Annotated in this window: 100 protein-coding genes, 1 tRNA gene and 2 pseudogenes (1 of these 103 only partly in view); 50 read left to right on the plus strand and 53 right to left on the minus strand. The window is 68.3% G+C overall.

Translation table 11 applies throughout. The annotated features are described in order from the left end of the window. From ACFOMP_RS14295 to lpxK, 8 genes are all read left to right on the plus strand, one after another. Positions 1–419, plus strand: a 419-nt coding sequence (locus ACFOMP_RS14295; RefSeq protein WP_379031699.1) for a GcrA family cell cycle regulator, incomplete at its 5' end; no start/stop codon positions are given. A 1-nt stretch (position 420) separates the two neighbouring features. Beyond that, positions 421–861: an NUDIX hydrolase gene (locus ACFOMP_RS14300; RefSeq protein WP_379031702.1), complete on the plus strand. Its 441-nt coding sequence runs from the start codon at positions 421–423 to the stop codon at positions 859–861. 171 nt (positions 862–1032) lie between these two features. After that, entirely contained in the window at positions 1033–2751 is a 1719-nt protein-coding gene (gene metG / locus ACFOMP_RS14305; protein WP_289894207.1) for a methionine--tRNA ligase, read from the plus strand. Between the two features lie 94 nt (positions 2752–2845). Further along, positions 2846–3766, plus strand: coding sequence for an arginase (gene rocF / locus ACFOMP_RS14310; protein ID WP_379031705.1), 921 nt, complete (start codon positions 2846–2848; stop codon positions 3764–3766). Positions 3767–4106: 340 nt separating this feature from the next. Beyond that, positions 4107–4192: transfer RNA gene (locus tag ACFOMP_RS14315), tRNA-Leu, on the plus strand. A gap of 347 nt (positions 4193–4539) precedes the next feature. Then, positions 4540–4785 carry a DUF4170 domain-containing protein gene (locus tag ACFOMP_RS14320; protein WP_379031708.1) on the plus strand — a complete coding sequence of 82 codons (246 nt, stop codon included), beginning with the start codon at positions 4540–4542 and terminating at the stop codon, positions 4783–4785. A gap of 16 nt (positions 4786–4801) precedes the next feature. Further along, positions 4802–6034: a 3-deoxy-D-manno-octulosonic acid transferase gene (locus ACFOMP_RS14325; RefSeq protein WP_289894210.1), complete on the plus strand. Its 1233-nt coding sequence runs from the start codon at positions 4802–4804 to the stop codon at positions 6032–6034. Next, entirely contained in the window at positions 6031–7020 is a 990-nt protein-coding gene (gene lpxK / locus ACFOMP_RS14330) for a tetraacyldisaccharide 4'-kinase (RefSeq protein ID WP_379031712.1), read from the plus strand. The genes ACFOMP_RS14325 and lpxK overlap by 4 nt, the downstream gene beginning before the upstream one ends. A gap of 75 nt (positions 7021–7095) precedes the next feature. Here lpxK and ACFOMP_RS14335 read toward each other — a convergent pair whose 3' ends face one another. Then, positions 7096–7758 carry a DsbA family protein gene (locus ACFOMP_RS14335; protein WP_289894212.1) on the minus strand — a complete coding sequence of 221 codons (663 nt, stop codon included), beginning with the start codon at positions 7756–7758 and terminating at the stop codon, positions 7096–7098. Then, on the minus strand, positions 7755–8294 hold the full coding sequence (locus tag ACFOMP_RS14340) for a DUF721 domain-containing protein (RefSeq protein WP_289894213.1): 540 nt from the start codon (positions 8292–8294) through the stop codon (positions 7755–7757). The genes ACFOMP_RS14335 and ACFOMP_RS14340 overlap by 4 nt, the downstream gene beginning before the upstream one ends. Before the next feature lie 86 nt (positions 8295–8380). Here ACFOMP_RS14340 and ACFOMP_RS14345 point away from each other — a divergent pair, with 86 nt between their 5' ends. Then, the gene (locus ACFOMP_RS14345) at positions 8381–9454 is read left to right on the plus strand and encodes an A/G-specific adenine glycosylase (RefSeq protein WP_379031715.1); all 1074 of its coding nucleotides are present in this window, start codon (positions 8381–8383) and stop codon (positions 9452–9454) included. An 11-nt stretch (positions 9455–9465) separates the two neighbouring features. Further along, positions 9466–10602 (plus strand): alkane 1-monooxygenase, encoded by a 1137-nt coding sequence (locus tag ACFOMP_RS14350; protein ID WP_379031718.1) that lies wholly within the window; start codon positions 9466–9468, stop codon positions 10600–10602. 118 nt (positions 10603–10720) lie between these two features. Here the strand turns inward: ACFOMP_RS14350 and ACFOMP_RS14355 are convergent, their stop codons facing one another. The 4 genes from ACFOMP_RS14355 to ACFOMP_RS14370 form a co-directional block, all read right to left on the minus strand. Further along, positions 10721–11851, minus strand: coding sequence for a site-specific DNA-methyltransferase (locus ACFOMP_RS14355; protein ID WP_289894216.1), 1131 nt, complete (start codon positions 11849–11851; stop codon positions 10721–10723). A gap of 88 nt (positions 11852–11939) precedes the next feature. After that, a complete protein-coding gene (locus ACFOMP_RS14360) occupies positions 11940–12572 on the minus strand; it encodes a ribonuclease HII (RefSeq protein WP_289894217.1) in 633 nt (210 codons plus the stop codon). Then, a complete protein-coding gene (locus ACFOMP_RS14365; protein ID WP_379031722.1) occupies positions 12569–13048 on the minus strand; it encodes an ureidoglycolate lyase in 480 nt (159 codons plus the stop codon). Before ACFOMP_RS14365 ends, ACFOMP_RS14360 begins: the two co-directional genes overlap by 4 nt. Positions 13049–13105: 57 nt before the next feature. Continuing rightward, a complete protein-coding gene (locus tag ACFOMP_RS14370; RefSeq protein WP_289894219.1) occupies positions 13106–14281 on the minus strand; it encodes an MFS transporter in 1176 nt (391 codons plus the stop codon). A 277-nt stretch (positions 14282–14558) separates the two neighbouring features. Here ACFOMP_RS14370 and ACFOMP_RS14375 point away from each other — a divergent pair, with 277 nt between their 5' ends. The 3 genes from ACFOMP_RS14375 to ACFOMP_RS14385 all read left to right on the plus strand — a co-directional run bounded on the left by ACFOMP_RS14375 (position 14559) and on the right by ACFOMP_RS14385 (position 17754). After that, on the plus strand, positions 14559–15308 hold the full coding sequence (locus ACFOMP_RS14375) for a GntR family transcriptional regulator (RefSeq protein WP_289894220.1): 750 nt from the start codon (positions 14559–14561) through the stop codon (positions 15306–15308). Positions 15309–15416: 108 nt separating this feature from the next. After that, a complete protein-coding gene (locus ACFOMP_RS14380) occupies positions 15417–16898 on the plus strand; it encodes a L,D-transpeptidase family protein (protein ID WP_379031726.1) in 1482 nt (493 codons plus the stop codon). A 1-nt stretch (position 16899) separates the two neighbouring features. Further along, positions 16900–17754 carry an extensin family protein gene (locus ACFOMP_RS14385; RefSeq protein ID WP_379031729.1) on the plus strand — a complete coding sequence of 285 codons (855 nt, stop codon included), beginning with the start codon at positions 16900–16902 and terminating at the stop codon, positions 17752–17754. Position 17755: 1 nt separating this feature from the next. Here ACFOMP_RS14385 and ACFOMP_RS14390 read toward each other — a convergent pair whose 3' ends face one another. Both ACFOMP_RS14390 and ACFOMP_RS14395 read right to left on the minus strand, forming a co-directional pair. Beyond that, entirely contained in the window at positions 17756–18487 is a 732-nt protein-coding gene (locus ACFOMP_RS14390) for a Crp/Fnr family transcriptional regulator (RefSeq protein ID WP_379031732.1), read from the minus strand. A 124-nt stretch (positions 18488–18611) separates the two neighbouring features. Then, complete coding sequence (locus tag ACFOMP_RS14395; protein WP_379031923.1) at positions 18612–19928, minus strand: FliI/YscN family ATPase; 1317 nt, start codon at positions 19926–19928, stop codon at positions 18612–18614. 104 nt (positions 19929–20032) lie between these two features. Between ACFOMP_RS14395 and ACFOMP_RS14400 the strand changes: the two genes are divergently transcribed. The 10 genes from ACFOMP_RS14400 (at position 20033) to ACFOMP_RS14445 (ending at position 25698) form a co-directional block, all read left to right on the plus strand. Further along, complete coding sequence (locus ACFOMP_RS14400; protein ID WP_289894225.1) at positions 20033–20422, plus strand: FlgB family protein; 390 nt, start codon at positions 20033–20035, stop codon at positions 20420–20422. A gap of 2 nt (positions 20423–20424) precedes the next feature. After that, positions 20425–20817 carry a flagellar basal body rod protein FlgC gene (flgC, locus tag ACFOMP_RS14405; RefSeq protein WP_289894226.1) on the plus strand — a complete coding sequence of 131 codons (393 nt, stop codon included), beginning with the start codon at positions 20425–20427 and terminating at the stop codon, positions 20815–20817. Between the two features lie 10 nt (positions 20818–20827). After that, positions 20828–21106, plus strand: coding sequence for a flagellar hook-basal body complex protein FliE (locus ACFOMP_RS14410; RefSeq protein ID WP_289894227.1), 279 nt, complete (start codon positions 20828–20830; stop codon positions 21104–21106). Positions 21107–21116: 10 nt separating this feature from the next. Continuing rightward, on the plus strand, positions 21117–21383 hold the full coding sequence (locus ACFOMP_RS14415; RefSeq protein ID WP_019352202.1) for a flagellar biosynthetic protein FliQ: 267 nt from the start codon (positions 21117–21119) through the stop codon (positions 21381–21383). Positions 21384–21386: 3 nt separating this feature from the next. Next, positions 21387–22103: a flagellar hook-basal body complex protein gene (locus ACFOMP_RS14420; protein ID WP_289894228.1), complete on the plus strand. Its 717-nt coding sequence runs from the start codon at positions 21387–21389 to the stop codon at positions 22101–22103. Between the two features lie 11 nt (positions 22104–22114). Then, positions 22115–22900, plus strand: coding sequence for a flagellar basal-body rod protein FlgG (gene flgG / locus ACFOMP_RS14425; protein ID WP_379031738.1), 786 nt, complete (start codon positions 22115–22117; stop codon positions 22898–22900). Next, on the plus strand, positions 22900–23316 hold the full coding sequence (gene flgA, locus ACFOMP_RS14430) for a flagellar basal body P-ring formation chaperone FlgA (protein WP_379031740.1): 417 nt from the start codon (positions 22900–22902) through the stop codon (positions 23314–23316). The genes flgG and flgA overlap by 1 nt, the downstream gene beginning before the upstream one ends. Positions 23317–23326: 10 nt before the next feature. Continuing rightward, on the plus strand, positions 23327–24079 hold the full coding sequence (gene flgH, locus ACFOMP_RS14435; RefSeq protein WP_379031743.1) for a flagellar basal body L-ring protein FlgH: 753 nt from the start codon (positions 23327–23329) through the stop codon (positions 24077–24079). A gap of 12 nt (positions 24080–24091) precedes the next feature. After that, positions 24092–24676 carry a hypothetical protein gene (locus ACFOMP_RS14440; RefSeq protein WP_379031746.1) on the plus strand — a complete coding sequence of 195 codons (585 nt, stop codon included), beginning with the start codon at positions 24092–24094 and terminating at the stop codon, positions 24674–24676. Between the two features lie 74 nt (positions 24677–24750). Continuing rightward, a complete protein-coding gene (locus tag ACFOMP_RS14445; RefSeq protein ID WP_379031749.1) occupies positions 24751–25698 on the plus strand; it encodes a glycosyltransferase in 948 nt (315 codons plus the stop codon). 19 nt (positions 25699–25717) lie between these two features. On the opposite strand, the gene rfbA is transcribed toward ACFOMP_RS14445, so the two are convergent. From rfbA to rfbC, 4 genes are read right to left on the minus strand one after another with little or no spacing between them, the layout of a single operon-like run. Next, positions 25718–26611 carry a glucose-1-phosphate thymidylyltransferase RfbA gene (gene rfbA / locus ACFOMP_RS14450; RefSeq protein ID WP_289894234.1) on the minus strand — a complete coding sequence of 298 codons (894 nt, stop codon included), beginning with the start codon at positions 26609–26611 and terminating at the stop codon, positions 25718–25720. After that, the gene (gene rfbD, locus ACFOMP_RS14455; RefSeq protein WP_379031752.1) at positions 26608–27459 is read right to left on the minus strand and encodes a dTDP-4-dehydrorhamnose reductase; all 852 of its coding nucleotides are present in this window, start codon (positions 27457–27459) and stop codon (positions 26608–26610) included. Before rfbD ends, rfbA begins: the two co-directional genes overlap by 4 nt. After that, the gene (gene rfbB / locus ACFOMP_RS14460) at positions 27456–28493 is read right to left on the minus strand and encodes a dTDP-glucose 4,6-dehydratase (protein ID WP_379031755.1); all 1038 of its coding nucleotides are present in this window, start codon (positions 28491–28493) and stop codon (positions 27456–27458) included. Before rfbB ends, rfbD begins: the two co-directional genes overlap by 4 nt. Beyond that, positions 28490–29071 (minus strand): dTDP-4-dehydrorhamnose 3,5-epimerase, encoded by a 582-nt coding sequence (gene rfbC / locus ACFOMP_RS14465; protein ID WP_379031758.1) that lies wholly within the window; start codon positions 29069–29071, stop codon positions 28490–28492. The genes rfbB and rfbC overlap by 4 nt, the downstream gene beginning before the upstream one ends. Before the next feature lie 203 nt (positions 29072–29274). On the opposite strand from rfbC, the gene ACFOMP_RS14470 reads away from it, so the two are divergent. Further along, positions 29275–32739, plus strand: a complete 3465-nt coding sequence (locus tag ACFOMP_RS14470; RefSeq protein WP_379031761.1) for a M10 family metallopeptidase C-terminal domain-containing protein — start codon at positions 29275–29277, stop codon at positions 32737–32739. Here ACFOMP_RS14470 and ACFOMP_RS14475 read toward each other — a convergent pair. Beyond that, the gene (locus ACFOMP_RS14475; RefSeq protein WP_019352969.1) at positions 32736–33488 is read right to left on the minus strand and encodes an ABC transporter permease; all 753 of its coding nucleotides are present in this window, start codon (positions 33486–33488) and stop codon (positions 32736–32738) included. The two genes, ACFOMP_RS14470 and ACFOMP_RS14475, sit on opposite strands and share 4 nt — an antisense overlap. Positions 33489–33995: 507 nt before the next feature. On the opposite strand from ACFOMP_RS14475, the gene ACFOMP_RS14480 reads away from it, so the two are divergent. Together ACFOMP_RS14480 and ACFOMP_RS14485 are read left to right on the plus strand one after the other, a co-directional pair. Further along, a complete protein-coding gene (locus tag ACFOMP_RS14480) occupies positions 33996–35204 on the plus strand; it encodes a capsule biosynthesis protein (RefSeq protein WP_379031764.1) in 1209 nt (402 codons plus the stop codon). 3 nt (positions 35205–35207) lie between these two features. Further along, on the plus strand, positions 35208–35885 hold the full coding sequence (locus tag ACFOMP_RS14485; RefSeq protein ID WP_289894240.1) for an ABC transporter ATP-binding protein: 678 nt from the start codon (positions 35208–35210) through the stop codon (positions 35883–35885). Here ACFOMP_RS14485 and ACFOMP_RS14490 read toward each other — a convergent pair. After that, complete coding sequence (locus ACFOMP_RS14490) at positions 35882–37270, minus strand: phosphomannomutase (protein WP_289894241.1); 1389 nt, start codon at positions 37268–37270, stop codon at positions 35882–35884. The two genes, ACFOMP_RS14485 and ACFOMP_RS14490, sit on opposite strands and share 4 nt — an antisense overlap. A 154-nt stretch (positions 37271–37424) precedes the next feature. Here ACFOMP_RS14490 and ACFOMP_RS14495 point away from each other — a divergent pair, with 154 nt between their 5' ends. From ACFOMP_RS14495 to ACFOMP_RS14505, 3 genes are read left to right on the plus strand one after another with little or no spacing between them, the layout of a single operon-like run. After that, a complete protein-coding gene (locus ACFOMP_RS14495) occupies positions 37425–37826 on the plus strand; it encodes a ketosteroid isomerase-related protein (RefSeq protein WP_019351567.1) in 402 nt (133 codons plus the stop codon). Beyond that, entirely contained in the window at positions 37823–38404 is a 582-nt protein-coding gene (locus ACFOMP_RS14500) for a GNAT family N-acetyltransferase (protein ID WP_289894242.1), read from the plus strand. The genes ACFOMP_RS14495 and ACFOMP_RS14500 overlap by 4 nt, the downstream gene beginning before the upstream one ends. Continuing rightward, on the plus strand, positions 38401–39270 hold the full coding sequence (locus ACFOMP_RS14505) for a carbon-nitrogen hydrolase family protein (RefSeq protein ID WP_379031769.1): 870 nt from the start codon (positions 38401–38403) through the stop codon (positions 39268–39270). Before ACFOMP_RS14500 ends, ACFOMP_RS14505 begins: the two co-directional genes overlap by 4 nt. Before the next feature lie 14 nt (positions 39271–39284). Here the strand turns inward: ACFOMP_RS14505 and ACFOMP_RS14510 are convergent, their stop codons facing one another. After that, the gene (locus ACFOMP_RS14510; protein WP_379031772.1) at positions 39285–39935 is read right to left on the minus strand and encodes a glutathione S-transferase family protein; all 651 of its coding nucleotides are present in this window, start codon (positions 39933–39935) and stop codon (positions 39285–39287) included. Positions 39936–40076: 141 nt separating this feature from the next. Beyond that, positions 40077–41537 (minus strand): 2-isopropylmalate synthase, encoded by a 1461-nt coding sequence (locus ACFOMP_RS14515; protein ID WP_289894245.1) that lies wholly within the window; start codon positions 41535–41537, stop codon positions 40077–40079. A 132-nt stretch (positions 41538–41669) separates the two neighbouring features. On the opposite strand from ACFOMP_RS14515, the gene ACFOMP_RS14520 reads away from it, so the two are divergent. Continuing rightward, entirely contained in the window at positions 41670–43340 is a 1671-nt protein-coding gene (locus ACFOMP_RS14520) for an NAD+ synthase (protein ID WP_379031775.1), read from the plus strand. Positions 43341–43642: 302 nt separating this feature from the next. Next, complete coding sequence (locus ACFOMP_RS14525) at positions 43643–44779, plus strand: Hint domain-containing protein (RefSeq protein ID WP_379031778.1); 1137 nt, start codon at positions 43643–43645, stop codon at positions 44777–44779. 49 nt (positions 44780–44828) lie between these two features. Here the strand turns inward: ACFOMP_RS14525 and pncB are convergent, their stop codons facing one another. Continuing rightward, on the minus strand, positions 44829–46139 hold the full coding sequence (gene pncB / locus ACFOMP_RS14530) for a nicotinate phosphoribosyltransferase (RefSeq protein ID WP_289894248.1): 1311 nt from the start codon (positions 46137–46139) through the stop codon (positions 44829–44831). Further along, positions 46136–46732, minus strand: a complete 597-nt coding sequence (gene pncA, locus ACFOMP_RS14535; RefSeq protein ID WP_379031781.1) for a bifunctional nicotinamidase/pyrazinamidase — start codon at positions 46730–46732, stop codon at positions 46136–46138. Before pncA ends, pncB begins: the two co-directional genes overlap by 4 nt. Before the next feature lie 100 nt (positions 46733–46832). Between pncA and trhO the strand changes: the two genes are divergently transcribed. Together trhO and ACFOMP_RS14545 are read left to right on the plus strand one after the other, a co-directional pair. Further along, positions 46833–47729 (plus strand): oxygen-dependent tRNA uridine(34) hydroxylase TrhO, encoded by an 897-nt coding sequence (gene trhO, locus ACFOMP_RS14540; protein WP_289894819.1) that lies wholly within the window; start codon positions 46833–46835, stop codon positions 47727–47729. Between the two features lie 258 nt (positions 47730–47987). Continuing rightward, entirely contained in the window at positions 47988–48590 is a 603-nt protein-coding gene (locus tag ACFOMP_RS14545) for an outer membrane protein (RefSeq protein ID WP_019351416.1), read from the plus strand. A 38-nt stretch (positions 48591–48628) separates the two neighbouring features. Here ACFOMP_RS14545 and ACFOMP_RS14550 read toward each other — a convergent pair whose 3' ends face one another. From ACFOMP_RS14550 to ACFOMP_RS14565, 4 genes are all read right to left on the minus strand, one after another. Further along, a complete protein-coding gene (locus ACFOMP_RS14550; RefSeq protein ID WP_289894251.1) occupies positions 48629–50911 on the minus strand; it encodes an NADP-dependent malic enzyme in 2283 nt (760 codons plus the stop codon). Positions 50912–50992: 81 nt separating this feature from the next. Next, on the minus strand, positions 50993–52363 hold the full coding sequence (locus tag ACFOMP_RS14555) for an oligosaccharide flippase family protein (RefSeq protein ID WP_379031785.1): 1371 nt from the start codon (positions 52361–52363) through the stop codon (positions 50993–50995). Next, positions 52363–53847: a GumC family protein gene (locus tag ACFOMP_RS14560; RefSeq protein ID WP_379031788.1), complete on the minus strand. Its 1485-nt coding sequence runs from the start codon at positions 53845–53847 to the stop codon at positions 52363–52365. The genes ACFOMP_RS14555 and ACFOMP_RS14560 overlap by 1 nt, the downstream gene beginning before the upstream one ends. A 50-nt stretch (positions 53848–53897) precedes the next feature. Then, positions 53898–54635, minus strand: coding sequence for a chromosome partitioning protein (locus ACFOMP_RS14565; protein ID WP_289894254.1), 738 nt, complete (start codon positions 54633–54635; stop codon positions 53898–53900). A gap of 292 nt (positions 54636–54927) precedes the next feature. On the opposite strand from ACFOMP_RS14565, the gene ACFOMP_RS14570 reads away from it, so the two are divergent. Next, the gene (locus ACFOMP_RS14570) at positions 54928–55755 is read left to right on the plus strand and encodes a glycosyltransferase (protein ID WP_379031791.1); all 828 of its coding nucleotides are present in this window, start codon (positions 54928–54930) and stop codon (positions 55753–55755) included. 9 nt (positions 55756–55764) lie between these two features. Here ACFOMP_RS14570 and ACFOMP_RS14575 read toward each other — a convergent pair whose 3' ends face one another. After that, positions 55765–56538: a hypothetical protein gene (locus tag ACFOMP_RS14575; RefSeq protein WP_289894256.1), complete on the minus strand. Its 774-nt coding sequence runs from the start codon at positions 56536–56538 to the stop codon at positions 55765–55767. Between the two features lie 293 nt (positions 56539–56831). Here ACFOMP_RS14575 and ACFOMP_RS14580 point away from each other — a divergent pair, with 293 nt between their 5' ends. Then, entirely contained in the window at positions 56832–57527 is a 696-nt protein-coding gene (locus tag ACFOMP_RS14580) for a sugar transferase (RefSeq protein ID WP_379031794.1), read from the plus strand. Positions 57528–57921: 394 nt separating this feature from the next. Beyond that, a complete protein-coding gene (locus ACFOMP_RS14585; RefSeq protein WP_379031797.1) occupies positions 57922–59127 on the plus strand; it encodes a glycosyltransferase in 1206 nt (401 codons plus the stop codon). Here ACFOMP_RS14585 and ACFOMP_RS14590 read toward each other — a convergent pair. From ACFOMP_RS14590 to ACFOMP_RS14605, 4 genes are read right to left on the minus strand one after another with little or no spacing between them, the layout of a single operon-like run. Further along, the gene (locus ACFOMP_RS14590) at positions 59108–59731 is read right to left on the minus strand and encodes a 4'-phosphopantetheinyl transferase family protein (RefSeq protein WP_379031800.1); all 624 of its coding nucleotides are present in this window, start codon (positions 59729–59731) and stop codon (positions 59108–59110) included. The genes ACFOMP_RS14585 and ACFOMP_RS14590 overlap by 20 nt on opposite strands. Then, positions 59728–64347: a MupA/Atu3671 family FMN-dependent luciferase-like monooxygenase gene (locus ACFOMP_RS14595; RefSeq protein ID WP_379031803.1), complete on the minus strand. Its 4620-nt coding sequence runs from the start codon at positions 64345–64347 to the stop codon at positions 59728–59730. The genes ACFOMP_RS14590 and ACFOMP_RS14595 overlap by 4 nt, the downstream gene beginning before the upstream one ends. Beyond that, positions 64344–65336, minus strand: a complete 993-nt coding sequence (locus ACFOMP_RS14600; protein WP_379031926.1) for a glycosyltransferase family 2 protein — start codon at positions 65334–65336, stop codon at positions 64344–64346. The genes ACFOMP_RS14595 and ACFOMP_RS14600 overlap by 4 nt, the downstream gene beginning before the upstream one ends. Positions 65337–65338: 2 nt before the next feature. Beyond that, positions 65339–71644, minus strand: a complete 6306-nt coding sequence (locus ACFOMP_RS14605; protein ID WP_379031806.1) for a type I polyketide synthase — start codon at positions 71642–71644, stop codon at positions 65339–65341. Positions 71645–71958: 314 nt separating this feature from the next. Here ACFOMP_RS14605 and ACFOMP_RS14610 point away from each other — a divergent pair, with 314 nt between their 5' ends. Continuing rightward, positions 71959–72741, plus strand: a complete 783-nt coding sequence (locus ACFOMP_RS14610) for a WecB/TagA/CpsF family glycosyltransferase (protein ID WP_379031808.1) — start codon at positions 71959–71961, stop codon at positions 72739–72741. On the opposite strand, the gene ACFOMP_RS14615 is transcribed toward ACFOMP_RS14610, so the two are convergent. From ACFOMP_RS14615 to ACFOMP_RS14635, 5 genes are all read right to left on the minus strand, one after another. After that, positions 72738–73772, minus strand: coding sequence for an ABC transporter ATP-binding protein (locus ACFOMP_RS14615; protein ID WP_379031811.1), 1035 nt, complete (start codon positions 73770–73772; stop codon positions 72738–72740). The two genes, ACFOMP_RS14610 and ACFOMP_RS14615, sit on opposite strands and share 4 nt — an antisense overlap. Then, entirely contained in the window at positions 73769–74551 is a 783-nt protein-coding gene (locus ACFOMP_RS14620; RefSeq protein ID WP_379031814.1) for an ABC transporter permease, read from the minus strand. The genes ACFOMP_RS14615 and ACFOMP_RS14620 overlap by 4 nt, the downstream gene beginning before the upstream one ends. Beyond that, a complete protein-coding gene (locus tag ACFOMP_RS14625) occupies positions 74548–75396 on the minus strand; it encodes an ABC transporter permease (protein WP_379031817.1) in 849 nt (282 codons plus the stop codon). Before ACFOMP_RS14625 ends, ACFOMP_RS14620 begins: the two co-directional genes overlap by 4 nt. Positions 75397–75462: 66 nt before the next feature. Next, positions 75463–76569 carry an ABC transporter substrate-binding protein gene (locus ACFOMP_RS14630; protein ID WP_379031820.1) on the minus strand — a complete coding sequence of 369 codons (1107 nt, stop codon included), beginning with the start codon at positions 76567–76569 and terminating at the stop codon, positions 75463–75465. Positions 76570–76720: 151 nt separating this feature from the next. After that, positions 76721–77560: a 2-keto-4-pentenoate hydratase gene (locus ACFOMP_RS14635; protein WP_379031823.1), complete on the minus strand. Its 840-nt coding sequence runs from the start codon at positions 77558–77560 to the stop codon at positions 76721–76723. Positions 77561–77714: 154 nt separating this feature from the next. On the opposite strand from ACFOMP_RS14635, the gene mutS reads away from it, so the two are divergent. Then, complete coding sequence (gene mutS / locus ACFOMP_RS14640) at positions 77715–80351, plus strand: DNA mismatch repair protein MutS (RefSeq protein WP_379031827.1); 2637 nt, start codon at positions 77715–77717, stop codon at positions 80349–80351. On the opposite strand, the gene ACFOMP_RS14645 is transcribed toward mutS, so the two are convergent. The 6 genes and pseudogenes from ACFOMP_RS14645 to ACFOMP_RS14670 form a co-directional block, all read right to left on the minus strand. After that, positions 80348–81703: a glycosyltransferase 61 family protein gene (locus tag ACFOMP_RS14645; protein WP_379031830.1), complete on the minus strand. Its 1356-nt coding sequence runs from the start codon at positions 81701–81703 to the stop codon at positions 80348–80350. The two genes, mutS and ACFOMP_RS14645, sit on opposite strands and share 4 nt — an antisense overlap. Positions 81704–81740: 37 nt before the next feature. After that, a pseudogene (locus ACFOMP_RS14650) lies at positions 81741–82049 on the minus strand (peptidase); the annotation flags it as partial. After that, a pseudogene (locus tag ACFOMP_RS14655) lies at positions 82047–82332 on the minus strand (circularly permuted type 2 ATP-grasp protein); the annotation flags it as partial. The pseudogenes ACFOMP_RS14655 and ACFOMP_RS14650, both read right to left, overlap by 3 nt. Position 82333: 1 nt before the next feature. Further along, positions 82334–82465, minus strand: a complete 132-nt coding sequence (locus ACFOMP_RS14660; RefSeq protein ID WP_289894271.1) for a hypothetical protein — start codon at positions 82463–82465, stop codon at positions 82334–82336. A 267-nt stretch (positions 82466–82732) separates the two neighbouring features. After that, positions 82733–85084, minus strand: a complete 2352-nt coding sequence (locus ACFOMP_RS14665) for a M10 family metallopeptidase (RefSeq protein ID WP_379031833.1) — start codon at positions 85082–85084, stop codon at positions 82733–82735. A 20-nt stretch (positions 85085–85104) separates the two neighbouring features. Continuing rightward, positions 85105–85440 carry a hypothetical protein gene (locus ACFOMP_RS14670; RefSeq protein WP_379031836.1) on the minus strand — a complete coding sequence of 112 codons (336 nt, stop codon included), beginning with the start codon at positions 85438–85440 and terminating at the stop codon, positions 85105–85107. Positions 85441–85736: 296 nt separating this feature from the next. Here ACFOMP_RS14670 and ACFOMP_RS14675 point away from each other — a divergent pair, with 296 nt between their 5' ends. Beyond that, positions 85737–86075 carry an STAS domain-containing protein gene (locus ACFOMP_RS14675; RefSeq protein WP_379031839.1) on the plus strand — a complete coding sequence of 113 codons (339 nt, stop codon included), beginning with the start codon at positions 85737–85739 and terminating at the stop codon, positions 86073–86075. Continuing rightward, positions 86072–86704, plus strand: coding sequence for an ATP-binding protein (locus ACFOMP_RS14680; protein ID WP_379031842.1), 633 nt, complete (start codon positions 86072–86074; stop codon positions 86702–86704). The genes ACFOMP_RS14675 and ACFOMP_RS14680 overlap by 4 nt, the downstream gene beginning before the upstream one ends. Here the strand turns inward: ACFOMP_RS14680 and hspQ are convergent. The 5 genes from hspQ to ACFOMP_RS14705 all read right to left on the minus strand — a co-directional run bounded on the left by hspQ (position 86643) and on the right by ACFOMP_RS14705 (position 92800). After that, positions 86643–86975 (minus strand): heat shock protein HspQ, encoded by a 333-nt coding sequence (hspQ, locus tag ACFOMP_RS14685; protein ID WP_289894276.1) that lies wholly within the window; start codon positions 86973–86975, stop codon positions 86643–86645. The genes ACFOMP_RS14680 and hspQ overlap by 62 nt on opposite strands. A gap of 414 nt (positions 86976–87389) precedes the next feature. Then, positions 87390–89018, minus strand: coding sequence for a Na/Pi cotransporter family protein (locus ACFOMP_RS14690; protein ID WP_379031845.1), 1629 nt, complete (start codon positions 89016–89018; stop codon positions 87390–87392). A 147-nt stretch (positions 89019–89165) separates the two neighbouring features. Next, positions 89166–89894 (minus strand): metallophosphoesterase, encoded by a 729-nt coding sequence (locus ACFOMP_RS14695; RefSeq protein ID WP_379031848.1) that lies wholly within the window; start codon positions 89892–89894, stop codon positions 89166–89168. A gap of 52 nt (positions 89895–89946) precedes the next feature. After that, positions 89947–91536, minus strand: a complete 1590-nt coding sequence (serA, locus tag ACFOMP_RS14700; RefSeq protein WP_289894279.1) for a phosphoglycerate dehydrogenase — start codon at positions 91534–91536, stop codon at positions 89947–89949. Positions 91537–91645: 109 nt separating this feature from the next. After that, a complete protein-coding gene (locus tag ACFOMP_RS14705) occupies positions 91646–92800 on the minus strand; it encodes a phosphoserine transaminase (protein ID WP_379031851.1) in 1155 nt (384 codons plus the stop codon). A 192-nt stretch (positions 92801–92992) separates the two neighbouring features. Here ACFOMP_RS14705 and serB point away from each other — a divergent pair, with 192 nt between their 5' ends. The 3 genes from serB (at position 92993) to ACFOMP_RS14720 (ending at position 96185) form a co-directional block, all read left to right on the plus strand. Then, the gene (gene serB / locus ACFOMP_RS14710; RefSeq protein WP_379031854.1) at positions 92993–93868 is read left to right on the plus strand and encodes a phosphoserine phosphatase SerB; all 876 of its coding nucleotides are present in this window, start codon (positions 92993–92995) and stop codon (positions 93866–93868) included. Positions 93869–93969: 101 nt separating this feature from the next. Continuing rightward, positions 93970–94662 (plus strand): CDP-alcohol phosphatidyltransferase family protein, encoded by a 693-nt coding sequence (locus tag ACFOMP_RS14715; protein ID WP_289894283.1) that lies wholly within the window; start codon positions 93970–93972, stop codon positions 94660–94662. Positions 94663–94715: 53 nt separating this feature from the next. Further along, positions 94716–96185 carry an ABC transporter substrate-binding protein gene (locus tag ACFOMP_RS14720; RefSeq protein WP_379031857.1) on the plus strand — a complete coding sequence of 490 codons (1470 nt, stop codon included), beginning with the start codon at positions 94716–94718 and terminating at the stop codon, positions 96183–96185. A 132-nt stretch (positions 96186–96317) separates the two neighbouring features. On the opposite strand, the gene ACFOMP_RS14725 is transcribed toward ACFOMP_RS14720, so the two are convergent. The 3 genes from ACFOMP_RS14725 to ACFOMP_RS14735 form a co-directional block, all read right to left on the minus strand. Continuing rightward, entirely contained in the window at positions 96318–97235 is a 918-nt protein-coding gene (locus tag ACFOMP_RS14725; protein WP_289894285.1) for a lytic transglycosylase domain-containing protein, read from the minus strand. A 72-nt stretch (positions 97236–97307) separates the two neighbouring features. Beyond that, positions 97308–97934 (minus strand): hypothetical protein, encoded by a 627-nt coding sequence (locus ACFOMP_RS14730; protein ID WP_379031860.1) that lies wholly within the window; start codon positions 97932–97934, stop codon positions 97308–97310. A gap of 124 nt (positions 97935–98058) precedes the next feature. Further along, on the minus strand, positions 98059–98805 hold the full coding sequence (locus tag ACFOMP_RS14735; RefSeq protein ID WP_289894287.1) for a L,D-transpeptidase: 747 nt from the start codon (positions 98803–98805) through the stop codon (positions 98059–98061). Positions 98806–99126: 321 nt separating this feature from the next. Between ACFOMP_RS14735 and ACFOMP_RS14740 the strand changes: the two genes are divergently transcribed. Next, the gene (locus ACFOMP_RS14740; RefSeq protein WP_019352770.1) at positions 99127–99387 is read left to right on the plus strand and encodes a GlsB/YeaQ/YmgE family stress response membrane protein; all 261 of its coding nucleotides are present in this window, start codon (positions 99127–99129) and stop codon (positions 99385–99387) included. Between the two features lie 79 nt (positions 99388–99466). Here the strand turns inward: ACFOMP_RS14740 and ACFOMP_RS14745 are convergent, their stop codons facing one another. Then, the gene (locus ACFOMP_RS14745; RefSeq protein WP_289894288.1) at positions 99467–100768 is read right to left on the minus strand and encodes a D-amino acid dehydrogenase; all 1302 of its coding nucleotides are present in this window, start codon (positions 100766–100768) and stop codon (positions 99467–99469) included. A 253-nt stretch (positions 100769–101021) separates the two neighbouring features. On the opposite strand from ACFOMP_RS14745, the gene ACFOMP_RS14750 reads away from it, so the two are divergent. The 5 genes from ACFOMP_RS14750 to ACFOMP_RS14770 are packed head-to-tail and all read left to right on the plus strand — an operon-like array spanning position 101022 to position 106389. Continuing rightward, the gene (locus ACFOMP_RS14750; RefSeq protein ID WP_379031865.1) at positions 101022–102656 is read left to right on the plus strand and encodes an MFS transporter; all 1635 of its coding nucleotides are present in this window, start codon (positions 101022–101024) and stop codon (positions 102654–102656) included. Between the two features lie 48 nt (positions 102657–102704). After that, positions 102705–103643, plus strand: coding sequence for an ABC transporter permease (locus tag ACFOMP_RS14755; RefSeq protein WP_379031868.1), 939 nt, complete (start codon positions 102705–102707; stop codon positions 103641–103643). Then, positions 103640–104449: an ABC transporter permease gene (locus ACFOMP_RS14760; RefSeq protein WP_379031870.1), complete on the plus strand. Its 810-nt coding sequence runs from the start codon at positions 103640–103642 to the stop codon at positions 104447–104449. Before ACFOMP_RS14755 ends, ACFOMP_RS14760 begins: the two co-directional genes overlap by 4 nt. Then, positions 104446–106071, plus strand: coding sequence for an ABC transporter ATP-binding protein (locus tag ACFOMP_RS14765; RefSeq protein ID WP_379031872.1), 1626 nt, complete (start codon positions 104446–104448; stop codon positions 106069–106071). The genes ACFOMP_RS14760 and ACFOMP_RS14765 overlap by 4 nt, the downstream gene beginning before the upstream one ends. Before the next feature lie 51 nt (positions 106072–106122). Next, positions 106123–106389 (plus strand): hypothetical protein, encoded by a 267-nt coding sequence (locus ACFOMP_RS14770; protein WP_379031874.1) that lies wholly within the window; start codon positions 106123–106125, stop codon positions 106387–106389. A gap of 94 nt (positions 106390–106483) precedes the next feature. Here ACFOMP_RS14770 and ACFOMP_RS14775 read toward each other — a convergent pair whose 3' ends face one another. After that, positions 106484–107440 carry an L-malyl-CoA/beta-methylmalyl-CoA lyase gene (locus ACFOMP_RS14775; protein ID WP_289894293.1) on the minus strand — a complete coding sequence of 319 codons (957 nt, stop codon included), beginning with the start codon at positions 107438–107440 and terminating at the stop codon, positions 106484–106486. A 176-nt stretch (positions 107441–107616) separates the two neighbouring features. Here ACFOMP_RS14775 and ACFOMP_RS14780 point away from each other — a divergent pair, with 176 nt between their 5' ends. Continuing rightward, a complete protein-coding gene (locus ACFOMP_RS14780) occupies positions 107617–108477 on the plus strand; it encodes a D-amino-acid transaminase (protein WP_379031876.1) in 861 nt (286 codons plus the stop codon). A 117-nt stretch (positions 108478–108594) separates the two neighbouring features. Here the strand turns inward: ACFOMP_RS14780 and ACFOMP_RS14785 are convergent, their stop codons facing one another. The 5 genes from ACFOMP_RS14785 to ACFOMP_RS14805 all read right to left on the minus strand — a co-directional run. Continuing rightward, positions 108595–109500, minus strand: coding sequence for a calcium-binding protein (locus ACFOMP_RS14785; RefSeq protein WP_379031878.1), 906 nt, complete (start codon positions 109498–109500; stop codon positions 108595–108597). Between the two features lie 141 nt (positions 109501–109641). Further along, the gene (locus ACFOMP_RS14790; protein ID WP_379031880.1) at positions 109642–110412 is read right to left on the minus strand and encodes an amino acid ABC transporter ATP-binding protein; all 771 of its coding nucleotides are present in this window, start codon (positions 110410–110412) and stop codon (positions 109642–109644) included. Positions 110413–110422: 10 nt separating this feature from the next. Next, entirely contained in the window at positions 110423–111874 is a 1452-nt protein-coding gene (locus ACFOMP_RS14795; RefSeq protein ID WP_379031882.1) for an amino acid ABC transporter permease, read from the minus strand. A gap of 1 nt (position 111875) precedes the next feature. Continuing rightward, complete coding sequence (locus ACFOMP_RS14800; RefSeq protein WP_289894297.1) at positions 111876–113129, minus strand: amino acid ABC transporter permease; 1254 nt, start codon at positions 113127–113129, stop codon at positions 111876–111878. A gap of 115 nt (positions 113130–113244) precedes the next feature. Further along, positions 113245–113280: the final stretch of an amino acid ABC transporter substrate-binding protein gene (locus tag ACFOMP_RS14805; protein ID WP_289894298.1), read on the minus strand. Its footprint extends 990 nt past the window's final position; only the last 36 of its 1026 coding nucleotides appear in the window; its start codon lies beyond the right edge, outside the window; the stop codon is at positions 113245–113247.

The following is a 113280-nucleotide window of genomic DNA, read 5'->3' on the forward strand; positions in this document are numbered from 1 at the left end:
CGGCGCCTTTCGGGAAGGTGTCGGTGGTCATGATGGCGCGCGCCGCGCCGGCCGCGCCGGCGCCGCAGCCCAAACCCGCGACGGCCCCCGAGCCCGCCCCGGAACCGGCAGCGGCGGCGCCGCAGCCCAGCTTCAACCGTCGGTCCATCGTGCCGGCCGGCCAGCCGCTGCCGCCGCAGCCCTCGGCCAATGAGATCAGCCCCGAGGCGCTGGCCTCGGTCCGCGAGGTCGAGAAGCGCGCCCGCAAGCTGACGCTGATGGAACTGACCGAGCGCACCTGCAAATGGCCGATCGGCGACCCGGCGACCGACAAGTTCTGGTTCTGCGGCCTGCCGTCGGCCCCCGGCAAACCCTATTGCGAGGCGCATGTCGGCGTGGCCTTCCAGCCGATGAGCTCGCGCCGCGACCGCCGTCGCTGAGGTGGGATTCCCCCGGCTTGCCGCGCTGGCCGTGACGCTGGACGGCTCGGGCGACATGACCCGCGTGCTGCTGGTGCAACGCCGCAACCCTCCCGATGCCGGGCTTTGGGGTTTCCCCGGCGGCCATGTCGAGCCGGGCGAGACGGCGCTGCAGGCCGCCGCCCGCGAACTGGCCGAGGAAACCGGCGTCATCGCCCGGCCAAGGGCCTATATCGACAATATCGACGTGATCGAGTGCGGGCCGGACGGCGCCCTGCGCTTTCACTTCCTGCTGGCTGCGGTGCGCTGCGACTATGTCTCGGGCGTGCCGGCGGCGGCGGATGACGCGCTGGACGCGCGCTGGGTTCCGGTCGCCGAGATCCGCCGCGCCGCCCTGCCGCTCAGCGCCCGGGTGGCGGACACGGTGGCCAGGGCGTTGCTGCTGGAACGGCTGGGCGACTGACCGCCCTTCGGAGACGACAGGTGCCGCCGACGGCACCTCGATACGGCATCCCGATACTGCGGCCCGCCATGACGGTCGACGTGGCCTGCGTCTGGATCGGCGGCCTATGGACGCTGGCCTTCACCCGATCCGATGGCTAAATACGGGCGACGAACCTTACAGGATCCGCATATGGCCCGGCATCTCATCACCTCGGCGATCCCTTACATCAACGGGATCAAGCACCTCGGCAATCTCGTCGGCTCGCAGCTTCCGGCGGATCTTTATGCCCGCTACCTGCGGGGCCGCGAGCATGAGGTGATGTTCATCTGCGCCACCGACGAGCATGGCACCCCCGCCGAGCTGGCCGCGGCCAAGGCCGGCAAGCCGGTGCCTGTCTATTGCGCCGAGATGCACGAGATCCAGGCCGAGATCGCCCGCAACTTCGGCCTGTCCTTCGACCATTTCGGCCGGTCGTCCAGCGAGCGCAACCATGTGCTGACCCAGCATTTCGCCGGCAAGCTGGACGAAAACGGCTGGATCTCCGAGGTCGAGGAAAAGCAGGTCTATTCGATCGACGACGGCCGCTTCCTGCCCGACCGCTATATCGAGGGCACCTGCCCGAATTGCGGCTATGACAAGGCGCGCGGCGACCAGTGCGAGAACTGCACCAAGCAGCTGGACCCGACCGACCTGATCGAGCCGCGCAGCGCCATCAGCGGCTCGACCAACCTGGAGGTGCGGGCAACGAAGCACCTCTATCTGCGCCAGCGCGCGCTGAAGGACCGGATCGCCGCCTGGATCGACAGCAAGGCCGACTGGCCGATCCTGACCACTTCGATCGCCCGGAAATGGCTGAACGACGGCGACGGGCTGCAGGACCGCGGCATCACCCGCGACCTGGACTGGGGCATCCCGGTGAAGAAGGGCGACCGGCCCTGGCCGGGGATGGAAGGCAAGGTCTTCTACGTCTGGTTCGACGCGCCCATCGAATATATCGCCGCCACCGCCGAGGGTGCCGACAAGCGCGGCGAACCAGACAGCGCCTGGCGCCGCTGGTGGCGGCTGGACGAGGGCGCCGAGGACGTGACCTATACCCAGTTCATGGGCAAGGACAACGTGCCCTTCCACACCCTCAGCTTCCCGGCCACGATCATCGGCTCGGGCGAGCCGTGGAAGCTGGTCGATTACATCAAGAGCTTCAACTACCTGACCTATGACGGCGGCCAGTTCTCGACCAGCCAGGGCCGCGGCGTGTTCATGGACCAGGCGCTGTCGATCCTGCCCGCCGATTACTGGCGCTGGTGGCTGCTGTCGCACGCCCCGGAATCGGGCGACAGCGAGTTCACCTGGGAGAATTTCCAGCAATCGGTGAACAAGGATCTGGCCGACGTGCTGGGCAATTTCGTCAGCCGCATCACCAAGTTCTGCCGCAGCAAGTTCGGCGAGACCATCCCCGAGGGCGGCAGCTACGGCCCCGAGGAGGAGGCGCTGGTCGAGGCGCTGACCACCCGCATCCGCGCCTATGAGGGTTTCATGGACCATGTCGAGGTCCGCAAGGCGGCGGCGGAACTGCGCGCGATCTGGGTTCTGGGCAACGAATACCTGCAATCGACCGCGCCCTGGTCCACCTTCAAGACCGATCCCGACAGGGCGGCGATGCAGGTCCGTCTGGGACTGAACCTGATCCGGCTCTATGCCGTGCTGTCGGCGCCCTTCATCCCCTTCGCGGCGGATGCGATGCTGGCGGCCATGCGCAGCAACGACCGCGACTGGCCCGATGATGTCCGCGCCGCGCTGCAGGCGTTGCCGGCCGGCCATGGCTTCACCGTGCCCGAGGTGCTGTTCGCCAAGATCAGCGACGAGCAGCGCGACGAATGGCAGGAGCGGTTCAAGGGCATCCGCGGCTAAGGCAGGGCTGGCGCCGCTGACGTGGACGGTGGACTTCCGCCGCCGGGCAAGGGCATGATCGCGCACATCCCGACCGACAAGCGCAGAGGCCAACATGACCCATTGCATCCTGATCGGCGCCCCGGTGGACGAGGGCCAGCGGCGGCCCGGCTGTCTGATGGGCCCCGCCGCCTATCGCGTGGCCGGGCTGACCGCGACCCTGGCCGGGCTGGGGCACACGGTCGAGGATCGCGGCGATCTGCGGCCCGCCCCCGGCCGCGGCCAGAGCTGCGCCAACCCCGCCGTGCATCACCTGCCCGAGATCATCGCCTGGACCGAGACGCTGCGCGCCGCCGGCTGCGCGGCGATGGAGGAGGGCATGCCGATCTTTCTGGGCGGCGACCATGCGCTGGCGCTGGGGACGCTGGCCGGGGTGGCCGCGCATGCCCATGCGGCGGGCCGGCCGCAATTCGTGCTGTGGCTGGACGCGCATAGCGATTTCCACACCGTCGAGACCACCCAATCGGGCAACCTGCACGGCACGCCGCTGGCCTATGCCGCGGGCCGGCCGGGCTTCGACGCCTTCCCCGCCTTCCCGGCGCCGATCCCGCCTCGGAACATCTGCATGTTCGGGATCCGCAGCGTGGACGCCGCCGAATCCGCCGCGCTGCGCGAGACCGAGATCGTGGTGAACGACATGCGCGTTCTGGACGAGCGCGGCATCGTCGCGCCGCTGCGCGAATTCCTCGACCGGGTGCGGCAGGAAAACGGGCTGCTGCACGTCTCGCTGGACGTGGACTTCCTCGATCCCTCGATCGCGCCGGCCGTCGGCACCACCGTCCCCGGCGGCACCACCTTCCGCGAGGCGCATCTGGTCTGCGAACTGCTGCATGAAAGCGGGCTGATGACCTCGCTGGACCTGGTCGAGCTGAACCCGTTCCTGGACGAGCGCGGCCGCACCGCCAAGCTGATGGTCGATCTGGTCGGCTCGCTGCTGGGCCGCAAGGTCTTCGACCGGCCGACGCGCAGTTACTGAAACGCGGGCTCCCTACAGCCGAAGCCCGGGCGCAAGGAGGGCCGGCTGTGGCGGTTCAAGGAATGTCCGGAACCCGCCATGGCGGCCCTGCCGTGCAGGCGGCGGCCTGTTGCGCGCGACCGGTCGGTCACCCAACGCGCGCCGCCCCGGCATGCGCCACCCGCGCGCTGCACGGCAAAACGTCGCCGCGGATATCCGGGCCGAGACCTGACGCGCCCCATGCGTCAGCCGCCGCCGATCCAAAAGCCGGTCTTCGACGGTTCCGCCGGGCGCATTGCGGCCGCCCTGCCCGCGCCAAGGCTTGCCAATCTCCACCGCGCCGGCTAGCCAATCCCCCGGCGCGGGCGTGGCGGAATGGTAGACGCATGGGACTTAAACTCCCTGGGGCGCAAGCCTGTGCGGGTTCGAGTCCCGCCGCCCGCACCACCCTGCCCGTCCCATATGTCAAATAAGCGCGAAATTCTTGCCCTGCCTTCACCCGCAGATTGCGCCCGGCAGAAACGAGACCGCAGGCGGCCATCTGTGGACAGCCACCCGCGATCGCAGAAAGAGGGCAGGAAAAGCGCACCGGTTCGCCCTTCCCGGCCACCCGAAACACCCTCACCACCACGATTGGGCAATCCGGGGATGGTTCCCTCTATCGGCCTTCCCTGCTTACTCCGGCTGTCGATTCGTCGCAAATGTCAACAGCGGTCCATTTTAAACAAATCTCCTTGGTTCGCCGGTTTACCTCGGCTAGGGTCGCGCCGAAAATCCGAACCCAGGAGACCATGATGGCGCAGCGCCTTCACCTCGTTTTCGGCGGCGAGCTTGTCGATCCCACCCGCACCGAATTCCGCGACACCAAAGACATCCACATCGTCGGCGTCTATCCGAACTATGCCGAAGCGCATGCCGCCTGGAAATCCGAGGCGCAGCGCACCGTGGACAGCGCCCATACCCGCTATTTCATCGCCCATCTGCACCGTCTGCGCGACGAGGAGCGGGAGGTGAGCCCGACCGAGGAGCTGGGCAGCTGAGCGCAAGCGAATCGCGATGCTCCCCTTTCAGGCCACCGCGTCCCTGGCGCTTTGGCTGCATCTGCGGCGACGGGCGGCGATTGGCAGCGGACAGGCCCAACCCTTCGAGCCGCCGCCGGGCGCCGGACCGCTGGTCATGGTGCATCTCTCGGAACGGGGCGAGGAGCCCCCGCCCCTCGGCGCGCTGCTCAAGGTGATGCTGGCCCGCCGGCCGGGGCTGCGCTTCGCCTTCACCGGCGCGGCGCCGCCGCCGGATGCGCTGCCGGCCGGCCTGCCCGCCGTCGCCCTGCCCCGCCCCACCGATCCGGGCGCCGCCCGCGAGGTCATCCAGGCCCTGTCGCCGCGCGTGCTGCTGATCCTCGGCGACCAGCTTCCGGCCTCGCTGATCGCCGGCATGGCCGATGCGGGACTGCCGGTGATCCTGTCCGAGGCGCGGCTGGTCGCCTATACCCGCCGCGGTTCGTGGCGCGGCGCCATCAATCGTGGACTGATGGGCAGGATCACCCGCATCCTCGCCCCCGACCTGACCGCCGGCGCGGCCGCGCGGCAACTGGGTGCGCCGCCCGACCGGATCGAGCTGACCGGCCCGGTGACGGAGACCCGCGCGCCGCTCGGCGCCAACGAGGCCGAGCGGCGTGCCCTGGCCCATATCCTCGCCGGCCGCCACATCTGGCTGGCCGCCGCCCCCACCCTGCCCGAGGCCGGTGCAGCGCTGGCCGCGCATCAGGCCATGCTGCATCACAACCACCGCGCGCTGCTGATCCTGGCCGGGCTGCCCCCCGAGACCATCCCCGGGATCCAGGCCGAGGCCGAGGCCCTGGGCCTTGCCTCGGTGCTGCGTTCCGAGGATGACGACCCCTCGCCCGACGACCACGTGCTGATCGCCGAGGACACGCATGAGCTGGGGCTGTGGTACCGGCTGGCGCCGGTCTGTTTCATGGGCGGCACGCTGCTGCCCGGCCCGGGCCTCGCGCCACGCCACCCGTTCGAGCCGGCGGCGCTCGGCTCGGCCATCATCCACGGCCCGATCACCGACCCGCATGGGCCGGAATGGATGCAGCTCGACGGCGCCTCGGCCGCCCGGCTGGTCACCGATGCGCAGGCGCTCTCGCGGGCGGTGGCCGACCTGACGGCGCCGGACCAGGCGGCGATGCTGGCCGGCAACGCCTGGTCGGTCAGCACCGGCGGCGCCGCGGTGCTGCGCCGCATCGCCGACACCGTGCTCGAGGCGATGGAGCCCGCCGCATGAGCCGCCGCGCCCCCGATTTCTGGTTCCGCCCGCCGGGCCTTACGGCGCGGCTGCTGGCGCCGCTGGGCGCGCTTTACGCCGCCGCCACCGCCCGGCGCCTGGCGCGCGGGCCGCGCATCCGGCCGGGCGTGCCGGTGATCTGCGTCGGCAACCTGAACGCCGGCGGCACCGGCAAGACCCCGACCGCGATCATGCTGGCCCAGCTTCTGCAGGCGCGCGGCGTGGCGGTGCATATCGTCTCGCGCGGCTATGGCGGCAGCGAAAAGGGGCCATTGCGGGTCCAGGAATCGCGCCACCGGGCCGCCGAGGTCGGGGACGAGCCGCTGCTGATGGCGGCCTTCGCGCCGGTCTGGGTCGCCGACGACCGGCTGGCGGGGGCGCGGGCGGCGGTCGGGGCCGGGGCGCGGGCGATCCTGCTCGACGACGGCTTCCAGGACCCGGCGCTGGCGCATGACCTGTCGCTGGTGGTGGTCGATGCGGCCAAGGGCTTCGGCAACGGCTTCTGCCTGCCCGCCGGACCGCTGCGCGAACCGATGGACCGCGGCCTGGCCCGCGCCGACCTGCTGCTGTCGATCGGCGATGCCGCGGCTCAGGCGCGCTTCGCCGCCCTATGGGGGCGGCGGCTGGCGCTGCCGCATCTGACCGGGCAACTGGCGCCGCTGCAGACCGGCATGGACTGGCAGGGCCAACGCGTCCTGGCTTTTGCCGGCATCGGTCATCCCGAGAAATTCTTCGCCACCCTGCGCGGCCTCGGCGCCGAGGTGGTGCGCGCCGAGGCGCTCGAGGATCACCAGCCCTTCACCCCGCAATTGCTGACCCGGCTGGAGGCCGAATCGCGGCTGCTCGGCGCGCAGATGGTGACCACGGAAAAGGACGCCGCGCGGCTGCCGCGCAGCTTCCGGCCCAGGGTGCTGGCGTTGCCGGTGCGGCTGCAGCTCGACGACCCGGCGCCGCTGACTGACCGTCTGGAGGCGCTGGGACTGTGAAAGACGCCGCAAGCCCGTGCCCGGCGCCTTCACCGTTTTCCAAATACCCCGGCGACCGCGCCGCCGGGCAAAGGCTCAGCCCTTCTCGGCCAGCTTGGCGTCGATGATCTTCTTCAGCTCGTCCCAAGGCTGGTTCTGGATCTTTTCGCCGGCGATGATGAAGGTGGGCGTGCCCTCGATCTGATCGGCGGTGGCATTGGTCTGGAAGGTGGTGACCAGGTCCGCGACCTTCTGCTTGTCGTTCCAGCAGGCATCCATCTGTTCTGTGGTCATGCCGGCCTTGGCGCCGATCTTGCGCAGATTGGCGGCGATCTCGTCGCCGGACTTGGCGTCCAGCCATTGCTTCTGGTCGTCGAAGATCAGGTCCGAGACGGCATAATACTTGTCGTCGCCGCCGCAGCGCGCCAGGATCCCGGCCCACAGGCCCACGGCATCGAAATAGACGTCGCGCTGGATGAATTTCACCTTGCCGGTATCGACATATTCGGCCTTCAGCTTCGGCAGGTTCTCGGCATGGAAGGCCGCGCAATGGCTGCAGGTGAAGCTGGCATATTCGATGATCGTCACCGGCGCGTCTTCCTGGCCCAGGGCGATGTCGGGCAGGACCTTGCCCTCGGGCATCTGCTCGGCGGTCTGGGCGTTGTCGGCGGGTTTCGCCTCTTGCGCCAACGCGGGCAGCGCAGAGACGGTCAGCGCGGCCGTGGCGGCGGCGATCAGAGAACGGCGAAGCAGCATCATGGATTGGCCTTTCGGTCGTTGACGTCCCGGCGGGACAGGATGTTCAGTGCCAGCCGCCGCATGGCGGCGGACAGCGCGGGATTGTCGAAGCCCGAGGCGATGTCCTCGGCCTGGGCGAGCTTCTGCGGATCGGGCGCGGCGGAACGGCGCGGCGCGGCGGTGAACTCGGCCTGGCCCTCCGCAAAGCCGATCGGCGCGGTCTGGGTCAGCACGATGCGCGAGACGGCGTTGAAGCCGTAGCAGGCATTCACCCGGGCGCGGATCTGGTCCACTTGCATGGCGACCAGCGGCGCATGCGCGCCCGGCACCAGCAGCGTCAGCGTGGCACCGAACCCCTTGCCATGGCTGATCCGGACCGGGCGGGTATGGGCGGCAAGCTCGGCGCCGACCACCTCCTGCCAATGCGTCAGCAGCCGGGCCACCGCGAAACCCCGCCCCTCGCCCACGGTCTTCACCCGCTGCGCAACCAGTTGCGCCGCGGCCTCGAAGCCGCGCATCCGGCGGCGGGGCTGGGTCTCGGGTTTCTTCTGGGCCATCGGGCAACCATATGGTTTATCTGCGCCGCAGTCTGGACCGCGACGCGCCCGGACGCCAGAGAGACGAAGCTGAACGAGGCTGAAAATTGCGTGACCCGAAGGTGATCCCCACCGAGCTGCTGGCTTGGTACGACCGCCATGCCCGCGCGCTGCCCTGGCGGGTGGCGCCCGGACAAGGCCGCGCCGACCCCTATCGCGTCTGGCTGTCCGAGGTGATGCTGCAACAGACCACCGTCGCGGCGGTGAAAGCCTATTTCGAGCGTTTCACCAGCCTCTGGCCCACGGTCCACGACCTCGCCGCGGCCGAGGATGCGCAGGTGATGGCGGAATGGGCCGGGCTCGGCTATTACGCCCGCGCCCGCAACCTGGTGGCCTGCGCCCGCGCCGTCGCCGCCCTGGGCGCATTCCCCGACACGCGCGCGGGGCTGGCGGCGCTGCCCGGCATCGGCGCCTATACCTCGGCCGCCATCGCCGCCATCGCCTTCGACCGGCCCGAGACGGTGGTGGACGGCAATGTCGAACGCGTGGTGGCCCGGCTTTTCGCGGTCGGAACGCCGCTGCCCGCCGCCAAGCCGGAACTGGTGGCGCTGGCCGGCAGCCTGACCCCCGACCGGCGGCCGGGCGATTTCGCCCAGGCCATGATGGATCTGGGCGCGACGATCTGCACGCCGCGCAGCCCGGCCTGCGGCATTTGCCCGATCATCCCGCATTGCGCCGCCCGGGCGCAGGGCATTGCCGCCGAACTGCCGCGCAAGGCGCCGAAGAAACCCAAGCCGCTGCGCCGGGGCACGGTCTGGATCGGCTTTGCCGAGGGCGCGGTGCTGGTCGAGACCCGGCCCGACAAGGGCCTGCTGGGCGGCACGCTGGCCTTTCCCTCGACCGGCTGGGACGGCTCGCACCAGCCGCCGCCCGCCCGCGCCGACTGGCAGGAGATCGGCCTTGTCCGCCATGTCTTCACCCATTTCGCGCTGGACCTGACGGTGATGAGCGCCCGCTTGACCGCGGCGCCGGAACGCGGCAGCCTGACCCCGCTTGGCGCTTTCCGCCCCGACGCCCTGCCGGGGCTGATGCGCAAGGCCTGGTCGCTCGCCAAGGACCGTTCCGAAACAGCCCGCCCCGCGACACCGCGTCGCCATGGCAAGCCACAGCAAAAGCCGTGATGGTTGCACCCATGCAAACCGCGTTCCGCGCCCGCCTGATCGACGCCCTGCCCTTCTGGCTTTCCCTCGGCATGGTGCCGCTGGCCCTGCTTGCCGCGCGGCTCGGCGGCTGGTGGTTCGCGCTGATGCCGCTTTATGCCTGGTATCTGATGACCATGCTGGACGCGGTGCTGGGCCTGAACCAGGAAAACCCCGACACCGAGACGCCGGAATCGCAGCTGATCTGGTATCGTGCCATCACCGTGATCTGGTTCCCGATTCAGGCGGCGATGATTTTCGGCGCGATCTGGTATGCCGCCCGCAGCGACCTGTCCGGCTGGGAAAAGCTCGGCCTGTTCTTCGGCATCGGCGTCGCCTCGGGCACCATCGGCATCGTCTATGCCCATGAGCTGCTGCACCAGCGAAACAAGCTGGAACGCTGGCTGGGCGACCTGCTGCTGGCCTCGACGCTGTATTCGCATTTCCGCACCGAGCACCTTCTGGTGCATCATTCCTGGGTGGCGACGCCGCGCGACGCGGTCTCGGCCCGCTACAACGAGGGCTTCTTCCGCTTCTTCCTGCGCGTGCTGGTCGAATGCCCGAAAAGCGCCTGGACGGCCGAGACCCGGCGCCTGACCCGCTCGGGCCGGTCGAAATTCGACCGCCGCAACCCGTTCTGGCGTTACGGCGCGCTGCAATTGGCCATGCTGGCGCTGGCCCTCATCCTCGGCGGCTGGCAGGGGCTGCTGCTGTTCCTCTGGCAGGCCTTCGTCGCCGTCTGGCAGCTCGAACTGACCAATTACGTCGAGCATTACGGCCTGACCCGCAAGCATCTGGGCGACGGGCGCTACGAACATGTCCTGCCGCGGCACAGCTGGAATTCTTCGCATACCGCGACCAACTGGCTGCTGATCAACCTGCAGCGCCATTCGGACCATCACTACAAGCCCGACCGGCGCTTTCCGCTGCTGCAGACCTATTCCGACGAAGAGGCGCCGCAACTGCCGATGGGCTATCCGGCGATGACCTTCCTGGCCATGGTCCCGCCCTTGTGGCGGCGGCGGATGAACCCGCGCGTCCGGGCCTGGCGGCGGCAGTTCTATCCCGAGATCACCGATTGGCAGCCCTATAACCGCGGCGCGCTGCCGATGCCGCGCGGGGCGCTGTAGTTCCGAGACCCGGCCGGAAAACCAAAAAGGCCCCGCCCGGCACAAGGCCGAACGGGGCAAGGCGGTCCCGGCCGCGCCAGAGCTCGCGGAGCTTCGGGACTTGGCGAAACCTTGGGGATCAGTGGGCGCGGCCTTCCTCGGCCTCCATCTCGGCGCGGATCTGCTGGCGCAGGATGTCGATGGGCACCATCCGCCCCTCGCGCCGGAAATGCCAATAGGTCCAGCCGTTGCAGCTGGGCGCCCCCTCCAGCGCGGCGCCGACCTGGTGGATCGAGCCCTTCACGTCATTGCCGATCAGGCTGCCATCGGCGCGCACCTTGGCCTTGTGGCGGTTGTTCATCGAATAAAGCTCCTCGCCCGGGCGCAGCATGCCGCGCTCGACCACCTGGCCGAAGGGCACGCGCGGCTCGGCGCGCTTGGGCTTGATGGTGGCGATGGCCTCGCTGTCGAACTTGCGGATGCGGGCCAGGCGCTTCTCGGCCACCGCGCGATAGGCGGCTTCGCGCTCGATGCCGATGAAGTCGCGGCCCAGCATCTTGGCCACGGCGCCGGTGGTGCCGGTGCCGAAGAACGGATCCAGCACCACGTCGCCGGGATTGGTCGAGCCGACGAGGATGCGGTGCAGCAACGCCTCGGGCTTCTGGGTCGGATGCGCCTTGGCGCCGCCGGCATCCTTCAGCCGCTCGCCGCCGGTGCAGATCGGCAGCACCCAGTCGGAACGCATCTGCACGCCCTCGTTCAGCGATTTCAGCGCCTCGTAGTTGAAGGTGTATTTCGCGCCCTCGGACTTGCTGGCCCAGATCATCGTCTCATGCGCGTTGGTCAGCCGCTTGCCGCGGAAGTTCGGCATCGGATTGGCCTTGCGCCAGACCACGTCGTTCAGGATCCAGAAACCCTGGTTCTGCAGCTCGGCGCCGACGCGGAAGATGTTGTGATACGAGCCGATGACCCAGATCGCGCCATCGGGCTTGAGAATGCGGCGGGCCGCCGCCAGCCAGTCGCGGGTGAAGCGGTCATAGGCCGCGAAGCCCGAGAACTGGTCCCAATGGTCGTCCACCGCATCGACGCGGCTGTTGTCGGGTCGGTGCAGCTCGCCCTTGAGCTGCAGGTTATAGGGCGGATCGGCAAAGATCAGATCGACGCTGGCCTCGGGCAGCGCGTTCATGATCTCGATGCAGTCACCGGCCAGAATCTGGTTGAGCGGAAGGGTTCGCGCCGCAGCGCGGGATTTGATATCAGGTTTCGTCATCACTGCCTCGGGGTTCGGCTATTGGGTTGCCGATTTGCTGAGGCCGATAATGAGTCAGAGCCGATTCGCCGTCAAATTCTTTTTCGAATCAACAGCTTGTGGTTTCTTCTTTACACAAGATGTTGTGGACGGGGGCGAAGCTGCGCCTATGATATGGGGTCACGCCCAGATCTAGCAGCGCCTGGCGATGCGCCGCGGTCGCATAACCGGCATTCGCCTCCCAGCCGTATCCGGGGTGCTGTTGCGCCAAATCCACCATGATGCGATCGCGCAACAGTTTGGCCAGGATCGAGGCCGCGGCGATGGACAGGCAGCGCCCGTCGCCGCCCACCACCGCCTGCCCCGGCAGATCCAGTTCGCGCGGCAGCATGTTGCCGTCGATCAGCACCAGACAGGGCCGCTGCCGCAGCCCGGCGATGGCCCGGCACATCGCCAGATGCGAGGCGCGCAGGATGTTCATCGCGTCGATCTCCTCGACGCTGGCATGGCCGACGGCCCAGTCGCAACGCGCCATCAGCAGCTCGGCCAGCGCCTCGCGGCGCTTGGCGGTCAGCTTCTTCGAATCGTTCAGCCCTTCGGGGATGCAGGCGGCATCCAGGATCACCGCCGCCGCCGTCACCGGCCCGGCCAGCGGCCCGCGCCCGACCTCGTCCACGCCGGCCACGAAGCGCGCGCCGCCGCGCAGCGCCGTCGCCTCGAAGGAATAGTCGGGAAGGCTCATGCCTCGACGGTGACGGGGGCGATCTCGACCTCTTCCAGGTTCACGCCCTCGCCCTCGCGGTCCACGACCAGGAAATCCGCCGGACGGTCCAGCGGCGTCAGCACGCCATGCCAGACTCCGGCACGCAGATTCACCCCCATGCCTGCCGGCACCAGGAAGGCGATCGGCGCCCCCGGCCGCCCGCCTTCGTCCGGCGCCACGATCGACAGCCAGGGATCGGTCCCCAGCGGCACGAAGGCCTGCGAGCCCAGCGGATGCCGCTCCAGCAGCGCGCAGTCATAGGGCAGGCTTACCGGCTCGGAGCGGAAGATCGAGATGATCGCCTCGCCGCCGCCGCGCTCGACCGTGGCCAGCGCGTGATGCCGCTCGCAGCGCCCGGCATTGATCATCTTCGAGGGCGCCCCGCGCGGGGTCAACAGCTCGCCGAATGGAGCGAATGCCTCGGCGGTGATGGGCTTTGCCTTGATCCTGCTCATTTTTCTCCGTTTCCCAAATACTCCGGGGGTCCGGGGGCAGCGCCCCCGGTCCGCAGCTTACAACCGCTCCATCCGCGGCAGGAAGATGGTCAGCAGACCCATCAGCGGCAGATAGGAGCAGATCTGATAGACGTATTCGATCCCCTTCGCATCCGCCACCACGCCCAGCACCGCGGCGGCAATGCCGCCCATGCCGAAGGCGAAGCCGAAAAAGATCCCGGCGATCATCCCGGTCCGGCCCGGCACCAGCTCCTGGGCAAAGACCACGATGGCCGGAAAGGCCGAGGCCAGGATCAGCCCGATGATCACCGTCAGCACCCCGGTGGTCGCCAGGCCGACATGCGGCAGCGCCAGGGTGAAGGGCAGGATGCCCAGGATCGAGAACCAGATCACCTTCAGCGGCCCGATCCGGTCGCCGACCAGCCCGCCCAGCATGACGCCGCCGGCCATGCCGCCCAGGAACAGGAACAGCATGACCTGCGCCTGCTGGGTGCTCAGCCCGAATTTCTCGATCAGGAAGAAGGTGTAATAGCTCGAGAGGCTGGCGGTGTAGATGTTCTTGGTAAAGGTCAGCAGCGCCAGGACCACGATCGCCACCGCCACCCGGCGCCGCGAAAAGGCCGAAGGCCCGGCGACCCGCGCGCCGGCGGCCTTGCGCCGCCCCTCGGCCCAGGTGCCGATGCGCCACAGCACCGCCGAGCCCAGCATCGCCGCGATCGAGAAGATCGCCACCGATGGCCGGCCCAGCGGCACGACGATGAAGGCGGCCAGCAACGGGCCCAGGGCCTGGCCGAAATTCCCGCCGAGCTGGAACAGCGATTGTGCGGTGCCGAAGCGCCCGCCCGAAGCGATTCGCGCCACGCGCGAACTTTCCGGGTGGAACACCGCCGAGCCGACGCCGATCAGCATCGCCCCGGCCAGAAGCACCCAGTATTCATGCGCCAGGGCCAGCAACAGCACCCCGCACACGGTCGAGCCCATGCCCACGGCCAGCGAGCGCGGCATCGGCTTCTTGTCGGTGACCGCGCCCACCACCGGCTGCAAGAGCGAGGCGGTGACCTGGAAGGCAAAGGTCATCAGGCCGATCTGCCAGTAGGAAAGCGTGAACTCCTGCTGCAGCAGCGGGTAGATCGCCGCCAGCATGGACTGCATGATGTCGTTGATCATGTGGCACAGGCTGATTGCGATCAGCACCGTCCAGGCCGTGGCGGAGGCGCCTTGGCCGCGGAACATCGTAGCTTCCGACACGGGCTTACCCTCTTGTGGATCGTTCGCCTTGTCATGCCGGGTTCCGGAATTGTCAACAACCCGGGGGAAGCCCGCCTATCGCCGGAATTGCGCTTGACCCCCAAGGAAATTTGCCATCAAAACTGAACCAAAGTGTTTACTTGCGTTAACCGGTCAGTCGGCCCCGCCAGCCGGCGCGCCGCCCGGCCATTCAGCCGAGCCTGTCGGACCGGGCATATCGAGTCGAGAAACCCCCGTCATAAAAAGCCATAAATCTATAAAAATGATCAGATTCCCCAGCCATCTGGCCCAGGCTCTTTCAGCGCAGGAACAAGAGCGCAAGCGCAGGAACATGACCTGGCAGGCGGTGCAGGAGGAGGTTCTGAACCGCATCCAGAACGGCGATTGGTCCGAGGGCAGCCTGATCCCGACCGAGGCCGAGCTGGCGACCGAATTCGGCTGCGCCCGTGCCACCGTGAACCGGGCGCTGCAGACCCTGGCGCAAAGCGGCGTGCTGGAACGGCGGCGCAAGGTCGGCACCCGGGTGGCGCAGCATCCGCGCGTGCAGATGGTGCGGACCCTGCTGCGGCGCGAGATCGAGGCCTCGGGCAAGGTCTATGGCTATGCCCTGCTGGATTGCCAGGAATGCTCTCCTCCGGCCGATGTGGCCCAGGCGATGCTGCTTCGGACCGAGGACGTGCTGCTGCGCGTCCAGGCCCGCTTCAGCGCCGACGGCGCGCTTTACTGCTGCGAGGAGCGCTGGATCAACAATTACGCCACCCCCGGCCTGACCCGCGAGGTGCTGGAGGAGATGAGCCCCTGCGAATGGCTGCTGGGCCATGTGCCGATCAACCGCGGCAGCATGGCCATGGCCGCCGCGCGCGCCGGCGAAGACTTCGTGTCGCAGGCCCTGGAACTGACCCCGGCCGATCCGGTGCTGCTGCTCGAGCGTCTGGACTGGCTGGGCAACATGCCGGTCTCGCTGACCCGGCGCTATTTCCCGGAAACCCACCGCTTCACCGCGACGATCTAGGGCGCCGTTCAAGCCGAGTTGACCGCCGCTTGCTTGCCTTGGCCGGCGCATTTGGCCAAAGCTGCGGCAAAACGACAAACACGACAGGCAACCAGAGCGGATCCGAGCATGTTCCCGACACGCCCGAAGGCGGGCCTCTTTTCACGCCTCGCGCTGACCGGCGCGGCGCTTCTCCTGCCGCTGACGCCCGGCTGGGCGCAGCCCGCGCCCACCGCGCCGACCACCACCCCGCCGGTCATCGCGCCGGTGGCGCCGCCCAAGCCCCGGGCGCTGACCTCGGTCACCCGCGACGAGATCGAGCAGGCGCAATATGACGGCGGCGACCTGCCCGCCGGCCAATCGGCGCTGACCGCCAAGGTGCAGATCCTGCTGGACCGCTCGGGCATCTCGCCCGGCGTGGTGGACGGCTGGCGCGGCGGCATGAGCGAAAGCGCCATCAAGGCCTTCCAGCGCCGCGCGGGGCTGGCGACCACCGGACGCATGGATCATGCGGTCTGGGATCTGCTGCAGGGCTATGGCCTGTCGCCGCTGACGGCGGACTACGCCATCACCGACGAGGACGCGGCCGGTCTCGTGGACAATATCCCCTCGGATTATGCCCGGAAGGCGGCGATGACCTCGCAGGGGTATACGAACGTGCTGGAAAAGCTGGCCGAGCGTTTCCACATGGACGAGAAATTCCTCGCCAAGCTCAATCCCGGCGCGGCTTTCCAGCCCGGCGAGACCATCCATGTCACCCTTCCGGCCAAGCCGATTCGCGCCAGCGTGACCCGGATCATCGTGGACAAGCAGACCCGCCGCGCCGCCGCCTATGACGCCAAGGGCAATCTGGTCGCGGATTATCCGGCCACGGTGGGCTCGGCCGACACGCCCTCGCCGCACGGCAATCACACCGTCGATGCGGTGGCGCTGAACCCGACCTATACCTACAACCCGCATCGCAACTTCAAGCAGGGCAAGAACGACCGTGTGCTGACCATCCCGCCGGGGCCGAACGCCCCGGTCGGCAATGTCTGGATCGACCTGAGCGAGCCGACCTATGGCATCCACGGAACCGCCACCCCTTCGCAGCTGTTCCTGAACCAGTCGCATGGCTGCGTGCGGCTGACGAACTGGGATGCCTGGGAACTGGCGCATATGGTGAAGCCGAAGGTCACGACCGTCGAGTTCCTCGCCCCGGGCGTCAGCATCGCCGACGTGACCGGCGCCTCGCCGGTGGTCGCGGCGACGCAGACGGCGGTGACCGCCACCATCGCCGGCACCCGCCCGCCGGCGCGCGGCACCCGGCTGCCGCCGCAGGTGCTTGCGGCCGAGTCGCCGGTTCCGGCCGAGGCGGCCGCCACCGCATCGGCCGCCGCCACGATCACCGAAGCCGCCGCATCCACCACCGCCGCCACGGTCGCGGCCCCTGCGCCGCTGGTCATCACCCCGGCGACGCCCGGCCCGACCGAGCCGCTGGTGCCCGCGACGCCGGCACCCGCCAGCCCCGGAGAGGAACCGGAATATCCGTCGGATGTCGGCCTGCCCGAAACCCTTCCGGGCCAGCCCTCGGGCAGCGTGACGCTGTATCCGCAGGTCCAGGCGCCCTGAGATGCGCGGGCTGGCGGTGATCCTGATGGCGCTGCCAAGCCTGGCCCTGGCCCAGGAGGCGCCGACGCCGCGTCCCGCAACCACCGCCGCCTCCGAGGAACGCCCGGCTCCGCGCCCCGACCCCAAGACCGCTCTGCCCACCGCCGAGACAGGGGAAAAGGCCGATCCCAAACCCGGGCGGGACAGGCAATCCGGGCCGACACCGGCGGACCCCGCCGCCGCCGAAACGGACCCGCCGGTAACCGAGCCCGCCGGTCCGCCCGGCCCGCCCATCCATGCCACCTTGCGGGAAAGCGATTTCGATCATTCCGCCTGCCTGCTCGCGCTGACGCTGCTCGGCGCGGATTACAGCGAGGAGGCTCCGGTCACCGATCCCGAGCAGCGCGACTGCGGCATCGACCGGCCGATCCTGCTGCGCGCGCCGCTGCCGGGCATCGAGATTCCGGGCGGCGCGCTGATGCGCTGCGACACCGCCCGCCACCTGGCGCATTGGCTGCGCGACTTCGTGCGCCCGGCGGCGGCCCTGCTGCCCGGCCAGCCCAGGCTGGCGGCGCTGGAGCCGGGCTCGACCTATCAATGCCGGGCCACGGTCGGCAATGACAGCGCCAAGCTCTCGGAACATGCCTTCGGCAACGCCTTCGACATCGCGGCCTTCCGGTTCGGCGACGGCACCCGGATCGCCGTCGAGCCGCGCCAGGACAGCGGCGACCTGCAAGAGGCCTTCCAGCGCGCGGTGCGCGGCACGGCCTGCCTGCATTTCGCCACGGTCCTCGGCCCCGGCGCCAACGCGGCGCATGACAGCCACCTGCATCTGGACATCAAGCAACGGAACGGCGGCTGGCGGCTGTGCCAATGACTCAGCGCTTGACCCGGTCGAGCTCCAGATATTCCGGGTCGAAGCGCGCCAGCCGCGCCAGCCCGTGCCAGTCGAGGATCTCGATTTCACCCCCGGACCAACGGATCAGCCCGCTGGCCCGCAGGTCGCGCACCGCGCGGTTCACATGGATCGAGGTATAGCCCAGGATGTCGGCCAGTTCCTTCTGCAGCAGCGGCAGGACGAAGCGGTGATCCTGCGCCGCGCCCACGCTGGCCAGCCGGGTGTAGAGTTCGCACAGCAGATGCGCCAAATGCGCGCTGGAGCGCAGCGATGCCGCCGCCACCAGCCATTGCCGATGGATCGCCGCGTCGATCACCGTGGACATCCACAAGAGCCGGGTCAGGTGCGCGAAATCCCGCGTGACCCGTCGCAGGTCGGCGTGATCGACGAATTCGACCTCGGACTCGCCGACCGAGATCACGTCATGCTCAAGCCCCGCCAGCACGAAACCGTGCAGGTCGACGAAATCCCCCGGCACGTGCAAGGCGGTGATCACCCGTTCGCCCGGGCGGCCGGCCAGTTCATGCTGGCGCGCCGCCATGCCGCGCAGCATCATGCAGCTGCGCGTCGCCAGCCGGCCGCGCGGCACGATCACCTCGCCCGGGCGGAAACAGGCATGCGTGGTCGGAATCGCACGAAGGCAGGCAATATCGGATTCGGAAAGCAGATCCCGTCTTTGCAGGTAGCGGACAAAATACTCGGTGATCGCCATGACGCTCCTCGGCTCGACCGCGGGAGATTGTCAACTCGGCGGCGGCGCCGCAATGATCTCGGGGCTGCGGTCAACATTTATCAATCATGCCACAAACCTGCGGGATTCGCAGGCTTCTTTCCGATCAGGCGGCCCGTGCCGGCGGCCCGCCCAGCGCCTCGGCCAGAAGGGCGAAGCTGCGTTGCGCATCGGCGCCGGACCGGGTGAAGAACTGGTCCAGCGCCGGGTAAAGCCGCACCGCCTCGTCCAGCTTCGGGTCCGATCCCTGCGCGTAAAGCCCGGCCCGGATCATCAGCTCGGATTCGGCGTAAAGCCCCAGGATCGCCCGCGCCCGGGCGATCAACACATTCTCGGCCGGCGTCGCCGCCTGCGGCAACGAGCGCGAAACCGAACGCAGCACGTCCACCGCCGGGAAGCGCCCGCGCTCGGCGATGGCGCGGTCCAGCACCACATGGCCGTCCAGCACGCCGCGCAGGATGTCGGCCACCGGCTCCTCCATATCCGAGCCGGCGACCAGCACGCTGAAGATCGCGGTGATGTCGCCCGAACCCTGCGGCCCCGGCCCCGAGCGTTCGGCCAGCGACATGATCAGATGCGAGACCGAGGGCGGAAAGCCGCGATAGCTGGGGCTTTCGCCGGCAGCCAGCGCGATCTCGCGATGTGCCTCGGCGAAGCGGGTGATTGAATCGGCCAGGAACAGCACATGCCGGCCCTGGTCGCGGAAATGCTCGGCCACCGTCATCGCCGCCCAGGCGCAGCGCCGCCGCATCAGCGGCGACTGGTCCGAGGTCGCCGCCACCACCACCGACCGCGCCATGCCCTCATCGCCCAGGGTTTCCTCGACGAATTCGCGCAGTTCGCGCCCGCGCTCGCCGACCAGCGCGATCACCACCACGTCGGCCGAGACCCCCTTGGCCAGTGCCGACAGCAGCGTCGACTTGCCGACGCCCGAGCCCGCGAACAGCCCCATGCGCTGGCCGCGCACCAAAGGCAGAAGCGTGTCGAAGACCGCCAGCCCTGTATCCAGCCGCCCGCCCAGCCGGTTGCGCAGCGCGGCAGGCGGCGGCGCGGGGCGATAGCCGCGCTCCTCGCCGCCGGCCAGGATGGGGCGGCCGTCCAGCGGCCGGCCGAACGGGTCGATGATTCGCCCGATCCAGGCATCGGCCGGCGCCAGAAACGGGGCGAAGACCAGTTCGACCTGGGTTCCGATCGACAGCCCGTCCATTGGCCCCTCGGGCAGGATCGCCACCTGGTCGGAATGCAGCGCCACGATCTCTCCGGTCAATCCGCCATCGGAACCCATTGAAAACACTACGCGATCCCCCAAAGAGCCATGGCTGCCAAGTCCGCTAGCCAGGATCAGCCCGCCCTGGACGGCGCTGACGCGGCCGAAATGCCGGGTCATGCGGAGGCGGCGCATGCGGGCCGCGATCGACTGCATTTTATCCATTCCGTTTCCCTTTTCTGCGGCGGGCCGGGGCCTCGAAAGGGTTTTTAAACCTATTGGGGTTAAGACCGGGTTATCGGAACAGGGGAGAAACCTCGATGTTTGACCGGATCGAAACCTTGCGGATGGCCGGCGCGCTGACAGCCCATGCGGCCGAGCGCCAGAAGCTGATCGCCCGCAACGTCGCCAATGCCGACACGCCCGGTTTCCACGCGCGCGATCTTGCCGGCTTCGCGGACACCTATCGCTCGGATGTCGCGACCGAGATGCGCGCCTCACGCCCCGGCCATCTGACCGGGGTCGGCTGGGGCGACGGAATCGGCCGGGTCGTGGACGGCGGCGGCGAACCGGCGCCGAACGGCAATACCGTCTCGCTCGAGGAGGAGATGTTCCGCAGCGCCGCGGCAAAGCGCGAATTCGACCTGTCGCTGGCGGTGACGAAATCCTCACTCACGCTGATCCGCACCAGCATCGGCCGGAGGGGCTGACGATGAGCGATTCGCTTTCGGCGACCGAACTGGCCGTCTCGGGGATGAAGTCGCAATCCGTGCGGCTGCGCCATATCTCGGAAAACATCGCCAATGCCGATACGCCCGGCTATCGCCGCAAGGTGGTGGCCTTTCAGGAACAGGTCGATTTCGGCCGCCCGACCGGCGCCGTCGCCGCCGGCCCGACCCGTTTCGACCGGCGCGACCTGCCGCGCGTCTTCGATCCGGCGCATCCGATGGCCGATGACGAGGGCTATTATGCCGGCTCGAACGTCGACCTGGTCATCGAGATCGCCGACGCAAAGGAGGCCAGCCGCAGCTACGAGGCCAATCTGCGCGTCTTCGAGCAATCCCGCCAGATGGGCAGTTCGCTGCTGGATCTGATCCGCCGCTAGGAGAGCCGCCATGATTTCTTCGACACTCGCCGCGACCGCTTACGACCGCGCACGCCCCGCCGTCACGCCGGCCGAGGGCCTGCCGCAAGGCGTGACCGCCGCGGCCAGCGATTTTGCCAAGGTGATGGAACAGGTCGATCTGGCCGCCACCGGCGCCATGGCGGGCCAGGGCGACACGCATGACCTGGTGCAAAGCATCGCCCAAGCCGAGATCGCGCTCGAGACCGTGGTCGCCATCCGCGACAAGGTGGTCGAGGCCTATCAGGAAATCCTGCGCATGCCGGTCTGAGGGGGCAACCATGGACGAGAACCTGATCTTCGACCTGACCCGCCAGGCGCTGTGGATCGCGGTGCGCATGTCGGCGCCGCTGCTGATCGTGGCGCTGGTCGCCGGCGTGGTGATCGGCCTGTTCCAGGCGCTGACCTCGGTGCAGGAAATGACGCTGACCTTCGTGCCCAAGATTGGCCTGATGCTGGTGGTGTTCTGGGTCAGCATGAGCTTCATGACCGCGACCCTGGCCAGCTTCTTTACCGACCAGATCCTGCCGCAGATCGCGGGATCCTAGGCCATGGACAACGGGATCTATGCCGCCCTGACCCGGCAATCCGGCCTGATGCGCGAAATGCGCACCGTGGCCAACAACATCGCCAATGCCAACACCACCGGCTTCCGGCGCGAGGGGGTGGTGTTCTCGGAATACATGGTGCCGCTCGACCGCCGGGGCGAGACGCTGGCCATGGCCAATGGCCGCGGCCGGATGATCGACCTGAGCGCCGGCGGCATGACCCAGACCAACGGCCAGTTCGACATGGCGCTCGACGGCGACGGTTTCCTGATGGTGCAGACCCCGCAGGGCAACCGCCTGACCCGCGCCGGCGCCTTCATGACCAATGCCGAGGGCGAGCTGGTCAACCCGGACGGCTACCAGTTGCTCGACGACGGCCAGGCGCCGATCGTGATCCCGGCCGGGGTACGCAGCGTCGGAATCGGCATCGACGGCACCGTCTCGGCCGACGGCAACCCGGTCGGTCGGATCGGCGTCTTCGCCGCGCCGGAACTTGCCAAGCTGCGACACGAAGCCGGCACGCTTTTCGACCCGGGCGGCGCGGTCGAGCCGGTAGAGGCGCCGGTGCTCCGCCAGGGCTTCCTCGAGGAGTCCAACGTCGATCCGGTGCTGGAGCTGTCGCGCATGATCGAGGTCCAGCGCGCCTATGAACTCGGCCAGAGCTTCCTCGACCGCGAGGACCAGCGCATCCGCCAAACCATCACCTCCCTGACCCGGTGAAAGGACAACACATGAGAGCCCTTCAGATCGCAGCGACCGGGATGAGCGCGCAGCAGATGCGCGTCGAGGTCATCTCGAACAACCTCGCCAACATGTCGACCACCGGCTACAACGCCCGGCGGGCCGAATTCGCCGACCTGCAATACCAGCAGGCCACCCGGCCGGGCACGCTGACCGCTACGAACGGCGCGATGGTCCCCGCCGGCGTGCAGCTGGGCCTGGGCGTGCGGCCGGCCAGCGTCACCATCATGCCGGCGCAGGGATCGCTGACCGAAACCAAGGGCGATCTGGACATCGCCGTCGACGGCAGCGGCTATCTGGAAGTCACCCTGCCCTCGGGTCTCTCGGGCTATACCCGCGACGGCAGTCTGAAACGCTCGGCCGAGGGGCAGGTCGTGACCTCCGAGGGCTATCCGCTGGTGCCCGACATCACCATCCCCGAGGACGCGCGCAGCATCTCGATCAACGCCAATGGCGAGGTCTTCGCCTATTTCAGCGACCGCGTCGAACCCGAGAACCTGGGCCAGATCACCCTGGCCAATTTCATCAACGAGAAGGGGCTCGAGGCGGTCGGATCGAACCTGTTCCTGGAAACCGTGGCCTCCGGCCCGCCGCAGGTCGCCACGCCGGGGCAAGAGGGGCTGGGCACGATCCGCTCGGGTTTCCTGGAGGAAAGCGCCGTCGATCCGGTGCGCGAGATCGCCGAGCTGATCAAGGCGCAGCGCGGCTACGAGCTGAATTCGAAGGTGATCACCGCCGCCGACCAGATGCTGGGCACCACGGTGCAGGTGCGCTGATGAAAGCCCTGCTCCTTCTGCTGCTGATGCTGCCGCAAGCGGGGCTGGCCGGATCGGTGGTGGCCACGCGCACCCTGCCCGCCGGCACCGTGATCGCCCCCGGCGACGTCGCCATCGCCGAGGACCAGCCCGGCGGGGTCGCGGATGTCGCCCAGGTCGCCGGCCAGCAACTGCGGGTCATGGTCTATCAGGGCCGACGGATCGACCCCTCTTTCCTGACCGCGCCCACGCTGGTCGGCCGCAACCAGATCGTCACCATCGCCTATGAGAAATCCGCCCTGCGCATCGAGGCCGAGGGGCGTGCCCTGTCCGCCGGCAGCGTCGGGCAGATGATCCGCGTCATGAACAACGCATCGCGCGTCACCGTCTCGGGCCGTGTCGCCCCGGACGGAACCGTCATCATCGAGCAGCACTGAAAGAGAGACCATGCCCGACGCCACGCCCCTTCGCCCCGATCTGCTGATCGGCGCCGCGCTCATCGCCTTGTCGCTATCGGCCTGCGGGCGGGTCTCGCAGATCGGTCAGGCGCCGGACATGACCGAGCCGGAAAGCAGCGTCGAGTTCCAGGCCATGACCTCGCAAGGATATGGCTCGCAGGAGTTGCCGGACCGCCCGGACAGCGCCGCATCGCTCTGGACCAGCGCGCAGAATTCACTGGTCGCGGATCGGCGCGCCTCGACTCGCGGCGACATTCTGACCGTCGTCATCGAGATCGACGACCGCGCCGAGATCCAGAACAGCTCGGGCCGCAGCCGCAGTTCGGCCGACAAGGTCAGCATCCCCTCGATGATGGGTCTGCCGCAGCGCATCGACGAAGTGTTGCCCGAGGGCGCCAGCATGGACGAACTGGCCGAGGCCAAGGCCTCCTCCAGCTTCAAGGGCAGCGGCAACATCTCGCGCCGCGACAAGCTGACCCTGCGCGTCGCCGCGACCGTGATCGACCGCCTGCCCAACGGCGTGCTGCGCATCCAGGGCACGCAGGAGGTGCGGGTCAATTACGAGGTGCGCGAGCTGACGGTCAGCGGTTTCGTCCGCCCCTCGGATATCGGCCGGCGCAACGAGATCTCCTACGACCGGATCGCCGGCGCCCGCATCTCCTACGGCGGTCGCGGCCAGATCAGCGACGTCCAGCAGCCGCGTTACGGCCAGCAGATCGCCGATATCGTCCTGCCTTACTAAGGAAGCCCGCCCGTGAAGAAGATCCTGATCCTGCTTATGCCCCTGCTGAGCTTCGTCGGCGGCGCCATCGGCGGCGACATGCTGCATGCGGCGAAAAGCGCCTCTGGCACAGCGGCGACACCGTCCGATGCCGATGCCGATGCGGCGCATGCCGAGGCAGAGGCAGAGGCGGAGGCGGAAGCAGGCGCCGGCCATGGCGCGGAAGGCGGCACCGAGGGGGCCGGGCACGGCGCAGCGGCCGACGGCCATGCCGCCAGCACCGAAAGCGAAGCTGGCCAGGACTGGTTCAAGTTTCCCAACCAGTTCTTCGTGCCGATCCTGCGCAACGGCAACCCGACGGCGATCATGGTCCTGTCGCTGACCATCGAGATGCCGGCCGCGGCCCGGCCCGAGATCGAGGCGCAGGAACATCGCCTGCGCGACGCCTTGCTGAACGCATTGATGGTTCAGGCGAATACCGGCGGGTTCGATGGCAATTTCACCGCCGAGCCGGCCCTGGAGCGCCTGCGCGAGGCATTGCTGGCCGCCGCCCGGAAAGCGGCCGGACCCAGCGTGCAGCGCATCCTGATCGAAGATATCGGCCGGCAGGAGCAATAGGTTCGGCCCGCCTGGCCTGCACTGGCCGACCGGCGCCGATCGGTATATGGGCATCGCGACGCTTCGGAGAATGCATGCACCCGCCGATCACCATCGCCCTGGCCTGCTATAACGGCGCGCGGTTCCTGCGCGCGCAGCTCGACAGCATCGCCGCGCAAAGCGTGACCAACTGGCGGCTGCTGGTGTCCGACGACGGCTCGACGGACGGCTCGCGGCAGATCCTGGGCGAATTCGCCGCCAGCCGGCCGCAGGGCCAGGTCGAGGTGATCGAGGGCCCCAGGCGCGGATCGACGCAAAACTTCCTGCATCTGACGGCGCGGGCCGATCCGGGCGGCTGGCTGGCCTATGCCGACCAGGACGATCTCTGGCATCCCGGACGCCTGGCGCTTGGCGCGGCTTTCCTGGCGGAACGGAAAGGCGCCGCGATCTGGGCCGCGCGCACGACGGTCTGCGACGAGGCGCTGATCCCCATCGCCCCCGCGCCGCATTTCCCCGGCCCCTTCGGCTTTCGCAATGCGCTGGTGCAATCCGCACTGCCGGGCAACACCATCCTGGCCAATGCCGAGGCGCTGCGGATCCTGCAGGCGGCAACCCCCGCGGCCCAGGCCGCCGATGTCCATGCCCATGACTGGTGGGCCTACCAGGCGCTTTCCGGGGCGGGAGCCGCGATCCGGCGGGACAGCGCGCAGGTCCTGCTCTATCGCCAGCACCCGGGCAACCTGATGGGCCGCAACGACACGGCGCGGGCCAGGGCCGGCCGCGCCTCGATGCTGATGGATGGCAGCTTCGCCGGCTGGCTGAGGCGCAACCAGCGCGCGCTGGAGCCTGTGGCCCATCTGTTCCTGCCCGAAAACAGGGAATTGCTGCGGCGTTTCGGCCAGATGCTGCAAGCGAGCGGACCAGAGGCGCTGGTCCAGATCCTGAGGATGCGGCTTTACCGGCAAAGCCGCAGCGGAAGCGTTGCGCTGCTCGGCGCAGCGCTTGCCGGTCGTCTGCGCCAGCGGCGGCAGAAGAGCGCCTAGGCGCGCAACGAGGCCCGCCCTATCCCAGTAAGCGCGCCAGATAGGCACCATACTGGTTCTTGGCGAATTTCCGCGCCTGATCCTGCAATTTCTCGGCGTCGATCCAGCCCATGTCGAAGGCGATCTCCTCGGGGCAGCCGGTCTGCAACCCCTGCCGCTGTTCCAGCGTGCGCACGAAATTGCCGGCATCCAGCAGGCTCGCATGCGTGCCGGTGTCGAGCCAGGCAAAGCCGCGGCCCATCCTCTCGACCGTCAGGCTGCCCTCGTGCAGGTAGGTTTCCAGCAGGGTGGTGATCTCCAGCTCGCCCCGGGCCGAGGGGCGCACCTCGCGCGCGCGGGCGGGCGCGGTGCCGTCCAGGAAATAAAGCCCGGTCACCGCGTAATCCGAGGGCGGGACCTGCGGCTTCTCGATGATGGCGCTGGCCTTGCCCTGTTCGTCGAAGGCGACGACGCCATAGCGCTCCGGGTCGGCGACGCGATAGCCGAAGACCGTGCCGCCCGCATTGCGCCGATCGGCGGCGTCAAGCAGCAGGGGCAGGCCGTGGCCGAAGAAGATGTTGTCGCCCAGCACCATGGCCGAGGGCGCGCCGGCCAGGAAATCCTCGGCCAACAGATAGGCCTGCGCCAGCCCGTCGGGCGAGGGCTGCACGAGATAGTCGAAGCGCAGCCCCCATTGGCTGCCGTCGCCCAGCAGGCGGCGGAACTGTTCTTGGTCCTCGGGGGTGGTGATGATGGCGATCTCGCGGATGCCGGCCAGCATCAGCACGGTGATCGGGTAATAGATCATCGGCTTGTCATAGATCGGCAGCAGCTGTTTCGACACGCCCATGGTGATCGGATAGAGCCGCGTGCCCGAGCCGCCGGCCAGAATGATGCCCTTGCGGCGGTTGGGGGGATTCTCGGGTCGGGTCATGGTTTCAGCTCCTGCAAGACCTTGGCGAGACCGGCGCGCCAGTCGGGGCGACTGATGCCGAAATCCCGCAAAATGGCGGCGCAATCCAGGCGCGAATTGGCCGGGCGCCGGGCGGGGGTGGGATAGTCCGCCGTGGAAATTCCGGTGACGCGGCAGGAAAGCCCCGCCTGCGCCATGATCTCGCGCGCGAAGCCGGCCCAGCTGGCATCCGGCGCCCCGGCAAAGTGATACAGACCGCCGCGCGCCGCATCCGTCCGCATGGCGGCCAGCATGGTCAGGCAGGCGGCGGCGATATCGGCCGCCGGGGTCGGACCGCCGTGCTGGTCGGCGACGACGCGCAGTTCGTCGCGCTCGGCCGCCAGCCGCAGCATGGTCCTGACGAAATTCGCGCCATGGGCCGAGAACACCCAGGAGGTGCGCAGCACCGCCCATTGCCCGCCGGCGGCGGCAATACCCCGTTCACCGGCCAGCTTGGTGGCGCCGTAGACGCCCAGCGGGCCGGTCGGGTCGGTCTCGGCCCTGGGCTGTTCGCCCGAGCCGTCGAAGACGTAATCGGTCGAGATATGCAGGAAGGGCACCCGCCGTTCCGCCGCCGCCCGGGCCATGGCGGCGGGAGCCTCGGCATTGATCCGGCGCGCCAGGTCGGATTCGGATTCGGCGCGGTCGACGGCGGTATAGGCCGCGGCGTTCAGCACCGCCGCGCAACCCGATGCCTGGATCGCCGCGGCGCAGGCCGCCGGATCGGCCAGATCGACCCGGTCGCGGCCCAAGAAGCGCGCATCGGGAACCAGCCGCGCCAGTTCGGTCGCGACCTGTCCGGTGCGGCCGAAGACCAGCAGGCCCGTCATGCCGTGCCGAGCCTTTCGCCCACCCCCTGCCGGGTCAGAAGCGGCCGCCACCAACCCTGGTTCGCCAGATACCATTCGACGGTCCGCCTCAGCCCCTCCTCGACCGTGACCGAGGGGCGCCAGCCCAGTTCGGTGCGGATGCGGGTCGGGTCGATGGCATAGCGCCGGTCGTGGCCGGGCCGGTCGGCGACGAAGGTGATCAGCCGCTCATGCGGCGCGGAATCGGGGCGCAGCCGGTCCATATGCGCGCAGATCGTGCGCACCAGGTCGATGTTCTTCGCCTCGTTCTCGCCGCCGATGTTGTAGCTTTCGCCCAGGGCGCCCTTTTCCAGCACCAGCAGCAGCGCGTCGGCGTGATCCTCGACATAGAGCCAGTCGCGGACATTGCCGCCGTCGCCATAGACCGGGATCGGCCTTCCGTGCAGCGCGTTCAGGATCACCACCGGCACCAGCTTTTCCGGGAAGTGGAAGGGCCCGTAATTGTTCGAGCAATTGGTCAGCACCACCGGCAGGCCATAGGTCTCGTGCCAGGCCCGCACCAGATGGTCCGAGGCGGCCTTGGAGGCCGAATAGGGACTGCGCGGGTCATAGGGCGTGGTTTCGGTGAACTGGCCGGTCTCGCCCAGCGAGCCGAAGACCTCGTCGGTCGAGATATGGTGAAAGCGGAACCCCTCGGGCCGGCGCTGCCCCATCCAATAGGCCCGCGCGGCTTCCAGAAGGTTGTAGGTGCCGGTGACATTGGTCTCGATGAAGGCGCCCGGCCCGTCGATCGAGCGGTCGACATGGCTTTCGGCGGCCAGATGCATGATCGCGTCGGGCCGATGCGCGGCCAGGATGCGGTCCAGCGCCGCGCGGTCGCGGATATCGGCCTGCTCGAAGGCATAGAGCGGGCTGGCCGAAACCGAGGCGACGTTTTCGAGATTGGCGGCATAGGTCAGCGAATCCAGGTTCACCACCCGATGCCCGCGCGCCACCGCCAGCCGCACCACCGCCGAACCGATGAATCCCGCGCCGCCAGTCACCAGAATCTTCATAATCTCGCCTCGTAATCAAAAGGCCCCTCATAAGTGAAGGGGCTGTCGAACTCGTTCAGAGCCGGGGCCTCGGCATCCTTGGCCGACAGGATCGGCCGGCCTTCAAGGCCCCAGTCGATGCCGATACTGTCCCAGGCCACCGCCCCATCGCAATCCGGGGCGTAATGATCTGTACATTTGTAGAGGATTTCCGTCTCGGGTTCCCGGGTCAGGAAACCGTGCAGGAAGCCCGGCGGAATCCAGAGCTGGCGGCCGTTCTGGAAGGACAGTTCGGCCCCGACCCATTGCCCATAGGTCGGGCTGCCCTTGCGGATATCGACGGCCACGTCGAACAGCCGCCCGCGTCCACAGCGCACCAACTTGCCTTGGGCATGCGGCGGCGCCTGGAAATGCAGACCGCGCAATGTCCCCGAAACCAAGGATAACGAATGATTATCCTGCACGAATTCCGGCAGGTCGACCCCGGCCTCGTGCAGCAGCCTCCGGTTCCAGCTTTCCGAGAAGAACCCACGGTCATCGCCAAAGCGCCGGGGAACAAGCACCAGAACCCCAGGCAGCGCGGTCTTTTCGATCTGCATCTACACCAACCAGATTGGCCCCACGCAGAGGCGTATGGAGGAACCCGATACGGCGCACAAGGGCTGCGCCGGCGCTCAACCTAGGCCCGCGGCCGTTAAAATGCACGGGGAATAATGCGTGACTTCGCGACGCAAGTGACCGCTTTGTCAGGTCATGGGGAATTGTCCCGAACCACCATGATCTGCCACAAGCGAAGCCAGCGATGCGCTATCGTCACGTTGCCACCTATACGGGCGCCGACGCGCCTTTCGTGACCAATATCACCGACCTGCAGACCCATGCCGGACCCGACGGGCATGCGCTTTACAGCCTGACCCATGTCGGCGGCGGCATGGTGGCCTGGCACGTCGTTTCCGCCGACCAGCCGATCGAGGTGATGACCACCCGCGCCTATCCGGCGGGCATCGGTCATGCCGGCCCGCCCTCGGCCAGCATCGTGACGCTGGGCGGCAACCCGGTCCTGATCGGCACCGGGCTGCGCGCGGGACCGGACCCCGGCATCCGCCTGGACAGCCAGGGCGGTTTCCAGGACGGCGCCGGGCCGGGCGCCCTGCCCGCGGATCTGATCGGGCTGCAGCAGTTACAGACGCCGCTGGGCGATTTCCTGTGTTCGGCGCGGAACGGGCAGACCGCCATCGACATCTGGCGCATCGGCGCCGATGGCGGGCTGGGCCATGTCACGCGGGCCGCGCTGCCGGCCGGTTCGGGCATACAGGGAACCGAGATCGACGCGCTGCATGTCACCACCCTGGCCGACCGCAGCTTCATCATCGCGGCCTCTGGCCTGGGCAATTACGTCTCGGTGCAGATAGTGATGGCCGATGGCACGCTTGGCCCGGTGCAGATGCTCTGGTCCTATCGCGGGCTCGGCATGGACCAGCCCAGCCACCTGGACACGGTCACGGTGGCCGGGGTGACCTATCTGGTGGTCGCCGGCGCGCAAAGCTCGTCCCTGACCACCATGCGGCTGACCTATGGCGGCGAGCTGCTGCCGGCCGACCATGTCGTCGACGAGCGCAGCACCCGGTTTGCCGGCGCCACGGCGCTGGAGACGGTGACCATGGACGGCCGCGCCTTCGTCTTTGTCGGCGGCGGCGACGACGGGATCAGCGTCTTTACCGTTTTGCCCGATGGCAAGCTGCTGCACCTGACCACGCTGGTCGATACCGACGACCAGACGCTGGCCGATGTCTCGGCCCTGTCGGCCGCGGTGATCGACGGCCGGATCGCGCTGTTCGTCTCGTCCCGGACCGAAAGCGGGATCACGCAATTCGTCCTTGAACCGGGCAGCATCGGCAAGACCGGGGTGGTCGGGGCGGGCCGCCAGACCGGAACCGGGGGCAGCGACCTGATGCAGGCCAGCGCCGGCACCACGGTTCTCGACGGCGGGGCGGGCGACGACATCCTGATCGCCGGGGCCGAGCCGCTGCGCATGACCGGCGGCGCCGGCGCCGATGTCTTCGTCGTCAAGGAGGTCGGCGGCAAGATCACCATCACCGATTTCGAACCCGGCGTGGACCGGCTGGACCTGTCCTTCCTGGGCATGATCCGCAGCACCGACCAGCTGGTGTTTCGCCCGCAGGCCTTCGGAATCAAGATCTTTTACGGCAATTCGGTGATCTGGGTCACCACGCCCGACAACAGCATGCTGCAGGCCGGCGCCTTCGACAATTCGCTTTTCCCCATCGCCCATTACGAGGCCCCCGACATGCGCACGACCGTCTCTGGCACCTTGCGGAACGATACCCTCAGCGCCGGCCGCAACGGCTCGAACGTCTTCGGCTATGCCGGCAACGATCTGCTGCTGGGCGGGGCCGGCAACGACGATCTTTCCGGCGCGCTCGGCAATGACACGCTGCGCGGCGGCGATGGCAACGACCGGCTGTTCGGCGGCGACGGCAACGACCGGCTGTTCGGCAGCACCGGCAACGACCGGCTATGGGCCGGCAGCGGCGATGATGCGCTGGCCGGCGGCGCCGGCAACGACACCCTGCGGGGCGAGACGGGCCACGACCTGCTCTATGGCGAGGGCGGCGACGATGCCATGTTCGACCTGCTGGGCAACAACACGCTTTGGGGCGGTGACGGCAACGACCTGATGCAGACCGGCACCGGCAACGACCGGCTGTATGGCGGGCCGGGCAGCGATACGTTGATCGCCGGCGCCGGCCTGGACTATCTGTTCGGCGGGTTGGGCAATGACAGCATGGCGGGTGGGGCGGGGATCGACACCCTGCTTGGCGGCGAGGGCAATGACTGGATCGACGGCGGGGCCGGGAATGACAGCCTGGACGGCGGCAACGGCAATGACACCCTCTATGGCGGCGATGGGCACGACCTGATCCTGGGCGGCGGCGGTCACGACCGCATCACCGACATGCTGGGCAACGGCGTGCTTTGGGGTGGCGACGGCAACGACCTGATGCAGTCCGGCGCCGGCAACGACCGGCTGCATGGCGGGCCGGGCAACGACACGCTGATCGCCGGCGCCGGTTTCGACTATCTGCTGGGCGGGCTCGGCAATGACAGCCTGAACGGCGGCGGCGGCTTCGACACGCTGATCGGCGCCGAGGGTGACGACCGCATGGATGGCGGCGACGGCATCGACAACCTCGACGGCGGCACGGGCAACGACACCCTGGCCGGCGGCGACGGCCATGACGTGCTGAACGGCGCCGAGGGCAATGACGCGCTGCATGGCGGGACCGGCCATGACACGCTTTACGGCATGGCCGGCGCCGACCTGATGAATGGCAATCAGGATCACGACCTGATGTTCGGCGGTGCCGACAACGACACGATGCTGGGCGGCTTCGGCAACGATGTCATGCAGGGCGAGTCGGGCGACGATTCGCTGGACGGCGGGCCGGAGAACGACACGCTGTCCGGCGGGGCCGGCAACGACGTGATTCTGGGCGGCGGCGGGCACGATGTCATCGACGGCGGCAGCGGCAACGACCTGCTTTACGGCGGCAGCGGCCACGACCTGATCCTGGGCGGCGAGGGCGACGACCTGATCCATGCCGAGACCGGCAACAACACCGTGCAGGGCGGCGCGGGCAGCGACGCGATCCTTGGCGATGCCGGGGCGGATTGGCTGCAAGGCGACGACGGTCGCGACACGATCCAGGGCCTTGCCGGGGGCGATACGCTGCTGGGCGGGGCCGATGACGATCTGCTGGATGGCGGCGACGGCGATGATCTTCTGGACGGCGGCCAAGGCAATGACAACCTGATCGGCGGGCTTGGCGGCGATCGCCTGGCCGGCGCGGCCGGGGACGACACCGTGACCGGCGGCCTGGGCAACGACCTGCTCGAAGGGGGCGAGGGCGCCGACCGGCTGGAAGGCGGGCGCGGCTTCGACACGCTGACCGGCGGCGCCGGCGCCGATGTCTTCGTCTTCGCCGATGCCGGCGACCTGGATGGTTGCAGCGATGCGATCACGGATTTCCGCGCCGGCGAGGACCGGATCGACCTGTCTGGCCTCGGCCTCGTCTTCATCGGCGGGACCGCCTTTTCGGCCAATGGCAGCGGGCAGGTGCGCCTGGACTGGACGCAGCCCGATGCGCATCGGCTTCTGGTCGACCGGGACGGCGACGGCCGCACCGACCTGACCATCGACCTGGGCGCGCTGGCGACGCTGAACGCGTCGGATCTGCTGCTCTAGCGCTCCAGCAGGTTGCGATAGGTACGCTCCAGCAGCATCAGCCCCAGGACCAGCAGCACCAGCGAGACGGCGATCACCAGCTCCTGGTTGATATAGCTGCCCTGATAGGTCGGGTAGAGGCCCCGGCGCATCAGGCCGATGCAATGGATCAGCGGGTTGTACCACAGGATGTTCTGGGCCTGGCTCGGCATCAGGTCATAGGTGAAGAAGATGCCCGACATCAGGAAAAGCGGCCGGGTGATGATCTGCCAGACCCGCTCCCAGATCGGGAAGGCGGTCATCAGGTAGCAGTTCATCGTGCCCACCCCGACCGCCAGCAGGGTGATCAGCAGCAGCGCCTCGAAGACCGAGGCCAGGTTCACCACCACCGGCAACTGGTAGATCACATAGATGCCGGTGATCACGATGGCGATCACCGCGATATGCGTCAGCGCGTTCAGCAGCACCCGGGCGATCATCGCGTCGATGAAGGTGACGCTGGGATAGGCCAGGAACGGCCGCGAGAAGCGGATCGAGGTGGCGACCTTGTTCGTCAGGTCGTTGAACATGGCAAAGGGCAGGAAGCCGGTCGCGTAGAACAGCGGGAAGTTGGTGCCCAGCCCCGGCGTCTGCAGCGCCAGGCTGAAGATCACCGACAGCAGCGTCACCCCCAGCACCGGCTCGAGCACCGCCCAGATATAGCCGCCGGCCGACCGGCCATAGGTCGTCGCCATCTCGCGCAGCATCAGCGCGAAGATGATGCGCACCATGCGAAAACGCGGCCCGTGGCGATACGGGCGCTGGGGACGACGGTTACCGGTGGAAATGTCGGACATGTGAACGCAAAAGCTGGTCTTGGCGAGCGGCAATATGTAACAACTGCACAGAAAAGGTAAACCAGCGAAAGCGCCACTGCTGTGACCACCCCCACCACCCCGGCCAGCGGCCAGACCGGCCAGCCGACCGCCCAACAGCAAGATCCCGCGCGTCCCGCCCCCAACCCGGCGCCGGCGGGCCCAGCCCAGCCCGGTCCGAACCGGCCGTTTCAGGCGCAGCCCGCGCCCGGCCCGCAGGCCCCGCGCCCGGCCGCGCCGCAGCAGCAGCCCCAGCCGCCGGGTCAGCAGCAACGGCCGCAACAGGCCCGTCCGCAGCAGGCGCAGCCGCATGCCCCCCGGCCCCAAGGGCCGGGGCAGCAGGGACAGGGACAACGGCCGGCGCCGGGCAATCACCAGCCGCCCGCGATGCGGCCGCAATCCCAACCGATCCCGGTGCGGCCGATGGGCCAGGCCGCGGCCCAGCCCGGCCCCCGGCAGATGCCGGCGGTGCCGCCGGCGGCGCTGCACCCCATCCGGCCACCGGTCGGCATCGCGCAACCGCGGCGCCGGCACTGGCTGCTGCTCGCCTCGTTCCTGGCGCTGGTGGTGCTGCCGACGGTGCTCTGGGCCTGGTATCTCTGGGCGCGGGCCAGCGACCAATATGTCTCGACCGTCGGCTTTTCGGTCCGCAAGGAGCAGTCGGTGCCCTCGATCGACCTGCTGGGCGGGCTCTCCTCGTTCGCGGGCGGCGGCGGCGGCGGCGCCTCGGATACCGACATCCTTTACGAATATATCCGCAGCCAGGACATGGTCGAGAAGATCGACGCCGAGCTTGACCTGCGCACACGCTTCTCGCGCGACTGGCCGCATGATTTCGTCTTTGCCTTCGATCCCGAGGGGCATGTCGAGGATCTGACCGATTACTGGCAACGCCAGGTCAAGGTGCTTTACGACAGCTCGACCGCGCTGATCACGCTGAATGTCAGCGCCTTCAGCCCCGAGGATGCCCAGCAGATCGCCGCCGCGGTGTTCAAGCAAAGCTCGGACAAGATCAACGAGCTTTCCGCCATCGCCCAGGAGGACGCGACGCGGCTGGCCAAGCTGGAGCTGGACAAGACCCGCGACGAGCTGACCGTGACCCGCCAGGCCATGACCGCCTTTCGCATGAAGTCGCAGATCGTCGATCCCGAGGCGGATCTGGCCGGGCAGATGGGCGTGCTGAGCGGCCTGCAGGCGCAGCTGGCCGAGGTGCTGGTCGCGCATGACCTGCTGATCGAAAACGCCCAGCCCACCGATCACCGCGTCACCCAGTCGCAGCAGAAGATCGACGCCCTGCGCCGCCTCATCGACGCCGAGCGCAGCAAGTTCGGCGCCGAGGGCCAGGGCCCGGCGGGCGAGAGCTATGCCCAGCTCATGGCCGAATACGAAAAGCTGGCGGTGGACCGCGAATTCGCCGAGGGCGCCTATCGCACCGCCCGCATCGCCTATGAGACCGCCCTGGCCGAGGCGCAGCGCCAGTCGCGCTATCTCGCCGCGCATATCGAGCCCAAGGTGGCGCAAAGCTCGACCGAGCCGAACCGGACCTGGCTGCTGCTGATGGTCGCAGGCATGCTGTTGGCCGGCTGGTCCATTCTTGTCCTGATCTATTACAGCATCCGCGACCGCGGCTGAGCGATGATCTGGCTGGAGAATCTGACCAAGGCTTACCGGCTGAAGGGCCGGCAGACCGTGGTGGCCGACAACATCAACGCGGTGTTCCCCACCGGCGTCTCGGTCGCGCTGCTGGGCCGCAACGGGGCCGGCAAGTCGACGCTGCTGCGCATGATTGCCGGCACCGTCTCGCCCAGTTCGGGGCGGGTGCTGTCGGATGGCACCATCTCATGGCCGGTCGGCTTCATGGGCAGTTTCCATGGCGAGCTGACCGGGGCACAGAACGTGCGCTTCGTCGCCCGGATCTATGGCGTCGACACCGACGAGCTGGTCGATTATGTCGCGGATTTCGCCGAGCTCGGCCAGCATTACCACCAGCCCTTCGCCAGCTATTCCTCGGGCATGCGTTCGCGGCTGGCGATGGGGACCAGCATGGGCATCCATTTCGACACCTATCTGGTCGACGAGGTGACCAGTGTCGGCGACGCGGATTTCCGCGCCAAGTCGCAGCGCGTGTTCAACGAGCGGATGGAGACCTCGGGGGCCATCGTGGTCAGCCACTCGATGCCGATGATCCGCAACATGTGCCAGATGGGCGCGGTTCTGGATCGCGGCCATCTGACGGTCTTCGAGAATCTCAACGAGGCCATCGCCTATCACGAGGCCATCCTGCGCGTCCCGCCCGCGGTGCCCGGCGACTAGGCCGGCCCGGCCAGCAGCGCCTCGATCTCGGCGCGCTTCGCCGCCACCAGCCCGGCATCGCCGCGCGATTCGACGTTCAGCCGCACCACCGGCTCGGTGTTCGAGCGGCGCAGGTTGAAGCGCCAGTCCGGAAGTTCCAGGCTGATGCCGTCGGTTTCGTCGCGGCGGATCGCCTGCGGCGCGAAATGCGCCACCACCCGGTCGATGGCCGCGCCGGGATCGTCAAGGCGGAAGTTGATCTCGCCCGAGGACGGGAAGGCGCGCATCCGCTCGGCCAGCAGTTCGCCCAGTCCGACGCCCTTGCGACTGACCAGCTCGACCACCAGCAGCCAGGGCACCATGCCGCTGTCGGCGAAATGGAAGTCGCGGAAATAATGATGCGCCGACATCTCGCCGCCATAGATCGCCCCCGATTCGCGCATGGCGCGCTTGACGAAGGCGTGGCCGGTGCGGGCCTGCACCGCCCGGCCGCCGGCGCTGGCGATCATGTCGCGGGTGTTCAGCACCACGCGCGGGTCATGCACGATCTTTTCGCCCGGGTGCTTTTCCAGGAAGGCCGCGGCCAGCAGGCCCACGACATATTCGCCGGGGATGAACCTCCCCTGCGCATCGAAGAAGAAGCAGCGGTCGAAATCGCCGTCCCAGGCCACGCCCAGGTCGGCGCCATGATCGCGCACCGCCTCTGCGGTCATCGGCTGGTTTTCCGGCAGCAGCGGATTGGGGATGCCGTTCGGGAAGGCCGGGTCGGGCTGGTGGTTGATGCGGATGAAGCGCAGGGGCGCACCGCGCCGCTCAAGCTCGGCCGCGATGGCGTCGAAGGTCGGGCCGGCGGTACCGTTGCCGGCATTGACCAGCACGGTCAGCGGGCGCAGCGCCGCCACGTCGATGAAATCGGCCAGGGCCCGGGCATAGATCGCCCGCGCCTCGGGGAAGTCCCGCGTCTCGCCCCGGCGCTCGGGCTCGGGGAACGCGCCCGATTGCGCCAGCGCCGCCAGGGTCGCGAAATCCCCTTCGGGATCCAGCGGTGCGGCGCCGCGGCCGACCAGCTTCATGCCGTTATAGTCGATCGGGTTGTGCGAGGCCGTCACCTCGATGCCGCCATCGGCGCCGAAATGCGCGGTGGCGAAATACATCTCCTCGGTGCCGGCCAGGCCGAGGTCGCGGACATCGGCGCCGGCATCGTTCAGTCCCCGGATCAGCGCCGCCGCCAGTTCCGGCGAGGTGGCGCGCGAATCGCGGCCCACGATCACCTGCCGCGCGCCCAAGACCTGCGCGAAGGCGCGGCCGATGCGATAGGCGACATCCTCGTCCAGTTCCGAGCCCAGCCGGCCGCGCACGTCATAGGCCTTGAAGCAGTCGATCCGCCGCGCGGGCATCGTCACCATGGCATGTCCCCCTTTGTGCTGCCCCCCTCGCTACACCAGCCGTCCGGCGATGGGAATAATGCGTCAGGATCGCTGGATGGTCGGGCCTCCGCCAAAGGGCGGAGGTGACGCGGCCCGCCACCCACGCTAGACGGGACAAAACAAGGAGGTTCCGATGGATACCAAGGCCCTGATCGCCGCCTATTACGACGCCTTCAACGCCGGCCGCACCGACGAGATGCTGGGCTATCTGCATGACGAAGTGGAACATCACGTCAACGAGGGCGGCATCCGTCGCGGCAAGGACACGTTCGCCGAGTTCAACGCCCACATGACCCGCAGCTACCGCGAGGAGCTGACCGACATGGTGATCTTCGCCAACGAGGCCGGCGACCGGGCGGCGGCGGAATTCGTGGTCAACGGCACCTATCTGGCCACCGACGAGGGCCTGCCCGAGGCGAAGGGCCAGAAATACGTCCTGCCCGCCGGCGCCTTCTTCACCATTCGGGACGGCAAGATCGCGCGGGTGACGACCTATTACAACCTCACCGACTGGACGCGTCAGGTTTCGGCGTGATCCGCACCGAAAGCCTGACCGGGGATGCCGTGGCAACCGTGCTGGACGACCTGGCACGGCTGCGCATCGCGGTGTTCCGCGACTGGCCCTATCTCTATGACGGCGATCTGGAATACGAACGGAACTACCTGCGCGCCTACCAGTCGCCCGGCGCGGTGGTGATCGCGGCCTGGGACGGCGACCGCATGGTCGGCGCCTCGACCGGGGCGCCGATGGAGGATCACGCGGACGATTTCGCCGCCGCCTTCGCCGGCCGGCCCGAGCGGCTGGACGAGATCTTCTATTGCGCGGAATCGGTGCTGCTGCCCGAATATCGCGGCCACGGCCTGGGCCATGCCTTCTTCGACGGGCGCGAGGCGCAGGGCCGCGCCCTTGGCCGCCGCTACAGCGCCTTCTGCCGCGTGGTCCGGCCCGAGGATCACCCGCTGCACCCGCAGGATTATCGCCCGCTGGACGGGTTCTGGCGCAAGCGCGGCTATGCCCCCCTGCCCGGCGTGGTCGCGGAATTCGAATGGAAGGACATCGGCGATGACCGACCCTCGCGCAAACCGCTGCAATTCTGGATGAAAACCCTGTGACCCGGACCGTCAAGATCGCCGCCGCCGCCTATCCCTTCGACTGGCTTCGGGATTTCGACGCCTATCGCGCCAAGATCACCCGCTGGGTCGGGGACGCCGCCGATTGCGACCTGCTGGTCTTTCCCGAATATGGCGCGATGGAGCTGGCCTCGCTGGGCGGGCCCGAGGTGGCCGGCGATCTCGAGGCGTCGCTGCACGAGGTCGCCCGGCACGAAGCGGCGCGCGACGCGCTGCATGCCGCGCTGGCGGCGCAGCATGGGCTGCATATCCTGGCCGCCTCGGCGCCCTGTTTCGATGGGCCGCGCCCGGTCAACCGCGCGGTGCTGTTCGGGCCCGGGGGGCGGATCGGCCATCAGGACAAGCAGGTGATGACCCGCTTCGAGCGCGAGGATTGGGACGTGGTCGGCGCGCCGGGTCTGCGGGTGTTCGACACCCCCGTCGGACGGCTGGGCGTGCTGATCTGCTATGACAGCGAGTTTCCGCTGCTGGGCCGGGCGCTGGCCGAGGCCGGGGTCGAGGTGATGCTGGTGCCTTCCTGCACCGACACGGTGGCGGGGTTCAATCGGGTGCGCATCGGCGCCATGGCCCGGGCGCTGGAGAGCCAATGCGTCGTCGTGCAGGCGCCGACGGTGGGCGACGTGGATTGGAACCCGGCCATCGACGAGAACCGGGGCGCCGCCGCGATCTATGCGCCGGCGGACGGGCTGTGGCCGGAAAGCGGCGTGGTGGCCGAGGGGGCGATGGACGTGCCCGGCTGGGTCAAGGCAAACGTGGACCTGGACCGGGTGGCGGAAAGCCGGCGGGACGGGCGGGTGCTGCCCTTTGCGCATTGGCCGGAAAGCGCGGCGGTGCGGGTGGTGGAGTAACCCGCCGACCGCCGTCAGCCGGATGATGCGGCGGCAAAGACCGCACGCTGGGCATCGTAGGCCCGCTGGAAGGCCGGCCGCGCCTCGCCGCGCGCGACATAGGCAGCCAGGTTCGGATGGGCCTCCAGCAGATCCAGGCCGTTCAACCGGCGCAGCACCGTCACCATCAGCAGATCGCCGGCGCTGAAAGCGCCGTCCAGCCAATCGGCATCGCCGAGATGGCGGGAAAGGTCGGCAAGACGGTCGCGGATACTGGCCTCGAGGCTCTGCAACCGGTGACCGTACCAAGGCTTGTCGCGGTCGAGGATCTTGAGCAGGGGGTGATCGAAGATCGGCGGCTCTACCGTGTCGAGCGCCGCGAACATCCACATGATCGCCCGCGCCCGGGCATTGGCATCGCCCGGCAGCAGACCGGAATGGCGCTCGGCGATGGCGAGCACGATCGCACCGGACTCGAACAGGACCAGATCGCCCTCCTGATAGGTCGGGATCTGCCCGAATGGCTGCAGCGCGCGATGCGCGTCCCGCTTCATCGCCGCGAACGACAGCAGGCGGACTTCGTAGGGCTGGCCCACCTCCTCCAGCGCCCAGCGGACCCGCATGTCGCGCGCCAATCCCCTGCCGCCATCAGGCGAGTTTTCAAAGGCGGTAATGGTGATGGTCATCGTCCTTCTCCCTGGCTTTGTCTGTCCCAAGGACGTCTGGCCAGGCGGGAATCCGACAATGCGTCCCCGAAATAATGCCGGCAGGCGATCCGGCTTGGGCGGATTTTCCGCAGCAGGGCAGCCCCGACCAGAGGCGACCGCCTATTGCGCCGGTCCCGTCGCCGGCTCGTCCGGCACCGCCGCCTCGGGCGGCGCGGCGCCCTCGGGTTCCGCGCCCTCGTCGGGCACGGCCAGCCGGTTGTCCTCCCACTCGCCCGAGGCGACCTGACCGGTGGCATAGCGCATCACCCCCGCCCCCTGCCGCTTTCCGGCGATGAAATGGCCGGTATAGACATCGCCATTGGCATAGGTCGCGACGCCCTCGCCGTCGATCTCGCCTTCCTTCCAGCTGCCCTCGTAGCGGAAGCCGTCCGGCGCGATCAGCCGGCCCTTGCCATGGCGCAGCCCGTCCACGAAGGAACCGTCATAGGTGGTGCCATCGGGATAGGTCGCCTGCCCCTGCCCGTGCCGCTGGCCGTCGCGCCAGGCGCCGTTATAGACATAGCCGTCGGGATAGGTCATCCGGCCCTGCCCCTCGTTGCGGCCGCGCTTGAAGCCGCCCTCGTAGACCAGGCCGTTGGCGTATTTGGCGACGCCCTGCCCCTCGATCACGCCCGCGACCCAGTCGCCGTCATAGCTGGCGCCGTCCGGATAGGTGATGAGCCCGCGGCCATGCGGCAGGTCGGCCAGCAGCGCCCCCTCATAGACCGAGCCGTCGGGATAGGTGATGCGGCCCAGCCCCTCCATCCGCCCCTCGACCCAGTCGCCGGTATAGACATAGCCGTCGGTGCCGGTGAAGGTGCCCGTCCCCCAGCGCTTATCGGCGCGGAAATCGCCCTCGTAGCGGTCGCCGTTGGCATAGGTCGCCACGCCCTTGCCCTCGCGCTTGCCATTGGCGAAGCGGCCCTCGTAGCTGTCACCCGAGGGCTGGGTCAGCTTGCCCTGCCCGGCCATCTGGCCGGCCGACCAGCTGCCTTCGTATTTCAGGCCATCCGCCATGGTCAGCTTGCCCTCGCCGGAGCGCTGGTTCGCCTTCATCTCGCCTTCATAGCCGGCACCGTCGGGATAGGTGATCTTGCCGAAACCTTGCTTGACGCCGGCCTTCCAGTCGCCCTCGTAGCGATAGCCGTTGGGTTGGGTCAGCACGCCCTTGCCGTCGTGCAGCGCGTTCAGGAAGCCGCCCTCGTAGACCGAGCCATTGGCGTAATGCGCCACGCCTTGGCCAGTGATCTGGCCATCCAGCCAGTCGCCCTCGTAGCTGCCGCCATCGGCATAGGTGATCTTGCCCTTGCCATGCGGCTTGCCGCGGGCAAAGGCGCCCTCGTAGACCGAGCCGTTGGGGAATTTCGCCGTGCCCTGGCCCAGGATCTCGCCCTCGACCCAGTCGCCGGTATATTCGTAGCCCGAGGGCAGCGCGTAGGTGCCCCGCCCGTGCTGCTTGCCGTTGCGGAAGGTTCCCTCATAGACGCCGCCGTCGTCATATTGCTTGGTGATGACCGCCTGTGCGCCGGCCATGCCCGCGCCGGCCAGGATCACCGCGCAGGCGACAAGGGCTGCCTTCATGGATGCTGCACTCCGCCTCGTTGCTGCTTTTGGCATCGGTTTATCGCAAGGGGCGTGCCGGCGCAAAGCCCGACTTTTCCTTTGCCGCGCGCTGACCTATCAACGGGGCGAGACCCGGGTAAAGGAAGCGCCATGACCGACACGTTCCGCATCACCCTTGGACAGCTGAACCCGACCGTGGGCGACCTGCCCGGCAATGCCGCCAAGGCGCGCGAGGCCTGGGCCGCGGCACGCGAGGCCGGCGCCAACCTGCTGGCCCTGCCCGAGATGTTCATCACCGGCTACCAGACCCAGGACCTGGTGCTGAAGCCCGGCTTCACCCAGGAAGCCATGGCCCGCATCGTCGATCTGGCGCGGGACTGCGTGGACGGCCCCGCCATCGGCATCGGCGGCCCTTATGCCGAGGAAGACCGGCTTTACAACGCCTATTGGATCCTTCGCGGCGGCAAGGTGGTGGCGCGGGTGCTGAAGCACGAACTGCCGCACAAGCAGCTTTTCGACGAATGGCGGCTGTTCAATGTCGGGCCGATCTCGGGCCCCTACAGTCTGGACGGGCTGCGCATCGGCAGCCCGGTCTGCGAGGACGCCTGGTGGCCCGAGGTCTGCGAAACCCTGGCCGAGACCGGGGCCGAAATCCTGCTGGTCCCGAACGGCAGCCCCTATCACCGCAACAAGCTGGACCTGCGCATGGGCCACATGGTCGCCCGGGTGGTCGAGACCGATCTGCCGCTGATCTACCTGAACTCGGTCGGCGGGCAGGACGACCAGGTCTATGACGGCGGCAGCTTCGTGCTGAACCCGGGCGAGGACGGCGGCGCGGTCAAGGTCATGCAGCTTGCCCCCTTCGACGAGATGCTGGCCCATGTCGATTTCACCCGCACGCCGCAGGGCTGGCGGGCGGTGCCGGGCCGCATGGACCATCAGCCCGACGAGTGGGAGCAGGACTACCGCGCCATGATGGAGGGCTTGCGCGACTACATGCGCAAGTCCGGGTTCCGCAAGGCGGTGCTGGGCCTGTCGGGCGGCATCGACTCGGCGCTGGTCGCCACCATCGCCAGCGACGCCATCGGCCCCGAGAACCTGCGCTGCGTCATGCTGCCCAGCGAATACACCTCGCAGGCCAGCCTCGAGGATGCCGCCGATTGCGCCGGGCGGCTGGGCACCCGGCTGGATACCGTGCAGATCGAAGGTGCCCGCGACGCGGTGGAGAATGCCCTGGCGCATCTGATGGAAGGCACCCAGCCCGACATCACCGAGGAAAACATCCAGTCCCGGCTGCGCGGCGTGATGCTGATGGCGCTGTCGAACAAGTTCGGCGAGCTGCTGCTGACCACCGGCAACAAGTCCGAGGTCGCGGTCGGCTATGCCACGATCTATGGCGACATGGCCGGCGGCTACAACCCGATCAAGGATCTTTACAAGACCCGCGTTTTCGAGACCTGCCGCTGGCGCAACCGGAACCATCGCGACTGGATGCAGGGCCCGGCGGGCGAGGTGATCCCGCCGCAGATCATCTCGAAACCGCCCTCGGCCGAGCTGCGGCCGAACCAGAAGGACCAGGACAGCCTGCCGCCCTATGAGGTGCTGGACGCAATCCTGGAAGGGCTGGTCGAGAAGGACCTGGCGCTGAAGGATCTGGTCGCGCAAGGCTTCGAGCCCGAAACGGTCAAAAAGGTCGAGACCCTGCTTTATGGCAGCGAATGGAAGCGTTACCAGGCAGCGCCCGGGCCGCGCATCTCGACCAAGGCTTTCTGGCTGGACCGGCGCTACCCGCTGGTCAACCGCTGGCGCGATCGGATTTGACCAACGGCATGATCGTGACCCTACGTCACGATCATGCCGCCCCTTCCGGTTCCCGCATCGCGGATTCTGTGCAACTCATTGAAATTCTTGCGATGCTATGCGCAGATGAGCGGAAACCTGCCCATTTCGACAGGTTAATAAAAGTCGAATCATCCTTTAGCTAACGGGTAGAGACGCGCGGTTTTGTTTTTCCGCCCTGTCTCCTCCATGCGGCGATCGGCACTGCCGATCCGGCATGGCGCAGTGGTTGAATGTGTTTTGTGCCCTCATCTGCGGGGGTTTGTTAGCGATTAGGGTCTGCCATGCCGACAACGACGTCGATCCGTGTCATCTATCTTGGAACGCATCGGGATCTGGATCCCGACGAATTCAGCACCGGCGCCGAGAACGCCTCGGAGCTGGTGGGATCCACCTTCGGCAGCGCCGATCAGCCGCTGGCGCGCGAGATCAATACTATCACACTGCATGACGGCAACGACGACAACGCCATTTCTTTCAACAATCTATGGGGCTCGCCCCCGAACGAATACGGCGTCCATAACGGCGTGAGCCATTACGCCGATACCGGGATCATCTATCGCGGCACCGTAACCTATGCCGACGGCACCAGCGCCAGCGATGTGCAGCTGCGCGTCCTGCAGGACACCGGCGGCAGCCTGGTGCTGCTGCCGCCGCCCGCCTCGGCCACCCAGGCCGAGATCGACGGCGTCACCAGCAAGGCGATCCAATCGATTACCCTGACCAGCTATGAGCGCAGCGATTTCAACAGCATAGACACCTCGCGCTACGGGCTTGAGGATGCTCCGGCTTTCGTCTGCTTCCGCCACGGCACGCTGATCCTGACCGAGCGCGGCGAGGTGCCGGTCGAGGATCTGCGGGTCGGCGACATGATCGTCACCCGCGACCACGGCACGCAGCCGCTGCGCTGGATCGGCTCGAAACAGATCGACGGCGCGTTGCTGCGGGCCTTCGAGAAGCTGCGCCCGGTGCGCATCCGCGCCGGCGCGCTTGGCCCGGACCTGCCCAGTCGCGACCTTTACGTCTCGCAGCAGCACCGCATCCTGGTCAGTTCGAAGATCGCCGAGCGGGTCTGCGGCACGGCCGAGGTTCTGGTCGCCGCCAAGCATCTGACCGACATCGACGGCATCGAACTGGTCGAGGATTGCGAGGCGCTGACCTATTATCACCTGCTGTTCGACCGGCACGAGATCCTGTGCTCGGAAGGGGCGCAGACCGAATCGCTGTTCACCGGCGCCGAAGCGCTGAAAGCGGTCTCGCCTGCCGCCCGCGCCGAAATCCTGGCGCTGTTCCCCGAACTGCTGTCGGAAACCTGCGCGCGGGAACCTGCGCGCAGGATCGGCAACGGTCGCGAGGGACGGCAGCTCGCCAAGCGCCATGCTGCCAACCGCCGCGAGCTGCAACCGGCGCTTTCGCGCTGACACCCAAGGCCCCGGACCACCACATGCCGGGGCCTGCCCATTTCCCGGTCTAGACCACCACGTCCATGCGCTGCTGGCGGCCGACGCCGAAGATGCGCTTGTAACGCTCGATCTCGTCCTGCGGCCCAGTGGCCTTTTCGGGATTGTCGGACAGCTTGACGGTCGGCCGCCCCTCGGCCGCCACCGCCTTGCAGACCAGCGAGAACGGCGCCAGCCCGTCGCCCGGCACCAGCCCGCGGAAATCGTTGGTCAGCAGCGTGCCCCAGCCGAAACTGACCTTCACCCTGCCGTGGAAGCGCTGGAACAGCGCCTTGATCCGGTCCACGTCCAGCCCGTCCGAGAAGATGATCAGCTTGTTGCGCGGATCCTCGCCGCGGTCCTGCCACCAGCGGATCGCCGTCTCGGCCCCTTCGGCCGGGTCGCCGCTGTCGACGCGGATGCCGGTCCAGCCGGCCAGCCAGTCCGGCGCGTGCTCGAGGAAGCCCTTGGTGCCATAGGTGTCGGGCAGGATGATGCGCAGCATCCCGTCATGTTCTTCATGCCAGTCGGCCAGCACGCGATAGGGCGCCTGGCGCAATTCCTCGTCGCTGTCGGCCAGCGCGGCATAGACCATCGGCAGTTCGTGGGCATTGGTGCCGATGGCCTCGATGTCGCGGCGCATGGCGATCAGGCAGTTCGAGGTGCCGATGAAGCGCTGGTCGCCCAGCCCCTCGACCATGGCCTGCACGCACCAGTCCTGCCACAGGAAGCTGTGCCGCCGTCGGGTGCCGAAATCGGCGATGCGCAGGTCGGGGCCGAGCTTGCGCAATTCCTCGATCTTTTCCCATAGCCGGGCCATGGCGCGGGCATAAAGCACCTGCAGCTCGAACCGACCCATGTCCTTGAGCACGGAGCGCGAGCGCAGCTCCATGATGATGGCCAGCGCCGGGATCTCCCACAGCATGACCTCGGGCCAGCGGCCCTCGAAGGTCAACTCGTACTGGCCGTCGCGCTTTTCCAGATGATAGGCCGGCAGGCGCAGGTTTTCCAGGAACTCCATGAAATCCGGGCGGAACATCTGCCGCTTGCCATAGAAGGTATTGCCGCGCAGCCAGGTGCTTTCGCCCCGCGTCAGCGACAGGCCGCGCACATGATCCAGTTGCTCGCGCAGCTCGCCCTCGTCGATCAGCTCGGCCAGGCGGATGCGGCTGGTGCGGTTGATCAGGCTGAAGGTGACTTGCGTGTCGGGCCGGTTGCGAAACACCGACTGGCACATCAGCAGCTTGTAGAAATCGTCGTCGATCAACGAGCGGACGATCGGGTCGATCTTCCATTTATGGTTATAGACGCGGGTGGCGATATCGACCGTCGGGATCATCATGCCAATGTCACCCCCGCGTTGCGCATGCCGTCGCGGGCCGCCTCGCGCGAGCCGTGCAGGTCGATGGCGCGGGTGGCGCCCTCGATCACCGTGGCGGAAAAGCCCAGCTTCGCCGCGTCGATGGCCGACCAGGCGACGCAGAAATCATGCGCAAGGCCGACGAAGGTCAGATCGTCCAGCCCACGTTCGCGCAGGTAGCCGGCAAGGCCGGTGGGCGTGCGGCGGTCGTTCTCGAAAAACGCCGAATAGCTGTCGATCTGCGGGCGGAAACCCTTGCGGATGACCAGATCGGCGCAATCCACGGCCAGCGTCGGATGGAACCCCGCCCCCACCGATCCGATCACGCAATGCGCCGGCCACAGCACCTGCGGGCCATAGGGCATCTCGACCTGCGAAAATGCGGCGATGCCGGGGTGGTTGTCGGCAAAGCTGGCATGGTCGTGCGGATGCCAGTCTTGGGTCAGCACCACGGCATCGTAATCCGCCATCAGGTCGTTGATCGGCGCCACGATCTCGTCTCCGCCGGCCACGGCAAGCCGCCCCCCCGGACAGAAATCCAGCTGCATGTCGATGACGATCAGGGCTTTTGCCACGGCGCCTCTCCTGTTTTCCCAAGGAAATTGGTAGGCGCAGGCGGCCGAGGCGTCAATGCGGCAACTTGATTGCACCTCTGCGCGGCGCTATGGCCAGCCCATGCTGATCGTCGCCGCGCTTTACCATTTCACCCGCTTTCCCGACCCCGAGACGCTGAAGGCGCCGCTGGCGAAATGCGCCTGCGCGCAGGGGGTCAAGGGCACGCTGCTGCTGGCGCCCGAGGGCATCAACGGCACCATCGCCGGCACGCGCCAGGGTGTCGACGCGGTGCTGGCGCATATCCGCGCCCTGCCCGGCTGCGCGGCGCTGGAGTGGAAGGAAAGCCCCGCCGAGACCATGCCCTTCGGCCGCATGAAGGTGCGGCTGAAGCGCGAGATCGTCACCATGGGCCAGCCCGAGGTCGATCCGCTGGCCGCGGTGGGCCGGTATGTCGCGCCGCAGGACTGGAACGCGCTGATCAGCGCCCCCGACGTGGCGGTGATCGACACCCGCAACGATTACGAGGTCGAGATCGGCAGCTTCGCCGGCGCCGTCGATCCCGGCACAAGCAGCTTTCGCGACTTCCCGGCCTGGTGGCGCGCGAACCGCGACCGTTTCGCGGGCAAGCGCATCGCCATGTTCTGCACCGGCGGTATCCGCTGCGAGAAATCCACGAATTTTCTGCTGGGCGAGGGCGTGCCCGAGGTATTTCACCTGAAAGGCGGCATCCTGAAATACCTTGAGGAGATGCCCGAAGAGAGCAGTCTCTGGCGCGGCGAATGCTTCGTCTTCGACAAGCGGGTCAGCCTGGGCCACGGGCTGCGCCAGGGCCGCCATGCGCTTTGCCATGCCTGCCGCCGGCCCCTGGCGCCCGAGGATCGCGACCGCCCGGAATACGAGGAAGGCGTCAGCTGCCACCGCTGCGCCGGCGAATATGCCGAGGCCGACCGGGCCCGATTCCGCGAACGCCAGCGACAGGCCGCACGGGGGGAGTGTTTCGGCGACGTTCGGGACTGACGGCGCGGCAGCATTCGTTGATCGTAGCAACGATCTGAAAAACAACAGGTTTGCCCGATCACGCCTGTTCAAGACCGCTTGAGCGGTTAAGCCGTTCATCCCTTTGCATTTCCCCTGTCACGGCAGAGGGCGCCGGTCACCGGCTGACACTTGTCCGTGCTGCGGTGCCGCAAAAGCTTCCATCCGGCGGTTGGGATGTTAGGCATTGGGCCCGAGTGATCTGGGCCGCACCGGCCCGCAAGAAATGGAGAACTCACAATGAAAGCAATTGGTTACGCAACCCTCGTCTCGCTGATCGCGGGCGGTGCCTATGCCGGCGGCTATGTCGCCCCGGTGGTCGAGCAGCCGGTCGTCGCCCCGATCGAGCCGATGACGATCGAGCCGAGCAACTGGAACGGCTTCTATGCCGGTCTGCAATACGGCAAGGGCAGCGGCGATCTGGGCAACCGCGGCACGCAGCCGGATTTCGGCGATTTCGACGCCTATGGTGTGCATGCCGGCTATCAGCGCGGCTTCGGCAAGTTCGTGCTGGGCGGCGAGCTGGACTACAACAAGCTCTCGCCGGACGAAGAAGCCTATAGCGACGGCGACATGACCCGGCTGCGGCTGCGGGCGGGCTATGACATGGGCAAGTTCCTGCCCTATGCCACGCTGGGCGCGGCCAAGCTGGACACCGACGAATTCTCGGATACCGGCCTGACCTATGGCCTGGGCGTCGACTACAAGGTCGCCGAGCACTTCACCGTCGGCGCGGAATATACCCGCAACGATTTCAAGGATGTGCTGCAGGACAGCGCCGGCGTGGACGGCAACGACCTGGATATGGACATGGTGCAGATCCGCGCGTCCTACAAGTTCTGACTTATGACGGGCGCCCCGTGGCCGGGGCGCCCGCCTGCCTATTTCACCTGCCCCAACCGGCCTGCCGCGATGGCGGCCATGTTCAGGATGTCGTTCACCGTCGAGCCGGTCGAGCAGATCTGGATCGGCTGCGGCACCCCGGTCAGGATCGGGCCGATCACCGTCGCCCCCGCCATCTCCTGCAAGAGCTTCACCGAGATCGAGGCCGAGTGCCGCGCCGGCACCACCAGCACATTGGCCGGCCCCTTCAGCCGCGAGAACGGGTATTTCGCCGCCTGCGACGGGTTCAGCGCCACGTCGACGGTCATCTCGCCCTCGTATTCGAAATCGACGCGGCGGGCATCCAGCACCTCGGTGGCATGGGCCATCTTCACCGCCCGCTCGCTGACCGGATAGCCGAAGTTCGAGAAGGACAGGAAGGCGACCTTCGGTTCCAGCCCCAGCCCGCGTGCGACATGGGCGCCGCGGGTGGCGATGTCGGCCAGGTCCTCGGCCTCGGGCCATTCATGCACCAGCGTATCGCCCATCAGGATGATGCGGCCGTTATGCAGCACCGCGGTGATGCCCACGGCGCCGTCGGCGGGGGTCACGTCGAAGACCATGCCGATCTGCGACAGCACATGCGCGTTCTTGCGCGTCGCCCCGGTCACCAGCCCGTCGCCATGGCCATGCGCCAGCATCAGCGAGGCAAAGACATGCCGGTCGCGATTGGCCAGCTTGACCGCATCCTCGCGGTCATAGCCCTTGCGCTGCAACCGGGCGTAAAGCGTCTCGTGATATTGCTCCAGATGCCGGGAATTGCCGGCATTGACCACCGAAATCTCGCGCGCCGCATCGCCCAGGCCGGCCGCCTCGAGCTTGTCCTTCACGTCGTTTTCGCGACCGACGACGATGGACTGGCCCATGCCGCCGCGCTGCCAGGCCACGGCGGCGCGCAGCACCCGCGGGTCGTCGCCCTCGGCAAAGATCATCCGGGCCTGGGCCTGCCGGGCGCGGGCATGGATGCCCTGCAGGATGGCGGCGGTCGGGTCCATGCGCGCCTTGAGCGACTGGACATAGCCTTCCATGTCGATGATCGGCCGGCGGGCGACGCCGGTATCCATGCCCGCCTTGGCGACCGCCGGCGGCACGACATGGATCAGCCGCGGGTCGAAGGGCGTCGGGATGATGTAATCGCGGCCGAATTGCAGCTTGCGGCCATAGGCGACGGCAACCTCGTCCGGCACATCCTCGCGCGCCAGTTCGGCCAGCGCCCGGGCGCAGGCGATCTTCATCTCGTCATTGATGGCACGGGCATGGATGTCCAGCGCGCCGCGGAACAGATAGGGAAAGCCCAGGACGTTATTGACCTGGTTCGGGTAGTCCGAGCGGCCGGTGGCGACGATGGCGTCGGGGCGCACCGCATGGGCCTCCTCGGGGGTGATCTCGGGATCGGGGTTGGCCATGGCGAAAATGACCGGATTTTCGGCCATGCTCTGCACCATGTCCTGCGTCACCGCGCCCTTGGCCGACACGCCCAGGAACACGTCGGCGCCCTTCATCGCCTCCTCCAGAGTCCGCGCCTCGGTCACGACGGCATGGGCGGATTTCCACTGGTTCATGCCCTCGCTGCGGCCCTGGTAGATCACGCCCTTGGTGTCGCACATGATGCAGTTCGCATGCCGCGCGCCCATGGATTTCAGCAGCTCCAGGCAGGCGATGCCGGCGGCGCCGGCGCCGTTCAGCACGATCTTCACGTCCTCGATCTTCTTGCCCGACAGCTCCAGCGCGTTGATCAGCCCGGCGGCGCAGATCACCGCCGTGCCGTGCTGGTCATCATGGAAGACCGGAATGTCCATGAGCTCCTTGAGCCGCTGCTCGATGATGAAGCATTCCGGCGCCTTGATGTCCTCAAGATTGATGCCGCCGAAGGTCGGGCCCATCAGCCGCACGGCGTTGATGATCTCGTCCGGGTCCTCGGTGTCCAGCTCGATGTCGATGGCGTTCACGTCGGCGAAGCGCTTGAACAGCACCGCCTTGCCCTCCATCACCGGCTTCGAGGCCAGCGCGCCCAGATTGCCAAGGCCGAGGATCGCGGTGCCGTTCGAGATCACCGCGACCATGTTGCCCTTGACGGTATAGTCATAGGCGGTCTCGGGCCGTTCGGCGATGGCCTCGACCGGAACGGCGACGCCGGGGGAATAGGCCAGCGACAGGTCGCGCTGCGTCGCCATCGGGGTCGAGGCGACGATGTCGTATTTGCCCGGACGGGGCTCCAGGTGATAGGCCAGAGCCTCTTCCCGCGTGATGCGGGACTTGCGCGGGGTATTGTCGTCGCTCATCCGGTTTCTCCTCGTGACGTGGCTTTATGCAATAGCCCCGGCACCAAAGAAACCGAAAGGGGAAAAATGTTTGAAGCTGACCTAGGAAAACAGCGCCCCCACAACCGCTTGGCGATGCGCGAACAGCACCGAGCCGGCAGCGCCCAGGGCAACCAGCGCGGCGATCAGGTCGTGGCGCGGGTCCCAGCAGCCATGCCGGCGCGCCAGCCAGACCGTCACCGGATAGCAGAAGATCTGCGACAGCGCTTGGCCGACCAGCAGCCCCGGCAGGCCGTAAAGGAAGGCGCCGCCCGCGACCAGGGTGAAATAGATTCCCGCCCGCGAGGATTGCATGATGAAGAAGCCCCGCGAATCCCCCGCCGCCAGCGCCGAATATTCATAGCTGATCGGGATGACCTGCAGCATCTGGATGCAGGCGATCGCCACCAGAATCCCGCCGGCGCTGGCATAGCGCGCATCATAAAGCAGGCCGACCAGCGGCGGCCCGGCCCAGGCCAGAACGATGGCGGCAAACAGCAGCAGCGCCGTCAGCCCGGCGCGGGTGCGCGCCAGCGTGCGGCGGTGATGCTCGTCCTCGGATGGCGGGTGTTCGCGATATAACGGGATGAACAGCCGTCCGCCGATCGAGGAGCCCAGCATCGCCGGCACCGTGGCCAGGAACAGGCCGATATTGTAGATGCCCAGTTGATGCAGGGTCAGCACCCGTCCCAGGATGATCCGGTCGCCCTGGAACAGCAGAAAGCCGCAGATGGTGCTGAAAAAGATCCATTTGCCGAACTTCATCACCTCGGCCCGCGCCTCGGGTTCAAGCCGGAAGCGGTTGCGGTGGCCGGGCAGGAACAGGCGGAACATCAAAAGCTGCGCAAAGGCGCCCAGCACATTGCCCCAGACCAGCGCCCAGACCGATTGCAGGATCAGCGCGGCGGCGATGGTGATCAGGATGCCGATCAGCTGGTTGCCAAGCTCGATCACCGTCAGCCGGCCGATCTGCAGATGGCGCGCCGCGGTGTCGATGCGCGTGGGCAGGAAGCCCCCGACGATCATCGAGGTGGCGGCCACCGGAAAGACCCAGCCGAACAGCGGCGAGTCGTAGAACACCGACAGCGGCCAGGCCATTGCCATGGCGGCCAGGAAGATCAGGAAGCCGCGGACGATCTTCAGCGTCCAGATCGTGTCGAGGAAATCCGGGTCGTCGCCGCGCTTGCTCTGCATGATCGACGGGCCGAAGCCCATGTCGCTGAACATGCTGAGCCCGATCAGGAAACTGGTCACCAGCGCCATCAGGCCGAAATCGTCGGGGCTGAGGATGCGGGTCAGGATCAGGTTCGAGCCCAGCCGCATGATCTGGCCCAGGCCGAAATTGGCCATGGACCAGGCACCGCTGCCCAGGGCACGCGATGCAAGGCCCTTGCGCGGCGCCGCGGCGGGGGCTTCCAGGGCCGGTTCCTCCATCACCCCATCCCGTCGGTCGGGGTGGGGACGACGCCCGGCGAGGGCAGGCCGGGGATGCGGCCCAGCAGCCACAGCGCCACCACCGCACCGACCACCAGCAGGACGACCAGATAGATGTTGCGGCGGCGGCGGGCGCGCAGCTCGGCCTCGGACAGCCGATAGGGCAGCGAGATCACCGGCCGGGTTCCCGTCGCCCGCGCGAATTGGGTGCTGCGGCGCAGGACCGGGTTCATCAGCTCCAGCGCGAAGGCGACGATCAGCGCCAGGGTCATGCTGCCGGCGGCGCCCATCACCGCGCTTTTCTTGCGGCTGGAAAGCGCCGGATATTCTGGCGGCAGGGCGCGTTCCAGCAGCACGAAGCGCTCGGTCTGGTCGTTCTCCATCAGCATCTGCTGAGTTTCGACCTGGGCGAGCTGGCGCGAGATCTCGTTGTAGCGGTCCTGCAGGCGGCGCTGCTCGCGCTGCATCGCCTCAAGCTCGCGCGTGACTTCCGGGGCGCGGGCGCGGGCCTGGTCGATTTCGGTGCGGCGCGTGCCGATGCCGGCCTTCTGCTCGTTCAGCTTGACCAGCTGGGCGTCGATCAGCTCGGCCTGGCGGCGAAGCACGTCCGATCCGCCGATGCCCGCGCCGCTGTTCAGCCGCGCCAGGCTTTCCTCGAGCCGCTTGATCTCGGGGTGGTCGGGGTCCAGCGTGCGGCGGGCCTGCGCCAGCTCGATCTCGGCGCCGCGGATCTGCTGCACCAGCGAGGCCGAGGGCCGCGCATCCGCCGCGCTGCCGCCCGCCTCCAGCGACAGCCGTTCGCGCTGCAGGGTCATGATGTCGCGGTCCAGCGCGGTTTCGATCTCGGTCAGCTGGGCCAGCTCGGTCTGCAGGAATTCCTGCGAGGTCGGCAGCGAATCCTCGTTGCGGGCGCTGTATTCGACGACCTTGCGTTCCTGCACCGAAAGCTGCTCGTTCAGGCGCATCTCCTCGCTGCGCAGATATTCCTGCGATTCCAGGATGCGCGCCTTGCGGTTCTCGCGGTCGCGGTTCACGACGCTGTCGGCGAAATCATTGGCAATCGCCGCGGCCATGGCCGGCGTCTCGGCCTGCGAGGTGATGACGATGGCGGCCAGGGCCAGCCGCGAATCCACCGACACGCCGGGCGCGGTGATGCTTTCGATGCGGGTCGAGCTGCGCAGCGCCCCGATCTTCTCGGTCTCGCTGAGGCCGGCGGTGTCTGCGAACAGCCCCAACCGCTCGATCACGTCGCGCAGGTTCGCCCGCGCCATCAGCCGCTGCTCGATCAGCTGCACGCGGCGCGAGGCGGGCAGCGAGCTGTCGACGCCCTGGTCCACCGCCGGCATGTCCAGCTGGATCACCGCCGAAGCCTGGTAGACCCGGGGCGAGGACACGATCAGGTAGAATGAAATCAGCACGCCCAGGACCACGATCGTCATCACCAGCGGCAGCCGCCGCCAGATCATCGAGATCAGATCCTGCAAGGATTGAATCGGTCCCAAAATTCCGAACCCTGTCTCTTAAAAAAACAATGTCAATCTTCCGACTTGTTCAGGACGACACCCATCACCGGGGGCATCCCGACCAGCAGCCGCTCGGCCTCGGCCATGTCGGCGGCGGTGCCCTGGCGGCCGTCGGCGACCAGCAGCAACGCATCGGCCAGCGGCAGGGCGGCCAGCGCCGCATCCTCGGCCAGAAGCGGCGCGGTGTCGAGGATCATCATCTCGGCCGGATGGCTCTCGTGCAGCTTCCGCATCGCCTGGGCCAGCGCCTCGTCCTGCAGCAGCTCGGCCGCGGCCGGGTCGGCGCGCTCGGGCGCGAGCACCGACAGGTTCGGCGCCTCGTCCACGCGGACCAGCAACCCGTCGAGCCCGCCACCCTCGCGCAGCCTCTCGCCGACCGAGGTGCAGCCCGGAATCGCCAGTTGCCGCGCCACGTCGGGCCCGCCCAGGTCCAGATCGACCAGCGCCACCTGGGTATGCGGCTGCCGGGCCAGCGCAAGCGACAGGTTCACCGCCACGAAAGTGCCCCCCGCGCCGGGCGTCAGCGGGACCACGGCCAGTCTGCTCCAGTCGCGGCTGCGCATTTCGCGCAGGATGCGGGTGCGCAGCAGCGAAAAGCGCTGCGCGATGATCTTGGCATGTTTCGCGTCCGACGCGGCCAGCGCCGCCTCGCGCCGGATAAACTTGCTGGAAACATGGCTGCGCGCGGTCTCGGGCGCAGCCTGTCCTGCCGGCGTCCTGTCCGGTTCATTCCCTGTCGCGGGCTTCAAACCTGTGGCCCCTCTGCCTCTGGTGGAACGCGGCCGCCCTTAAGGCTGCCGCCTGCCGATGACATTCACGGCAGCGGCATGGTAGCGTCCGCGCCATGAACGCGACAACCGAAAACACGCAGGTTCACGATAATGCGCCGCATTTCCCCGCGCCGCCTTGCCGAAACCGGCTCTCCGGCCGCGCCCGGCCCGCCGGCCCCGGGAGCAGCGCGAGCGATGCGCATCATATTCAACCCAAGATTGACAAGCGCCGAATCGGCCGGCGCCGCCCCTGCAGCCTGTTCCGGACCAGATGACCCCCTGCACCATCATCCTGCCCGCCCATGACGAGGCGGATTACATCGGCCCGTGCCTCGACCACCTGTTGCGGCAGGACCACCGGGGCCCGGTGGCGGTGATCGTGGTCGCCAATGGCTGCCGGGACGATACCGCCGACCGGGCGCGGGCCCATGCCCCCGGCTTTGCCCAGCGCGGCTGGACGCTGCGCGTCGAAGAACTGGCGCAGGGCGGCAAGATCAGCGCCCTGAACCACGGCGATGCCTGCGCCGACCCGGGGGTGCGGGTCTATCTGGATGCCGATATCCGCATGGGCCCGCGGCTGCTTTCCGGCCTGATGCGGGCGCTGGAGGCGCCCGAGCCGCGTTATGCCGGCGGCCGGCTGGTGGTGGCACCGGCGCGCAGCCCGGTCTCGCGCGCCTATGCGCGATTCTGGCAGAAACTGCCCTTCGTGGCGCAGGGCGTCACCGGCGCCGGGCTGTTCGCGGTGAACCAGGCGGGACGCGCGCGCTGGGGCGCCTTCCCGCAGATCATCTCGGACGACACCTTCGCCCGGCTGCAATTCGAGGAAGCCGAGCGTTTCCTGGTGGACGAGCCCTATGAATGGCCGCTGGTCGAGGGCTTCCCGCGTCTGGTCCGCGTGCGCCGCCGCCAGGATCTGGGCGTGGCCGAGATCGCCCGGCTGTTTCCCGACCTGCCGCGGCGCCAGGGCCATGTCCGGCCCGGCCGCGGCGCGTTGCTGCGGCTGGCCGCTGCCGATCCCCTCGGCTTCGCCGCCTATGCCGCGGTGGCGCTGGCGGTGCGCATGCGCCGCGACCAGCCCGGCTGGGCGCGCGGCCGCTAGGACGGCGCGTCATTTCCCGGCGCCGAACTCCTGCACGGTCTCCCAAGCCAGGGCCTGCAGCACGGCGGCCTGATCCTTGGGCACCTCGGGATAGGGGCCGCCGCCGCCGGGGATCTGGTTGATCAGCCCCACCGGGCTTTCGCCGGTCAGCACGGCATAGTGAATCATGGCGAGATAGTAGAAGCCCCCGCCTTCGGTCGGGTGGATGTCGTCAACGAAGAAATCGCGGATCGTCGTGGCGCCGGGCACCCTGCCCGCCTCGATGGCATCATGCAGCCGGACCATGCCCAACCCGGCCGGGATCAGCCGCATCGGCTCTTGCCCCTTGGCAAGATCCTGGTTCACCTGGTCGGCGATCGCCTGCCATTGCGGCAGATCCGCCAGGATCCGGTCGCGCCAGGGCTTGGTCGACCCCGGCTCGATGTAATCCCAGGTCTCGTAAAGATAGGGCTTCACCTGCGGGTTGGACTGCCGGGCCAGGTCGACCCATTTCGCGGCATAGCCGGCGGTGTCGTGATAGTCGGCGGCCGAGGCCAGCGGCACGCGCTCGGTGATGACCAGCGCCCGGACGGGATGATTCGGCAGCCATTCGCGGCCGTTCACGCCCTGCGCGTATTGCGGGCCGGTCCACTGGATCTCCAGCGGTGCGCCGTTGATGATCTGCATCTCGACCGGCTCGCCCAGCAATTCCTGCAGCATCCCCGGCAGCGCCGGGCTGACAAGACTGTGGCCGATGTAGAGCGCCGAGACGCCTTCAATTAGAAATTGCAGAATACCGGTCATTTTAACAACCCTGACTTGTGGAAAACCTTTTGCCAAGATTACACTCAGTCTTTTCGGATTCCACAGCTTTCAACCGATAGTTGCCGGATATTATCGCGATCAACCTTTTGCTGCGCCAGCCAGGCCGATCACGCATTGACACAAGTCCGAAAGCCCGGGAAGCGGTCCGCCAAAAGTCGCGCAACACATTGAAAACAAACAAACCTATACTTTTCGTTAGGCCTTCGTTTCGTTCTAGTTTTATTCAAATGCAAGGCTATACTGCCCCCGTAGTGATTAGGACAGGTTTTAAAATGCGGCACAGTACCCATTTCGATATCGAGTCGCTCGACTCGGTGCTGCAAGCGGTCCCCAACGGCACCATCAAGCCTATCGGAGCCCGTTCGTTTTACTCCCGCTTTCTCAAGCGTCCCCTGGATCTGGTGGCAGTCATCCTGACCGCTCCGATCGTCTTGCCGCTGGTGATCATCCTGGCGCTGGTCATCTTGGGGCATGGCGAAAAGCCCTTCTATACGCAGGCGCGCGTAGGGCGCTCGGGCCGCAGCTTCCGGCTGTGGAAACTGCGCACCATGGTCGACGATGCGGACAAGCGGCTGGCGGAGTATCTGGCCGCCGACCCCCAGGCCAAGGCCGAATGGGATCTGACGCAGAAGCTGAAGAACGACCCGCGGATCACCAGAACCGGACATTTCCTGCGCAAGACCTCGCTCGACGAACTGCCGCAGTTGTGGAACGTGTTCCGCGGCGACATGAGCTTGGTCGGCCCGCGTCCGATGATGCTGGAACAGGCGCAGCTTTACCCGGGGGCGGATTATTACCACCTGCGTCCCGGCGTCACCGGGCTCTGGCAGATCTCGGACCGCAACGACAGCACCTTCGCGGCCCGCGCCACCTATGACGCGCGCTATGCCGCCGAACTGAGCCTTGCGGGCGACGTCACCATCATCGCCAAGACGGTGGGCGTGGTCCTGCGCTGCACCGGCTACTAGGACCGGTGCCCAGCCTGCTGGCGGTGCATCTCATTGCCTTCGATACACCTGAAGCGCCGCCATGCGACGAAAAGCGTGGCGGCCGTTCCGCTGACAGAGTATAGCAACAGCGCAGCCCAGAACGAGAGATCGAAGGCCATGACCCCGATCGCCGCACAGCCCAGCGCGATCGCCACGCCTATCGTCAGAATGCCGCCCAGGGGTCCTCTCCTCGAAATGCTCTGGTCCTCCCATGATACTGCCAAAGAAAAAACGAATCGCCAGACAAACTTTGGTGTCGTATTTGGTGTACTGCATATTTGCTCATTCATGACAAAAAATAGGCGCAATTCAGCCAGAATCTGATGCCGCGCTGATATTGGTAGGTTTTCCCTTTGCAGATAAGGAGCTGCCCTTGCGAATCGGCTATCTGGTCAACACCTATCCCCGCCCTTCGCACAGCTTCATTCGCCGCGAAATTGCCGCGCTCGAGGCCGAGGGACTGGAAATCCATCGCTTCGCCATGCGCGGCGATGCCGCGGCGCTAAGCGATCCCGCCGACCTGGCCGAACATGCCCGGACCGAGCGCGTGCTCGAGGCCGGAGGCCAGCGTTTGCTGGCCGGACTGGCGCGGCAAGCCCTGGCGCGGCCGGCACGGTTCCGGGCCGCCCTGCGCCTGGCGCGCCGCCGCGCCCGGGCCGGGGAATCGAGCCTGGCGCGGCAGATTATCTACCTGGCGGAAGGCGCCCATGTCGCGGCGCGGGCGCGCGAATTGGGCCTTCGCCATATTCACGCGCATTTCGGCACCAATTCGGCGCGGGTTGCGGCTTATGCGCGGCTTCTGGGCGGTCCGGGTTTCAGCTTCACCGTACATGGGCCCGAGGAATTCGATAACACCCAGCCGCTTGATCTGGGCGGAAAACTGGGCTTGGCCGAATTTTGCGCCACCGTCAGCAGCTATGGCCGCTCGCAAATGTATCGCTGGGCGGCACCGGGCGATTGGGAAAAGCTGCGCGTGGTGCATTGCGGGCTGGATCTCGACCGCTGGACGGACCCTGCGCCGCTGCCCGCCGGCCCCTTCCACATGGTCGCGGTGGGCCGCTTTGCCGAGCAGAAGGGGTTCGGCCTGCTGATCCGCGCCTTCGCCCTGGCCTGGCGCCGCAATCCCGCCTTGCGCCTGTCGCTGGTCGGCGATGGCGAACTGCGGTCGCAGATCGAATCGCTGATCGCGACCGAAGGCATGGGCGAGGCCGTCCGCCTGCTCGGCTGGCAGGACGAGGCCGGCGTCCGCGCCGCCATGAATGCCGCCCACGCGCTGGTCACCCCCAGCTTCGCCGAGGGTCTGCCGGTCGTCATCATGGAAGCCATGGCCTGCGCCCGCCCGGTGATCGCCACCTATATCGCCGGCATCCCCGAACTGATCCGGCCCGGGCAAGAAGGCTGGCTGGTCCCGGCCGGCGATGCCGAGGCGCTGGCCGAAACCATGCTACATGCCGCCGAGGCCGGTCGTGACACGCTGGAACGCATGGGCGCATCGGCCCGTGCCCGGGTCACGGAACGCCACGACATCCGCGAATCCGCCCGGCGTCTGGCGGCGCTGTTCAGCCGCTCCACAGGCTGACCGCCAGCCAATAGCCCTCCGCCCGCCCCCAGCGCCCACGGATCAGCCGGTCGCCCATGCAGGCGCGGAACCGCGCCGGACCGATCACCACCGGCACTTCGCGGAAATCCAGCATCCGCGCCGTCAGCGGATATTGCGCCTTGAACATCGCCTCCTTGGCGCAAAAGGCCAGCAAGGCATCCCCGGCACCGTTCAGCCGGAACGGCATGATGGTCTCGGCCAGCCCTTCGGGCAGGGTTCGGTCGCATGGTTCCAGATCGACGCCGACGCTTGCCCCGCCCGGCGGGGCGGCGATGGCAATGCAGTAATCGCCGCCATGCGACAGGCTGGCGCTGATGCCCGGCGGCAGGTCGGGCTGGCGGTCGGGGCGGGCCGGAATGGGGCGATCCGCCGGCAGGTCATGCCCGGCCTGCCGGATCGCCGCCCGCAGCGCCATGCGCCCCAGGGCAAACTCGCGCCGCCGCTTCGGGACGGCGCGGGCGATGGCCTCGGCCTCTCCGGGCAAAAGCGGCGCGGGCTCGGCCGCCAAGGGCAGCACCGCGCAGCCATAGCCCCGGGGCAGCAGGCGCCGCGCCAGCGCGTCGAGCGCCTGGGCGCCGCTCACCGCCCGCCGCGCAATTGCGCCCGCAAGGCCCGGCGCCGGGCCATGGCATCATCGCCGGCGCCCTCCGGTTCGGGCTCGGGGCGCACGGGCGCCACCGGCGCCGGCGCCGGCACCGCCGGAGCGACATTGTTCGCCGGCGCCAGCGAGGCGACATGCTTGAGGAAATCCGCCATGACCGGGAAGCGGAAGATATCCGTCACCCCCAGCCGCGGCAGCGCCAGCCGGTCGCGCATGGTCCGGTGCAACTGGATCGCCAGCAGCGAATGCCCGCCCAAAGCGAAGAAGTTGTCGCGCGGCGCGATCTGCTCGACGCCCAGCACCTCGGACCACAGCGCCTGCACCGCCTGCGCCAGATCCTCGGTCGGGGCGTTGGCGGCGACAGCGGTGGTGGTCTCGATGACCGCCGCCACCGCCGGAGCAGCGGCGACGGCCCCCGGCACCGGCAGATGCTTGCGGTCGATCTTGCGGTTCGGGGTCAGCGGCATCTTCTCCAGCCGCAGGATCCGGCCCGGCACCATATGCGCCGGCAGATGCGCCAGCAGCGCCTCGCGCAGCCCCTTCTCGCACAACTCGCCCGCGCCGGTGACATAGGCCACCAGCCGCTTGTCGCCGGGCGCATCCTCGCGCACCAGCGCCACCGCCTCGCGCACGCCGGGCTGGGCGGCCAGCTGCGCCTCGATCTCGCCCAGTTCGATGCGGAAGCCGCGCAGCTTCACCTGGTGGTCGGCGCGGCCGATATAGTCCAGCCCGCCATCCTCGCGCCAGCGCACCAGATCGCCGGTGCGATACATGCGCGCGCCCCAAGGCGCGCCGCGATCCGCGGGCACGAAGGGATCGGGCCGGAAGGCGGCCGCGGTCAGATCCTCGCGCCGCCAATAGCCGCGGGCGACGCCATGGCCGCCGATCCACAGCTCGCCCGGCGCGCCGGGGGGCACCGGTGCCCCGTCCGCATCCAGCACGTAAAGCTGGGTATTGGCGATCGGCCGGCCCAGCGTCACCTCGGCCGCATCGGTCAGGTCGGCTACCGTGGACCAGATCGTCGTCTCGGTCGGGCCATACATGTTCAGCACCCGCGCCCGCGTCGCCGCCCTGATCTCGGCCAGCAGCGAGGGCGGCAGCGCCTCACCCCCCACCATCACGCATTTCAGCCCGCCCATCGCCGCCGCGACCTGCGGGTCTGAGACCAGGATGCGCGCCATGCTGGGCGTGCATTGCAGATGCGTCACCTTCCAGCGCCGGATCTGCGCCGCGATCGAGAAATCGCCCTCCTCGGGCTCGGCGCCATGCGGGTTCACCTCGGCCCGCAGCCGCGCCAGCAGCGGGAAGCCGGCCATGACCTGCTCGGGCGCGATGCCATAGTCGATCAGGCAGGCGATCTCGCCCACGCCGATGGCCTTGAGCTGTTCGACCCGCGCGATCCCGTCCTCGATGGACCCGAACAGGCCCGAATCCTCGAAATAGCGCAGGAAGGCGAATTCCAGGATGCCGTCCAGCTCCTCCTCGGAGAGCGTGCCCAGGTCGATGGCCATCGGATTGGTCATCCCCGCCGGACGGCGGAAAGCCGGGAAATCCCAGGCATATTGCTTGACCAGCGCCGCGGCGCTTTTCAGGTAGTTCTTCATCGGCTCGCGGGCGATCTCGCGCGCCGTCTCGCGATCCTCGGCCAGGCAGGTGTGCAGCATCAACGTGACGGTGAAGCGCGCCGGGTCATGGCCGGCCTCGCGCAGCGCGGCGTGATAGTCCTTGATGCGGCTTTCCACCGTGTCGATGCTTTGCCCCAGCAGGTGGGTCAGCACGTTCATGCCCAGCCGCCCGGCCTCGACCCAGGTTTCCGGGTTGCCGGCGACGGTCATCCACAGCGGCAGTTCCTGCTGCACCGGACGCGGCTGCGTCACCACGCCGAACAGGCTGCCGTCCTTGCGCGGGAACTCGACCGCCTCGCCCCGCCACAGCCGGCGCAGCTGGTCGATGCCCTGGGCCAGCGCGGTCTTGTTGTTCGGCGGCGCGTTTTCCGGGCGCAGCACGAAATCGTCCGGCTGCCAGCCCGAGGCGATGGCCAGCCCCGCCCGGCCGGAGGTCAGGTTGTCGATCACCGCCCATTCCTCGGCCACCCGGGCCGGGTGGTGCAAGGGCAGCACGCAGCTGCCGGCGCGGACCGAGATGTTCCTGGTCACCGCCGCCACCGCCGCGCCGGACACCGCCGGGTTCGGATAAGGGCCGCCGAAAGCGTGGAAATGCCGTTCCGGCGTATAGACGGCGACGAAGCCATTCTGGTCGGCAAACCGCGCGCCCTCCAGCAGAAGCTGGTATTTCTTCGGGCCGGGGCCGTCGTCATTGCCCCAGTAGAACAGGCTGAAATCCATGCCGCCCGCGACCTCGCGCCGCGGCTGGGTCGGGGTCGAGGAAACCGCCAGCCGCGATTCCTCGCCCGCGATCACCAGCCGCAATCCGCGCGCCAGCGACCAGAAGATCTCCAGCACCGAGATGTCGAAGGACAGGCTGGTCACCGCCAGCCAGGCATCGCCCTGCTGATGCGGGATCACCGCGTCCATGCCGGCGAAGAAATTGGCGACGTTGCGATGCTCGACCATCACCCCCTTGGGGCGGCCGGTCGAGCCCGAGGTGTAGATCAGATAGGCCAGGTTTTCCGGCGCCACGGCCGAGACCGGCGCCGCGACCAGACCGTGCGGCAGGTCGGACGGGATGGTCACAACCTGTACACCGCGCGTCGGCAGCCGGTCGGTCAAACCGTCCTGGACCAGCACCACTCGGGCCGCCGAATCCTCGAGGTAAAGCTCGACGCGTTCGGCGGGATAATCGGGGTCCAGCGGCACATAGGCGCCGCCCGCCTTCCAGATCGCCAGCGCGCCGATCACCAGCTCGGGCGAGCGTTTCGCGAACAGACCCACCGGCTGGTCCGGGCCGACGCCCATCGCCACCAGCTTTTCGGCCAGCGCATTGGCGGCGCGGTCCAGCTGGCCGCGGGTCAGGCTGTGATCCTCGAAGGCCAGCGCCACCGCATCCGGGGCCTCGGCGGCCTTTGCCGCGATCAGCTCGTGAATGCAGGCCAGAGGCACGTCCACCTGGGTAGCGTTGCGAGCAACCAGCAGCGCCTCGCGCTCGGCCGCGTCCATCAGCGGGATGTCGCGCAACGCCGTGCTGCCGGGCAGCGCCAGGCCCGCATCCAGCGCCCGGGCCAGCCGCTGCGCCTGCGCCGGCGTCACGCGGGCCGGGTCATGGTCCAGCCAGGCGCCGTCCCCGGTCAGGGTCACGGTCAGCGCCGCGCCGCGGACCGGGCCGCGGGCATCGAGGCTGAGCGCCAGATCCGGCGTCGCCATGTCGCGCAGCTCGGGGGCGCGATGCAGCAGGTCGGCCATGAAGAAGCCGCGCGGCGCCTGTTCGGCGATCCGCGCCGCCAGCGCCTGCCCCAGATCGGCCAGGCTGCGGTCGCTGCGAGCCTCGACCGCCAGCGGCTGCCAGTCGGCGACGATCCCCGCCGCCTCGGGCTGGCCCTGCGGTCGCAGCGCCAGGTCGAATTCGGCCTGCCCGGCCAGACGCGCCAGCAGCGCCGCGGCCAGCGCGATCCGCTCGGGCGCGGCGCCGGGCAGCAACGACACGCGCTGCGTCACGCCCGAACCCTCGCCCGGCAGCACCGCCGGGTTCATCCGCGCCAGCCGGCCCCGCCAGAAGCCGTCATGCTTGGCGGCCTGCGCGGCGAGATCGGTCAGCCGCGCGGCCTCATCGGCGGCCAGCGCCGGGATCACCGCGCCGACCGGCGGCAATTCGCCGCGGAAGATCAGCCGGATCGCCGCATCCGCGGCGGCAATGGTCGCGACATCGCCGTGATGGGCCAGCACGGTGCCGGGCGCCGCACTGGCCGGCTCGGTCCCGGCCGAGGCGGAGACCGCCAGCACCCGGCCATCGGCCAGCCGAACCCCGGCCTCGGCCAGCGGGTTCCAGTAGCCGCCATGGTCGAGCCCGCGCACCAGCGCGCAGATGCGCCCGGCCGGCTGGGCAAAGTCGATCAGGCCCGCCGCCTCGGGGCGCTTGTCGCGGCCGACATAGCTGCGGCTCGCCAGATCCTGGCTGACCCGCTGCGGGCCGGCCCCCTCGAGCTGCGCCACCACATCGGCAAAGCTCTCGGCCCCGCGCGCGAAGCAGCGGGCGTTCAGCGTCAGGGCGGTGTCGTCGGGACGGATCTCGAACAGGGTCTGGGCCAGGATATCGCCCTCGTCCACGCCGCCTTCGATCATGTGCCAGGTGATGCCGTGCTGCGCCTCGCCGCCGATGATCGCCCAGACCGGGGCATTCAGCCCCGCCAGCCGCGGCAGCGGCCCGTCATGGAAGTTGATCGCGCCCAGCCGGCCGCGCGCCAGCATCTCGGGGCGCAGGATCGACAGGTTGGCGACGCTGAACAGCCAGTCCGCCGCCGGCGCCCCGGCGGCCATCGCCGCGTCCTGATCCTCGACCGCCAGACCGGCGCCCTGCGCCCAGTCGCGCAAATCGGGATTGCGCGTCACCACCGCAGCGATGCGATGCCCGCGCGCCAGCAGCGTCTCGGCCGCGTGGCGCAAGAGAGATTCGTTACCCACCAGAATCGCGGAAAATTGCGTCATGGCTTACCCTTTTCAACATGAACGGGCTTTGGTTGTGGACGGAAGGCGTGGCGCGTCAAATGCGCCAGATGGCCGGGCGGCCCATCCGGCTTGCGCCCCGACAGAAGGCAGCGCAGGCGGAACACGCCCGCGCCCCCCAGATGCGCGACCGTGGCCCAAAGCGCGCCCAGACGCCCATGATGTTTCTCGAAATAGCGGCGCCGGGAATCGTACCAGTAATCCGGCGCGCGCTTCCATTCCTTCATGCCGGTGCTGACCGAACCGATATGCAGCACCAGGCTTTCGACGACGTAATGGGTCTGCCAGCCCGCCAGCGCGGCGCGGCGGCACAGGTCGGTCTCCTCGTAGTAAAGGAAGAAGCCCTCGTCGAAGAGACCGATTCGATCCAGCACATCCATGCGGATCATCATCGACGCCCCGGCCGACCAGTCCACGCGACCCGATGTCTCGGGCTGCGGCAGCGCCACCACCTTGCGCCGCAGCAGGCGCGAGATCGGGCCGGTGCGGCATTCCGATTCGAACTCGCCAAGCGCGGTGGGAAAGCGGAAGGCGGTGCTGTGCCCCACGTCGTCGGTGCCGCGCAGGCGCGAGCAGGCGATCCCGGCCCGCGGATGCGCGCCCAGATAATCGACCAGCGCCCGGATCGAGCCGGGCTGCGGGATCGCGTCGGAATTCAGCAGATAGACCAGATCGGCGCGGCGCCCGTCCGGCAGGCCCTGGCGGATGCCGTGGTTGTTGCCGGCCCCGAAACCGCCGTTCCAGCCCGATTGCACCACGGCGACCCGGTCCGCGGGCCAGCCGCGCGCCCGCACCGCGTCCTGCATCGCCTGGTAGCTGCCGTCGCCGGAATCGTTGTCCACAAGGGTCAACCCGCCGTCGAGGCCCTCCATTTCGCGCAATGCGGCCTCGGCGGCCTGCAAGGACATCTCTGGCGTGCGCCAGTTGAGCACGATGACATGCACGCTGGGCGGGGTCGGGTTCCGGGTCATGGTCACTCTGCCGCCTTGATCCCGGCCGGGACGTCCATGTCGGCATCGGCCTCGCGCAGGATCTCGCGCAGGACCGAGGACAGGCGCCGCACATTCGGCTCGAGCACCATCGAATCGTGGTCGCCCGGCACCTCGATCACCCGCAGGCTCGGCATCCAGGGCGTCCAGCCATTGTCTTCGACCACATAGTCGCGGCCGGAATTGATCCAGCGCCCGCCGGTCGCCTTCCAGCGCTTGTCCAGAGGCGGCCGGAACATCGCCACCGGCCCGTCCCAGACCGAAAGCCGCAAGCTGGGCAATGCCGCCAGGAAGGCGGCCTCGATGGCCAGGTCGTGGAAGGCGCCGGTCGCCTCGGCAGCCACCTCGGCCTCGGCGGCCTTGGCCTTGCTGCGGCGCTGGAATTCATAGGCGACGCGGTCGCGCAGCCATTTCCAGACGAAGCCGGGCCCGCCCTCGCGCAGCTCGCCCAGCCGGATCGCCAGCCGGTCCTTGCGGCTGACCGGTTCGCGCTCCGGCAGGGGCGTGTCGAGCATGACCAGCATCGCCACCTCCTCGCCCGCGGCGCGCAGCTGCCGCGCCATCTCATAGGCGGTCAACCCGCCGCCCGAGAAGCCGCCGATCAGATAGGGGCCGGTCGGCTGCACCTGGCGCAGCTCGGCGATATAGTCGCGGGCGGCGTCGGTGAAATCCTCATGCGGCTTGTCCTCGCCCAAAAGGCCGCGCGCCTGGATGCCCCAGAAACGGCGGTCCGGCCCCAGCCGCTGCGCGAGCTGGCGCAGGTTCATGATGTTGCCGAACATGCCGGCGACCATGAAAAAGGGCGTGCCCTCGCCCCGCCCGCCCATATCGACGAGGAAGCGGAAGCGCGGCCGGGCCGAGACCGGCAGTTCGCGCACATTGTCGGGCGAGACCAGCTCGCGCGGGCCGGCGCGTTCCTCGACCAGCGCCGCCAGTTCGGCGATGGTCGGCGCCTCGAACAGCGTCGAGATCGGCAGGTCGACGCCGAAGGCCTTGCGCAACTGGCCGAACATGCGCACCGCGATCAGCGAATGGCCGCCCAGGTCGAAGAAGCTGTCGGCGGCGCCGACCTGGGCGATGCCCAGCAGTTCGGACCAGATCGCCGCCAGTTCGGCCTGAATGCCCGGCGCCGGCACGACGAAATCACTGTCGAGATCGGGGCGCTCGAAACCGCCTTCGGCGGGCGCGGCAGTCTCGGTCACGCCGGCCTCGGCGATCAGCGCCGGCAGCGCCAGAGACGAGACATAGACCTGCGAAAGCCCGGTCGAGATGGCGCGGCTGAGCATGGCGGGGCCGATGGCGGCCGGGATGCCCTGGCTGATGTTGTGATGCAAGCGCCGCTCGGCCGGGGACAGGCTGCGGGCGGGCTGCACCCGCGCCGGCGGCGTGGCGGAAATCGCCGCCGCCAGCTTGCGCAGCGCGAAGCCCTTGATCTCGGCGCAGACGGTTCCGTCCGGCGCGGCCAGGGTGATGTCGAACTGCGCCATGCCCTGCGCGTCGCTGTTTTCGCCCGCGTTGCGGATGCGGCTGGTGACCTGCGCCGGCAGCGGCGCGTAAAGCCGGATCGAGCGATAGCCCATCGGCACCCAGAGGACTCCGGGCGTCCAGCCCTTGATCAGCGGCATCGCCCAGCCGGTGGCGATGTCCAGCAGCGCCGGATGCGCCAGCCATTCCCCGGCCTCGGCGGCGTATTCGGGCGGCAGCGCCAGCTCCGCCACGCCCTCGTCTTCGGCGATGCGATAGCGGCGCAGCACCTGCCAGCGCGGGCCGAAGGCCATCTGGCCTTCCTGCGCCGAGGGCAGCGCCGCGCCCTGCCCGTCCCGGTCCCAGCCGCCGACGGTTTGCAGCGCCTCGGGGGCGGCCTCGGGCAATCCGGCGATCAGGGCCGAGACGTTCGGCTCGCCCTGCGGGTCGTCGAGGATCTCGATGCGCATCGCATCGCCCTCGGGCTGGACGCGGGTGCTGACCAGCGCGGTGTCCGCGACCAGCACCGGGCGGCGGAATTCCAGATCGCGGATCACCAAGGGCAGGGTCAGCCCGCATTCCAGCGCGGCTTCCGCGATCAGCTCGATCCAGCCGGTGCCGGGCATCAGCGCCTGGCCGCTGGCGGTCTTGTGACCACCGATGATCCAGTCCTGCAGCTTCAGCGCGGTGCGGAATTCGCGCCCGCCCGGCATGGGCAGGCTTTCGTCCAGCAGCGGCCGGCCCTGCGGCACCGCCACGGCCGAGGCGGTGTCGAGCCCCATGGCCCGCGCCGCCATGCCGGCATCGGCCCAGACGCCCCAATTGACCGCGACCACCCGGCCCAGCGCCGCCGGCGCCGCCCGCGCCACCGCGTTCAGGTATTCGTTGGCGGCGACGTAATCCGCCTGCCCCGCCGGCGCGATCACCGAGGAGGTCGAGGAGAACAGCACCGTCAGCGTCGCGGGATTCTCTGCCAGCGCCTCGATCAGCGCCCGGGTGCCCAGCAGTTTCGGCGCCAGCACGTCCCAGGCGTCGTCGTCGGTCTTGGCGGCGATCAGGCTGTCGCGGATCACGCCCGCCGCATGCAGCACCACGTCGAGGCTGCCGAAACGCGCCTTGGTCTCGGCCACGGCGCGGGCCATGTCCTCGGGGCTGGTCACATCGGCGCGCAGCGCCAGCACCTCGGCGCCCAGCGCTTCCAATTGCCGCACCGAGGCGGTGACGGCCGGCGAATCCACCCGGCCGCGCGTGGTCAGCGCCAGCTTCGCGCCGCCGTGCCGCGCCAGTTCGCGGGCAATGGCCTGGCCGATGCCGCCGAAGCCGCCGGTGATCAGACAGGCGGCGCCCTGCGGGATGGCGGCCATGCCGTCATCGGCCAGCGCAACCTTTTCAAGGCTTTGCTCAAAACGGCGCCCGTCGCGCCAGGCGGCGACGGCGGCGCCCGAGGGGGCCAGCGCCTCCTCCAGCAGATTGGCGGCCAGCGCGTCCAGACCGCCCTTGGCCGGCACGCGGATGTCCACCAGACGGGCCGAGACATTCGGCATCTCATGCGGCATGACGCGGACCGGACCGGCTGCGGCGGCCTTTTCCGGCGCCGGCGCCGGTTCGTCCGCGACGCGCAGCGCGTCGTTGCAGACCGCGATCAGTTCCAGATTCGCATCGGGCAACTCGGCGCCGATGGCCTGCGCCAGATGCAGAAGGCCGAAGAAGCCGCGTTCGAGCTGGCTGTTGAGCAGGCTGGAGCCGGGGCGGAAGCGCGCGCCTTGCGTCACCGACCACAGATGCAGGATGCGGTCCGGCACCATGTCCTGCGCCGCCAGCGCGGCCAGCAGCATCTCGTAACCCTCGCGGTCGGATTCGACCGGCAGCAGGAAGCGGCCGTCGCCGCCCGGAACCGTCTTGTCGGCGAAGGTGTCGCCGACCTCGACCACCGCGACGCGCTGGCCGCGCGATCGCAACCCCTCGGTCACCCGCTCGGCAAGGCCCAGGTCGTCGGCAAAGACCAGCCAGTTCCGCGCGCCCTGCGCCACCGGCCCCTGCGGCCCGATCTCGATATTGGGCGAGGCGAGTTTCCAGGCCGGGCGCCAGCCCCATTCCGCCGGTTCCTCGATCCGCGCCAGTTCTTCGGCGGTCTCGGCCGCGGCATGGGCGGCACGCTCGATGAAATAGCGCTTGCGCTGGAAGGCATAGCCGGGCAGCGACAGGCGCCGGCGCCGGGCGCCGCCCCAGACCTGATCCCAGTCGATCTGCCCGCCGCAGGCCCAGAACCGCGCCAGCGCACCCATGAAATAGCTGTCGTCGCCGGTCGCATGGTCGCGGTGGCGCAGGGTCGAGATCACCTGGTTGGCGGCGACCGCCGGATGCGCCTTGGTCATGGCCTGCATGGCGCGGCCCGGCCCGACCTCGACGAACACCCGTCCCGGCACCTGCGCCAGATGCGCGATGCCGTCGGCAAAGCGCACCGTGCCGCGCAGATGCCCGATCCAATAGTCGGGGCTGGTCGCCTCGGCCGCGGTCAGCACCTGGCCCGAGCGGTTCGAGATGATCGGGATCCGCGGCGCGTTCAGCCGGATCGAGGCGAGATAGGCGCGGAATTCGCCCAGCACCGGCTCAAGCAGCCGCGAATGCGCGGCGATGGCGATGGCGATGCGCTGGCATTCCACCTCGCGCGCCGCCATGCGCGCGGCGAAACGGTCCAGCGCCGCGTCGGGGCCCGAGACCACCGACAGGCCCGGCCCGTTCACCGCCGCAAGGTCCAGCTCCAACTCGGTCAACTCGGCGGCGAAATCCTCGGGCGGCAGCGGCACCGACAGCATGCCGCCGGCCGGCACCCGGTCCATCAGCAACCCGCGCAGGCGCACCAGGCCGATGCAATCTTCGAAGGACATCACCCCGGCGATGCAGGCGGCGGTATTCTCGCCCATGGAATGGCCGATCAGCGCGGCGGGCGTCACGCCCCAGCCGATCCACAGCTGCGCCAGCGCGTATTCGGTGATCATCAGCAGCGGCAGTTGCAGCGAGGGCTGCAGAAGCCGCCGATCCGCCTCGGCCTCGGCCCCCGGCTCGGGCAGCCAGAGCGCGCGCAGGTCGGTGCCATGCGCCTGCGCCATGTGGTCGAGGCCGCGGTCCATCCATTCGCGGAACACCGGCTCGGTCTGGTAGAGCCCGCGCGCCATCCCGGCATATTGCGCGCCGCCGCCGGGCAGCATGAACACCGCCTCGGCCGGGTCGCCCACCGGCTGGTGATCGAAGACCAGCAGCGGATCGGGCTCGGCCAGAAGCCGCGCCGCCTCGGCCGCCGTCTCGGCGACCAGCACGCGGCGGCGGTCGAACTGCCGCCGGCCCTGGGTCAGGGTAAAGGACAGGTCGGCCATGTCCACGCCCGGATTGGCCGAAAGCCAGCCCGCCAGCGCCGCCGCATTGGCGTCCAGCGCCGCCTTGTTGCGACCCGAGACGGCGATGATGTGGAAGGGCCAGTCGGATTCGCCCGCAGCCTCGGCCGCCGGCGGCTCTTGCAGGATCACATGCGCATTGGTGCCGCCGACGCCAAGCGAGTTCACCCCCGCCCGGCGCGGCCCCGGCATCGGCCAGTCCGAAAGCCGGTCGTTGACCTGGAACGGCCCGCCCTCGAAGTCGATGGCGGGGTTGGGCTTTTCATAGTTCAGGCTGGGCGGGATCTTGCCGTGATGCACCGCCAGGGCCGATTTGATCAGCCCGGCGCCGCCCGCCGCGGTGTCCAGATGGCCGATATTGGTCTTGACCGAGCCGATGCGGCACGGTCCTTGCCGCCCGCCTTCCGAAAGCCGGGCATAGGCCTGGTTCAGCGCCGCAACCTCGATCGGGTCGCCCAGCGCAGTGCCGGTGCCGTGGCATTCGACATAGCCGATGCTGTCCGAGGACACCCCGGCCATCACCAGCGCCTCGGCCACCGCCTGCGCCTGGCCCTCGACGCTGGGCGCCAGGTAGCCGGCCTTGGCCGCACCGTCATTGTTGATGGCCGAGCCCTTGATGACCGCCCAGATATGGTCGCCATCGGCCAGCGCATCGCGCAGCCGGCGCAACGCCACCACCGCCGCGCCGCTGCCGAAGACCGTGCCCTGCGCGCGATGGTCGAAGGCATGGCAATGGCCGTCGGGCGACAGGATCTCGTTCTCCTTGTAGAGATAGCCCAGGCCATGCGGCAGCTCGATGGTCACGCCGCCGGCCAGCGCCATGTCGCATTCGCCCGATTGCAGCGACTGGCAGGCCATGTGGATCGCCACCAGCGAGCTGGAACAGGCGGTCTGCACGCTGAGGCTGGGCCCCGTCAGGTCGAAGACATGGCTGACGCGGGTGGACAGGAAATCCTTGTCGTTGCCGGTATGGCGCAGCAGGAAATGCCCGACACCGTCCACCAGGTCGCGGTTCGAGCAGAGGTTCGAGTGGTAATAGGTGCCCATGCCGCAGCCGGCCCAGACGCCGATATTGCCGGAGAAACGCTCGGGCGGGTGGGCGGAATCCTCCAGCGCGTGCCAGCAGGTTTCCAGGAACTTGCGGTGCTGCGGGTCCATGATCGCCGCTTCCTTGGGCGAAAGCCCGAAGAACTCGGCATCGAATTCGTCGAACTGCGCGAGGATGGCGGCCGAAGGCACATAGTTCGGATCCGCCAGCCGCGCCCGCGACTCGCCCCGCGCCAACAGCTCGGCTTGCGACAGGCGCTGGATCGATTCGACCCCGCGGCACAGATTGTCCCAGTAGTCCGCGACGCCCGCGGCACCCGGCAATTGTGCCGCCATGCCGACGATAGCGATATCACTGTCCTCAACGACGGTCTTGTCGAAGGCCATGGAAGTGCCTCTTTCAACTCGTGGAACGCCCCTGCGGGCCCAAATCATTCAACAACTGGCAGGCGTGTCCGGCATACCGAATTCTACGCCCCGGACCAACCGTTAAAACCAGTCGAATGCCTGCCTTTTTAGGCAGAATCGGCCCGACCGGGGCCGGATCGGCCCGGGGCCGCGACACCCTGCCGCAGGGGCGGCGGCCGCGCGGCGGGCCCTGGCCCCCGCCCTTGCCGGCCAGACGCCGGGAAGGGCGTTGCAATCCCGCCGCCGCCGCCACATCCTGCCGGGAAATCCCGGCCCCATCCCCGAGGCGCATCATGCATTTCAGCTTTCCCGACGGCAGCGCCGTGCAGATCAACTGCCCGGATTCCGCGGCGCTTCTGGCGGCGGTGCGGCAGCGGCTGCAGGACCGGCGCGGCTTCGCCATCGCCACGCTGAACGTCGATCACCTGCAACGGCTGGGCGAGGATGCCGGCTTTCGCGCCGCCTATGCCGCGCATGACCTGGTCTGCGCCGACGGCAATCCCATCGTCTGGCTGTCCCGCATCGCCCGCCGCCCGGTGGCGCTGGCCCCCGGCTCGGACCTGGTGCTGCCCCTGGCGGCCGAGGCGGCGCGGGCCGGCCTGCCCGTCGCCCTGATCGGCAGCAGCGACGACTCGCTGGCGCGGGCGGCGCAGAGCATGGCCCGCGCCGTGCCCGGCCTGCGCGTCGCGCTGACCCATGCGCCGGGCTTTCCCTTCGATCCGCTGGGCGAGGAAGGCGCCGAGATCATCGCCCGCATCCGCACCTCGGGCGCAAGGCTGTGCTTCCTGGCGCTGGGCGCGCCGCGGCAAGAGCTTTTCGCCATCCGCGCCCGCGACGCGCTGGGCGATACCGGCTTCGCCTCGATCGGGGCGGGGCTGGATTTCCTGTCGGGCCATCAGCGCCGGGCGCCGGGGCTGCTGCGCAGGCTCAAGCTGGAATGGCTGTGGCGGATGCTGTCCGATCCGCGGCGGCTGTTTCTGCGCTATGCCAAGGGCTTCGCCATCCTGCCCGGCCATGTCCGCCAGGCTTTGGCACTGCGCCGCGACGGTCGGGGCGGAGCCGGCGCGCGCAGTTAGCCGGCAAGCACCAGCCAGCCGGTCCGGGCGGCGGCCAGATGCACCTGCGCGCCCGGCTGCGGCAGGGCGGCGCCGGGCTCGTTGAACCGGTCCAGCACCACCTCGCGCCCCGCCACCCGGGCCCGCAACCGCTGGACCGAGCCGAGGAACTCGACGCCGGCGATCTCGGCCGGGATGCCCTCGGGTGCGATGCGCAGGCTTTCCGGCCGCGCCGCCAGGGTGACGCGGCCGGCCGGCAGCGGACGGTCCAGCGCGATCTCGGTCCCCTCGACGCGGACCAGGCCGCGGGCCGGGTCCAGCACCTCGGCCGGGAAGCGGTTCAGCGTGCCGACGAAGCCGGCGACGAAATCGGTGGCGGGCCGGTTATAGATCTCGGCCGGGGTGCCGGTCTGGTCGGCCACGCCCTTGTGCATGACCACGATGCGGTCGGAAATCGACAGCGCCTCTTCCTGGTCATGGGTGACGAAGATGGTGGTGATGCCCAGCTGCTGCTGGATCTCGCGGATCTGGTTGCGCAGGCTGACGCGGATCTTGGCGTCCAGCGCCGACAAGGGCTCGTCGAGCAGCAGCACGCGCGGCCGCGGCGCCAGCGCCCGGGCCAGCGCCACGCGCTGCTGCTGGCCGCCCGAAAGCTGCCACGGGTAGCGGCCGCCCAGGTCCGGCAGGCCGATCAGCTCCAGCATCTCGGCCACGCGGCCCGCGCGGTCGGCCCGCGCGACGCCCGCGACCTTCAGACCGAAGCCCACGTTCTCGGCCACGGTCAGGTTCGGGAACAGCGCATAGGACTGGAACACCATGCCGATGCGGCGCTGGTTCGGCCGCGACCGGGTCACGTCCTGGCCGTCGATGCTGATGCGGCCGGCGCTGGGGGTTTCGAACCCGGCGACCATGCGCAGCACCGTGGTCTTGCCGCAGCCCGAGGGGCCGAGGAAGGACACGAACTCGCCCTTCTCCACCGACAGGTCGAAGTCGTGGACGACCTTGGTCGGGCCGAAGGATTTCTGCAGATGGTCGAGGGTCAGGAAGCTCATGTCGGTTGAATCCGTGTGCCGAACAGGCGGGAGATCAGCTGCATCAGCCCCATGCAGCCCCAGGTGACGGCGAAGGCGATCACCGCCAGCGCCGCCGGCTCATAGGCGCGGTTGGCGCCCAGAAGCTGCATGTAGGGCCCGAAGGCGGGACGGTTCAGCAGCGCCGCCATGGTGAATTCGCCGATGACGATGGCGAAGGACAGAAAGGCGCCGGACATCACCGCGCCCAGCACATTGGGCAGGATCAGCCGGCCGATGATCCGCACCCAGCCGGCGCCCAGCGATTGCGCCGCCTCGGTCAGCGAGCGCACGTCCAGCGTGGACAGCCCGGTGTCCACCGCGCGATACATATAGGGCAGCGCCAGCGTGGCATAGCCGCAGAGCAAGAGCAGGTTGGTGCCGGATGCCGTGCCGGTCAGCGGCAGGATCGAGCTGGTGTTGTAAAGCCGGATATAGCCGAAGACCACGACGATGGCGGGAATGACCAGCGGCAGCAGGGTGATGAACTCGATCACCGGGCGCAGCCGCGGCAGGCGCAGCCGCACCCAATAGGCGGTCGGCACCACGATCAGCACCCCCAGCACGATGGTCAGCAGCGCCATCACCACGGAATAGCAGAAGGTCTGCCGGAAGGCCGCGTCCGACAGCACCGAGCGATAGGCGTCCAGCGAATATTCCCCGCGCCGCATCCGCAGCGAGAATTCGATGGTGCCGATCAGCGGCAGCAGGAAATACAGCGCGCCGACCACCAGTGCCGCCCAGGACCAAAGCCGTTTCATCGCATCCACCTTTCGGCCCGGCTGCGCATGATGACATAGGCCAGATTGGCAAGCCCCGTGACCACGATCATGCCGAAGGCCATGGCATAGCCCAGATGCGGGTCTTGCAGCACGTCGCCGCGGATCTGCGCGAACAGCATGATCGGCACGATGGACAGCGACGATCCGGTCAGCGCATAGGCCGTCGCCACCGCGCCGAAGCTGTTGGCGAACAGCAGCGCAAAGGTGCCCAGCAGCGACGGGAACAGGATCGGCAGCGCCACCATGCGCCAATACTGCCCGGTCGAGGCGCCCAGCACCTCGGCCGCCTCGCGCCATTCGCGCTTCAGCCCCTCCAGCGCCGGGGTGATGATCAGGATCATCAGCGGGATCTGGAAGAACAGATAGGTCAGCGTCAGGCCCCAGAAGCTGAGCAGGTTGAAGCCCATGGCATAGATGTTGATGCCGAACCATTGCCGCAGCAGCATCGTGACCAGCCCCACCCGCCCCAGCGTGGCGATGAAGGCGAAGGCCAGCGGCACCCCGGCGAAGTTCGAGGCGACGCCCGAGAAGGTCATCAGCGGCGCCTTGATCCAGCGCGGCACGCCGCCCATCACCACCGCCGCCGCCATGGCGAAACCGATCAGGCAGCCCAGGATCGCCGAGGCCAGCGACACCTTGATCGAAATGGCGAAGCTGTCGACGATCCGCGGCGAGGCGAGCCCGGCCAGATTGGCCAGGGTGAATCCGCCCTGCGGATCCTGAAAGGCGCCGATGACGATGTTCATCGTCGGCAGCACCAGGAACAGGGCCGCGAAGGCGAAAAAGGGCAGGACGCCCAGCCAGTTCCAGCCGATCTGTCTCATTCCGCCTCGCCCGTTCGGGACGGCCCCGCCGCGTCGGGCGGGGCCGTCACGCCTTGTTCTTGCGCCTTATTCCTTGACCGCCGCGCCGACGACGCTGTCCCAGCCCTCGGTCACCACCTTCTTGTTGGCCTCCTGCTGCTCCAGGGTCGGGAAGATCGCCTTCTCATAGGCCTCGGCCGGGGGCAGCGCGTCCAGCAGCTCCTGCGGCACCTTGCCGTTCTTGACCAGATCGTTGAAGCGGATCGGGTGGCAATAGCCCTTGAGCCAGGCCAGCTGGCCCTCGTCCGAATACAGGTATTCCATCCACAGCTTCGCCGCGTTCGGATGCGGCGCATAGGCCGAGATCGCCTGGACATAGACGCCGGCCACCACGCCGTCCTCGGGGATCACCACCTCGACCGGCGGGTTGCCGTTCAGCCCGTCGCGCCACGACAGCAGGTTATAGTCCCATGCGGTGACGATCGGCGTCGCGCCCTGGGCGATGGTCGCCGATTTGCCGATGACCGGGACAAAGTTGCCGGCCTTGTTCACCTCGGCCATCAGCTCCATGCCCTTCTGGCCCGAAGCCTCGCCCGCCTCGCCGCCATTGGCGATGCCGGCCGCCATCACCGAGATGATCGCCTGGGCCGAGGCGCGCGGATCGCCGGCCAGCGCGAAGGCGTTGGCATAGTCCGGCTTGGTCAGGTCCTTCCAGCTTTTCGGCACCGTGTCGATCAGGTCCGAGTTCACGCCGAAGGCCATCACGCCGTAATAGTCGCCATACCAATAGCCCTCGGCATCCTTGGCATCCTCGGGGATCGAGTCCCAGGTGGCGACCTTGTAGGGCTGGATCAGCCCCTCGTCCTTGGCCTGCGGGCCGAAGGACAGGCCGACGTCGATCACGTCGGGCGCCTGCGGGCCCTTGTTGTCCTTGTTGGCGCGGATCGCCTCCAGCTCGTCGGCCGAGCCGGCGTCGGGGTTCAGCTCGTTGACCTTGATCTCGGGGTATTTCGCCTTGAAGCCCTCGATCACGCCGCCATAGTTGCACCAGTCATGCGGCAGGGCGATGGTGGTCAGCATGCCCTCGGCCTTCGCGGCTTCTTCCAGCGCCGCCAGATCCTGCGCCGAAGCGGCGCCGGAACTCGCCAGCAGGGCCAGGGCGGCAAGCCCCGCCGCGGTCGATTGAATGGTCATTGGTCAACTCCGTTACAGAACACGCCCGCTGCAGGCGGCTGCTGCCACCTAGCGGCCCCGAGTGACAGTGTTGCGACACAGCCCCCCGCAAAGCAAAGGTTTTTTCCCGATCTGCCGAAACAGGCAGGCCGGCCGGCAACCTGACCCAAGGTCACGGAACCAGCGTCACGCCCACCTTCATCGCCCGGCCGCCGACGCGGTAATCCGCCTCGACCCGGTGGCCGGGCCAGGCGGGATGCAAAGAGCCCAGCGAACCCAGCGAGATGACCGAGCCCGGCTTCAGCTCGTAGCTGCCTTGTTCGACCAGCCACAGCACCACATCCAGCGGATGGCCCAGCAGCATCTCGCCCGAGCCGGTGCCGATGCTCTTGCCGTCCAGCTTCAGGTTGACGGTCAGCGCCGCCAGGTCTGCGACCGGATCGTCCAGGTCGGCGATGGCGATGCCGCGCCCCAGCACGCCGCGCCACGGCGTCACGCCATAGGCGGCCATCAGCGGCCCGGTCGGCGCCACGTCCTTTTGCAGGGCGATGTCGGGCAGCTCGATGAAGGGCCGCACGTCGCGCAGCGCCGCCGCCACCTCCTCGCGCGTGCGGGCCTGCATGATGGCCGCGCTGCCGACCGTCACCACCAGATCGGCCTCGAAGAACGGCGCCCGGCTGCCCTTGAGGCTCAGCCGCGCCCCGTCGGGCAGCAGCATCGGCGCGAACAGCGCGCCGGTGACCGGGGCGGTCACGCCGAACCGCTCCTGCACCGGCTTCGAGGTGAAGCCCACCTTCACGCCGACCGGCGGGCCCAGCTCGGCCTCGAGAATGCTGCGGAAGGCGGCATAGGCGCAGATCCCGTCCTCGACCGTGCGCACCAGCGGATCGGGCAGGCGCTGGCCGGCGATCCAGCCGCGGGCGGCGTTCTGCATCAGCGAGACATCCGGGCAGGCCGCGACGGCCGCGCCCGCCAGAGGCAACAGCATTGCGCCCAGAATCAAGGATTTCATTCCCATGCCTCACGAATATCTTTCGCCAGACGATGCCGCAACAAAGGCCGGCTGTCACCGGGATTCTTGCGCCCCTGCGGCAACCTGGCGGCATGCGGTTTGCATCGGCCCGCGCATCCCCTAGAAGAACGGGACCGAGGCGACGAGGCTGGACATGAGCGATCAACCCACCCCGATGATGGCGCAGTATCTCGCGATCCGCGAGGCCAATCCCGGCGCGCTGCTGTTCTATCGCATGGGCGATTTCTACGAGATGTTCTTCGAGGACGCCGTGGCCGCCGCCGCGGCGCTGGACATCGCGCTGACGAAACGCGGCACGCATCTGGGGCAGCCGATCCCGATGTGCGGCGTGCCGGTCCATGCGGCAGAGTCCTATCTGCTGGCGCTGATCCGCAAGGGCTTCCGCGTCGCCATCGCCGAACAGATGGAGGATCCGGCCGAGGCCAAGAAGCGCGGCTCGAAATCGGTCGTGGCCCGCGACGTGGTGCGGCTGGTGACGCCCGGCACCCTGACCGAGGAATCGCTGCTGGAGGCGCGGCGGCACAATTTCCTGGCCAGCTTCGCCGCCGTGCGCGAGGATTCGGCGCTGGCCTGGGTGGACATCTCGACCGGCGCCTTCCGGGTCATGCCCTGCCCGCCGGCACGGCTGGCCCCGGAACTTGCCCGCCACGCGCCGCGCGAATTGCTGGCCGCCGAAGGCTCGCAGCTTGACGAGATCGCCGCCGAGGCCGGCGCGGCGCTGACCGAACTGCCCGGCGGCAGCTTTGACAGCAGCGCCGCCACGCGCCGGCTTTGCGCGCTGTTTTCGGTCGAGACGCTGGACGGTTTCGGCCAGTTCAGCCGCGCCGAACTCGCCGCCATGGGCGCCATCGCCGATTACCTGGAGCTGACGCAAAAGGGCCGGATGCCGCTGATCCGCCCGCCGGTGCGCGAGGCGCTTGGCGGCGCCATGCAGATCGACGCCGCCACCCGCCGCAACCTGGAACTGACCCAGGCGCTGTCCGGCGGCCGCGAGGGCTCGCTGCTGGCCGCCATCGACCGCACGGTGACGGCGGGGGGCGCGCGGCTGCTGGAACGCCGCATCGGCGCCCCCTCGCGCGATCTGGCCGAGATCCACGCCCGGCAGGCCGCCGTCGCGCATCTGGTGGACGACCCGCGGCTGACCGGCGACCTGCGCGAGGCGCTGTCGCGCGCGCCCGACATGGACCGGGCGCTGTCGCGGCTGGCGCTGGAACGGGGCGGGCCCCGCGACCTGGCCGCGATCCGCGCCGGGCTGACGCAAGGCGCGGCCATCGCCGCCATGCTGGGCGATGACGAGATCGCCGTGCTGGCCGAGGCGGCGCGCGACCTGACCGGCCATGACGCATTGATCGACCTGCTCGACGATGCGCTGGTGGCCGAGCCGCCCTTGCTGACCCGCGACGGCGGCTTCGTCGCGCCGGGCCATGACGGGGATCTGGACGAGACCCGCCGCCTGCGCGACGAGGGCCGCGGCGTCATCGCCCGGATGCAGGCCGATTACATCGCCGAGACCGGGGTGCAGAGCCTGAAGATCAAGCACAACAACGTGCTGGGCTATTTCATCGAGACCACCTCGACCCATGCCGAACGCATGCTGGCCCCGCCGCTGAACGAACGCTTCATCCATCGCCAGACCACCGCGAACCAGATCCGCTTCACCACCGTCGAACTGTCGGAACTGGAAACCCGCATCCTGAACGCCCGCGACCGGGCGCTGGAGATCGAGCGCGAGATCTTTGCCCGCCTGGCCGGCGCGGTGCTGGACCGCGCCGGCCCCATCGGCCAGGCGGCCCGCGCCCTGGCCGAGATCGACCTGACCGCCGCCTTTGCCGATCTCGCCTCGGGCGAAGGCTGGGTGCGCCCCGAGGTCGATGCCAGCCGCGCCTTCGTGATCGAGGGCGGCCGGCATCCGGTGGTGGAACGCGCGCTCAAGCGCAAGGGCGAGGCTTTCGTCGCCAACGACTGCGCGCTGACCGAGGGCGAGACCCCGGCGATCTGGCTGCTGACTGGCCCGAACATGGCCGGCAAGTCGACCTTCCTGCGCCAGAACGCGCTGATCGCCATCCTGGCCCAGGCCGGCGGCTTCGTGCCCGCCCGCCGCGCCCATGTCGGCCTGGTCAGCCAGCTTTTCAGCCGCGTCGGCGCGGCGGACGACCTGGCGCGGGGGCGGTCCACCTTCATGGTCGAGATGGTCGAGACCGCGGCGATTCTGAACCAGGCCGACGACCACGCGCTGGTGATCCTGGACGAGATCGGCCGCGGCACCGCGACCTGGGACGGGCTGTCCATCGCCTGGGCGGTGATGGAGCATCTGCACGGCCAGAACCGCTGCCGGGCGCTGTTTGCCACCCATTACCACGAGATGACCAGCCTGTCGGCCCGGCTTCCGGGCGTCGAGAACGCCACCGTCGCCGTGCGCGAATGGGAGGGCGAGGTGATCTTCCTGCACGAGGTCAGGAAGGGCGCCGCCGACCGCAGCTATGGCGTACAGGTGGCGCGGCTGGCCGGGCTGCCGCCCGCGGTGGTGGACCGGGCCCGCGACATCCTGCACCAGCTGGAAAGCGGCGAGCGGCAGGGCACCGGCAAGCCGGCGGCGCTGCTCGACGACCTGCCGCTGTTCCGCGCCGCCCCGGCGCCGGCGCCGGCGGCCAGGGCGCAGCCCTCGGCGGTCGAGGCGCGGCTGCGCGACCTCAATCCCGACACGATCAGCGCCCGCGAGGCGCTGGACCTGGTCTATGAGCTGCGGGGCATGCTGGGTTCCGAGGGTTAGGGCGCCGCGTCCTGCGCCAGCGCCTCGTCCACCAGCTCAAGGATGCGGCGGGTGGCGTTGCGGCCGACATGCACGCCCAGCAACCCTTCCGAGACCGGCGGCACCTGCCCCAGGTCGGAAAGGCCCGCGATATCGGCGAAGACGGTATCGTAACGGCAGCGCGAGACATGCGCGGCGGGCAGGAAATCGCCCCAGCGATGCAGCTGGGTCTGGCGGGTGCCGATCTCGATCACCAGCGCGCCGGGCCGGGCATAGACCATGTTCGCCAGCCCGGCGCCGTGCGGCGCGATCAGGATATCCGCCGCCTGCATCTGCGCGATCTGCTCGAGCGGGCTCAGGTGCTCGAACGCCACCACCCGGAAGCCGCGGGCGGACAGTTCGGCCAGCAGCGCCTTGTGGCCGGTGATGCCGCGCGCCCGGGCGTCGCCGGCCTCGTCGCGGCCCATCCAGACCAGGCGCGGCCGCTCCTCGACCAGCTTGCCGGGCAACTGGCGCAGCGCATGTTCGCGCAGCAGCCGCAGGCTGCTGTCATAGGAGGCCATGAAGACGGCCTTGCGTTGAAGGGATTTCGAGCGCAGCTGGTCGGCCCAGCGCGGATCCACCCCCGGCTCGGCGATGGCGGCCAGGATGCGCTCGTCGCCGGTCTGATAGAGATAGTGCCGGTGGCTGTAATGCGCCCGCACCCGCTCATAGCTCTGCCGGCCCGTGACGAAGGCCACGCGATCCGCGATGCCGGGAAAGACCGCGGCGATGAAACCGGGGATGAAATCCCGCACCTCGTCCTGCGGCAGATGCAGGTTGATCGGCTGGCCGCTGTCGTCATCGGCAAAGGCGGCCAGGCAGCCCAGGGTCTCGACGGTGAAATGGTAATAGTTGAAGCCGTTCTTCAGCTCGATGGCGATGGGCAGATCCTCGGCCAGTTCCTTCCAGACCGGCAAGGGCAGATCGGCGTCACGGCGCGCGCGCCGGAAGGCGTCGTGCAGCCGGGACTGGCGCTGCTCGTCCGGGTTCTTCTGGTCATAGCGGGTCCGCATCCGGCCGCCCGCGGCGCCGTTCAGCCAGCCCCGCTCGCCGATCATGGCGAATCCGTGCCGGAAGGTCGCGTCTTCCAGCAGCACGGGCGCGCAGTTGATCTCCATCACGCTGGCCAGCGCCCGCTGCTGCTGCCGGTCGATGGCATTCTGCTGCGCGCCGCGCAGCGCCGGATCGTCGCTTTCGGCGAACAGCCGCACCCGCGCGCCCTCGGTCGGGCGCATGACCCAGCCCGGACGGGGCGGCAGATAGGACAGGCCGGGATGCAGGCCCGGCATGTGGAACACCGACATCGGGGGACGGGCAAGATCAATCTTCATCTGCCTCTCCTCGGTCTTGGGTCCGCGGGGGCTGCGGTCAGATCGTGACCTTCACGAAACTGTCGCGCAGCGCCGCGAACCGGGCGGCGGACATGGCCATGAAGGCCGGGTCGCCCTCCAGGATACGGCGGGTATGCGGGACCGCGCACGCATCCTTGCGGATGACGGCCAGGTCCAGAGGCATACCCACCGACAGATTCGAGCGCAACGCCGAATCCCACGACAACAGCACCGCCTTCTGCGCATCGGCAAGATTCGTCTCAGGCCGCACCACCCGGTCCAGGATCGGCTTGCCGTATTTGCGCGCGCCGATCTGCAGGAAGGGCGTGTCCTCGGCCCGGTCCAGCATGCCGTAGCCGCCCGAGCCCTGCATTGGTCATGACCTGGCGATAATCCTGGTCCTTCCACAGCGTCCAGGTCGGGACGTTGCGCAGGATCGGCTCCTCTCCCAGGCAGGGGCGGACCATCTCGGGCACGAAGGTATAGACCGCCTTGTCGTCGGCCACGCCGGCGCCCGGCGCCGCGGCGATGCCGACCCCGCCCGAGCGATAGACATCCATCAGCCCGGGCACGCCCAGCATGGAATCGCGCCGGAAGCACAGCGGGTCCAGGAACGGATCGTCGATGCGGTCAGCCGGTCCGGGTCGCCGCCCCGCCATAGACCGCGAAGGTGATGCCGATGCGGCGGAACAGCGCCTCGGCCTCGGCCCGCTTCATCCGGCGGATCTCGGCGGGCATGGTGTCGATCCCGTCCGAGAGCATGGCTAGGACTCGCGCACCCGGCTGCCCTCGACCATTTCATGGCAATACATCGTCATCGCTGGACCCTCGCCGCTGCCGCTGGTCTTCGCATCCGGGCGCGCGCTGTCCACGGGCCCCTACCCTGGCGGCAGGGGGTCTTCCGCTTGGCAGGATCGCGGCAGCCTGCTGCCGAAAATCAAGGCGGCGCGGGGGCCGAAGGGTCCGGCTTTCGGCAGCCAAAAGGCGGCGCGGACCCGCGACGCCTTCTTGGTCGGGCAAGGCGGCCGGTCAGACGACGATCAGGTCGTTCTGCAGGGCGGCGATGCTGGTCAGGCCGTTCAGAGTCAGCGTATTGCCGTTGCCGAAGTCGAAGACGGTACTGCCGCCCGCCACGCTGGCATGGGACAGGATCTGCGCCACGCTGCGCACCCCGCCGCCCCACAGCGCATCGTCGATGCGCAGCGTGTCGACATCGTCCCGGAAGTCCTGGATCACGTCGCGCCCGCCATGAAAGGCGAAATGATCGGCACCAAGGCCGCCAAACAGCGTGTCATTGCCCGCCAAGCCGGCCAGGACGTCGTCGCCGACCCCGCCATGCAGGGAATCGTTGCCCAGCGCGCCGAACAGCGTGTCGTTGCCCGCCAAGCCGAACAGGCTGTCATTCCCCAGCCGCCCGTCCAACAGATTGGCATGGCCGTTGCCGATCACCCGGTTCGCCAGCGCATTGCCGGTGCCGTTCTGCGCCGTATTCGAGATCAGCGTCAGGTTCTCGAGATACGCGCCAAGCTGCATCGAGACAAAGGACCGCACCATGTCGATGCCCTGCCCGGCCATCTCGCGCAGCTGGTCGCGCCCATCGGTGACGTAGAAATCGTTGCCGGCCCCGCCGATCAGCACATCGGCCCCGGCGCCGCCATCCAGCCAGTCATTGCCATGGCCGCCGCTCAGCGTGTCGTTCCCGGCCAGACCGAACAGGCTGTCATGCCCCAGCAGCCCGTTCATCTGGTTGGCATAGAGGTTGCCGGTCAGCCGGTTCGCCAACTCGTTGCCGGTGCCGTTCTGCACCCCGTTCGCGATCAGTTCGAGATTCTCGAAATTGGCCCCGAGCTGCATCGAGACCAGCGCGCGCACCGTATCCACCCCGGCATTCGCCGCCTCGGCGATGCTGTCATGCGCATCGACGACATAGGTGTCGTTGCCGGCGCCGCCCTCCAGCCGGTCCTGGCCGCCGCCGCCGTTCAGCGTGTCATCGCCGTTGTTGCCGCGCAGCGTGTCGTTGCCGGAACCGCCACGCAGCAGGTTGTTGGCCCAGTTGCCGATCACCAGGTCGTGGCCGTGGCCGGCCTGCACGTTCTCGATCACCGTGCCGAAGGCGATCGAGATATTGCCGACCAGCCCATAGGCGTTCGATACCGTGCCCGGCGCCAACGAGATGCGCTGGTTGTGGCTGTCGCCGGCCAGGTCCAGCATGTCCACGCCGCCCTGGTCGAAGATGGCGAAGGTGATGTCGTCGCGGGTATGCGCGTTGCGCAGCATGCCGGCGATGGTGGCATAGGCCGCGCCGGCATTGGTGTGCTCGCCATAGGTGTTGCTGCCGGTACGGATCGCGGTCGGGCCGTAAAGTTCCTGCATCGCCATGATGTCCGCGATCATCGCCGAGGCGACATAGGCGCGGGTGGCGTGGACGGCCGTGTTCTGCTGCTGGTTGAAATAGGACATGATCGTGGCCTGCCAGCTATCGTTCAGATAGTGGTTGTCCACGCCGTAAACCGCGCTGCCGTTGTAGTTGCCGGCATGGCCCAGCCCCAGCGCATGGCCGATCTCGTGGATATAGGTCTGGTAGCTGTAGCCGTTGAAGCCGGTGCCATAGGCGCTCAGCCAGTCCAGCCCGACATTGACATGCGAGCTGATGATGCGGCCGCCGCTGACGACCGAACTGGAATAGGCGCCGGTATCGTTGTCGTCGAAGGTGATGTGAAGGGTGGCGTTCGGACCCGGGTTGCGGTTGAAGCGGATGCCGGTCACCGCCTCCCAGGCGTTCAGCGCCATATTGGCCAGCGTGCGGCCGGCCGCCGTCAGGCTGGACAGGTCCACGTTCAGCACGTCGCCCTGCCCCACGTCGAAGGCCCGGCGTTCGCGGCCGGTGCTTTCCCAATAGCCGTCGGTCAGTTGCTCGGCGATCTCGGCCATGGTGAAGTTGCGCAGCGGCTGCCGCGCCGCGATGCCCAGGCTGTAATTGCCGGAATAGGCGCCGGCATAGCTGCCCGCCTCGAGGTAATAGGTGCCGGGCTGCGTGACGGTCAGGACCAGGCGCGAGTTCAGCGAGCCGCTGTCGTCGTTATGGGCGACCTCGATGCCGGCACCGTTCATCACCCGCAGATAGGGGTCGTACAACCCGGCGCCGCCGCGTCCTTCCAGCGAGATGATGTAGGTGCCGGGCTGCAACTGCACCCGCACCCAGTCGGCGTCGCCGGCCCCCAGGAAGCCGTTGAACGTATCGCCCACGTTGATCCTGTAGCCGGTCCCGGTCGAGGCCGGGGCATCGCCGCCCTCGCTCCGCACGGCGCGCGCCACATCGGCCGCGGCGCCGAATTGCGGGTGGTCCGGCGCGCCTGCGTCGAAACTCCTGGCAAGACTCATGGCCAATTCCTTGTTTGAACTCATTTCCGGGAAAGCGCCTCGCCCAACAGCAGCCGCGCAAAGGATCTCAGCTGCGCCTCGGGGATCGTGGCGCGATCCATGACCGAAAGCTCGATCTCGTCGCCCTCGTGCCGGCCCGAGGCGTCCTCGACGATCAGCCGCGCCCGCAGCCGGTCCGGGCGCTGGCTTTCCGCCTCCAGTCGCAGCCGCAGCGGCGCATCGGCCGCCGGCAGCAGGGGATGGCCGGACTGGCGCAGCTCGTCCTGCAGAGCGGCACAGACTTGCGCGACCACCGCATTGCCGGGTTCGGGGCAGGTCAGGGCGACGGGGCCGGCCCGGCCGGGCGCTCCGCTCATGACAAGGGCCGCAAGCACGAACGCGGGCAGGAAGGCGGGACGCATGGGCTCATCTCTTGTCCGGGGCAGGCCACTCATTCACCGGCAGATTAACTCGCCGCTCTGGGTAACATCAACGTGTCTGCACCCGGCCCCGGCCTGATCTTTCGGACAGTTCCGACACCGTTTCGCGGCCGATGCGGAGCATTCGACGCAAATTTCGAGGGCTTGTGGCAGGCCGGGCCGGCCTCCGCTTACCGATCGGTAAGGTTTGCGCGCTAGAACAGTCCTGGAAAAGACCAACGGCGGAACCAGACATGCAACTGACCTTGCTGCCCCAACCGGACGGGGTGACGATCCGCGTCGACGAAAAGCGCCTCGACGCCGCCATCGCCACGGCTTTCAAGGACCGCGTGCGCAGCATGATCGTCGATGGCGGCGCGCTGGTGGTGCTGGACCTGCGCGGCGTCGATTTCATCGACAGCTCGGGCCTTGGCGCGGTGATCGCGCTTTTCAAGGCGATGCCGGCCGACCGCCGGCTGGTGCTGACCGGCCTGACCCCGAATGTCGAGCGGGTGTTCCAGTTGACCCGCATGGATACGGTGCTGGCCATCCGCAAGGATCCGCCGCCCGGCCAGAAAGGCCCCGCGCCATGAACGTCCCCCCGCCCCCGCCCGACAGGCGGCTGCACCGGCCATCGGCGGGCCCCCGGCCGATGTTCCACCGCATGTTCCGCGCCGATCCCGAAACCGTGCGTGCGGCGCTGCTGTTCCTGCGCCAGCGCTTCGACGGCAGCGCCGAGGACGAGGTGGTCGCCAGGCTGGAACTCGCGCTGGCCGAGGTGCTGAACAACATCTGCGAACACGGCACCCGGTCCGAGGCGACGCGGTTGGGCGGCCGGCCGCACGCGCCGCTGATCCATCTTTGTGTCGCCCGCCATGTCGGCGGCATCGCCTGCGCGGTGACCGATGACGGCCGGCCGCTGCCGCTGTCCTGTCTCGACCCCAGATGCCTGCCCCATCCCGGCTTCGACGCCGGGGATTCCGCTTCGGTCCTGCTGCTGCCGGAAGGCGGTTTCGGCTGGTTCCTGATCCAGGAACTGACCGCCTCGCTCAGCTATTTCCGCGAAGGCCGGCGGAATTTCCTGGCCTTCATCGTGCCGGTGACCGAACCGCTGATGCAGGGCGCCCCCGCGCCCGGACCGGCCAAGGACACCGCTCCGCTCAGTTCAGCCCGAATTGCAGCGGATAGCGGCCGTCCTGGAATTCGCCGAACATCTCGGTGACCTCGGGATGTTCCAGCGGCTCGCCGGAATGGTCCGGCACCAGGTTCTGTTCCGAGACATAGGCGACGTAATAGGTCGCCTCGGTCTCGGCATAGAGATGGTAAAAGGGCTGGTTGCGCGACGGCCGCGATTCCTCGGGGATGGATTCGTACCATTCCTCGGTATTGGCGAATTCCGGGTCGACGTCGAAAATCACCCCGCGAAACGGATGTTCGCGGTGGCGGACCACCTGGCCCAGATTGTATTTCGCCGTCTTGGACGGAATCCGCATCGCATCTTTCCCGTTTGGCGCGGCTCATACAGCGAGCCCGCGCCACTGTCCACCGTCCCGGGCAGCACAGGACCGTCGCGCCCTGGGCTGCGGCCGCGGTGGCGCACGCCTTTCGCCCGCGACCGGGCGGCAGGATCGTCGTTCAGCGCCCTGGTCGGGCGGCGATTCCCGGTCCGGTGCCGGCGCCATGGTCGGCAGCGCCATCTTGACCGCGCCGTCCTTCACCTGGTCTGGCACGCGCCGGACAGATCGGCACCCGGTTCTGCGCGTCATGGATCCGCTTCACCGGCAGCGGCCCGAACTGGGCAGCGACCGCCGCGCAAGCGTTCGGACGGAAACCAATCAGCAGCCAGGGCAGCCCTTCGGACCCGCCGGCAAGGCGTTTCTCATGAGGCGCTCCGCCAGCCCGGAGCCCTACCCCCTTTTCAGCCGGCTTTCGATCAGCAGGTCGGCCTCGTCCAGGATCGGATGCGCCACCGAGACGACATGCGCATTGATCCGCTTGAGGTCGCGCAGAAGGTCCAGGTGCAGCGACGAGGTTTGCTGGCTTTCCGCCCGCCCTTCGCGCAAGCGCATCAGGTGGCGCTGCGCCGACAGCCGTTCCAGCCGCCGGATCTCGACCTTCTCCTCCATCAGCTGCCGCGCCAGGTCGCGGTCGCGGGTCATGAACACGGTCTGGGCGACGCGCAGGTTCTCGATGGTCAGCAGGAACAGGTCGTCCAGTTCGCGGTAACCCTCGTCCGAGAAGCGCAGCCCCAGCCCGGCCTTCTTGCGGATCTCCGGCGCCAGCCCCTTGTCGATGATGTCGCCGACATGCTCGAGATTGATCACGTAGTCCAGGATGGTGATGGCCTGGCGCCGCTCGGCCTCGCCCGCCTCGCGGCCCAGCCGGGACAGGAAGCTCTTCACCTCCTGCTGCATGCGGTCCACCCGATCCTCGAGCACGCGGACCTCGGCCAGCGGCGCGTCGTCGCCGCGGGCGAAGGCGGTGCGCGCCTGCTGCAACATGCGTTCGACCACGTCGCCGATGGCCAGGGCGGCGCGGCTGGCGCGCGCCAGCGCCACGGCCGGCGTGTCCAGCGCCGAGCCGTCGAGCAGTTGCGCCTCGATCGGCGGCGACTGCTCCTCCTCGGGCAGAATGGTCGCGGTCAGCCGGGTGACCAACCCGGCAAAGGGCCAGAGCGCCGCGGCAAGGATCAGGTTGAAGGCCAGATGCGCCTCGACCGCCAGCCCGGTCTCGGGCAGCGGCATCACGGTCAGCAACTGCGCCGCCTGCCCGGCCAGCGGCAACGCCACCAGGCAGCCGATGCCGCGCACGATCAGGTTACCCAGCGCGACCCGGCGCGCGGCGATGCCCTGCCCGGCCGTTGCCATCACCGGCGGGATCGCCCCGCCCAGATTGGCCCCCAGCACCAGCGCCACGGTCAGCGCCGGCTCCATGCCCAGCGACAGGACCAGCATCACCACGGCGAGCGAGGAGGAACAGAGCACCGCCAGCCCGGCCGCGAAGGCCAGCGCCACCGGCCAGGCATTGCCCAGCATCGCCAGGAACGCCGCCATGGCCGGCGATTCCCGCAAGGGCTCGGTCGCCTGGGTCAGCAGCGACAGCGACAGCAGCATCAGCGCGATGCCGATCAGCGCCAGCCCGCCCCCCGACCAGGCGCGCTGGTGGCGCCGCCGCAGCACATAGCCGACCAGCAGCAGCGCCGGCACCAGCGCCTCGAGCCCCGAGGCGACGATCCAGGCCGTCAGCGCCGTACCCAGATTCGCCCCCAGCAGCACGATCTGCGCCATCTTCGGCCGGATCATGCCGCGATCCACGAAAGACGCCGTCATCAACGCCGTTGCGGTCGAGCTTTGCAGCCCCAGCGTCGCCACCAGCCCGGACAGGAAGGCGCGCCCCCCGGTCTCGGTGCCGCGTCCCAGCACCATCTTCAGCTTCATTCCGAAGGCACGCACCATGCCGTCCCGGACCAGGCCAAGGCCGAAAAGCAGCAACGCCACCGCGCCTGCCAGCTGAAGAATGACCGAAAGCGACTGCACGGCGCCTCACCTCCTGGAACATAACGGGAAACCGCCCGGATCGTTTCCCCGAGTATCCGGCCCCGCCGGCCCGCCGGTCAACGGATGTGACGCATCTGCGAGATTTCCCGCCGGCGTCCTGGCGCCATTGCCACATGGGGCCGCAGGTCAGGCGCGCGGCACCGGCGCACGCCCCTCCTCGGCCAGCAGATGCAGCCCGGTCTCGTCAAAGACCACCACGCTCAGCGGCCCGCCATAGGCGGCGCCGGTGTCGATGGCCAGGCGATTGCCGAAATGCGTCACCCGCTCGACCGGGGTATGGCCATGCACGATCAGCACCCCGTGGTCGGTGGCATCATCCAGGAAGCCCTTGCGGATCCAGACCAGGTCATGCTCGGTCTGCCGCGCCAGATCGACGCCGGGCCGGATGCCGGCATGCACGAACAGCGCCCGCGGAATCAGATGCCAGAGCGGCAGCGCGTCCAGCCAGCGCAGATGCGGTTCGGGCACGGCGCGCAGCACCTCGGCATGGGTGCGGGCGCGGCCGCGGATCTCGACGCCATAGGATGCCAGGGTCTCGGCCGCGCCCAGGGTCTCGTGCTCCAGCCAATGCTTGCCCGAGCCGAGCCCGGCGTCGATCCAGTCGGGACGCGCGGCAAAGATCGGCAGGAAGCGGTCGTGATTGCCCTTGAGCACGATCCAGGCCCGGCCTTCGGCCTGGCCGCGCAGCAGATAATCCACCACGCCGCGCGAATCCGGGCCGCGATCCAGCAGGTCGCCGACATGCACCACCGTCCCGCCGCCGCCATGCGCCGCGTCGTCGCGGGCGATGCGTTCATGCGCCGCCTTCAGCAGGTCCAGATGCCCATGAATGTCGCCGATGGCATAGGTCCGCATGCCGCCTCCGCAAATGAAAACCCCCGGACCCTAGTCCGGGGGTTCGCAAGGTTCAAACCTCGAATTGCAGCGGCCGCACCTGCAGGAACTTGCCGGTGGCCCGCAGCGCCTCCAGCGCCTCGGGCTTCAGCGCCTCGTCAAGATAAAGGATGGCGATGGCATCGTCGCCGGTCTTGGTGCGGCCCAGGGTGAAATTGGCGATGTTCACGCCCAGGTCGCCCAGCGTCATGCCCAGCGCGCCGATGACGCCCGGCACGTCCCTGTTGCGGGTATAGAGCATGTGCTCGCCGATCTCGGCATCGACATTGATGCCGCGGATCTGGATGAAGCGCGGCTTGCCGTCGCTGAACACGGTGCCGGCGATCGAGCGCTCGCGCTTGTCGGTGACGACGGTGGCCTTGATATAGCCGTCGAAGACCCCCGACTTGCCCTGCGTGGTGGTGGCGACCTGCACGCCGCGCTCTTGCGCCATGACCGGGGCCGAGACCATGTTCACATCCGGGTTCGTGGCCTTCATCACCCCGGCGATCACCGCGGCATTCAGTGCCTTGAGGTTCATCTCGGAGGCGACGCCGTCGTAAAGCACATTGATCGCCTTGATGGGCTCGTCGGTCATCTGGCCGATGAAGGCGCCGAGATGGCCGGCCAGCTTCAGCCAGGGGCCCATCACCGCCGCTTCCTCGGCCGTGACCGAGGGCATGTTCAGCGCGTTCTGCACCGCGCCGGTCAGCAGGTAATCCGACATCTGTTCGGCGACCTGCAGCGCCACGTTCTCCTGCGCCTCGGTGGTCGAGGCGCCCAGATGCGGCGTCACCACGACGTTGGGCAGGCCGAAAAGCGGGCTCTCGGTCGCCGGCTCGGTGGCGAAGACGTCCAGCGCCGCCCCGGCGACATGGCCCGATTTCAGCAGCTCGGCCAGCGCCTGCTCGTCGATCAGGCCGCCGCGGGCGGCATTGACGATGCGCACGCCCTTCTTGGTCTTCTCCAGGTTCTCGCGCGACAGGATGTTCTTCGTCTTCTCGGTCAGCGGCACGTGCAGGGTGATGAAATCGGCCTTGGCCAGCATCTCGTCCAGCTCGACCTTCTTCACGCCCAGCTCCTTGGCCCGCTCCTCGGACAGGAAGGGGTCATAGGCCAGCACCTTCATCTTCAGGCCCAGCGCCCGGTCGATGACGATGGAACCGATGTTCCCCGCCCCGATGATGCCCAGCACCTTGTTGAAGACCTCGACCCCCATGAAGCGGTTCTTCTCCCACTTGCCCTCATGGGTCGAAACGCTGGCCTCGGGCAACTGCCGGGCCACGGCGAACATCAGCGCAATGGCGTGCTCGGCGGTGGTCACCGAATTGCCGAAGGGCGTGTTCATCACGATCACGCCCCGCTTCGACGCGGCCGGAATGTCGACATTGTCGACGCCGATGCCGGCGCGGCCGATCACCTTCAGGTTGGTGGCGTTCTCCAGCAGCTTCGCGGTCACCTTGGTCGCGGACCGGATCGCCAGCCCGTCATACTGCCCGATCACCTCGGCCAGCTTTTCCTTGTCCTTGCCGAGATCCGGCAGGTAATCCACCTCGACGCCGCGATCGCGAAAGATCTGCACGGCGGTCTCCGACAGCTTGTCCGAAACAAGAACCTTGGGCATTTTTCTATCCTCTTGGATATGCGGGGCCAGCGGGCAACCTTGGCCCGATCCGGCTTTCATCGTTTCACAAATACTCCCGGGGTCCGGGGCAGAGCCCCGGTCCGCCAGGTCAAGCCAGGGCGGCCTGCGCCTCGATCTCGGCCTCGAAGGCATATTCGATCCAGGGCATCAGCGCCGCCACGTCCGAAACCTCGACGGTCGCGCCGCACCAGATCCGCAGGCCCGGGGGTGCATCGCGATAGGCGCCGGCGTCCAGCGCCACGCCTTCCTTCTCCAGCCGCTTGGCGACGGCCTTGGCGAAAGCCGCCCCGTCCCGGATGCGGGGATCGGTGAACTTCAGGCAGACCGAGGTGGTCGAGGCGGTGGCCGGGTTCTCGGCCAGGTCCGCGATCCAGTCCTTATCGGCGATGAAATCGCGCACCGCGCCCGCATTGGCCTCGCACCGCGCGATCAGCCCGGGCAGGCCGCCGATGGATTGCGCCCATTTCAGCGCCACCAGGTAATCCTCGACGCAAAGCATCGAGGGCGTGTTGATGGTTTCGCCCTTGAAGATGCCCTCGATCAGCTTGCCGCCCTTGGTCATGCGGAAGATCTTCGGCAGCGGCCAGGCGGGGGTGTAGCTCTCCAGCCGCTCGACGGCGCGCGGCGACAGGATCAGCACGCCATGCGCGCCCTCGCCGCCCAGCACCTTCTGCCAGGAAAAGGTCACCACATCGAGCCTGTCGAAGGGCAGATCCATCGCAAAGGCGGCCGAGGTGGCGTCGCAGATGGTCAGCCCGGCCCGATCCGCCGGGATCGCATCGCCATTCTGCACCCGCACGCCCGAGGTGGTGCCGTTCCAGGTGAACACCACGTCATTGTCGAAATCGACCTCGGCAAAATCCACGATCTTGCCGTAATCGGCCTTGCGCACCACCGCATCCAGCTTCAGCTGCTTCACCACATCGGTGACCCAGCCCTCGCCGAAACTTTCCCAGGCCAGCATCTCGACCTTGCGGGCACCCAGCAGCGACCACAGCGCCATCTCGATCGCGCCGGTATCCGAGGCGGGCACGATGCCGATGCGGTAATCCGCCGGCACGCCCAGCACGTCGCGGGTCAGGTCGATGGCCTCGGCCAGCTTGGCCTTGCCCACGGCAGCACGATGCGAACGGCCCAGCGGCGCGTCGGCAAGCATGTCCAGCGAGAAATGGGGGATCTTGGCACAGGGGCCCGAAGAAAAGCGCGGATTGGCCGGCCGCGCGGCCGGAGCAGTCTTGCCCATGATGTTAGCCTTCCAGCTATAAGCGCCGCGTTGGGGCGGCGTGTCCCGCTGACCGCCTTAGCGCCGCCGGGGGATTCCCGCAAGAAATATTTGCAAGCGATGATTGCGACAGATTCGCGGCATGAATCCGACCGATTGATCCGCCGCACCGCTTTGGCTAGTGCTGCCGCAAACAACCGCCAAGGGGTCTGCATGTTCACCGTCACCATCCTTGCCGCGCCCGGCCGCGCCGACCTGTCCGCCGCCCTGGTCGATGAACTGCGCGGCGCCTGGAACGGCGGCCGCCCGCTTTGGCTGGCCCCCGGCATCGCCGCCGAATTCCCGGTCGCCGCCGAGCCGCAGGATTTCTGGCAAGCCTGGGACAGGCTGCAGGCCGAGGGCTTCGACCTGGCGATCCAGTCGACCGCGGGCCGGCGCAAGGCGGTGCTGCTCGCCGACATGGATTCGACCATGATCCAGCAGGAATGCATCGACGAGCTCGCGGATGTCGCCGGCGTGGGCGAGCGCGTCGCCGCCATCACCGCCCGCGCCATGAACGGAGAGCTGAACTTCCACGAGGCGCTGCTGGCCCGCGTCGGCCTGCTGGCCGGCCTGCCGGAAACCGCCATCGGCCAGGTGCTGGACAGCCGCATCACGCTGGCCCCCGGCGGCCGGCAGCTGGTCGCGACCATGCGGGCGCAGGGTGCCTATGCGGCGCTGGTCTCGGGCGGCTTCACCGTCTTCACCGGGCCGGTCGCCACGGCGCTCGGCTTCGACGAGCACCGCGCCAACACGCTGCTCTCCGAGGGCGGCGTGCTGACCGGCCATGTCGCCCTGCCGGTGCTGGGCCGCGAGGCCAAGGTCGAGGCGCTGCAGGACATCGCCGCCACGCGCGGCCTGTCGCCCGCCGACGTGCTGGCGGTGGGCGACGGCGCCAACGACCTGGGGATGCTGCAGCTGGCCGGCACGGGCGTGGCGCTGCACGCCAAGCCGGTGGTCGCGGCGCAGGTCGATCTGCGAATCAACCACGGCGACCTGACCGCCCTGCTGTATCTGCAAGGCTACGCGGCCGAGGAATTCGTCGAATAGGCCGCCGCTTGCGGGACTTCCGCGCATCACCTGCCGGCAAAGCACGCGGCCGCGGGGGGCACGAACTTGCGGTCATGACCGTTCGGTGACAGAAGCGGGGGATGAATCTGCGTCTCAAAGCCCTGTTCGTGCATCTGCTGACCGCCACTGGCGCGGTGCTGTCGATGCTTGCCCTTCTGGCCGCCGCCCGGGCCAACTGGTCCGAGATGTTCTTCTGGCTGGTCGTCGCCCTGATCGTGGACGGCGTCGACGGACCATTGGCGCGCCGCTACCAGGTCAAGACGAACTGGCCGACCTATGACGGCGTGTTGATGGACATGATCATCGACTACCTGACCTATGTGTTCATCCCGGCCTATGCGCTGTTCATGTCGGGGCTGCTGCCCGGCTGGACCGGCTGGATCGCGATCATCGCCATCACCTATGGCAGCGTGGTCTATTTCGCCGATACCCGCATGAAGACCCGGGACAATTCCTTCGCCGGCTTTCCCGCCTGCTGGAACATGGTGGTGCTGGTGCTGTTCGCGCTCAAGCCGAATTTCTGGATCATCCTGCTGATCGTGGTGGCGCTGGCCGCGACCATGTTCACGCATGTGAAGTTCATCCATCCGGTCCGCACCGAGCGCTGGCGGCTCATCTCGCTGCCGGTCTGCGCCGCCTGGGTCGGCTTCGCGGTCTGGGCGGTGCTGGTCGATTTCCACCCCGAAAGCTTCGCGCGCTGGGGCCTGCTCCTGACCTCGCTCTGGCTGCTCTTTGCCGGCCTCGCCCAGCAACTGACCGAGAGACGGGGTTGATCGCCGGGCATTTTGCCCGGATTGTGCCCCTGGGATCAGCCAAGGGGACAGAGATGTTGGCGAAACTCATGCAGGCGGCCGCGGCGGCGGCGGTGCTGGCCACGCCGGCGCTGGCGGCGCCGGATTCGATCACCCTGGCCATGGTGCTCGAGCCGCCGAACCTGGACCCGACCGGCGGCGCCGCCGCCGCCATCGACGAGGTGGTCTATGCCAATGTGTTCGAAGGCCTGACCCGCATCGCCCCGGATGGCGGCGTGCAGCCCGGCCTTGCCGAAAGCTGGGACAGTCCCGACGGCAAGACCTACACCTTCCGCCTGCGCCCGGACGTGACCTTCCACGACGGCAGCGCCTTCGACGCGCAGGACGTGATCTTCTCGCTGGACCGCGCCCGCGCCCCGGACAGCACCAATGCCCAGAAGACCCTGTTCGAGGGCATCGAGGCGGTCGAGGCTCTGGACCCGCTGACCGTCCGCATCACGCTGAAGGCCCCGGACGGCGGCTTTCCCTTCAAGATGGCCTGGGGCGACGCGGTGATGGTCGATCAGGCCAGCATCCAGGACATCGCCACCCGCCCGGTCGGCACCGGCCCCTTCAAATTCGGCGAATGGCGGCAAGGCGACCACATCCGGCTGGATGCCTTCGAGGGCTATTGGGGCCGGAAGCCGGCGCTGAAAACCGCCACCTTCCGCTTCATCGCCGATCCCAGCGCCGCCTTCGCGGCGATGATGGCCGGCGATATCGACGCCTTCCCGATCTATCCCGCCCCGGAAACCCTGACCCAGCTGCAGGCCGATCCGCGCTTCAAGGTGCTGGTCGGCACCACCGAGGGCGAGACGATCCTGGCCATGAATCACAAGCAGCCGGCGCTGGCCCAGGCCAAAGTGCGCGCGGCCATCGCCCATGCCATCAACCGGCAGGAAATCATCGACGGCGCCATGTTCGGCTATGGCACGCCGATCGGCACGCATTTCGCGCCGCATCATCCCGATTACGTCGACCTGACCGCGAAATCGCAATACGACCCCGAGCTGTCGAAGACCCTGCTGGCCGAGGCGGGGGCCGAAAACCTGACCCTGCGCCTGGCCCTGCCGCCGACGCCCTATGCCCGCCGCGGCGGCGAGATCGTCGCGGCCGAGCTGCGCGCCGTGGGCATCCAGACCCGGATCACCAACATGGAATGGGCGCAGTGGCTGGAACAGGTGTTCAAGAACGCCGATTACGACCTGACCATCATCAGCCATGTCGAGCCGATGGATATCGGCATCTACGGCCGCGCCAACTACTATTTCAACTACCGCAACCCGGCTTTCGACAAGGTGATGGCCCGGCTCGACGCCGCGACCGAGCCGGCGGAACGCTCGGCGCTGCTGAAACAGGCGCAGCAGATCCTTGCCGACGATCACGCCAATGCCTTCCTGTTCCAGCTCGCCAAGACCGGCGTCGCCAAGGCGGAAATCGAGGGGCTTTGGGAAAACGCGCCGATGCCCGCCAACGACCTGACCGCGGTGCACTGGAAGGAATAAGGCGCCGCGCCGCGCTTCCTCGTCCCCATGCCCCAGAAACCGGCGCCACCAGCGCGGCGGTCCCGGCCGGGGCGCCGGGGCCCTTCACCGTTTCCCAAATACCCCGGAAACCGCCGCCACCAGCGCCGCGGCTCAGTTCCTCAGCACCAGGCAGCGGCCACCGACGCCGCGCAGCCGGTTGCAAAAGGCATAGGCCTCGGTCTTGGACGAATAGCCGATCTGCGCGGTATAGACCTTGCGCGGCCCGCCCGAGATCTTGCGGCGCACATAGCTGACCCGCTTGCCGCCCAGGATCGGCCGCAGCTGCCGGTTCAGCCGCGAGACCTGCGCCGAAACCCCCGACTGGCTGGGATGGGTGGCGACGATCACGCCCCAGGGCCAGGGATGGTCCTGCGTCTTGAACTCGCGCAGCTTGCGCGACCCGGCCAGGTCGATGCAGGCCTCGCGGAAGCTGCGTTGCTTGTCCAGCCGGATGTCCAGCACCTGCGGCGGGCTTTCGCGCCAGCTGGCGGCGGTCAGACCGGTGATGGCCTGGACGTAATCCTGGGTCTCCCAGGGCAGGCTGCCGCCCTCGGCGATGAAGCGCGCGGCGCGGTTCTCGCCGCCGTTATAGGCCACGGCGGCCAGCCCGACATTGCCGAAGCCGTCGGTCAGCTTGCGCAGGTAGCGCGCCGAGGCGGCGATGGCCTTGGCCGGGTTGAAGGGATCATCCAGGCCGACCATCTCGGCCGTGCCGGGCATGAACTGGGCGATGCCCATGGCGCCGACCGGGCTGATGGCGCCGGGCTCGAACAGGCTTTCCTTCCACAGCAGCCGGGCGAAGAAATGCGGGTCCAGCCCGTTCTGCCCGGCCGCCCGCTCGATGGCCCAGCAGACGTCCGAGACATAGGTTGCGGCCGAGATGCAATAGATCCCGTCATCGGTGCAGCGCAGCTTGTCCGAGACCCGCGGCGCGCGCAGGCCCAGGATCGCGTCCACCGCCTCATAGGCGGGGGCGGGGGTGACGGCGGTCGAAATGGCGGCGGCAAGGGCCAGAACCAGGCGGCGCATCGTGAAACTCGGATGGGACGGGCAGGTCTCGCATAGCAGGCGGGGCGCGGTTTGGAAACCGGGCCCGCAAGGTCAGCCGGCTTTCGGACCCTTGCCGCCCTTGCCGTCCCTGGCCTTGCCGTCCCCGGCCTGGCCGTTGCCGCCCTGGCCTTTCTGGCGGGCGGGCTTGCCGGCCTGGCCGGCGGCGCTGGCCCTTTCGGCCTGGCGCTGCGCCTTGGCGGCTGCCTTCTCGGCGGCGCGGGCGGCCTGTTTCGCGGCCTTGCGCTCGGCCTTCTCGGCCTCCTTCACCCGCTTTTTCTCGGCCTTCTCGGCCTCCTTGATGCGCTTCCTTTCGGCCTTGTCGGGCCTGGGCAGGATCGCCTGCAGCGGCGGTGCGGCGGCGGGGGGCACAGCAGCGGGGCGCGCGGCGGCGGGGGGCGGAGCCTTGGGCGCGGTGTCGGGCGCGCTTTCGGCGGCGGGTTCCGCGCCGGCGCCCTGTTCCTTGCGGCTGCGCTTTTCGGCGGCGGCGCGGCGCATCGCCTGGGCCAGGGCCTTGCGCACCGCCTCGTCCCGCTCGCTCGCCTTCATCGCCCGCAGGTCGCGCTGCAGCGCGTTCAGCGCCGGCATGTCCAGCAGCCGCAGCGCCGCAGGCTGGGTCTGCTCGACAAGCGCATCCAGATCGCGCGAGGCGGTTGTGGTCTGATCGACGGGCTTGGCCATGGAATTCTCTCCTCTCAGCCGCGTTGCGCGCGAAATCTGCCACGAGCCGCCGCCGCTGACCAGAGCAACACGCCCCGGCCTTGCACGGGCCGGGGCGCGAAAACGGTCGGAACGGCGGGCGCGGTTACTGTGCGGGCGCGGCCTCGGCGGTCTGCGCCTCGTGCGCCGGCGCCAGATAGCCGTTCGGCAATTCGACCAGCGGCCCTTCCAGCGCCAGGCTTTCGCCCTGGGTGCGGACCTTGACCCGCGTGCCGCTGGGGATCTCGCCGAACAGGTCCATGATGTCCTGGTTGAACAGCCGGATGCAGCCGGCCGAGGTCGCCTTGCCGATCGAGGACGGGTCCATGGTGCCGTGGATGCGATACATGGTGTCGCGGCTGCCCTTGTAGAGATAGAGCGCGCGCGAACCCAGCGGGTTGTTCACGCCGCCGGCCAGGCCGCCCTTCAGCGGACCGTAGAGGTCGGGCTGGGTGCGGACCATGTTCGCGGTGGGCGTCCAGCTGGGCCAGGCATGCTTGCGGCCGATGGTGGCATTGCCCTGGAAATTCTTGCCCGCCTGGCCGACCGCCACGCCGAAGCGCATCGCCTCGCCATTCTCCAGCACATGGTAAAGGAAGCGGGCATAGGGATCGACGACGATGGTGCCGGGCGCGTCAGGACCGTTATAGGCGACGCGCTGGCGGCGATTGCGCTCGGTCAGGTAGGCGGGGCGGACGGCGTTGATCTCGATCGGCTCGCCATTCGGGCCGGCATCGGTGCGGGCGCCGTAGATGCCGGTCTCGGCCGTGGTCGGGGCGGTGGTGGCGGGAGGCGTGGGGGCGCAAGCGGCCAGTCCCAGGCCCATCGCCAGCATCAGCGGTGCAAGGCGCATCGGTAGTTCCCTTCATATCGTGCCGCGCCTCTCCAAACGCGGTCGTGGCAGCGGCGACATAGCGTCGCATCAAGTGCCCGGCCCGAGCAGAGGGCGGACACGATTCGTGTTTCCGTATCAGCCTTCCCCGGCCCGCTGCGTCAAGTGGCGGGTCCGGAGACCAGCGCGATCGTTACCGAACTGTTGCCGAATGGCGCGGGTTCCGCGAAGAAACCGCCGGAATACAGGCGCTTTGCCAGATCACCCCGGAACCGCCGCCACCGCCGGCGCGTTTTCCGACAGACCGGCCGAAAAGCCGGAGGTTAGCAAAGGACCTGTCCCATGACCCTGACTGCCTTGCTCATCACTCTCATCATCGGCGCGATCGCCGGCTGGCTGGCCGGGCTGATCGTGAAAGGCCACGGCCAGGGCCTGCTGATGAACATCGTCGTCGGCATCGTCGGCGCGGTGATCGCCGGCTGGCTGTTCCCGATGCTGGGCATCGGCATGAATGCCTCGGCCCCGATCCTGAGCACGATCATCTTCGCCACCATCGGCGCGGTGATCCTGCTGGTGCTGCTGCGCCTGATCAAGCAGGCCTGACCGCGGCCACCGAAGACGAAGAAAGAAGAAAGGGGCCCGGACGGGCCCCTTTTCTCGTTGTTCCGGCTGCGTCGCCCGGTCAGGCATTGGCCGGCTGCAGCGTCCTTCCCGCCTCGGCCTTGCGGCCGCGCAGATAGCGGGCATAGCCCAGATCCTCGGCCTCGATATCCGGCCTGCGGCCCGAGATCAGGTCGGCCAGCACCCGGCTCGATCCCGCCGACATGGTCCAGCCCAGCGTGCCGTGGCCGGTGTTCAGGAACAGGTTCGGAATCGGCGTGGCGCCGACGATGGGCGTGCCGTCCGGCGTCATCGGCCGCAGCCCGGTCCAGAACAGCGCCTTGTCCGGGTCGCCCGAACCGCCGAACAGCTCACCGACCGATTTCGCCAGCGTGGCGCGGCGGCGCGGGTTCAGGCTCAGGTCGTAGCCGGCGATCTCGGCCAGGCCGCCGACGCGGATGCGGTCGCCCAGCCGGGTGATCGCGACCTTGTAGGTCTCATCCATCACGGTCGAGACCGGGGCGCGGCTTTCGTCCTCGATGTCGATGGTCAGCGAATAGCCCTTCAGCGGATAGATCGGCAGCCTGATGCCCAGATGCCGGACCAGCAGCGGCGAATGCGGGCCCAGCGCCAGCACATAGCGGTCGGCCTGCATGCGGCCCTGGTCGGTGCGCACGGCGCTGATGCGGCCGCCCTCGGCCTCCAGCGCCTCGATCGAGACGCCCCAGCGGAAGGTCACGCCCGCCGCCGCGGCCATCTCGGCCAGACGATTGGTGAACTTGAAGCAATCGCCGGTCTCATCGCCCGGCAGGCGCAGGCCGCCGACGATGCGTTCGGCGGCGCCGGCCAGCCCCGGCTCGGCCGCGATGCAGCCGGCGCGGTCCAGCACCTCGAAGGGCACGCCGTCGGCCTTCAGCACCTCGATATCCTTGCCGGCGCCGTCCAGTTGCTCCTGCTTGCGGAACACCTGCAGCGTGCCCTGCGTGCGCTCGTCGTAATGGATGCCGGTCTCGGCCCGCAGCTCGCCCAGGCAATCGCGGCTGTATTCGGCGATGCGGACCATGCGGCTTTTGTTGACGGCATAGGCCGAGGTCGTGCAGTTCGCCAGCATCCGCGCCATCCAGGACAGGCGCTGCCAGTCCAGCCGCGGCTGGATGACCAGCGGCGCATGGCGCTGGAACATCCATTTCAGCGCCTTCAGCGGAATGCCCGGCGCCGCCCAGGGCGAGGAATAGCCGGGCGAGATCTCGCCGGCATTGGCGTAGCTGGTTTCCAGCGCCGGACCGTCCTGGCGGTCGATCACCGTGACCTCGTGGCCGGCCTTGGCCAGATACCAGGCCGAGGTGACGCCGAGAACGCCGGCTCCAAGAACGATGACCTTCATGTTCGCGCACCCTGTTCGGAAGAGATTGCGGCAAGAATAGCAGCCGGCGAAGAAATGAAATCCCGATCTTGCCGTGGCTTTGGCCGTTCTTGGCATTTTTATACGAAAAACTGTGCATTTGTAGAAAGATTCTTCGACATTTCACGGAAACCGCAGGAGATATGGCTGCCACGGCAAGAATCGGCCCGCGCCGATTGCAGCCTGCGGGGGCTCTGCCTAAGGTTGGGGTCACCCGTCCCAGGTTTTACGGATCATGCCAGCGACCGCCCGCAAGAGCCCCTTCGCCCCGTTTCGACACCATGACTTCCGCCTGCTGTGGTCGGCGACGCTGATCTCGAATTTCGGCGGGCTGGTGCAGGCGGTGGGCGCGGCCTGGATGATGACGCAGCTGACCGATTCCGCGACGCTGATCGCGCTGGTGCAGGCCTCGAACACGCTGCCGATCATGCTTTTCGCGCTGCTTTCCGGCGCATTGGCCGACATCTTCGACCGCCGCACCCTGCTGCTGGGGGCGCAGGTGTTCATGGCGCTGGTCTCGGTGCTGCTGGCGGTGCTGACCTGGCAGGGCTGGATGACGCCGCTGATCCTGTTGTCGCTGACCTTCCTGATCGGCGTCGGGCAGGCGATCTACAACCCGCCCTGGCAGGCCAGCATGCAGGATCTGGTACCGCGCGACGACCTGCCGGCGGCGGTATCGCTGAACTCGGTCGGTTTCAACCTGATGCGCTCGGTCGGGCCGGCGGTGGGCGGCATCATCACCGCCGCCTTCGGCGCGGCGGCGGCCTTCGCGGTCAACGCGGCCAGCTACATCCCGCTGCTCGGGGCGCTGCTGCGCTGGCATCCGGTGAGCCCGCCCCGCACCACCACGCCCGAGCCCTTCGTCGCCGCCGTGGGCGCCGGGTTGCGCTATGTGGCGCTGTCGCCGAACCTGATGCGGGTGCTGATGCGCGGGGCGCTGTTCGGCTTTTCGGCCATCGTCGTCATGGCGCTGCTGCCGCTGGTCGCCAAGCAGAACCCCTCGGGCGGCTCGCTGCTGTTCGGCCTGCTGCTGGGCTGCTTCGGCCTGGGCGCCATCGCCGGCGCGCTGATCAACCCGCTGGTGCGCGAGCGGCTGGACAACGAGAACGTGGTGCGCGTGGCCTTCGCCGCCTTCGCTGCCTCGGCGCTGCTGCTGGCGTTGACCGAAAGCACCTGGCTGCACGCGCTGGCCATGCTGCCGGCGGGGGCAAGCTGGGTGCTGGCGCTGTCGCTGTTCAACGTCACCGTGCAGCTTTCGACGCCGCGCTGGGTGGTGGCCCGGGCGCTGGCGCTTTACCAGACCGCGGTCTTCGGCGGCATGGCGGTTGGGGCGTGGATCTGGGGCTCGGTCGCCAACATTTACGACGTGAACACGGCGCTGATCGCCGCCGCGGTGCCACTGTTGCTGGGCGCGGTGCTGGGACATTGGCTGCGCATCCCGGAATTCGGCACGCTGGATCTGGACCCGGTGAACCGTTTCCGCGAGCCCGAGCTGGCGCTGGACCTGCGCGGCCGCTCGGGCCCGATCATGGTGATGATCGACTACGAGATCGACCAGCCGGATGTGCCGGAATTCCTGCGGCTGATGGCCCTGCGCCGCAACGTCCGCCGTCGCGACGGCGCCCGCAACTGGGCGCTGCTGCGCGACCTGGAACACCCCGAGCGCTGGACCGAAAGCTATCACATCGCCACCTGGGACGAATATGTCCGCCACAACCTGCGCCGCACCAAGGCCGATTTCCAGACCTACGAAGACCTGCACAAACTGCATCGCGGCGCCGAACCGCCGGTCGTGCATCGGATGATCGAACGCCACACCGTCAGCCTGGACGACGACGTGCCGCTGATCGGCAAGATCGAGGTGCCCTGACCCCTTAGCCACCTTTACCGCCGCCCGGGGCCGGATTAGCGTCGGCCCATGCTGCGCTATCTGACCCGCCGCCTGATCTCGCTTGGCCTGAGCCTGCTCGTGGCCTCGGCGCTGATCTTTTCGGTGGTCGAGCTGGTGCCGGGCGACCCGGCCAGCTTCATGCTGGGCACCGGCGCCCAGCCCGAGACGGTGGCGGCGCTGCGCCAGCAGCTGGGTCTGGACCTGCCCTTGCCGCTGCGCTACCTGCACTGGCTGGGTGGCGTGCTGAGCGGCGACCTGGGCCACAGCTTCACCTACAAGACGCCGGTGGCCGGAATGATCCTTGATCGGATGCAGGTCTCGCTGCCGCTGGCCTTGATGGCGCTGGTGCTGGCGGCGCTGATCGCCCTGCCCATCGGCATGTTCGCCGCAGCAAGGCGCGGCCGGGCGGGCGACACATTGGCGATGGGGGCGACGCAGATCGGCATCGCGCTGCCGAATTTCTGGTTCGCCATGCTGCTGGTGCTGGTTTTTGCGGTGAACCTGCGGCTGCTGCCGGCCGGCGGCTTTCCCGGCTGGGAGCATCCCGGCGCGGCGCTGAAGGCACTGATCCTGCCGGCTTTCGCGCTCGCCCTGCCGCAGGCGGCGATCCTGGCGCGCGTGCTGCGCTCGGCCCTGGTCGAGACGCTGGGACAGGACTATATCCGCACCGCCCGCGCCAAGGGGCTGACTGCCGGGCAGGCATTGTCGCGCCATGCGCTGCGCAACGCGCTGATCCCGGTGCTGACCATCCTGGGCATGCAGTTCTCGTTCCTGCTGGCCGGGGCGATCATCATCGAGAATGTCTTCTACCTGCCCGGCCTCGGCCGGCTGATCTTTCAGGCCATCACCCAGCGCGACCTGATCGTGGTGCAAAGCGCGGTGCTGGTGCTGGTGGCGGCGGTGATCCTGGTCACCTTCCTGGTCGACCTGTCCTATGCGCTGATCGACCCGAGGCTGCGCAGATGAGGGCCTCGCTGATCCTCGGCACCCTGCTTTCCGGGCTGGCGCTGGTCGCGGCGCTGGTCTCGTTCCTGTGGACGCCGGCGGACGTGACGCAGCTTGCCATCGCGCAGAAGCTGCTGCCGCCCTCGGGCCAGCATTGGCTGGGCACCGACCATTTCGGCCGCGACATGCTGTCGATGATTATGGTCGGCGCGCGCACCTCGATCGCGGTGGCGCTGGTCGCCGTCGGAATCGGCATGGGTTTCGGCGTGCCGCTGGGCCTGCTCGCCGCGGCGCGCGGCGGCTGGATCGACGAGGTGGTCATGCGCGGCAACGACCTGGTCTTCGCCTTCCCCAGCCTGGTCATCGCCATCCTGATCACCGCGGCGCTGGGGCCCTCGGCGCTGAACGCGATCATCGCCATCGGCATCTTCAACATCCCGGTCTTCGCCCGCGTCACCCGCGGCGCGGCGCTGCCGATCTGGACGCTGGACTATATCCGCGCCGCGCAGGTCGCCGGCAAGGGCGCGCGCCGGATCAGCCTGCAGCACATCCTGCCGAACATCGCCAACCTCTTGATCGTGCAGGGCACCATCCAGTTCAGCCTGGGCATTCTGGCCGAGGCGGGCCTGTCCTATGTCGGCCTTGGCGCGCAACCGCCCACGCCGAGCTGGGGCCGGATGCTGGCCGAGGCGCAGACCATGGTGGCGCTGGCCCCGCATGTCGCGATCATCCCCGGCCTTGCCATCATCGTGACGGTGCTGGGGCTGAACCTGCTGGGCGACGGGCTGCGCGACGCGCTGGACCCCCGATTGCGCAGGGCGCCATGATCCAGACCGCCAATCTCTCGGTCGAGATCGGCGCGCATGAGATCCTGCGCGGCCTCGACCTGCAACTGCCGCCCGGCCGGATCACCGGGCTGGTCGGCGAAAGCGGCTCGGGCAAGTCCATGGCGGCGCTGGCGATCATGGGCCTGCTGCCCGAGGGCATGCGGACCGAGGGTCGGGTGGATCTGGACGGCCTGAACCTGCTGGACCTGCCCGAACGGGCGCTGTGCCGCATCCGCGGCAAGCGCATCGGCATGATCTTCCAGGAGCCGATGACGGCGCTGAACCCGCTGATGACCATCGGCGACCAGGTGGCCGAGGTGCTGCGCATCCACCAGGGCCTGGACCGCAAGGCGGCGCTGGAACGCGCCCGCGACCGGCTGGATCGGGTGGGCCTTTCCGCGCCGCGCTTTCCGCTGACGCTTTACCCGCACGAGCTGTCCGGCGGCCAGCGCCAGCGCGTCGCCATCGCCCTGGCCATCGCCCTGCGCCCCGAGCTGCTGATCGCCGACGAGCCGACGACGGCGCTGGACGTGACCACGCAGGCCAGGATCCTCGACCTGCTGCGCGGGCTGGTGCGGGACGAAGGCATGGCGCTGCTGCTCATCACCCACGACCTGGCGGTGGTCGCGGGCATCGCCGCCCGCGTGGCGGTCATGCAGCAGGGCCGCATCGTCGAGGAAGGCCCGACCGAGACGGTGTTCCGCCAGCAAAGCCACCCCTATACCCGGGCGCTGTTCGCGGCCTCGACCCATCAGCCGCGGCTGGTGCTGCCCGCCGCGAACCCCCGGCCGCTGCTGCAGGTGGAAGGGGCAATCCGCGCATACCCCCTGCCCCGCCGCGGCCTGACCGCGCCGCGCGGTAGCCTGCGGGCGGTGGACGGCGTCAGCTTCCGCATCGAGGCCGGGGAATCGGTCGGGCTGGTCGGCGAATCCGGCTGCGGGAAATCGACGCTGACCCGGGCGATCCTGGGCCTGGATCCGCTGCAGGGCGGCCGCATCCTGCTGGACGGGCAGGAAATCCGCGCCGGCCGCGCCATGCCGGCCGATCTGCGCGCCCGGATGCAGGTGGTGTTCCAGGATCCGTTCGGCAGCTTCGATCCGCGCTGGCGGGTCGAGCGGCTGGTGGCCGAGCCGTTCCACCTGACCGGCCTGCCCCGCGACTGGCGCGAGCAGGTGGCCGAGGCGCTGTTCGAAGTCGGCATCACCGGCGGCGACGCCATGCGCCGGCGCATCCACGAATTTTCCGGCGGCCAGCGCCAGCGCATTGCCATCGCCCGGGCGCTGATCATCAAGCCGCGCCTGATCGTGCTGGACGAGGCGGTCAGCGCGCTGGACGTGCGGGTGCGGGCGCAGGTGCTGGACCTGCTGGCGCGGCTGCGGGTCAGCCACGGCCTGTCCTACCTGTTCATCAGCCACGACCTGTCGGTGGTGCGCCAGATCACCGACCGGGTGATGATCATGGAAAAGGGCAGGATCGTCGAAACCGGCCCCACCCATGCGGTGATGGACGCGCCGCAGCATCCCTATACGCAAAGCCTGCTGGCGGCGACGCCGCGGATCCCGGCCGCCTGGCAGGCTCACATTCCGGTCAGCCCCCTTGCGCTTGCCCCGCCGGCTTCATAACTGCTGCGGACCCGGACAAAGCGAGACAGGACAGGACAGGACACGCGAAGATTGCGGCAGAACCTCGCCGCCGGCCGGGAAAATCGTCCGGCGGGCGCCGGAAAGCCCGCCTTTCGCCCGTTGATGGGCAGCGGCCTTCCCGCCATGCCCGAATCACCGATTCCCGACCTGGCCCGGCGCAACCGCATGCCGGACCCGCTGCAACCGCGGCCGGCCAAGGATGGTCAAGGCGCCAGCCCCCGCCGGCCGGCGGCAGACGAAATGGCGATGACATTGAATTGTCATGAAAATCGACGGAAGTCCGCACGCATGCCCTGAATGACAACAGGCCCTGCGCAGCCGCAGGGCCTGTTGCTCCTCCCCTGTCATGGCGGCCAGCCTCCCCGCGTAGCCGCCCAGGTATTCCTGATGGTCAGGCGCCGATCAATTCTGCCTGACGCACGATCACTTGTGCCTGACGGATGGACGCGATGTCAACCAGTCTACCTTTGTATACGGTCGCGCCCGCGCCGGTCCGCTTGGCTTCCTCCATCGCCGCCAGGATCTCGCGCGCCTCGGTCACCGCCTGCTCGCTGGGCGAAAACACCTCGTTCGCCAGCGCCACCTGCTTGGGATGGATCGCCCATTTGCCGACCATGCCCAGCGTGGCCGAGCGGCGGGCCTGGGCCCGGAACCCCTCGTCATCGCTGAAGTCGCCGAAGGGGCCATCGACCGGCAGCACGCCATGGGTGCGGCAGGCGGCGACGATGGCGGTCTGCGCCCAGTGCCAGGGATCGGACCAGTGTTTCGCCCCTTCGTGCAGCATGTAGTAGTTTTCCTGGGTGCCGCCGATGCCGGTGGTGGCCATGCCCATGCTGGCGGCGAAATCCGCCGCGCCCAGGCTCATCGCCTGCAGGCGCGGGCTCGCGGCCGCAATCTCCTCGACATGGGTGATGCCGGCGGCGGATTCGATGATCACCTCCAGCCCGATGCGCTTTTGCCGGCCCTTGGCGGCCTCAATGGCCGTCACCAGCGCGTCCACGGCATAGATGTCGGCGGCATTGCCGACCTTGGGGATCATGATCAGGTCCAGCCGCTCGCCGGCCTGCTCCAGCAGGTCCACCACGTCGCGATACCACCAGGGCGTGTCCAGCCCGTTGATCCTGACCGAGAGCGTCTTGGTCCCCCAGTCGATGTCGCCGATGGCCTGGATGATGTTGCGCCGCGCCTGCGCCTTGTCGTCGGGCGCCACCGAATCCTCGAGGTCCAGGTTGATCACGTCGGCGGCCGAGCCGGCCATCTTGGCAAACAGCGCCTCGCGCGAGCCGGGACCGAAAAGCTGGCAGCGGTTCAGGCGGGCGGGCGGGGCGGGTTGCGTGCGGAAGGACATGGCTTGCCTTTCGGGTAAGGATGTTTCAAACGGATCTGCGAAACCGATAGATAATTGCCGCGACTGCATCAAGCCTGTTTTGCAGTTGCGAAAGGACCGAAACCGCCGCCATCTTGACGCCCTGCCGCTTTGGGCGCAGGACCGCGCCACCAGCCGTTGCGAATGGAGAAGGAAAGATGACCCGCACCGTCTATCTGAATGGCGACTATCTGCCGGAAACCGAGGCCAAGGTTTCGGTCTTCGACCGCGGCTTCGTCATGGCCGATGGGGTCTACGAGGTGACGAGCGTGCTGAACGGCAAGCTGCTGGACTTTCCCGGCCACCTGAAGCGCCTGGCGCGCTCGCTGGCCGAATTGCGGATGGGCAACCCGCTGGCGGACGAGGATTGGCTGGCCGTGCACCGCAAGCTGGTCGAACTGAACGATATCGACGAGGGTATCATCTACCTGCAGGTCACCCGCGGCAATCCCGGCGACCGCGATTTCGCCTTCCCGCCCGAGGACACGCCGCAGACCGTGGTGCTGTTCACCCAGGCCAAGCCCGGCCTTGCCGACAATCCGCAGGCCAGGACCGGCCTGCGCGTGGTCTCGGTCGAGGATCTGCGTTGGGCGCGGCGCGACATCAAGACCGTGCAGCTGCTCTATCCGTCGCTGGCCAAGATGGAGGCCAAGGCCCAAGGCGCCGACGACGCCTGGCTGGTCGAGGACGGCTTCGTGACCGAGGGCACCTCGAACAACACCTATATCGTCAAGAACGGCCGGATCATCACCCGCGAGCTGTCGAACGATATCCTGCACGGCATCACCCGCGCCTCGCTGCTGCGCTATGCCGCCGAGGCGCAGATGCAGATCGAGGAACGCCCCTTCACCATCGAGGAGGCCCAGGCGGCGGACGAGGCTTTCTTCACCTCGGCCTCGGCCTTCGTGCTGCCGGTGGTCGAGATCGACGGCGTGTCGCTGGGCGGGGGCAAGCCCGGCCCGGTGGCGACCCGGCTGCGCGAGCTCTATCTGGAAGAATCGTTGAAATCGGCGATCTGAAACGGATGCCCCGGCGCCCAATCCCTGCGCCGGGGCCGCCTGCCCCGTCCCAGGGGTATTTGCAAAACGGTGAAAGCCTGAGGGAGGCGCGGTCGGCAAGGACCGCGCCTGCGGCGCTTAGCTGGCCGCGGCATTCACCACGCTGATGCTGCCGACCGCGTTGACCAGCGTGTCGCGCAGGATCGCCACATCGGCGCCGTCCAGCACCACGCGCACATGGTCGCCGTCCTGCACCAGCTCGTATTCGCCCTCGCCGCTGTAATCCTCGGCCAGGGTGATGACGATGTCGTCGTCGTTGCTGTAGGTGATGTCGGCCGCGCCGCCGGCATCGGAACTCAGCATGTAGGTGTCGTCGCCATCGCCGCCGTCGACAAGATCGCCACCGCCGGCATGGATGGTGTCGTTGCCGTCGCCGCCCAGCAATGTGTCGGGGGCGTCGGCCTCGGAATCATCGGGCGACAGGATCAGGTCATCGTCATCCTCGCCGTCGATGAAGACCGAGCCGCCATTGTCGGTGATGCTGTCGTCGCCGTCGCCGCCGGTGATCGAATGGTTGCCCAGGTTGGTGACGATCGTGTCGTCGCCCTCGCCGCCGTCGATGGTGTCGTCGCCCTCGTTCACGCCGGGGTTCTCGGCGCCGTAGAGGTCGTCGTCATAGCCCAGATAGATCTCGTCGTCGCCCGCATCGGCGCTGACCGTGTCATTGCCATAGCCGGTATAGACCAGGTCGTCGCCGACCCCGCCATCGACCGCGTCATCGCCGCCCCTGGTGCGGATACCGTCGTCACCCGCACCGCCCTGGACCGTGTCGTCGCCATCATCCGCCAGGATGCTGTCGCCATCCTCGGTTCCGACCAGGTTGTCGCCGTTCTCGTCGCCGTTCCCGGTAATCTCGTTGCCGTCGAAAAGCCTGGGGTCATCCGGCTCGGCTTCCGGCGCGTGGTCGTCGTCGTTGCTGGACACCAGCGAGCCGATGCCGACGATGCTGAGAAGGCCGAGCATCAGGAAAATGGTCTGGTTCATGGTGAATTCTCCGAAGCGGTTGCCGGCAAGATAGACCGGCCCCGGCCCGGCCGGCAACCGCCGGAACGGGCCTCCGGCCCGGCCTGAGGCAAATATCCCGCAGGGGGCCCCGCCGCATGCCGCGGCCGCCGGACCCCGCGCTCAGTGGCCGAGGATCTGCGACAGGAACAGCTTGGTCCGCTCGCTGCGCGGATTGTTGAAGAATTCCTTCGGCGTGTTCTGTTCGACGATCTGGCCCTGGTCCATGAAGATCACCCGATGCGCCACCGCCTGGGCGAAGCCCATTTCATGCGTGACGCAGAGCATGGTCATGCCGTCCTCGGCCAGCTCGATCATGGTGTCGAGCACCTCCTTGATCATCTCGGGGTCGAGCGCCGAGGTGGGCTCGTCGAACAGCATGATCCGCGGCCGCATGCACAGCGCGCGGGCGATGGCGACGCGCTGCTGCTGGCCGCCGGACAGCTGGCCGGGATATTTGTTCGCCTGCTCGGGGATCTTGACCTTGGCCAGGAAATGCATCGCCGTCTCCTCGGCCTCGCGGCGCGGGATCTTGCGCACCCAGATCGGCGCCAGGGTGCAGTTCTCCAGGATGGTCAGATGCGGGAACAGGTTGAAATGCTGGAACACCATCCCGACCTCGGAGCGCACCTTGTCGATGTTCTTCAGGTCATGGGTCAGCTCGGTGCCATCGACGATGATCTTGCCGGACTGGTGCTCTTCAAGCCGGTTGATGCAGCGGATCAGCGTCGACTTGCCCGAGCCGGAGGGACCGGCGATGACGATGCGCTCGCCCCGGCCGACATTCAGGTCGATGTCGCGCAGCACGTGGAAGGTGCCGTACCACTTGTTCAGCTTGACGATGTCGATGGCGGTCTCGCCAAGCGGCGTCTGGGTCTGGGTTTGCGTTGCCATGAATTGCTCCTCAGCGATGGTCGCGCTTCAGGCGGCGCTCGAGATACATCGAATAGCGCGACATGCCGAAGCAGAGGATGAAGAAGATCGCGCCGACGAAGATATAGGGCTCCCAATAGGCGCCCTTCCATTCGAAGCTGGCGCGAATGGTGTCGGACATGGCCTTCAGCGGATCGAACAGGCCGACGAAAACCACCAGCGTGGTGTCCTTGAACATGCCGATGAAGGTCGAGACGATGCCGGGGATCGAGATCTTCAGCGCCTGCGGCAGGATGATCAGCCGCTGCGCTTTCCAGTAATCCAGTCCCAGCGCGTCGGCGGCCTCGTACTGGCCCTTGGGCAGGGCGGCCAGGCCGCCGCGGATCACCTCGGCCATATAGGCGGCGGCGAACAGCGTCACCATGATGATGACCCGCAGGATGATGTCGAAGCTGGTGCCCGGCGGCAGGAAGTAGTTGAGCAGCAACGAGGCCACGAACAGCAGCGTGATCAGCGGCACGCCGCGGATGAACTCGATGAACATCACCGCCAGCAGCTTGACCACCGGCAGGTCCGAACGCCGCGCCAGCGCCAGCACGATACCCAGCGGCAGCGACAGCGCGATCCCCGAGACGCCGATGGTGATCGACAGCACGAAGCCGCCGAACTGGTCCGAGGAGACCGGCACCAGCCGCAGCGGCAGGATGGCGGCCAGCGCCTGCGCCGCCGGCTCGGACAGCAGCAGCCACCACAGGGCGGCGGCGACCACCGCCGCGGCAAAGGCGAACATGCCGTAGCGCGCCAAGAGCCGCCAGACCAGGAAGGCCAGGACGAAGCCGGCCAGCGCCATCGCCGGCAGCCACAGCGTACCGCCCCAGAGCAGCCACACCGCGGCGAAGGGATAAAGGCAACTGGCCAGCAGCGCCCAACCCGGCCGGGTCTCGATCAGCGCCGCCCAGGCCGCCATGGCCAGCAGGATGCCCGGCAGCGCCCAGCCGGGGGCGCCGAGCGACAGGGCGATGATCAGGGTCAGCGCCACCGCCAGCCCGATGACGATGCGCCGCGCCTTGCGGCTTTCGGAAAACAGCACCGGCGCCAGCGCCAGGAACAGCATGCCGAAGGCCAGCACCGGCCGCCAATACAGCTCGGGCGGGTAGAAGCCGAAGATGAACTGGTTCCAGCGGTGCTTGATCAGCGCGAAACAGGCGCCGCTCGCCTCGGCGCCCCAGGTCTCGGCGATGATCTTGCGGCACTCGGCCATGCTGCCGGCGTTCCAGACCGAATGCGACAGCCAGGGGCCGACGGTGCCGACGATCACCCAGACGATGCCGACGCCCAGCAGCGTCAGCAGGATGTTGAGCGGCCCCGAGAACAGGTTCTCGCGCAGCCATTTGATCGCGCCGGACTGGGCGACCGGCGGCGGTTCGGGCGGCAGCATGGTCTCGCGCACATAGGCGACGGTTTCGGAATGCGTCTCGCTCATCTCAGCGCTCCTTCAGCTTGACGCGGCTGTTGAAGACGTTCATGCCGCCCGAGATGATCAGGCTGAGCGCCAGGTAGATGCCCATCATCAGCACCATGCATTCCATCTCGCGCCCGGTCTGGTTCAGCGTGGTGCCGCCCAGCGTGCCGCGCAGGTCCATGTAGCCGACGGCGATGGCCAGCGAGCTGTTCTTGGTCAGGTTCAGATATTGCGAGATCAGCGGCGGCACGATCACCCGCAGCGCCTGCGGCAGCACCACCAGCGACATGGTGCGGCGCGGGCGCAGGCCCAGGGCGAAGGCCGCCTCGGACTGGCCGCGGCTGACCGCCAGGATGCCGCCGCGCACGATCTCGGCGATGAAGGCGCCGGTATAGAGCGTCAGCGCCAGCCACAGCACCACGAAGGCGTTGTCCAGATTGATGCCGTCGGCGAAGTTGAAGCCGCGCAGCACCGGCGGGATCAGGTGCAGGCCGAAATACCAGGTCAGCAGCAGCAGCGGCACGGCAAAGAAGGCCAGGCTGATCCACCAGGTCACCGGCCGGCGGCCGGTCCGGTCCTGCACGCGCTGCGCCCGGCGGCGCAGCAGGTGCCGGGCGACGAAGGCGGCGGCGATCACCACCACATAGGCGACGAAAGCCCAGCTGAGCGACTCGCGCCCCAGCGAGATGGTGCCGGGCGGGTTGCTCATGCCCAGCGAGGGGATGGCGGTATAGCGGTTGGTCGGCGCGACCAGGTCGAACAAGATCATGCTCGCCGCCGGGTTGTCGCCGCGATAGGCGTTGGGCGGCGGCATCACCTCGGTGAAGATCGCCAGGCAGACCAGGATCCACAGCAGCAGCGGAATGTTGCGGAAGACCTCGACATAGACGGTCATCAGCCGGGCGATCAGCCAGTTCGACGACAGGCGCAGCACGCCGACGGTCACCCCCAGGACGGTGGCGGCGATGCAGCCCAGCACCGAGACCTGCAGCGTGTTGAGCAGGCCGACGATGGTGGCGCGCAGATGCGTGTCGTCGGAATTGTAGGGGATCAGCTGCTGGGGAATGTCATAGCCCGCGCGGCGGAACAGGAAGTCGAAACTGAAGGACTTGCCCATGATGGCAAGGTTTTTCAGCGTATTGTCGATCAGCCAGCTTGCCGCCAGCATGACCAGGATGAAGACCACGGCCTGGATGGTCAGCGAGCGGTAGCGCCGGTCGTAGATAAGCATCGACAGGCGGAAAGGTGGTTGATCCACCCCCGGATAGGAAACCATATGTCATACCCCCTGCAGCCGGACTTGCTTGCGGGCCTTTGGCCTCTGTTTGCCGGCTTTCCTGTTCGGCGCGCGCGGAAGAGATGCCCCCCGCGCGCCCGGTTCTCAGATGCGCTTACCGGAACGGCATCGCATACATCAGCCCGCCCTG

The sequence above is a fragment of the Paracoccus simplex genome (assembly GCF_042648325.1).
In the GTDB taxonomy this organism is placed as follows: Bacteria; Pseudomonadota; Alphaproteobacteria; order Rhodobacterales; family Rhodobacteraceae; genus Paracoccus; species Paracoccus simplex.

Bases quoted from the DNA above. Each gene is read 5' to 3' on its own strand.
- rocF (WP_379031705.1), top strand. From the start codon at position 2,846: ATGACCCATTGCATCCTGATCGGCGCCCCGGTGGACGAGGGCCAGCGG.
- ACFOMP_RS14795 (WP_379031882.1), bottom strand. From the start codon at position 111,874: ATGAGCGAGACGCATTCCGAAACCGTCGCCTATGTGCGCGAGACCATG.
- flgA (WP_379031740.1), top strand. From the start codon at position 22,900: ATGAAAGCCCTGCTCCTTCTGCTGCTGATGCTGCCGCAAGCGGGGCTG.
- ACFOMP_RS14550 (WP_289894251.1), bottom strand. From the start codon at position 50,911: ATGAGCGACGACAATACCCCGCGCAAGTCCCGCATCACGCGGGAAGAG.
- ACFOMP_RS14350 (WP_379031718.1), top strand. From the start codon at position 9,466: ATGCAAACCGCGTTCCGCGCCCGCCTGATCGACGCCCTGCCCTTCTGG.
- ACFOMP_RS14480 (WP_379031764.1), top strand. From the start codon at position 33,996: ATGGGCCAGGCCGCGGCCCAGCCCGGCCCCCGGCAGATGCCGGCGGTG.
- ACFOMP_RS14605 (WP_379031806.1), bottom strand. From the start codon at position 71,644: ATGGCCTTCGACAAGACCGTCGTTGAGGACAGTGATATCGCTATCGTC.
- ACFOMP_RS14380 (WP_379031726.1), top strand. From the start codon at position 15,417: ATGTTCCCGACACGCCCGAAGGCGGGCCTCTTTTCACGCCTCGCGCTG.
- ACFOMP_RS14445 (WP_379031749.1), top strand. From the start codon at position 24,751: ATGCACCCGCCGATCACCATCGCCCTGGCCTGCTATAACGGCGCGCGG.
- ACFOMP_RS14370 (WP_289894219.1), bottom strand. From the start codon at position 14,281: ATGTTCCGCGGCCAAGGCGCCTCCGCCACGGCCTGGACGGTGCTGATC.
- trhO (WP_289894819.1), top strand. From the start codon at position 46,833: ATGCTGATCGTCGCCGCGCTTTACCATTTCACCCGCTTTCCCGACCCC.
- ACFOMP_RS14630 (WP_379031820.1), bottom strand. From the start codon at position 76,569: ATGACCATTCAATCGACCGCGGCGGGGCTTGCCGCCCTGGCCCTGCTG.
- ACFOMP_RS14575 (WP_289894256.1), bottom strand. From the start codon at position 56,538: ATGACCGGTATTCTGCAATTTCTAATTGAAGGCGTCTCGGCGCTCTAC.
- ACFOMP_RS14355 (WP_289894216.1), bottom strand. From the start codon at position 11,851: ATGACGAAACCTGATATCAAATCCCGCGCTGCGGCGCGAACCCTTCCG.
- ACFOMP_RS14780 (WP_379031876.1), top strand. From the start codon at position 107,617: ATGACCCGCACCGTCTATCTGAATGGCGACTATCTGCCGGAAACCGAG.
- ACFOMP_RS14715 (WP_289894283.1), top strand. From the start codon at position 93,970: ATGAATCTGCGTCTCAAAGCCCTGTTCGTGCATCTGCTGACCGCCACT.
- metG (WP_289894207.1), top strand. From the start codon at position 1,033: ATGGCCCGGCATCTCATCACCTCGGCGATCCCTTACATCAACGGGATC.
- ACFOMP_RS14775 (WP_289894293.1), bottom strand. From the start codon at position 107,440: ATGTCCTTCCGCACGCAACCCGCCCCGCCCGCCCGCCTGAACCGCTGC.
- flgG (WP_379031738.1), top strand. From the start codon at position 22,115: ATGAGAGCCCTTCAGATCGCAGCGACCGGGATGAGCGCGCAGCAGATG.
- ACFOMP_RS14595 (WP_379031803.1), bottom strand. From the start codon at position 64,347: ATGACGCAATTTTCCGCGATTCTGGTGGGTAACGAATCTCTCTTGCGC.
- ACFOMP_RS14545 (WP_019351416.1), top strand. From the start codon at position 47,988: ATGAAAGCAATTGGTTACGCAACCCTCGTCTCGCTGATCGCGGGCGGT.
- ACFOMP_RS14495 (WP_019351567.1), top strand. From the start codon at position 37,425: ATGGATACCAAGGCCCTGATCGCCGCCTATTACGACGCCTTCAACGCC.
- ACFOMP_RS14785 (WP_379031878.1), bottom strand. From the start codon at position 109,500: ATGAACCAGACCATTTTCCTGATGCTCGGCCTTCTCAGCATCGTCGGC.
- ACFOMP_RS14675 (WP_379031839.1), top strand. From the start codon at position 85,737: ATGCAACTGACCTTGCTGCCCCAACCGGACGGGGTGACGATCCGCGTC.
- ACFOMP_RS14745 (WP_289894288.1), bottom strand. From the start codon at position 100,768: ATGAAGGTCATCGTTCTTGGAGCCGGCGTTCTCGGCGTCACCTCGGCC.
- pncB (WP_289894248.1), bottom strand. From the start codon at position 46,139: ATGATGATCCCGACGGTCGATATCGCCACCCGCGTCTATAACCATAAA.
- ACFOMP_RS14390 (WP_379031732.1), bottom strand. From the start codon at position 18,487: ATGGCGATCACCGAGTATTTTGTCCGCTACCTGCAAAGACGGGATCTG.
- ACFOMP_RS14740 (WP_019352770.1), top strand. From the start codon at position 99,127: ATGACCCTGACTGCCTTGCTCATCACTCTCATCATCGGCGCGATCGCC.
- ACFOMP_RS14385 (WP_379031729.1), top strand. From the start codon at position 16,900: ATGCGCGGGCTGGCGGTGATCCTGATGGCGCTGCCAAGCCTGGCCCTG.
- ACFOMP_RS14695 (WP_379031848.1), bottom strand. From the start codon at position 89,894: ATGCGGACCTATGCCATCGGCGACATTCATGGGCATCTGGACCTGCTG.
- ACFOMP_RS14625 (WP_379031817.1), bottom strand. From the start codon at position 75,396: ATGAGACAGATCGGCTGGAACTGGCTGGGCGTCCTGCCCTTTTTCGCC.
- mutS (WP_379031827.1), top strand. From the start codon at position 77,715: ATGAGCGATCAACCCACCCCGATGATGGCGCAGTATCTCGCGATCCGC.
- ACFOMP_RS14610 (WP_379031808.1), top strand. From the start codon at position 71,959: ATGCATTTCAGCTTTCCCGACGGCAGCGCCGTGCAGATCAACTGCCCG.
- ACFOMP_RS14360 (WP_289894217.1), bottom strand. From the start codon at position 12,572: ATGAGCCTTCCCGACTATTCCTTCGAGGCGACGGCGCTGCGCGGCGGC.
- ACFOMP_RS14515 (WP_289894245.1), bottom strand. From the start codon at position 41,537: ATGAAGGCAGCCCTTGTCGCCTGCGCGGTGATCCTGGCCGGCGCGGGC.
- ACFOMP_RS14800 (WP_289894297.1), bottom strand. From the start codon at position 113,129: ATGGTTTCCTATCCGGGGGTGGATCAACCACCTTTCCGCCTGTCGATG.
- rfbA (WP_289894234.1), bottom strand. From the start codon at position 26,611: ATGACCCGACCCGAGAATCCCCCCAACCGCCGCAAGGGCATCATTCTG.
- ACFOMP_RS14790 (WP_379031880.1), bottom strand. From the start codon at position 110,412: ATGGCAACGCAAACCCAGACCCAGACGCCGCTTGGCGAGACCGCCATC.
- ACFOMP_RS14415 (WP_019352202.1), top strand. From the start codon at position 21,117: ATGGACGAGAACCTGATCTTCGACCTGACCCGCCAGGCGCTGTGGATC.
- ACFOMP_RS14485 (WP_289894240.1), top strand. From the start codon at position 35,208: ATGATCTGGCTGGAGAATCTGACCAAGGCTTACCGGCTGAAGGGCCGG.
- ACFOMP_RS14600 (WP_379031926.1), bottom strand. From the start codon at position 65,336: ATGACCCGGAACCCGACCCCGCCCAGCGTGCATGTCATCGTGCTCAAC.
- ACFOMP_RS14755 (WP_379031868.1), top strand. From the start codon at position 102,705: ATGCTGCGCTATCTGACCCGCCGCCTGATCTCGCTTGGCCTGAGCCTG.
- ACFOMP_RS14555 (WP_379031785.1), bottom strand. From the start codon at position 52,363: ATGGAGGAACCGGCCCTGGAAGCCCCCGCCGCGGCGCCGCGCAAGGGC.
- ACFOMP_RS14325 (WP_289894210.1), top strand. From the start codon at position 4,802: ATGCTCCCCTTTCAGGCCACCGCGTCCCTGGCGCTTTGGCTGCATCTG.
- ACFOMP_RS14410 (WP_289894227.1), top strand. From the start codon at position 20,828: ATGATTTCTTCGACACTCGCCGCGACCGCTTACGACCGCGCACGCCCC.
- flgC (WP_289894226.1), top strand. From the start codon at position 20,425: ATGAGCGATTCGCTTTCGGCGACCGAACTGGCCGTCTCGGGGATGAAG.
- hspQ (WP_289894276.1), bottom strand. From the start codon at position 86,975: ATGCGGATTCCGTCCAAGACGGCGAAATACAATCTGGGCCAGGTGGTC.
- ACFOMP_RS14510 (WP_379031772.1), bottom strand. From the start codon at position 39,935: ATGACCATCACCATTACCGCCTTTGAAAACTCGCCTGATGGCGGCAGG.
- ACFOMP_RS14365 (WP_379031722.1), bottom strand. From the start codon at position 13,048: ATGAGCAGGATCAAGGCAAAGCCCATCACCGCCGAGGCATTCGCTCCA.
- ACFOMP_RS14660 (WP_289894271.1), bottom strand. From the start codon at position 82,465: ATGCTCTCGGACGGGATCGACACCATGCCCGCCGAGATCCGCCGGATG.
- ACFOMP_RS14765 (WP_379031872.1), top strand. From the start codon at position 104,446: ATGATCCAGACCGCCAATCTCTCGGTCGAGATCGGCGCGCATGAGATC.
- ACFOMP_RS14320 (WP_379031708.1), top strand. From the start codon at position 4,540: ATGGCGCAGCGCCTTCACCTCGTTTTCGGCGGCGAGCTTGTCGATCCC.
- ACFOMP_RS14670 (WP_379031836.1), bottom strand. From the start codon at position 85,440: ATGAGCGGAGCGCCCGGCCGGGCCGGCCCCGTCGCCCTGACCTGCCCC.
- ACFOMP_RS14335 (WP_289894212.1), bottom strand. From the start codon at position 7,758: ATGATGCTGCTTCGCCGTTCTCTGATCGCCGCCGCCACGGCCGCGCTG.
- rfbC (WP_379031758.1), bottom strand. From the start codon at position 29,071: ATGCAGATCGAAAAGACCGCGCTGCCTGGGGTTCTGGTGCTTGTTCCC.
- ACFOMP_RS14340 (WP_289894213.1), bottom strand. From the start codon at position 8,294: ATGGCCCAGAAGAAACCCGAGACCCAGCCCCGCCGCCGGATGCGCGGC.
- rfbB (WP_379031755.1), bottom strand. From the start codon at position 28,493: ATGAAGATTCTGGTGACTGGCGGCGCGGGATTCATCGGTTCGGCGGTG.
- ACFOMP_RS14580 (WP_379031794.1), top strand. From the start codon at position 56,832: ATGCGGCACAGTACCCATTTCGATATCGAGTCGCTCGACTCGGTGCTG.
- ACFOMP_RS14520 (WP_379031775.1), top strand. From the start codon at position 41,670: ATGACCGACACGTTCCGCATCACCCTTGGACAGCTGAACCCGACCGTG.
- ACFOMP_RS14645 (WP_379031830.1), bottom strand. From the start codon at position 81,703: ATGAAGATTGATCTTGCCCGTCCCCCGATGTCGGTGTTCCACATGCCG.
- serA (WP_289894279.1), bottom strand. From the start codon at position 91,536: ATGCCCAAGGTTCTTGTTTCGGACAAGCTGTCGGAGACCGCCGTGCAG.
- ACFOMP_RS14730 (WP_379031860.1), bottom strand. From the start codon at position 97,934: ATGGCCAAGCCCGTCGATCAGACCACAACCGCCTCGCGCGATCTGGAT.
- ACFOMP_RS14570 (WP_379031791.1), top strand. From the start codon at position 54,928: ATGACCCCCTGCACCATCATCCTGCCCGCCCATGACGAGGCGGATTAC.
- ACFOMP_RS14620 (WP_379031814.1), bottom strand. From the start codon at position 74,551: ATGAAACGGCTTTGGTCCTGGGCGGCACTGGTGGTCGGCGCGCTGTAT.
- serB (WP_379031854.1), top strand. From the start codon at position 92,993: ATGTTCACCGTCACCATCCTTGCCGCGCCCGGCCGCGCCGACCTGTCC.
- ACFOMP_RS14725 (WP_289894285.1), bottom strand. From the start codon at position 97,235: ATGCGCCGCCTGGTTCTGGCCCTTGCCGCCGCCATTTCGACCGCCGTC.
- ACFOMP_RS14720 (WP_379031857.1), top strand. From the start codon at position 94,716: ATGTTGGCGAAACTCATGCAGGCGGCCGCGGCGGCGGCGGTGCTGGCC.
- ACFOMP_RS14490 (WP_289894241.1), bottom strand. From the start codon at position 37,270: ATGGTGACGATGCCCGCGCGGCGGATCGACTGCTTCAAGGCCTATGAC.
- ACFOMP_RS14400 (WP_289894225.1), top strand. From the start codon at position 20,033: ATGTTTGACCGGATCGAAACCTTGCGGATGGCCGGCGCGCTGACAGCC.
- ACFOMP_RS14705 (WP_379031851.1), bottom strand. From the start codon at position 92,800: ATGGGCAAGACTGCTCCGGCCGCGCGGCCGGCCAATCCGCGCTTTTCT.
- ACFOMP_RS14420 (WP_289894228.1), top strand. From the start codon at position 21,387: ATGGACAACGGGATCTATGCCGCCCTGACCCGGCAATCCGGCCTGATG.
- ACFOMP_RS14760 (WP_379031870.1), top strand. From the start codon at position 103,640: ATGAGGGCCTCGCTGATCCTCGGCACCCTGCTTTCCGGGCTGGCGCTG.
- ACFOMP_RS14395 (WP_379031923.1), bottom strand. From the start codon at position 19,928: ATGCAGTCGATCGCGGCCCGCATGCGCCGCCTCCGCATGACCCGGCAT.
- ACFOMP_RS14735 (WP_289894287.1), bottom strand. From the start codon at position 98,805: ATGCGCCTTGCACCGCTGATGCTGGCGATGGGCCTGGGACTGGCCGCT.
- ACFOMP_RS14615 (WP_379031811.1), bottom strand. From the start codon at position 73,772: ATGAGCTTCCTGACCCTCGACCATCTGCAGAAATCCTTCGGCCCGACC.
- ACFOMP_RS14475 (WP_019352969.1), bottom strand. From the start codon at position 33,488: ATGGTGCGCATCATCTTCGCGCTGATGCTGCGCGAGATGGCGACGACC.
- ACFOMP_RS14635 (WP_379031823.1), bottom strand. From the start codon at position 77,560: ATGAAATCCTTGATTCTGGGCGCAATGCTGTTGCCTCTGGCGGGCGCG.
- ACFOMP_RS14750 (WP_379031865.1), top strand. From the start codon at position 101,022: ATGCCAGCGACCGCCCGCAAGAGCCCCTTCGCCCCGTTTCGACACCAT.
- ACFOMP_RS14680 (WP_379031842.1), top strand. From the start codon at position 86,072: ATGAACGTCCCCCCGCCCCCGCCCGACAGGCGGCTGCACCGGCCATCG.
- ACFOMP_RS14525 (WP_379031778.1), top strand. From the start codon at position 43,643: ATGCCGACAACGACGTCGATCCGTGTCATCTATCTTGGAACGCATCGG.
- ACFOMP_RS14375 (WP_289894220.1), top strand. From the start codon at position 14,559: ATGATCAGATTCCCCAGCCATCTGGCCCAGGCTCTTTCAGCGCAGGAA.
- rfbD (WP_379031752.1), bottom strand. From the start codon at position 27,459: ATGACGGGCCTGCTGGTCTTCGGCCGCACCGGACAGGTCGCGACCGAA.
- lpxK (WP_379031712.1), top strand. From the start codon at position 6,031: ATGAGCCGCCGCGCCCCCGATTTCTGGTTCCGCCCGCCGGGCCTTACG.
- flgH (WP_379031743.1), top strand. From the start codon at position 23,327: ATGCCCGACGCCACGCCCCTTCGCCCCGATCTGCTGATCGGCGCCGCG.
- ACFOMP_RS14665 (WP_379031833.1), bottom strand. From the start codon at position 85,084: ATGAGTCTTGCCAGGAGTTTCGACGCAGGCGCGCCGGACCACCCGCAA.
- ACFOMP_RS14470 (WP_379031761.1), top strand. From the start codon at position 29,275: ATGCGCTATCGTCACGTTGCCACCTATACGGGCGCCGACGCGCCTTTC.